Source organism: Nocardia sp. NPDC049149, from assembly GCF_043197455.1.
Classification (GTDB): Bacteria; Actinomycetota; Actinomycetes; order Mycobacteriales; family Mycobacteriaceae; genus Nocardia.
In genome coordinates this window covers 342,392-457,314 of the sequence record NZ_JBICTD010000004.1, presented here as the reverse complement: position 1 = coordinate 457,314, position 114,923 = coordinate 342,392, and the positions used below count along the sequence as shown (strand labels likewise).

Below are 114,923 nucleotides of genomic sequence, written 5' to 3'. Positions count from 1 at the left end.
CGCTGTTCATCCACGCGTCGACGACCTCGGACGCGCTGGTCTGCCCGGCGGCGATGTTCTCGGCCCAGGTCTGCGCCTTGTAGCCGGCCTCCTTGATCCGGTCGCCCGGATCACCCTTGGCCGAGTTGTGGTCCATGTTGCCGGTGGACGCCATGTCCTTGGTGTGCGCCTGCGCGGCCTCGGTGAGTCCCTTCTCGGACTTCAACGGGTCGCAGCCTGCCTTGCTGCGCGCGGCGTTGGTGAGGCTGACCACCTCGTCGGCGGGCGACTTGGATTCGGGAGCCGCCGAGGCCGAAGGAGTTCCAGCGAAAGTGATGGCAAAGGCCGCGGTGGACAACGTGAGCATTGTCGCCGGCGAGAAACGATGTACTTTGCGCGGTGCGCTGTGCTTACCCATGAGATGCCTTACTTGTTGCTGATCAACGACTGCCTCGGCGGCGGATCACATCGCGCTGCCGGTGAGCAGGCCGAGCAGCGGCGCGAGACCGCCCGCCGCCTTGCTGCCGGTGGCTGCGCTGCCTGCCGCGCCCTTGGCCAGCGGCGCTACCGCGGCACTGCCGCTGGCGAGGCCCTTGGCGAGTCCGCCGAGCGCGGAGCTGCCGCTCTCCAGGCCCTTGGTCAGGTCCGTGAGGGCAGCGCTACCGCTGGCCAGCGCGTCCGTGGGGCTACCGCCCTTGTCCTTGGACTTGGTGTCCGAGGTCGGCTTGTTCTTCGACTTCGGCTTGGCCTTCTTCACGGGCGACGCATGCAGGGCGTCCTGGCTGTGGTGGTTGGTGTGCTTGCTGCTGACCGGCTGGCCGACCGCGGCCGAGACGCGCTTGGTCGGCGCGGGCGCGGTGACCGTGTGATCGGCGTGGTTGATGCTGGTGATCGACGCGTCGGCCACGGCTTCGCCTGCTCCGCTATTGGCCGAGAATCCCAGACCGATCAGCGTCGCCGTAGACAGAACTGCCAATTGCGCCGGGACGTGGTTCTTGCGAGGTGCGCTGTGCTTGCCCATGAGATGCTTTCCTTCGAAGTGGTCGATCGCGCGTCGGATCGCCTGTCCGCCAACGGGAACAGGCTCGGTGCGGCGATCTCGAGCTCCTGGTCGGGACCCGCCGAACACCCTTGGTCGGTGGCCTGGATCGCCGGTCCAACCGGATTGCCGATCCCGAAGATGACGTTAGAACTCACCGACGCAAACGACTAATCGAAAGTCGCAATATAAACCTAGTTTAGGCCAAATTAACGGCACGACAGGCGATCACGGTCTGATCACGCCCCAATCACGGAACCGATCACAACCGAGGCGGGCCGCACTTCTGTTGCCCGACTGGGCACTACGCCGAACGCGGCTGGAACCCGCTGGGCACTCCGACAGTCAACACCCTCGCGCGCTCGTCCGCCACCGGCCCCGGCACTGGTCACGGGGATCCGCACGGCCACCGACCCGCCCGCAGGTTCGACTCGCACCGACAGCGCATGCCACGACACCGCGAGCGCGACCGATTTGTCCGCATCGCCGCGGGCGAGCCCTCGATCGTGATCTGCGTAACTGCGGCAACTACGCGCATTTACCTCCGCGTAGCGTTGATGTCGCCACACTCGCGCCTCGCGTAACCCTTCGACCGGCCCTTATGAACCACCGGCCGAAGGTTCTCGCTTGCGAATGGAAGGGCGGTAACTCGATGACAATTAGCCGCTCGTCATTTCGAACCTGGTGGCGGGACCAGGTGGATTACAGCTGGGTCGTCGGGTTTCTCGAATCCCATTCCGTGCTGGCCAGAATGAAACTGGTCATCGGCGGCGGTGGTGTGTTGATGCTCGTGAACGCGACGCTGATGATGATCTCGCCCGCGGGCGTGCGCGGCGCGGCCGGGCTGGCAACCGGCGCGCTGGCGGCGACAGCGGGCGCGGCGTGGGCGCTGCGCTGGTGGTTGCTGCCATGGCCGCGCGAGGCCGAGTCACTCGCTTGGATCGCGGTGATCGACGTCGTCGTTGCGGCGAACAGCCTGATGGTCCAGGATCGCGTGCTCGGCGCGCTGGGGATCATCATGCTTGTCGCGTCGGGGGCCTACGTCGCGGTCTTCCACGGCCCACGGGTCCTGGCCGTCAATGTCACCTGGACCATGCTGGCCATCGCCGTGCTTGCGGGCCTGATGTTCTTCGGCGACGGACGATGGCACGGCGACGTCGCGTTGGGCATCGCGGTGATCATCGCCAATCTCGCCGTCATCGGCGTGGTGTTGCCCGCGGTGCAGCTGTCGCATCTCCTCCTGCGACTCGACGCGCTGTCCGATCCACTCACCAGGCTGTTGAACCGGCGCGGCCTCGATACTCAACTACCCCAGTACTTCGGCGAGCACAGCACGGGCTATATGGCGACGCTCGACCTGGATCGCTTCAAAACCGTGAACGACACCTACGGCCACTCGTTCGGCGATGAAGTGCTCAAGCGGATCGCGGACCGCCTGCGCGCGGCGGCCGACTCCGACGCTCTCATCGCGCGTACCGGCGGCGAGGAATTCGTGGTCGTCGGTCACGTCCACGACGACTCGGCGGCCATGGTCGCCGAGCGGCTGCGCACCGCGATCGAGACCATGTCGTGTTTGCCGATCAGGATCACCGCCAGCGTCGGCGTTGCGCTCTTCGGCGAGTCCGACGCAAATGAGTTGGGGACCCAACACATGCTGCGCTGCTCGGACGCCGCCATGTATGAGGCGAAACACGTTGGTGGCAATACCGTTGTGATCGCGGACACGACGCAGCGGATCGCCACGACAAATGGGCGCTCCAGGGCCACTGGATGATTCGGAGCTGGTTGCTGAACATCAGCGGTACAGCGGACGAACTCCGACAATGTTCGCTATCCGAACAGACCGGACGCCCGTAACTTGTCGTCCCGTGTGTAATAGTTCCGGCTGGAAATTGTTGACGGGCTTGGCCCTCACGCTGGCAATGAGTTTCACCCCGAGCCCGGGGTACGCGAACGCGGATGCCGCGGTCGAGGCACGCGGCACCGTCTTCATCGACGGCAACCGCAACGGCGTGCGCGACAACGGCGAGAAGGGGCTGTCCGGCGTCTCCGTCACCGACGGCGCGGCCTGGGCAACGACCGACAAGAACGGCGACTACAGCCTGCGGATCGACCCGGGCCGCAGGGAGACCGACCTGATCCACGTCGTCTCCCCGGATGGTTACACCCCTGCGCTGCGCGAAGATTCGGTGCCGCGTTACTTCCGTGCGCTCGACGAGGGCAAGGCGAAGCAGGAAGGCATCGACTTCGCCATGGTGCCCGACGAGCACGCCAAGGATCCACGCGAGACCTGGCTCATGGTGTCCGACACCGAGACCGACAATCGCAGCGACCAGTCCGCCGCGAACACGCTGACGCAGTGGACCGGTCAGGTCGAGGCGATGGCGCGCAACCGCGAGGCCACCGTCGCCATCGCGACCGGCGACCTCACCGTCACCGATTACACCGCGCCCGAACGCCGTCAGGGCAGTTACGACATCCTGCGCACCGGGCTGACCAAGGGCCGCTTCGGCCGTCCGTTCTATCCGGTCATGGGCAACCACGACGCAGGCGGGCCGACGAACAAGCCCGGGTACGCCGCGAACATGGAGCTCTACCGGCGCAATCTGGGCCCGGAGTGGTACAGCGTGAATCGCAACGGCCGCCACATCGTGGTGCTGGAGGACAACTACGACACCTCGGGGCTGGCGCCGCAGCTGGCGTGGCTGCGCGAGGACCTGCGCAGGCACGCCGTCGGCAAGCAGGTCTTCGTCTTCGCGCACCGGTCGTTGTTCACCAAATGGGGTGCGGGCCAAGCCATTCAACCGATCGTCGACGAGCTCGCCCAGTACGACGTTCGCATGTTCGCCGCAGGCCACAACCAGCAGACCGAGTTTCGCCGCGGCGCCTTCCCGCGCTCGGTGGAGGTGAACAATATCGGCGCCACCTACGGCATCGATGGTGTGCGCCCCGGCTACAAGCTGCTCGACTTCTCCGGCATCACCGATGACCCGAAGACGCGGAAAAACGAAGACACCGGCTATGTCTCGGGCACGCACCGGCAGTTCAACGTCCGCGACAGAACCGCGCTGGTGAGCCCGGCGCCGGACAGTGTCCATCGACTCGGCAGCACGATTCCGGTGGATGTCTACGTCGAGGACGACGGCAGAACCCCGGCGAATGCCCGGGTGGTGGTGCGCAACAACGACAATCGCGAAGTGTGGCGCGCGGACCTGAAGTTCGGCGTCACGAATGTCCAGCCGGGCAAGGTCAACTGCTACGCCGCGCCCGGTGCCGGCGCCGAGGCCTGCCCGCCCATCCGGGCCAACTGGACGACCGCGCACGACACCATGCCGACACCGCGGTCCGGACAGTACCGCGTCTCCGTCGAGGTGACCGACACCGCAGGCAAGCAGTGGCCCGCGCTGCAGCACAGCTTCCGTGTCGTGCGGGACGGCCGGGCGCAGCCGGTTGCCGGAAAGGACTGGCTCAGGCAGGGCCGCGACGAATCCGGGCGCTCCGCCGCCACTTCCGATCCCGGTGCCCTGCTCGACCAGCGGTGGTCGGCGAACACCGGTGAGCACTTCGCCATCGATGGCGCGGCCGTCGTCGGCGACACCGTGATCGTGACCTCGCAGGCGTTCGCGTCCCCCTACAACCAGGTGCTGGCCTACCACCGCGAGACCGGAGAGGAACTCTGGCGCACCTATCTGGACGGCGATGCCGAATCCTTCCCGACGGTGCACGACGGCCGGGTCTACCTCACCACCAGCGTCGGCCGGGTGTACGCGCTCGACGTGCGCGACGGAACCGTGGCCTGGCAGACCATCGATGACGAGCAGCGCATCGGAAAGACCGTGCGCCGCTATGGCAGAGCGGGCGGCCCGGTGAGCGTCTTCGGCCTCGCGACTCAGAAGCGCGCGGTCGCGGTGTATCAGCAGTACGACCAAATCATCTGCCGTGATGCAGGTTCCGGCGCTCGACTGCAGGGCGGCTTCAAAGCTCCTGCCGCATGGGGTGAATTCCACAGCACCGCAGTGCGCGGGTCCGACGACACGACGGCGTACCTGCATTCGGGATCGAGCGCGTCGCTCATCGCGATGGATCTGGCCAATTGCAGCATCAAGTACTCCGTCGATACCGCGGGCGGGCTGTACAGCCACTCCTCGCCGACGATCACCGAACCAGGCGCCGGAAGCCCGCAGCTGGTCACCATGACCGCGGGCGGCCTCACCGGGCACGATCCGCGCGACGGCCGGGCACTCTGGCATGCCGACATCCCGTCGAGCACCTGCGAACCCGGCCCGCCGCCGGTGACCAGTCCCGCTGTGCGCGGCCAGTTCGTCTACGTCGCGTCGATCGACGGCAAGGTCCGCGCCTTCGACTCCACGGCGGCCAAACCCGCGGAACCCTTGTGGGAGACCGCTGTCGGCAACCTACCCGGCGCAGGCCCCCGCGACGAGACCGCGCGGGCAGTAGCGGGGTGCGCGGCGAACGCACCCGCGATGCACGCGCTGACCACCGAGACGGTGGTCTACGCGGGCACCTGGGACGGACGGTTGGTCGTGCTCGATCGCGCGACCGGAAAACTGTTGCACCAGTACGACCTCGGCGGTGGCGTCGCGTCCGCGATGTCGGTGAGCGGTGACCAGGTGTTCGTCCTCACCACCGACGGCACCATCCATGCGATGGGGGCGCGCCCTCGGGTCGACTAACTGCGCACCAGCAGTACGGCACCGGCAGCGAGCACGGCGAGCACGATTGCCGCGAGGCCGTACACCAAACGGTGCGAACGGAATACCGGGACGAACCGGTCGATCGCGTAGCGACCGGGTCCGGTGAGGGTGATGGCCGCGGCGACCGCGGTGAGGAGCAGTTCGTATTCGACGCCCTTCGGGGCGAAGAAGGCGCCTGTTCCCTTGACGGCGAGGGCGTTGAGCATGGTGCCGACCACGGCGGCGCCTGCCAGCGGCGTGAGCAGTCCGACGGCGAGCGCGAGCCCGCCGAAGGTCTCGGTCACGCCCGCGACCGCGGCCATCGCCTCACCGGCCGGATATCCCTTGGCGGTGAAGTACTTTCCGGTGCCGTCGAGGCCGCCGCCGCCGAACCAGCCGAACAGTTTCTGCGCACCGTGCGCGGCCATGGTCAGTCCGAGCGCGATGCGCAGCAGGAGCAGTCCGGCGTCGTATGCGTGCGGTGTCGCGGCGTGTGCCGCGGGATCGATCGTGGTTTCGACCGCGGGTGCGGTCCGCGCTGCGGTGGCGGTGTCGGTCATCTGGTTTCCTTTCGGTGGGGTGTGGTCGAGCGTTGTCAGCCGAATTGGACTGAGCGTTTGGCCAAGCCCTGCCAGTAGCCGTCGATCACGCTGCGCTGGGTGGCGAGGTCGGTATCGGCGGCGCCGAGTGAAACGAACAGCGGTGCAAAGTGTTCGGCGCGCGGGTGCGCCAGTTGCGCTGCGGGCGCGCGGTGTTCGAAGTCGAGCAGTGCGTCGACGTTGCCTGCGGCCAGCGCGCGCCTGCCCCAGTCGTCGAACTCGGTCATCACCGGATGCACCGAGCCGTCCTGGGTCAGTGCGCGCAGGTTGTGCGTGAAGAAGCCGCTGCCGACGATCAGCACGCCCTGGTCGCGCAGCGGCGCGAGTTTGCGGCCGAGCGCGAACAGGCCCGCCGGATCCAGCGTCGGCATCGACATCTGCAGCACCGGCACGTCGGCCGCCGGGAACATCTCCACCAGCGGCACGTACGCGCCGTGGTCGAGTCCGCGTTCCGGCACGTCGTGCACGGACATGCCGGGCCCACGCAGCAGTTTTCGCACGTCATCGGCGAGATCGGGTGCCCCAGGCGCGGGATAGGTAACGTCGTAGTAGTGCTGCGGAAAGCCCCAGAAGTCGTAGATCAACGGCACCGTGCTCGTCGCGCCGAGAGCCAGCGGCGCATCCTCCCAATGGGCCGAAATCATCAGCACGGCTTCGGGTTTCGGCAAGTCCGCAGACCAGGCCGCGAGCTGACCCGGCCAGATCGGATCGTCGGCCAGCGGCGGTGCGCCGTGCGACAGATAGAGCACCGGCATCCGCATCGGCTGCACCTTCCTCCATAGTAGTTCAAATTTGAACCTCTTCGTTCGATGGTAAATTATTGTTCGAATTTGAACAACTGTGGAAGGATGGGGTCGATGGCAGAGCCGCGCTGGCTCGACGACGAAGAGATGCGGGCCTGGCAGGCGTTTCTCGCCTCGACGGCGCTGTTGAACCGACGCATCGAGCAGCAGCTCAAAGACGACGCGCGCCTGTCGCACCCGCAATACGAGGTGCTGGTGCGACTGGAGCGGGCGCCGGGCAACGAACTGCGGATGACCGAACTCTCCGACGCCCTGTTCACCTCCAAGAGCGGCATCACCTATCAGATCGACCAGCTGGAGAAGGCCGGATTCGTCCGTCGCACCCCCGCCCCCGGCGACCCGCGCGGCATCGTCGCGAGCCTCACCCCCGCCGGACGCCGCAAGCTCGAGGCGGCCGCTCCCGGCCATGTCGCCCTGGTTCGTGATCTCCTGATCGACGTGCTGACCGTCGAGCAGCGCAAGGCCATCGCCGACGGTCTCGGCGAAGTCGCACGCAGACTCCGCTGACCGGCGCGGCCGGGTCGGACACCGATGCGGCAATATGAGCGGTCGGTGCAGGTGCAACGAGGAGGTCGTCATGCCATACGTTCCCGAACCAACCCGGTACGACGGTGCGATGCGGTATCGCCGCAGCGGCCGGTCCGGTCTCGATCTGCCGTTGCTCTCGCTCGGCTTCTGGCACAACTTCGGTGACGACCGCCCCTACCAGGTGCAGCGGGAAATCGCCTTGCGCGCCTTCGATCTCGGCATCACCCATTTCGACCTGGCCAACAACTATGGGCCGCCTTACGGGTCGGCCGAGATCAACGCCGGGCGCATCCTGCGCGAGGATCTCGCGCCGTATCGCGACGAGCTCGTCATCTCCACCAAGGCGGGCTGGGACATGTGGCCGGGGCCGTACGGGCAAGGCGGCGGGTCACGGAAATACGTGCTCGCCTCGCTCGATCAGTCGCTGAGCAGGCTCGGGCTCGACTATGTCGACATCTTCTACTCGCACCGATTCGATCCGACGACTCCGCTCGAGGAGACCGCCGCCGCATTGAACACCGCTGTGCGCCAAGGCAAAGCGCTGTATGTGGGGATCTCCTCCTACACCGCGGCGGATTCGGTGACGATGGCGCGGATGTTGCGCGAGCTCGGCACGCCGCTGCTCATCCACCAACCGTCCTACTCGATGCTCAACCGGTGGATCGAGACCGAGGGACTGCTCGACGCCGCCGCGGCGGAAGGGTTCGGCGTCATCGGCTTCACCGCGCTCGCCCAAGGCATGCTCACCACCAAATACCTCGACGGCATTCCGGCGGAATCACGTGCCACCCAAGGTAAGTCGTTCCAGACCGAACTGCTCACGCCCGAGATGATCGACCGACTGCGCAAGTTGAACGCGATCGCAGAGCGGCGCGGGCAGACGCTCGCGCAGCTGGCGCTCGCCTGGGCGCTCCGCGATGATCGAGTGACCTCGCTGGTCATCGGCGCGTCCAGCACCGACCAGCTCGAGCAGAACGTCGGGGCGCTCGGCACGCCGGACCTCACTGCCGACGAACTCGCCGAGATCGACGCATTGCTCAACGATGACGGCGAGGTCGATCTGTGGCGGTCGGCGCGCCAAGGCACCCTCTGACCGGTCGTCGCTCAGGGACCTACCGGAGGCGAAGACCACTCTTCTGGGTGACGACCCGCGCGGTCCACGCTGCCTATGGTGCGTGCATGACACCGGGAGGACAGGAAGGCAACGACGTGGACCAGCCGCCGATCCACGTGTCGGACCAGGCCGAGCGGCGCCGGTCGGCCAGGCAGGGCGTCGTCTTCTTCTTGGTCGCCTTGGTTGCGTTGTCCGCGCCTGCCACGGCGTTCGCCGTGATCTCGCGCAACGAGATCGGTGTCCTGCTGCTCATGTGGTCGCCGGGTGTCGCGGCGCTGCTCGTCAGACTGATCCGGCGCGAAGGCATCGCCGACATCTCGTTGCGCATGGGTGGTCGGCGCGGCTGGCTTGCCGCACTGTTCGCCCTCTGCTATCCGATCATCATCGGCTCGATCGCGTACGGAATCGGTTGGGCCAGCGGACTTGCCGACTACACCACCCCCGCGGACTCCGCGACCGGATGGCCTGCCTTCGCCGCAGAGTTGTTCTTCGGCACTCTCGTCGGCACCGCGATCGGGCTCGTCTTCGCGCTGGGCGAAGAACTCGGCTGGCGCGGCTACCTACTCACCCGCCTCATCGACGCCGAAGTCCCCCGCCCGATCCTGGTCGGCGGATTGATCTGGGCCGCTTGGCATCTGCCCCTCATCATCGGCGGCAGCTACCTGACCGGCAACGGCGGCTCAATGCCCCTGATCGCCCTACTCTTCACAATCCAAGTCACCGTAGTCTCCTTCCTCTTCGCCCGCCTCCGCCTCAACACCGGAAGCCTCTGGCCCGCAGTCATTTTGCACGCCTCCTGGAACCACGTAATCCAATCCTTCTTCGACCCCCACACCACCGGCCCCCGCACCTGGCTCTGGCTAGGCGAACAAGGCCTCCTCACCCTCGCCACCAACACCCTCGCCGTCTACCTCATCTGCCGCCGCCCAACCCGCCTCCTCCACCAACCCCCCACCGCCCCGTCGGATGCACAACGAAGTAGGGAGACAACGCAAACGTGAGCGATCATGGTGTCCAACTGCTCGGGCCGCCTGCTCTGCTCGCCGTGACGGCGGATCTGCGGGTCTGGCATACCGGGCTGGTGCGTAATGCGGACCATCGTCACGCGGATCAGCGCGTCTGCGGTCGCGCCAGGGACTTACCTGCTGGCGATCGGCTTCGAGCAATTCGAAGCGCGGCTGGTCATCGACTATCAGACCGAGTTCACCGTTCGTCCGTAGCTGACTCAGCGGGGTTCTCGGTCGCCGCAACGTCTTTCGGGCTTGGGGCGTAGGCCGGCTTCTCTGGCGCGGAGGATGGCGTTGGAGCGGTCGGCTACGCCGAGTTTGGTGAAGATGCGGGAGAGGTGGTTGCTGATGGTTTTGGGGGCCAGGTCGAGTTCGGCGGCGATCGAGGCGTTGGACAGGCCGCCTGCGACCAGGTTCAGCACGTCGAATTCCCGGGTGGTGAGTTCGGGGAAGGGGCGGGCGCGTTCGGTGGAATGCGACAGCATGGCGGCGAGCCTGCTGCCGATGTGCGGGGTGAGCACCACCCAACCTGCGGCGAGGGCGGACATCGCGCGGAGAATGTCGTCACGCTCGGCGGTATTGCCGAGATAGCCACGGGCGCCTGCTCGGATCGCGGTGAACACCGAGTCGTCGTCGGCTTCGCTGAACACCAGCACCGCCACCTCGGGCGCGCACCGCGCCACTTCGCCGATGACCGCGCCACTGTCGGGTTGCTGCCAGTGACCGAGGATGAGCACGTCCGGCCGGTTCAACACCGCTTCCCGCAACGCACCGCTCGAGGTGGTCTCGGCGACGACGTCGATCCAGTCGACCGAGGTGAGCAGCGACCGCAACCCGGCGCGCACCACCGCGCGGTCGTCGGCGAGCACCACAGTCAGCCCGCGTAATCCGGGCACCGCCGCGCCGCTGCCGCCGAGCATCGACAGCCCGGCCTCGAAGATCCCCTGGTCACGAACAGGCTTCGACAACACCCTCCCCAGAGTGAGCGGCCGCCTGCCGAATGAGAAGGTCACGGACCGCTGGCCGAACCCTCGAAAGTCGCTGACGCCCTGCGGCGCCCGATCGATCGGGCGGATTTCCCGAGGCACCCGGGAACGCACTCCCTGGTCGCACCCACCACCGCGGCACATGCTGACTGCTGGAAACCTCAGGAAAGGTGGCACCGATGTCGGTAGCAACAGAAATCATCGATCCGTATCTCTTCGAGCGAGTGCAGCTGGTGGAGGACGCGGGCACCACCGCGGACCGCATCATGGGCGTGCTGCCCTGCGGCCGCTGCGGCGGTAGCTGCCGCTGCTATGCGTGAGTCGGATCTCGGCAGCCTGCCGGCTCTCGGCGTAGGTCTCGGATATCGGAGGGAACTCGACGCCGCGATCATGGCGAACCGCGAGTCGATCGATTGCCTTGAAATCATCACCGAGAACTTCTTCGGGACGCCGGTGGGCGGTCCGCTCGAGCTGCTGCGCGACCGGTTTCCGTTGACGCCGCACGGCGTCGAAATGTCGATCGGCACCGAAGGACCGCTCGACCGCGCCTATGTGGCCGATCTCGCGGACTTGGTCGCGCGGGTCGGTGCGCCGTGGTGCAGCGACCATCTGTCGTTCACCAGGGCGGGCGGTGTTTCGATCGGCCAGTTGACACCGCTGGTGCGCACCCGCGAGTCGGCCGCGCAGATCGCGGGCAAGGTGCGGCAGGTGCAGCAGCAGGTCGGCACGCCGTTCCTGCTGGAGAACATCACCTATCACCTGGATTTCCCTGCGGAGCTTTCCGAAGCCGAGTTCATCACCCTGGTGATCGAATCGGCAGGCTGCGGTCTGCTTCTCGACCTCACCAACGTGTTCATCAACGCGGTGAACCATCGCTACGATCCGATCGAGTTCCTGAATTCGATTCCGCTCGAACGCGTCGTCCAACTGCATCTGGCCGGCGGGTACTGGTCGGAAGGCACACTGCTGGACTCGCATTCGGCGCCCGTGCCTGCCGAGGTGTGGGAGCTGCTCGATCATGTTTCGGGCCGGACGCCCGCGTTGCGGTGCGTCATCCTCGAACGCGACCAGGAGTTCCCTGACGATTTCACCGAGCTCACCGCGGATCTGCACCGGGCGCGCGCCTCCATCGGTTCGGCGGTGACCGCTTGAGCAACAGTGGTTTTCAGAAGGCATTGGCCGAGGTGCTCACCGCGGACAGTGCCCGCGCGCTGCTGGATGAGCGACCCGACGAGCTGGCGGCCCGGTTCGCGCTCACCGACGCCGAGCTGGCCCGGCTGATCGCTACCGACCGCACGCACCTGGACATCAACGTGCGGTCGGTGACCAACAAGCGGCTCGACATGCTGGCCAGGTGCCTGCCCGCGACCCTGTCGGCCGGTCACCAGCACGAGCTGCTCGACGATTTCATCCGTCGCTACCCGCCGACCCACGTCGACGGGCAACAGAACTACCTGCGCGTGCTGGCCGAGGGCACCCGGTTCCTGGATCATCTCGTGACGAGCGGCCGGTTCGAGCTGGCCGATCTGGCCAGGTACGAGGTGCTCCGATTGGCATTGCTCTTCGACCCGGCGGCCACCCTCGCGGCCGAGCAGGCCAGCGCGGACGGCACCGAGCTCGGCGAGCACGTCCGGCTCGCCGAGTTCGCCAGTGATGTTGTGGCACAGCATAATCAGTGGCTGAGCACCGGCGCCCTCCCGGTCGCGAAGCGCGGCGCCGCGATCCGCATCGTGCTGGCCAAGGTCGCCGGGCGCAGCGCGCTCGCCTGCTACCGACTGGGCGAGCAGGCCTATCGCGTCCTGCGTGCCGGGGCGCCGTTCCCGCCCGAGGCCGCCGAGGTGCTGCGCTTCGCCGCACACGAACGGCTGCTGACGCGAGCCGGTGCGAACTGATGCGCATCTGCGCGGTGATGAAGTACCCACCGATTCAGGGCGGGGTGAGCGCGCACTGTTATCGGATGGCGATGGCACTAGCGGCCCGTGGCCACCAGGTGGATGTCGTGACCAACGCCGACGAGGTCGCCGACGACTACCGAATCTGGTTCGACGACACCGATATCACGCGTCTCGAAGCCACGTTTCCGAACGGCGGTGCGGTGCGGGTCATCTCGACCGGGCACTGGGAGCGGGCCCGCGCGTATATCCCGGCGGCCAACCCGTTCGGCACCAAGCTTGCCGCGCTGGCCACCGAGGAGATCCGCGCGCGCGGTGCGGATCTGGTGTTCTCCGCGTATCTGGAGCCCTACGGGTTGAGCGCCCATCTTGCCGCGTCGTGGACCGGTGTTCCGCATGTCGTCCAGCACGCAGGCAGCGATCGGACCCGGTTGCTCGATCACCCCGAATTGGGTCAGGCGTATCGAGAAGTCTTGCGGCGCGCGGATCTTGTGGTCGGCGATCGAGGGCTGGTCGGGCTCGGCATCCCCTTCGACCGGATCGCGCCCATGCCGCGGGCATCGCTGCCGCCCGAGTTCACACCGGATGGTCCGGTGGCCGACCTGTCGGCTTTGGTCGCGCGGCTGAGCGAGACACCGTGGGTGCGCAACACGGCGCCGCTGGATCCGGATGTCGCCACCATCGGCGTCTACGGCAAACTCGGTGTCTTCAAGGGGTCTTTCGACCTCATCCGGGCACTGGCACGGTTGCGGGCACGGGGGCTGCGGTTCAACTTCCTCGTCATGGCGGGTGGCACCGAGCGTCAGCGGTTCCTCGCCGAGCTCGACGAGCTCGGCCTCACCGAGGTGACCTGGACCCTGCCCTTCCTGCCGCACTGGCGGGTACCCGAGGTACTGCGGGCGTGCACAGCAGTATGCGGTCTGGAACGTAACTTCCCGGTGGAGGTGCACCGGCCGGGACTGCCGATGGAGCTGCTCAGCTGCGGCACCTGCGCGGTCCTCTCGGCGGAAGTTGTGCGCACCCAGCCGCGTTGGACGGACCTACGGGACCGGGCGCGGGTGGTGACGGATCCCCGCGATATCGACGAATTGTCGACGGTGCTCACCGAGGTGATCGAGAACCCGTCGGCAGCCATCGAATTCGGACGGCTGGGCGCGAAAGACCTTCCGGTGGCTGACGACGCCGAGCTGGGTGGCGCGTACGAAGCGATGTTCGCTGCCGTCGTGCGTGGCGAGCCGGTCCAGCTGGGCGGCGACGCCGCACTGGCGTTGCTGCGCACCCACATGCCCACGACCACGGCGGTGCTCGGTGACCGAGTCGACGAGCTGTTGTGCGCCACCGGCGCCGCAGGGGTGCCGGAAGTCGCTGCCCTGCTGGCCGAATCGATCGAGGCGGAGCACGCCGACCTGCCTTACCCACTCGACACCCTCCGGGAGGTCGTCCGCTTCGAACGCCACCGCCTCTGGCTCGCAGTCGATGCCGACCACGAGGAAGTGCAGCCCGCCTTCGCGCGTCTCCCCCGCGCCCGGCGCGAGACCGACTTCGGCAGGCTGCGTCCGGTATGCAGCGCGCTGCTCCGTATCGACGAGTTCCAGCTCGACATCGCGGCATTGACCACGCGCGGCGCGATCGTGCCCGGCGGACCGTCGTTGTACGCGTTCCACAAGCGTCCGAGCCTGCATGGCCGAATCTTCCAGCTGACACCCGCGACCAGGGAGCTGCTCGAGCTGTGCGACGGCACGCGCACGGTCGACGAACTCACCGAGATCGCGCGGCTCGAGCACGGCGCCGCACCCGCCGCGGTACGAGACCGAGTGCGCCAGTTCGCCATCGATCAGGTCGTGCAGTTGCGCTAGCCCGTCACCGCGTTCCGCCGCTGCGGTTCCGGCGCGTCACCGCGAGGAACAACCGGCGCAGGCGCGCCCGCAGACCCACCTCGTCCTGCGCTGCCGCCGTGGCGGATTCGACCGCGTCCGCCGCCGAGGTCGCCTGCGCGAAGCGCACGTGTAGCTGCTCGCGAACCTGGTCCGGGGTGTACGCGCGGCGGCGACGCTCGGCGCGCACGACCACAACACCGGTGGCGACCACACCGGCCGCACCCGCCAATCCCACTGCCTTCCACCACCGCATACCGCATAGGCTACGGCCATGGCGGAGACGGGGATCAGTCTGGACCGAGCACTCGAGCTGACCAGGACGGGCGACATCTGGTTGTTCCGCGGTCATTCGGCGGCCGACCGGGCGATCCGGATGACGACGAACAGCCCGGTCAACCATGTCGGAATGTCCGTCGTGCTCGACGATATGCCCGCGTTGATCTGGCACGCGGAGCTCGGCAGGTCGCTGCCCGACATGTGGTCGGGCGCCACCCATCGCGGCGTTCAGCTGCACAACCTGCGCGACGCCGTGCTGGTGTGGGCGCACCGTTACGGCCAGCGCGCCTGGTTGCGTCAGCTGAACCAACCGGCAACCAGGGAGATGGAGGACCGCCTGCTGCGCACCATCGCCCGGCTCGACGGCACGCCGTTCCCGTCGACCGCGGGCCTCGCCGGACGCTGGCTGCGCGGCCGGGCGAGTCTGCCGCGGCGCAAGGCACGCCAGACCGCGGCCAAGGACCTGGAGAGCGCGTATTGCGCGGAGATCGTGGCTGCGACCTACCAGTCGATGGGGCTGCTCCCGCAACGGCGCAGCCCGAATTGGTATGACCCCGGCCGCTTCTGGAGCGGCGACAAGCTGCAGCTGTCCGACGGCTTCGAACTGGGTGGCGAGATCGCCGTCCAGACCCCGCCCGCGCCACTCCCCTGAGTCACCTCGGCACTACTTGAATCGCTCCGCCAGCAGGTCGAGGGTGTTCATCACCACGCGGTAGTCGGGACGCATGCTGGTAGGCGGCAGTTCGTAGACCTTGCCCGACTGGAACGACGGAAGCTTGGCCAGCAGCGGGTCTTTCGCGAGCTCGGCCAGGGCGCGGCCACCGTCGAGCTGGATGACGATCAGCGCAGGCGCATCCACGACGGTGCTCAACAGTTCCGGGCTGATGCGGACCCAGTCGGCGGCCGCGGGCCTGGCCGGGTTACCCGCCTTGGCCACCACCTGGTCGTCGATGGTGAAGCCGACCGCGGTCAGCAGCGTCGGCAGCGGGGTGCCCGGCGCGATAACGGAGGGCATCTGGTCCTTGCGCGACTGGAAGATCGACACCGCGCCCTGCGGGGCCTTGATCGATGCCTTGACCTTCGCGAGCTTGTCGTTGTACGCGCCGATCAGGCCGGGCACCTTGTCGGCCCGGTTCACCATCTCCGCAACCGCTTTCAGCTGGTCCTGCCAGTCGGTGAGGGTGGACGGCACGAGCACGGTCGGCGCGATGGCGGTGAGCTGGTCATAGGCCTCGATGGACTGCTGGCCCGGATAGCCCTGGCCGCCGCCGATGATCAGGTCCGGCTGTTGGGCAGCAATGTATTCCAGGTTGATGGTGTCGCCGGACGTCAAGGCCTGGGTGTTCTGTTTCTTGGCATCCTCGGCCCAAGCCGCAGGGAACTCACCGGGTTTCAGCGTGACGCCGAGGACGCGCGGATCCGCGGCCTGCACCTTCACCCCGAGGTCGTACAGGTAACCGGCGAGCGCACCGTTGACTACGACGACGCGCTGCGGATCGGCAGGCACCGAGACCGCGCCACGCTCGGTCTGCACCTGCCTGGTGCCTGCGGCGTTCTTCTCCACCGATGTGGTGCTGCTGCAACCGATCAGCGCGACCAGCGCGAGGATCAGTAAGGCGACGGCCCCGCGCCCGCGGGCCGTCATTCGGTTCAGGCTCATCGAATCGTCTTTCCTTCTGTCAGTGTTGCGAGGTCTGCGAGTCAGCTGATCCGGGCCGCGTCGGTCGCCAGCGGAATCACCAGCGGCGCACCGGTTTCGGGATCGTCGATGATGCGGCACCCGAGATCGAACACCTCGTGCACCAGCTCGGCGGTGACGATCTCTTTCGGCGGTCCCGCCGCGACGACCCTGCCGTCCTTCATCGCGATGAGATGGTCGGCGTACCGGAAGGCGTGGTTCAGGTCGTGCAGGACCGCGACGACGGTCCGGCCCGAGTCCCGATTCAGCGCGCGGCACAGGTCGAGCAGGTGGATCTGATGCGCGATATCGAGGTAGGTGGTCGGCTCGTCGAGCAGGACCACCGGCGTGTCCTGGGCGAGCACCATGGCGATCCACACCCGTTGCCGCTGACCGCCGGACAGCTCGTCCACCGGTCGCGCCGACAGCTCGGTCACCCCGGTCGCGGCCATGGCGGCGGCCACCGCCTCGGCGTCGGCGTCGGTCCACTGACGCAGCAGCGACTGGTGCGGGTAGCGGCCGCGGGCCACCAGATCCGCGACCCGGATGCCGTCCGGCGCGGTGGACGACTGCGGAAGCAGACCGATCCGCCGGGCCGCCTCCTTGGCCGGATACGTGCCGATCACCTTGCCGTCCAACAGGATCGCGCCCGCATCGGGTGTCAGCAGCCGCGCCATGGCCCGCAGCAGCGTGGACTTTCCGCAGGCGTTCGGACCGATGATGACGGTGAAGGCGCCGTCGGGAATGTCCACCGACAGGTCCTCGCTGATGGTCCGCCCGCGATACCCGAGGCGAACCCGATCCGCCCGCAGCCGAACCCCTTTCCCGTCCTCGGCGCCTGATGCTTCTTCGGGGCTCTGCTTTTCACGCATAGTCCTAGCTCCTCCGCGCCTCGACCACCATCAGATACGCCAGGTACAGCCCGCCGATCGACACGGTGACCACGCCGACCGGCAGCGCCGTCGGCGCGAACGCGCGCTGGGCGATCCAGTCGCATCCCACCAGCAGCAGCGCGCCCATGGCCGCGGCCGGAGCCAGTGCCGTGGACGGCGTCCGCGCCAGCCGCCTGCCCAGCTGCGGCGCGGCCAGTGCGACGAACGCGATCGGCCCGGCGACGGCGGTGGCCACCGCCGTCAGCGCGACGCTCAGCACGATCAGCAGGGTACGTACCCGGCCGACCCGGATACCGAACGACTGCGCCAGATCGTCGCCCAGTTCCAGCATCTGCAACCGGGGCGCCGCAGGCACGAGAACAACGACCAGCACCGCGAGAATCACCAGCGTCGGCGTGACCTCCGCCCACGTCACGGCATTCAGCGAACCAGCGCCCCATGCGGCGGCCGACATCGCGGCATTCAGATCGGCGCGCAGGATGAGCCAGGTGTTGACCGAGGCCAACATGGCACTCACGCCGATGCCGACAATGATCAGCCGGAACCCGGTCACGTTGTGGCGGAAGGCAAGCAATTGGATGGCCAGCGCCGACCCGAGGCCGCCGACCAGCGCACCCACCGCTGTCTGCGCGGTGCCGCCACCGAGGAGCAGCAGCACGATCAGCGCACCGGTATAGGCGCCGGTGTTGAACCCGACCATGTCCGGGCTGCCGAGCGGATTGCGGGTCACCGACTGCAGGATCGCGCCGCTCAGCCCGAGCGCGGCGCCGAGCGCCAAGCCGAGCACGACACGGGGAAATCGCCACTGCCACACCACGAGTCGATCGAAGTGCTGATCGCCGACGAAGATCGCACGCAGCACCCGATCGGGCGGGATCACGTAATCGCCGGTGCCGAGCGCTAATACGGCCACCGCGAGCGCGGCGACCACCAGCACCAGGCACACCACTCCGGTGCGTACCCCGATCCTGGTCGCGAGCACCCGCGACCGGACCAGCAGCAGCGACCGGCCGAAGTCGATACCGGTCGTCATGCCGCACCCACCTTGGCGCGTCTGGCCAACCAGATCAGCACCGGCGCGCCGAGGAAGGCGGTCACCAGTCCCGCGGGCACCTCGTCGGGACGAAGGAGGATGCGGCCCAGCACATCCGAACCGAGCACCAGAATCGGCGCGAGCAGCAACGAGTAGGCGATCATCCACCGCTGGTCCGGGCCGACGATCCAGCGCGCGATATGCGGCACCGCCAGGCCCACGAAGGTGATCGGCCCGATCGCGGCAGTCGCGGTGCCGCACAGCAGCGTCAACGCGACGGCGGTGAGCAGCCGGGTCCGGCCCACGTGCGCGCCGAGCGAATGCGCGAGATCGTCACCGAGGGCAAGCGCGTTGAGCGAGCGGGCCGCGATGATCGCCGCGAGCACCCCGGCAACGATGAACGGCGTTGCCCCGCCGATGATGTCGTAGCCTCGGCCGGTCAGCGAACCGGAGTCCCACTCCCGCATCGACTCGAAGGCCTTGGCGTTCACCAGGATCATGCCTCTGGTCAGGCCGATCAGCACGGCCGTCACCGCGATACCGGCCAGCGTCAGCCGGATCGGGTCGGCGCCCTGCCTGCCCGCGGTGCCGAGTCGGTAGACGATCAACGACACGATGGCCGCACCGGCGAAGCCGAACCACACGTACGTGGTGATGTCGCTGACTCCGAAGAACGCCACCGCGACGGTGATCGCGAAGGCCGCGCCCGCATTGATGCCGAGCAGGCCGGGATCGGCCAGCGGGTTGCGCGTGAGCCCCTGCATGAGGCAGCCTGCGACGCCGAGAGCCACCCCGGCCAGCAACCCGAGCAGGGTGCGCGGCATCCGATAGTCGGTGACGATCACGTGATCCGGGGACCCGTCGGAGCCGAGCAGCGCGGACCAGACCTCGGCGACCGGAATGGCTTTCGTGCCGACCAGGAGGCTGAGCAGACAGACCGCCACCAGCAGCGCGACCGTCGCCAACCAGCCGGACCAGTGCCGGGGCCGCGTGTGCGGGCTATCCATCGAGCAGTTCTCTCCAGAGCGTTCGAGCGGTGGAGCCTGAGCTTAGCCTTACCTAGTTTCCGGATAGAAATTCGACCGCCCGCGCTCGACTGCCGCGAAGCTCGGGCGTGCGGCTACGGCGAATTCGCTATCGCGAAGTTCACCAAGGCGGAGGCCGCCGATTCCACGGTCTCGTCTGCCGATCACGCTGTCACCCGTAGCGTGCTACTCGGTTTCCCGAAGTTCGCTACTCGCTCACGTGGTCGGCAGGCCGAGGGCGTGCGAAGCGGCGCGGGCCGCGGCGATCAGCAGCGGCGCGCAGGTCCGCACCTTCGCGCGGTCGAGGTCGAACGCCAGCGCCGACACGCTGATCCCGCCGACCGGCACCCCGTGGTGATCGAGGACCGCGGCGCCGAGGCAGCGGGTGTGCGCCTCGTTCTCCTCGTCGTCGACGGCGTAGCCGCGCGCGGCCACCGCGCTGAGATGGGCGTTCAGCAGGTCGGGATCGATGATCGTGCGTGGCGTCTGCGCGACGAGCGGTATGCGGGCGAGCACCTCGCGCAGCTCGGCAGCGGACAGCCCGGCGAGGATCGCCTTGCCGATTGCCGTGCAGTACAACGGGATCGACAGGCCGACCCGCGAACGCATCGTGTAGGCACGATCGCCTTCCAGCTTGTCGACGTAGACGGCTTCGTCGCCGGAGCGCAGCGCGAAGTGCACGGTGTGCCCGGTGTCCGCGCAGAGTCGCTGCAGGATGGGTCGCACCAGCTGGGTCACGCCCGCCGACTGCCCGGCCAGCGACAGCAGCCGCACGCCGGGCAGATAGTGGTGGTCGGAGTCGACGCGCACCCAGCCGACGGCGGCCAGCTCCCGCAGGATCCGGTGCACGGTCGAGGTGGAAAGGCCGGTGCTCCTGCTGATTTCGGTGACTCCCCGAGCATTGGGCAGCGCCTCCAGCACGAGGACCACCTTGGCCACCGCGCTCGGTGCGGAGTCGAGACTCACCGTGCCAACCATCCCCCGTCCACCACCAGCACATGTCCGTGTACATAGGCCGCGGCAGGCGCGCACAGGAACACGATCGCGTTCGCGATGTCCGCGGGGTCGGCCCAGCGGCCGACCGGAATGCGTTCGGTGATGGCGTGATTGCGCGCGGGATCGGCGCGCAGTGCCGCGGTGTTGTTGGTCGCGACATAGCCGGGGGCGACCGCGTTCACCCCGACGCCGAGCCCGGCCCATTCGGTCGCCAAGGCCTTCGTCAGGCCAGCGACTGCGTGTTTGCTCGCGGTGTAGGCGGCCACGTTCACCCCGCCCTGAAAGGACAGCAGCGAGGCGATATTGACGATCCGGCCCGCGCCGCGTTCGAGCATCGTCGCGCCGACACAGCGGGCGAGCAGGAACGCCGCGTCGAGGTTGATGTCGACCACCCGCCGCCAGTCGGCGAACGACACCGTCGCCACCGGACCACGGCCGATGACGCCCGCGTTGTTCACCAGCAGATCGATACGGTGTTCGGCCGCAACGGCAGTCGCGACGGCCGCCACCTCGGCGGCATCAGCGAGGTCAGCGGCCACGGTGTGGCAGCCGCGGCCGAGCGCCTCGATCTCGGCGACCACCGGGGCCAGGCCGTCTCGATCCCTGCCCCACAGCACCAGATCCGCGCCCGCCGCGGCCAGCGCGAGCGCGGCGGCCCTGCCGATGCCGGTACGCGCGCCGGTGACGAGCGCGCGCTGTCCGTCCAGCCGGAACGGGTCGGTCACGAAAGCGACTCCGTGGCAACCAGATCCATGTCGTTGTAGGCGAGGTTCTCCCCCGCCGTCGACCAGACGAACCGGTACGGCGCGGTGCCTGCCCCGGTGTGCACCGACCACGGCGGGCTGATCACCGCCTGCCGGTCGGCGACGATGATGCTGCGGGTGCGGGCCGGCTCGCCGCACAGGTGCACGACGCGCTCGGCCGGGTCGAGCCCGAAGTAGAGGTAGATCTCGGTGCGCCGGTCGTGGGTGTGGCACGGCATGGTGTTCCAGACACTGCCCGGTTCGAGGGTGGTGATGCCCAGCGCGAGCTCACAGGAGCGAACGCCGTCCTCGTGCACGTACTTTCGCAGCGTCCGCTCGCTTGCCTTGTGCGCATCGCCGATCCGCACGCTCTCGGCTGATTCGCGGGGGATCAAGGTGGTCGGGTGGGCGAGATGCGCTGGCGCGGAGACGATGTAGAAGACCGCGTCGCCCGCCACCGACACCGTTTCGGTGCCCTGCCCGACGTAGACGATGTCCTCCGCGGACACCGGATGCTGCTGGCCGTCCGTGGTCACCGAGCCGACACCCTCCAGGCAGACGATGCCCAGTTCGCGTCGGTCACACAGGTTTTCGGCACGCAATTCGGCCGGTGGGTCGAGAATGAGTTCGCCGCCGCCCGGCATCGCACCACCGATCAGCAGCCGATCGTGGAGGGACAGCGTGAACCGAACCTCGCCAGCGACAAACAAATCGGTGACCAGAAAGCGCTCGCGCAACTCCTCCGGCGCAAGCCTGGCCATCTCGGTAGGACTAGTCGGGTAACGGACGTCTGCCATGAAGTCACCTCATGTTTCCCGCCTGACGGAAAGTGCTTTCCCTCACAAGGGAAGCCGGAGGAGTATGCCGTATCAAGCAAGACCGCGGCAAGGGAGCCGCCCCCGCAGGCAAGGAGCAACGCGCATGCGACTCAGGGCACGATTGGTCGGATTGATCGCCGCGGGGCTGCTTGCAGCGACCGCCTGCGCACCGGGCGAGCCGGAATCCAACGCCCCGACCGGGCCGGTCTCGGTGGACTTCAAGTCTTTTCAAGGCAAGCGCCTGACCTATGTGTACTTCACCGACGGACCGGACCTGGACGCGACGAAAACGGCCATCGCAGGCTTCGAGAAGGAAACCGGCGCAACGGTAGATCTCCAGGTCGTCCCCTTCGCCCAGCTCAACACCGCGCTGCAAGCACGCATCGCCTCCGGCACCGCACCGGAGGTCGCCAGGGTGCAGGACTGGTACCTGTACCGGGGCGAAGTGATCAACTTCGCGGACTACTTCGGCAAGTCCTACGCCGACGAATTCACCGACGGCGCACTGGCGGTCACCCGTGACAAGGAAGGCCGCCTCTACGCGGTGCCGAGCGACCAGACCATCAACGGCCCCTTCGTCAATGCCGACGCCTTCGCCAAAGCCGGTGTGCCGGTGCCGAACCCGACCGACAAACGGACCTGGTCGCAGTTCATGGCCGACGCGACCAAGGTCGCGCAGGCCAACGGCATGCCGTTCGCACTGACCATGGACGTCTCGGGCAATCGGCTGAGCACGATCCTCAGCCACTACGGCACCACCCTGATCGGCGCCGACGGCCAGGTCGGCCTCGACCAGGCCAAGGCGGAGCAGGCATTGGGCATGGTCAACGACCTGCTGCAGACCAACAAGTTGTCCAAGGACTTCTGGCTCGGCGCAGGCACCAGTTACAAGGGCGGCAACGAAGCCTTCCTGGCCGGACAGGCACCGGTGTATCTGTCCGGGCCGTGGCAGGTCGGGTCGTTCGCCAAGTCGGCGCCGTTCACGTGGGCGACCGTGCCCAATCCCTGTGCCGCCGAATGCGGTGGGTTCCCCGGCATGAAGATGATGGTGGCCTTCGCCCGCAGCAAGGAGCCGACGCTCGGCGCGGCTTTCGTGCAGTGGATGAACCGCGCCGAAAACCAGCGCGAGATCGACAAGGCCGCCTTCTGGCTGCCGACCCGCAAGGATCTGGTGGCCGCAGGCGTGCAGTATCCGTCCCGCGACGCCGACATGAACACCTTCATCCGCCAGATCGAGGTCACCCCGTCGGTCGACTTCGTCGCGGCGGCCAGCCCGGCCTTCACCGGCGCGGCCAACGCGCTGATCAAGGAGTTCGCCAAGGTGGTCGCCGGGCAGGAGAGCGTCGCCACCTGCGTGACGAACCTGCGCGCGCAGATCGCCGACATCATCAAGGCGTCCAAATGAACGCAGGCAAGCGCCTGATCAATCGGCGCAAGGTCGCGCCGTATCTGTTCGTGCTGCCGAACATGGTGATCTTCGGGCTGTTCACCATCTGGCCCGCGATCAACGGTTTCAACCTCAGCTTCTACGACAGCAACAACGGCCGGACCTTCCGTCCGGTCGGCACCGGCAACTATCGGCGCATCCTCGACAGCGCCGAATTCTGGGACGTCGCACGGCAAACGGTGCTGTTCGTCGTCGCGTTCGTGGTGGTGAGCACGGTGCTGGCGACCGGCCTTGCGCTGCTGTTGAATTCGCAACGGCGCGGGCGTGGCGCGTTGAGCGCGGCGTACTTTCTGCCGATCGTGGTGTCGCCGGTGGTGGTCGGGCTGGTGTGGAACGCGGCGCTGCAACGCCAGACCGGGTTGGTGAACCAGGTGACCAGCGCGCTCGGCTTCGGCCATCCCGCGTGGCTGGTCGATCCGGCCCTCGCGCTCGTCTCGGTGATCGTCGTCGGGGTCTGGATCCATCTCGGCTTCTACACCATGATCGTGCTGGCCGGGCTGCAGTCGATCGACGGCGCGCTCTACGAGGCCGCCACCATCGACGGCGCGAGCCACTGGCAGCTGATCCGGCGCATCACCCTGCCGCTGCTGCGGCCGACCACGATGGTGGTGGTCACGCTGGCCACCATCGCGGGGTTTCAGGCCTTCGACTTCATCTACACGCTCACCGGCGGCGGTCCGGTCGGTGCGACGACGTTGATCGTGCAGTACGTCTACACCAACGGTTTTCACGCGCCCATCAGCTACGGGCTCGCCAGCGCCGCCGCGGTGATCCTGTTCCTCGTCGTCTTCGCGGTCACCTTCCTCAACTACCTGGTCGGTAGGCGTCAGGAGGCGATGTGACCGACCAGTGGGTCTCGACCACCGGGCGCGCACCATCACTCGGCACGGTCGTGCGCACGACGGTGCTCATCGTCGGCGCGATCGTTGTGATCGCGCCGCTGGTCTGGGCCGGGTTGTCCTCGCTCAAGAGCCAGGCCGAGCTGGCCGCGCAGCCGCCGACGCTGTACCCGCACGCGGCCACCTTCGACAACTACCGAACCGGGTTGGCCGCCTTCGACTTCGGGCGGTATCTGCTCAACAGCACGATCGTGACGGTGGCGGCGACGCTGCTCACCCTGCTGATCAACGCGATGGCCGCCTACGCGCTGGCCAAGTACAACTTTCGCGGTCGTGACCTGCTGTTCCTGATCACGCTGTCCACCATCATGATTCCGTTGCAGGTGATCCTGTTGCCGGTCTACCAGGTGGTTTCCGCGCTCGGCATGACCAATTCGCTGCTCGGGCTGATCATTCCGCCCGCGGCGACGCCAACGGGGGTGTTCTTGCTCCGTCAGTACATGTTGTCGCTGCCCGACGAGACGATCGAGGCGGCGCGGATCGACGGGGCAGGCGAGTTCGCCATCTTCTGGCGGATCGTGTTGCCGCTGTGCCGACCCGCGTTGGCGGTACTGGCGATCTTCTCGATCATCTGGCGGTGGAACGACTTCCTGTGGCCGTTGATCGTCGCCCAGGACGAGTCCAAGCAGACGCTGCCGGTGGCGATCGCGCGCTTCGCCGGGCAGCAGGCGATCCCGTTCCCGCACATTCTCGCGGTGTCGGTGGTTTCGATCATTCCGGTGATCGTGGTGTTCCTGATTCTGCAGCGGCAGATCATTTCCGGGTTGGTGAGTGGAGCGGTGCGATGAGTCCGATACCGAGATTTGCCGCCGAGGAGCGTTCGGTGCATGCCCTCGATCGCCGTGGGTACGTGCGCGATTGGCTGAGCACGGCGGCGCTGTCGACACCGTGTGCGGATTTGCACGAGGTGCTCAACGCGCAGGGCAGTCCGTGGGGACCGGACGGTCGCTGGGTGCTGACCAACGGGCCGGACGTGGCGCCGTTGAAGCAGATTCTCTACCGGAAGCATCCGCTGGCCACCGCGCCCCTGCTGCCCGAAGTGCTGGCGGGCGGCGGCTTTTCCTGGGACCTGGGCTGGGGCAACAGTCGGCAGGCACGGTGGGAACACTGGCGGGCCGGCGCGGACGGGCTGCTCGACTGGAGTGAGTTCTGCTACACGCCGGAGTATCGGCAGTCGATCGCCGCAACGGTATTCGAGGTCGATCAAGCCGAGTATCGGGTGTTCGAGGTCGAATGTACGGGTCCGGTGGCGCTGTTCGTCGACGGTGAGTTGGTGTTGTCGGCAACGGAGCTCGCCTACATGGAGCCGTACCGGACCCAGGCGCGGGTGCGGTTGCGGTCCGGACTCACCGCGGTGCATCTGGTCAGCTGGCAGGTGGCGTTCCGCGAATGCAGGCAGGTCGCCGGGTTGCGTGTGTCGGGATTGCCGGTGCGGGTGGTGCTACCGGCGGCCGGTGCCGACGAATACCGTGCGGCGGTGGCGGAAGCCATGCTGGACGCGGTCGGGCTGGCGCCGTGGGCAAGCACCGACGGCACGGTGACGCTCAGCGGCCCGGTCGGGGCGCGGTATCTGGTTTCCGCGAGCGGAAGCGCCGAGACGCCGGTGGTGCTGACCGATGGGACCGCGCAATTCACCCTCCCCGGTGCCACCGAGACCGCCGCGGCGTCCATGCTCGGCACCGGCGAGGTGGAACTGACCGTCCGAGTGGATGATTCGGCGGCACCGATAGTCCGCAGGTTGCGCGCGGCACGCGTGCCTGCCGTGCACCGCGCCGAGCCGGTCGGCACCGATCCAGCGGTGTGGCGCGACGAATTGCTGCGCCACGTCGCGTCCGGCACACCAGGAATCGCCCGTGCCCTCGCCCGGCATTGCCTCGATCCTGCGGAGAAGTTGTCCGACGACGACCTCGCTCCAGCACTGTGGATGATCGAATCCCGAGCCGACTGCGCCGATTTCGAAGCCGTCGGACTCGTTCACCTGTGGCGGCGGCTCGACAACTGGTCACCAGCACAGCGCGAGCGAGTCGAGCAGGCACTGCTCGGCTTCAAGTACTGGATCGACCAGCCCGGTCTCGACGCCATGTGCTACTTCACCGAAAACCACCAATTCGTCTGGCACACCGCAGAAGCCATGATCGGCGACCTGTTTCCGGCGGCGCAGTTCGGCAATACCGGCTGGACCGGGCGCGACCACGCCGAGCACGGAACACGCCTTGCCGAGGACTGGATGCGACGGAAGCTGGCCGGCGGATTCAGTGAATTCGACTCCAACGCCTACCTAGCAATCGATGCGCTCGCCCTGGTTACCTGGATCGAATTCGCACCCGACGATCGACTGCGGCAACTGGCCGAGGTCCTGCTCGACAAGGCGCTGCTCACCCTGGCGAGCAACTCGTGGCGCGGTGTCCACGGTGCCGCGCACGGGCGCTCCTATGTGCCGACGCTGCGGTCGTCCCGGTTCGAAGAGACCGCGCCGATCATGTGGATCCTGTGGGGCACAGGGTCGTTGAACGCAGCGGTGTTGCCAGCCACCGCGCTGGCGACCGCCACCCGGTACCGGCTGCCCGAGCTGATCCGGGCGGTCGCCACCGAGCTGCCCGAGGAATGGGACGGACGACAGGTCTACTCCGGCACGTATCGACGACACCACGATCTGCTGGAGCGGCCGTACCGCTCCGATCTGCGCGTGTGGCGGACACCGGAGGCGATGCTGTCCAGCGTTCAGGACTACCGCTGCGGGCTGCCCGGTCTGCAGGAACACATCTGGGGCGCGACGCTCGGCCCCGAGGTGCAGGTGTTCGCGACGCACCCCGCGACGGACAGCACATCGTCGTCGGCCAGACCCAATGCCTGGGCGGGGCAGCGGGTCTTGCCGCGCGCCCACCAGCACCGGGACACCGTCCTCGTCGTACACCGCATCCCCGAGGAGGACCGCCTCGGCACGACCCACTTATGGTTCCCGACACCGCATTTCGACGAATGGACCACACACGGGCCATGGCTGGCAGGCCGCGTCGGCAACGGGTACGTCGCCGTCGCCACCGGCGGCGGGTTCCGAGCGCGCACGACCGGCGACGAGTGCGGCCAGACCTGGCTCCCCAACGGCGATGGCCTGGCTTACGTCGCGACCGTCGGATGTGCGGCGATCGACTCTTCGTTTGCCGACTTCGTTTCCGAGCTCACCGAGCCGGTGTTCACGCCTGACGCTGTTTCGTTCCGCGCACGCGACGGCAGGACACTCGCCTTGTCGTGGCCCGGCGTTTTCACCGTGAATGGCGGCGTGACACTGGATTCCGCCGACACCACCCATCTCGACAACCCCGCCGTGCACGTCCCGTTCGGCGCCGACCAGCTGGCGGCCGACTGGCACGGCCACCGGCTCGTCCTCGACCTGGCCAACGGCCGTCGGATCGAACCGCCGAGCACCGTTGCGCTTTCCGACACCGGAGCCACCGGTGTCGGGCGATGATCTGACCTCGGCACTGCACGCCGCTCCCCCACTTCCGCCCCGCACCGACCTCTCGCCCGCCGCCTTGATCGATGTCGGTGAGCGACTGGTCGCCCGCACCTGGTCCACGGGCCTGCCCTCCTGGTTCTGGGGTGAAGGCGTCTGCCTGCTCGGCATCGTGCGCTTCGCCGAGGCCAGACACCGACCGGTGCCCGCCGCCGTCGTGGACTGGCTACGCCAGCACCACGATTCAGGCATCAGCGTCTCCCACGTCAACAATCTCGCCCCCGGCACCGCGGCCCTGATCGCCGCCACCGACCACCCGGATCTCGTCGCCGCCGTGGATCTCCTCGATCAGTGGTTCGCGCAATCTCCGTTGATCACAAGGGCTCCCAACGGCGCCCTCGAGCACTGGCCCGACGGGGTCTGGGCCGACACCACTTTCATGGCAGGCGTCTTCCTCGGTCATCTCGGCGAGCACCGGCGCGATCCACGCTTGGTGGCTGCCTTCGGCGAGCAACTGCTCGCCCACGCCGACATCCTGCAGCACCCGGACACCGGCCTTTTCGCGCACGGATCGCATCGCGGCCACACCCTCTGGAACTTCTGGGGCCGCGGAAACGCCTGGTGCGCACTGAGTGCCGTCGAATACCTCGAGTTGGCCGCACGCGGCCGAGTCCCCGTCGACGACGACCAACTCGACCGGATCACCGACCTGCTGCTCCGCCAGCTGACCACCCTGGCCGCGCTACAACCCGACCACGGCGTCTGGAGCGTCCTGGTCGACAACCAACCCGAGAACGCGGGCATCCTCGAACCCTCCGCCGCCGCGGGCATCGGCGCCGCGATGCTGCGCACCGCGATCGTGCTCCCGCACTGCCCGCCCGAGATCCCCCGAGCGGGCTGGCGCGCGGTCGCAGGCGCTCTCGCCTACGTGGACCCCGCCGGCACCCTCACCAGAGTCAGCGCGGGCACCGTCCTACAACTGATCCCCTTCGGCTACAGCGTCATTCGCAACGACCGCAGCCAGCCCTGGGGCCAGGGTCTTGCCTTGCACGCCGTTGCCGCCGCGCTCCTGGCCCACGAGTCCGGCCTCAGCGCAGCGTTGCCTCGAGGATCGCATACGGGCTCGGCGTGGGAATGACGCGGTCGAGGGTGTAGCCCGCCGAATCCAACAGGTCGCGGTATTCCTGCTCGGAGCGCTCCTTTCCGGACACCATGCCGAGCATCGTCAGGTCGATGGCCTTGGTCAGGTGCGGCTCATCGCCGTCGGGCACGATCCCCTCGACGACCAACAGCCGGGCGCCGGGCTTCGCGGCCTGTGCGATCGCGGCGAGGATGCGGCGACTCGACGCGTCGTCCCAGTCGTGCAGGATGTAGCTGAGCAGGTAGATGTCGGCGGTCGGAACGACGGTGAAGAAGTCGCCCGCAACGACGTCGACCCGGTCGGCCATGCCGACGGCCGCCAGCGTGCGTTCGGCGTTCGGGACGACATTGGGCTGATCGAAAACGATGCCACGCCTGGTGGTGTCGGCATCCCGCTTGAGCAACTCGATCAGCACGCTGCCGTCGGCGCCGCCGATGTCGGCGATCGTCCGGCCCTCGGGCAGCTGATAGTTGTTGAACATGTTGCGAAAGCTCACCGTCACCCCGGCCATCGCCCGGCTGAACTGGGCCGCACGCTCCGGCTCTGCGGCCATCCACGACATGAACGGTTCGCCGAAATACTTTTCCGCACCGGGAGTTCCGGTGCGCACGGTGTGCAGCAGTTCGCTGAACGGGAGGTAGTGGGTTTCCATCCACATGCACGCCACTTCGTGCATCGAGAACGGATGCTTCTCCGAAAGCACCGCCCCCATCTCGGTGACCGTGACCAGGTCGCCCGGTCCGGTGGTGAACAGCCCCAACGGCGCCAGTGTCCGTACCAGCCTGGACAGCGCCTCCGGCTGCGCTCCCGTACGTTCGGCGAGCTTGCCGACGGGTTGCGGCCCTTCTTGCTCCAGGATGGTCACGACCCCCAGCTTCGCTACCACATAGACGGCCTGGGAAACCTGAAATCCGCTCAGGTACAGAATCATCGACGCGGGGATCGGCTGTTCGTCGGTCGTCGTGGTGTCGGACATGTTTTCTCCTACTTCCTTCGGCGTGATAGCGACGTGGTGGAGCAGATCATCCGGGCCGCGTCGCCGGGCCGGCCTGTCGCTCACCTGATGCTGGACGCCGCGCCGAGATCCCGTCAATGTATCGGACCGCCCAGCCGACCAGCCGTACCATGACACGTCATAGGACGAGAGCCCTTGCTGTGCAAGGGCTCTCGTCCTGAACCTGGCGGGCGCTCAGCGCACTGCCTTCTGCACCAGCGCACCGATCGCCTTTTCGTCGGCGGCGGTCAGCTTGGTGAGGGCGAACGCGCTGGGCCACATGGTGCCGTCGTCGAGGGTGGCGATGTCGTTGAACCCGAGCGTCGCATAGCGGGCCTTGAACTTCTCGGCGCTCTGGAAGAACAAGACGACCTTGCCGTCCTTGGCGTAGGAGGGCATGCCGTACCAGAGTTTCGGGGTCAGTCCGGGGGCATTGGTCTTGACGATCGCGTGGATGCGTTCGGCCAGCACCCGATCCGAGTCCTGCATCTGGGCGATCTTGGCGAGCACGTCGTTCTCGCCGTCCGCCTTGGCGGCGCGGGAACCACGGCGAGCCGCCGTCTTCAGCTCCTGGGCGTGCTCTTTCATCGCGGCGCGCTCTTCCTCGGAGAAGCTCACGGCGGTCCTTGTTGCGTTCTGCTGAGTAGCCATTGTTCTGATTTCCTTCTGTGTGAATGTTTTTCGGATGATCGTTGGGCTGGTTCGGTTTCAGCGGTCTTCCAGCAGACCGAGGACGTTGCCGTCGGGGTCGGTGACGGTGGCCACCCTGCGGCCCTCGCCGACGCTGCGGATCGGCTCCCGCACGGTGGCGCCCGCGGCGGTGAGTTCGTCGAGCCGCGCCTCGATGTCGACCACCTGCCAGTAGGCGACCGGCGCGGTCATGCCCTGTGGTCCGCCGTCCGGCACCAGCCCGATGTGCAGGTGTTCGAGATCGAAGCCGACGTAGTAGGGGCTCTCGATCTGCGGCGGCACGCCGAACAGCGCCGCGTATACCGCCTTGGCCTTCGCCAGGTCGGAGACGGGGTGCAGCATGGTCTTGATGCCCCTGGCCGGTGCGGCGGACATGAGTTCTCCTGGTGTCGTAGCTGTGGTCGAAATGGTCTGGTCGACAAGCGAACGGCCGTGTGGCGATCGAGCACTCGGAGGGCGATTGCTCCGGTGAGCCGTTCCTGTTGCGTCCATGGCAATAACGGTAGGTTCGGGGCAGCGGCCCGACATCCGTGCCGACCACGGAGAGCACCACGGAATCAGCACGTAACCCCGTGCCCGCACCGGAACGTGCCCGATACGCGAAGATGGAGACGTGTCGAAGCAGAAGGTTGCCGCCGGGATCTCGGACCGGGAGGCCGAAGTCCTGACTCTGGTCGGGCAACATCGCAGCAATGCCGAGATCGCCGCGGAGCTCTATATCTCAGTGCGCACGGTCGAAACCCACGTGTCGTCGCTGTTGCGCAAGGTCGGCGTCCCCGACCGCCGAGCGCTCGCCGGCCGCGCGGCCGAACTCGCCAAGGACGAGCCGACCAGCGAAGCGATCGCCATCCTGCCCGCGCCGTTGACCTCGTTCGTCGGCCGAGCCAGCGAGCGCGCCGCCCTGCGCGCGGCGGTCGCCGCGCATCGGCACATCACCGCACTCGGCCCGGGCGGCGTCGGTAAAACCCGGCTGGCCTTGGCCGTTGCCGCCGACCTTGCCGGCGAGTTCGCCGACGGCGCCTGGTTCGTCGACCTGGTCTCGGTGACCGATCCGGCGATGACCGGCGCCGCGGTGGCGCGTTCGCTCGGCCTCGGGGAACACCAGGGCCGCAGCATCGACGACTCCGTGCTCAACGCCTTGGCCGGACGCCACACCTTGCTCGTGCTCGACAACTGCGAGCACCTGCGCGAGGGTGCTGCGCCGTTCATCGAACGCCTGCTCGCGCACTGCCCGCGGGTGACCGTCCTCGCCACCAGCCGGGCCCGGCTCTTGGTGCCCTTCGAGCAGGTCTATGTCGTTCCCCCGCTCAGCCTCGACGGCGACGACGACGCGGTCACGCTGTTTCTGGATCGGGCTGCCGCCCTTGGCTGGCCGATCGATCCGGGGCAGCTCGGCCAGGTGAGCGAGGTCTGCCAGCGGCTCGACGGGCTGGCGTTGGCGATCGAACTCGCGGCCGCGCGGCTGCCTACCCTCGGCCTCGATGGCCTCACCGCGAGCCTCGCCGATCCGCTGCGACTCCTCGTCGGCGGACGCAGGGCCGACGACCGGCATCGCTCGGTGCGCGCCATGCTCGACTGGAGTCAGGCGCTGCTCACCACCGAGGACCAGCAGGTGCTGCGGCGTATCGCGGTGTTCGTCGCGCCGTTCACCGCCGCCGATGCCGCCGAGGTGGCCGGGTATCCGCCACTGGACCCGAACGCCGTCGCGGACGGGCTCGCCCGGCTCGCCGAACAGAGCCTGCTCGCCGCCGTGCCGACCGCGCGCGGCACCCGCTACCGCGCACTGGAGACGATCCGCCAGTACGAGACCGAGCAGCTCGTCGAGACCGGCGAACTGCCCGAAGTGCTTGCCCGCCATCTGCACTGGTGTTCGGCGACCGCCGCCGCGCTCGCCGGGCCGACCACCCCCGCATGGCGCACCGGATTCGACTCGGCCGTCGACGATATGCGCGCGGCTTTGGCGTGGGCGGCGGAACAGCCCGAGCACCGTGCCGCCGCGCATGCACTGGCGTTGGCCATGGCGGAGCTGACCTTCACCCGCAATCTGGTCGGTGAATCTCAGCGACGGTACGAACAAGCGGCCGCACTCACCGACGACCTGATCGCGGCGGCCGCCGCACTGCGCCGCGCCGCCCAGGTGGCCGGGTGCCGCCGACGCGGCGAGGACATGTTCCGGCTGCACCGCGCCGCCGCCGAGACCGCCCGCGCCGCAGGCGATCCGGCCGGGGCCGCCCGCGACCTGGCCACGGCCGCGATCACCGTGTACCGCCTCGCCGAGTCGTTCTCCGAACCACCGCCGCCCGGTGCGGCGGCGGCGCTGCTTGCCGAGGCGCGCGAGCTGGCCGGCGACGACCCTGCCGCCTTGGCAGCAGTTGCCCTTGCCGAGTGCGGGGTGCACACCGAGACCGTCTACGCGGACCGTGCCGAGCTGGAAACTGGGATGTCCGAAGCGATCTCGCTCGCTGAGCGCGCGGTCGAACTGGCCTATCAGGCTGGCGATCCGGTGGCGGAGAGCGCGGCGCTGGATGCGCTCGCCGCGGCGCAGTGTTGGACCGGAGATACCTTCGCGACCGCCGAGACAACCCGTCGACGAGTCGAACTGCTTGCCACAGTATCGGTTTCACCGGCCACCGAGCTCGAACGCGGCAACGCGCTCGCCGAGGCGGCCGAAACCTGTATCGGTGTCGGCGATCTGACCGGCGCGCGCCGCTGGGGCAGGCAGCTCCGCGACCTCCCGCTGCTCGCCGAACAGGGCGATTTCGCCACCTCCCGGCTCATGGTCGCGGAGGCGTTGGCAGGGAACCTCGATGAGGTATTGACCGCCAGTAGACGTTTCCTCGACGCATGGGAACTCTCCGGGCGCTTGCCTGCGCCGCATCTCGCGATGGCGGCGGCCGCGGTAGCGCTGGCGCACGGCCTGCGCGGCGACGACGCGGCGCGCGCCGAGTGGCTGGCGATCGTCGACGAGCTCTGCGTCGCCCCTGCGCAAAAGACCGGTTACAGCGCGGTTTTCGACGCCATCGTGCTGCTGCACCTCGGCCGCGCCGACCAGGCCATGGCAGGCCTGACCGCGGAACCCGACGAGCTCGACGAGCAGGTCATCTGGGTGTGGCGGCACTGGTATGCCGCGCTCCGCGCCGAGGCCGCGGTGCTCACCAACCATCCGGACGCTCGCACCCACCTCGCCACCGCTCGAAAAGCAGTGGCGGGCAACCCGATCGCGGACGCCATCGTCGACAGGGCCACGGCGCTCCTCGACGACGACCCCGCGCGCGTGCGCGCCACCGCGGCCGCGTTCGAGGCCGCTTCCTGCCCCTACCAGCAAGCCAGAAGCCTCACCCTCGCCGACGCGACTACTCGCTGAGGGTTACGGTGCTGCCGTAACCCCGGCGCAGTGTGGCAGCGAGCACGGACTGCTGCTGCTCAGGCTCGAGCGCACGCGGCGAGCCCGCCGCGGCGGCGGTCAAGTAGATGCCGCTGGCCCACTCCACCAGGTGGACATTGGCGATCGCCGCGTCCAGCGTCGGGCCGACGGCGACCGCACCGTGATTGGCCATGATGGCAGCGCTCTTGTCGCGCAAGGCTTCTCGCACGCTGCTGGCGAGCTCGGTGGTGCCGAACGCGGCGAACGGGGCGACTCTGATCGCGCCGCCGAGCAGGAGCTGCTGATAGTGGATGCACGGCAGTTCGTCGCGCACCAGCGACAGCGCGATGGCGTTCGGGGAATGGGTGTGCACGACTGCGGCCGCGTCGGAGTCGTGGTAGACGCCGAGGTGCAGTTCCACCTCGGAGGTTGGCTGCCAGTCGCCATCGACGATCGTGCCGTTCAGGTCGATGAGCGTGACGTGCTCCGGCGCCGCGTCCGCGAGGGCGAGCCCGGTCGCGGTCACCGCGACAAGATCGCCCTGCCTGCAGCTCACGTTGCCTGCGGTGCCGATGACCAGACCGTCGGCGGCGAGTCGGCGCGCGGCGGCGGCGACTGCCGCACGTTGCATGGTGAAATCAGCGTTTCGGAGGGACACATCGCGCACGGTACCCGTATAACTGAAGCAAGTTCAGGTTCGGTTCAAAGCTGGTCAGAGCGTATACCGGCACGTCTCCCGCCTTCGGCATCGAATGACGCGTCGGACCATGTCCATCGATCCGCCAGGAGTGAGCATGAACAGCACGACAAGCAGTGCCCGTCGCCCACGGGCCGCAGCGATGGTCGCGGCCCTCGGCTGCACCATGACCGCCGTCGCGCTCGGGCCGGCAACGGCGGAAGCGAGCACCGGCGGTGTCTACGTGGCGCTGGGCGACTCGGATGCCGCCGGGTCGGTGGTCTTCCCGCAATCGGAACTGCTCACCTGCGCGCGGTCGACAGCCAACTACCCCTCGCTGGTGGCGAAAGCATTGCAGGTGCAGACCTTCCGTGATGTCACCTGTGCGAGCGCCACCACCAAACATCTCACCCAGCCGCAGCCGGGTAACGTCGTCGGCGTCGCGCCACCGCAGTTCGACGCGCTCAGCGCCGACACCACGCTGGTCACGATGTCGATGGGCGGCAATGACATCGGGATCGCCGACGACGCGTACGGCTGCGTCAACCCGTTCCCTGCGGCCGCCGGGCACTCGTGCGCCGCCGACTTCACCGCGGGCGGCCGCGACACGTTCGTCGAACGCACCGACGCGCTCGCGGCGACCTACGGCGACGTGCTCGAGCAAATCCATCAACGCGCACCGCACGCACGGGTGCTCGTCGTCGGCTACCAGTACTTCTTCCGGCCCGGCGGATGTCCTGCGGCACACCCGATTTCGTCCCGCGACAGCGACTACCTCCAGCAGTCGCTCTCCCGGCTCAATGCCATGGTTGCCGCACAAGCCGCGGCGCACAACGCCACCTACGTCGATCTCGAGCCGTCCACGATCAACCACGATGCGTGCGCCCCGGTCGGCGACCGCTGGGCCGAGGGCATCATTCCGTCGCCACCGACCGGCGGAACATCGTTGATCCCGGTACATCCAAACGCCGCCGGATACGAGAACACCGCTCGTCAGATCCTGGCCGCCCTCGGCCACTAGCCGCTCAGAGCGCTTCGATGATCGATTGACCGGACGGAGTGCGGAAGGACCGGGTGGTGACGCCTGCGTTCGGATCGAGTTTGTCCACCGAGCGGAAGTGGAACTGCACCTCGTTCGGCGCCGCTTCCAGCACGCCATAGCCGTGGTCGACCATGTTGATGTACTTCGCGTGCGGATTGCGGGCGCGCCTGGCCGCCTCCTCGTTGCGCGCGGCAACGACGGGATCGCCTGTGCCCGTTGGCAGATAGCCGCCGTCGCCCGCGTTGGTCGAAGTGACCGACGGGACAAGGTATTCCACGGCCGCGCGCTTGGTGCCTGGCGGATTGACCTGGGTGCCGGTGACAGTGCCCGGCGCAAAACCGGTGTCCCACAGCTCGCCTGCGTATCCATTGTGGTCGTCGCCGGTGACCAGGACCATGTTCTTGATCTGCGCGGCCGCGGTGGACAGGATGTGGGTCCGCTCGGCGCCGTAACCGTCCCAGCTGTCCATGAAGGCACGGCTGCCGTCGTCGCCGGTCACCATGCCCATCATCATCACCGCGTTGCCCATCACCTTCCAGGTCGCGTCCGAGCCGCTCATTCCGTCGAGCAGCCACCGAGTCTGGTTGTCGCCCAGCATGCTTCGGCCGCCTGCGTCCGCGGCCGAACACACCCCTGACGCGTCACCGCACGGTTGTGCGTCCCGATACTGCCGATCGTCCTGTACCCACAGCTCCACGGTCTTCCCCAGCCGCAGCGAGCGATGCGTACGGTTCGGTGCACCGGGAAAGCGCGGGACCGGCATGTGCTCGAACCACGCCTGCCAGGCCCACTGCTTCTTCTGCTCGAAACCGACGGCGCCCTCGACCTTGTCGGCGCCGAATCCGGTCCAGCCTTCCTTCCAGTAGTTGTTGCGGTATTCGTGGTCGTCCCACATCGGCACGAAGGCGTGGCGGCTGTGCATCAACTGAAGATCGGTGTCGGAGCGATACTTTCGGTACTTCTCCCGCATCTGCTCCAGCAGCTGCGGGTAGGCATTGACTTCGACGCCGCGGACGCCGGGCTTGGTGAACTCGTAGATGTAATCGCCGAGGCAGATCACCAGATCGAGGTCTTCGGCGGCCAAGTGGCGATGCGCGGCGTAGTAGCCTTCCTCGAACGCTTGGCAGGCGAACCAGCCGATCCTGACCGGCTCGGCGGAGTCGGCGGGCCGGAGCGTCTTGAACCGGCCGATCGCCGATTCCGTTCCCCGGCCGCGGAATTGGTAGAAGTACTGCTCCCCCGGACGCAGTCCCGCGGCCTCGAAATGGACGGTGCCGTCGGCGCCGGTGGTGACGGTCTCGGTCAGCTCCGGACTGGACAGATCGTCGCGACGGGACACGACGACCGCCAGCTTTCCCGCCGACCCCGCGCTGCCGCCGCTGACCCTGGTCCACAGCGTTGCCCCGTCGGTGCGCGGCACACCGGCCATCACCCCGGCGCCGAACAGCGGATTCCCGATCAGATCGGCGGCGCCGTCGGGCGCCTGCCGCAATATCGGCGCGGCGAACCCGGTGGCGGGCACTGCCAGCATTCCGCCAGCGACCGCCAGACCGGCGAAGAACGAACGGCGAGGCACACTGCTGGTCATAACGCTCTCCTGTGGATCATCGTCGAATCATCAGGTCACCCAGGACAAATGGTACGAGCCGGTCGGTCTTGTCTTCACCGACGCGGCAGCCGCCGCCGGGGACTGTAACGTAAGTCCGCTGCCGTAGCTACAGCTACGCAACCGCGATCCGACGGATGAGACCCACGTCACTCACCCAGGACGACCGTCACGGATCCCCGCGCACAAATGGTTCGCGACAGCAAACAAGACCCCAGAACTGCGGGCCGAGACGTCGCGAATGCCACACGGCGGCAACGGATCATATAGTCGATGGGCATCTGGTCCGCAGCCTTGGAGGAGGTGTGGCGGCGAATGACCTCCATCATTCTCGACCACAGAGCACGACCCGACCGGCCGACGAGATGGCGCAACCCGCGCCTCTTGACGCGCGAACAGGAAGTACTCGTCGCCTGGGTGCGGTCCGGCTCGAAAACCGCGGCGGGAACGCAGCTGTCCCTGTCCCTCGGGACGATCGACGCGCATCTCGCTCGCATTCGCGACAAGTACGCCGCGGTCGGCCGGTCCGCCGAGACCAAGGCGGCCCTGGTGGCGCGTGCACTGCAGGACGGCCTGATCGTGCTCGACGATCTCTAGCGGTGCCCCAGGCAACGGTGTCGGACATTTGACCTACAGACAAACGATGCGAACCCGTGACATCGTCAGAGTTCGCGGACGAAACAGGACTGGGCATCCGGCGAAGGCCGCGCCGTCGTGCAGATCAGTTGCGCCCACGATCTTCGAGCGTTCTTAACCCGGGAACGGTCGCCGGACCAGCGACCGCAGTCGGAAATGGTGGGCACCTGTCATGAACCGTCGGCACACCTACGAGGTGACTGTGTCAGCCTCGGCTCTCGGCGAGCTCATCCTCGCGGTACACGAGGCAGCAGGCCAATCGGGCGGACCGTCGGCGCGCCGGTGGCGCTACGGCAACGTCGTCGGCATCAGCACGCCGCGCGTCCGCGACCTGGCACTGGCCACCGTGCGCGTCAAACATCTCGTCGATGGGCGCCCGATCGCGGCGATCACGGTCGCCGCCCACCGCAAGGTCGCCGTCGACGTCGTCTTCGTCCTCGACGAGTTCCAGGCGGCAGCGCAATTCCATTGCGCGACAACGGGCTCCGAAGAAGTCCTGGAGCAGGAAACCCACTGGGCCGAGTACCTCGCCACCAAAACCTCCGCGGCCCTCACCGCAACAGACGTCGCCGCCAACCTATCCCGCGGCTGCCCGACCGCCACCGATTCCACCGCAGGCTGAACCGCAGCGCACTAGCTGAAACTCGGTTCGCGCCAGCACAGGAATACTGCGCCACTGGTGGTTACCAAACGTGGCACGCTCGTGATCGCCAGCGATTCGCCAGCAACTTACCGCACAGGTCGCGACGCGGGCCGGGCGTGATACTTACGATATCGGCCATCTCCGCAGGATGAATTCCCACTGTCAGGAACACCCGAATAGGACGCGCGACTCCCGGCGACGGGATGTCAGGTGAATTGCGATGTGGTGATTACGCCCTCGACCTCGGCAGGCTGGCGAGTGGGCAGCACCGGGATCGCGTTGTTGCTGTAGCGGTGTTTGACGAGCGCGGCGGCGTCTTCCGCGGTTTCCGGGCGCCACGGCCTGGTCGACAGCTTTTCCAGCACGCAGATCAGCAGCATTTGCCTGGTGCGGGTGACCGGGTGGCAGTCCACATCCGAATCCCCGCCGTCCTCTTCGTGCGGGACGGTCTCGGTGAGCAGCCAGTAGAGCTCGGGGCCGAGCAGGATCGACTCGCCGTGGTTGTCGTTGAACCACCGGACCGAGTAGTCGATCAGCAGGTCCGCGATCTGCCCGCTCTGCTTCAGCGCGTCGACCAGCCGAGGCAGTCCCCCGGTACCTTCCACATTCCGCTGGATGAGGGTCGCGATTCGGTCCGCGACCTCGCGTAGCTGGGTGATGTCATGGTCCGGCCGCTTGGGCAGGGTCATCGAATCTCCTAACAGGGGCGGGTTCCACGCGCGGGTGGCTGGTCTTGGCACGACTGATCGGGTCGAGTCGCCGACGGTGAGTCTTGTTCGGTCTCGAGTCAGCGCGTTCGGCACCAACACCGGACGCCTGTTCTCGCTCACAACAATCCCGATCTGCCGGTGCGCGCCCGGCGGTGTGCTCGGATCGGGCCGGTTCGGCCCATTCCCGTCCCCGCCACAATTCAGCATTCGTCCACTGGTTGTCAATGGCCGCGCAACAGCTGATAGATATCACATAGTCGGCCCGGTTTCGCCGTGCCGAATGACAACGAAAACGTTTGAGCAGCAACGCGTTCAGTGACTGTTCATCGGATAAGATCAACGTTCATATCGCGTGATACCAGCCGCGCCGGCAAAGTCTTCGTAAACCTGCGTTATAGCGAATGGATCTATTTGATGTACGGGCGTCGACGCACAAAGCGCCGACACAATCGCCGTTATCTTTCAATCCGCAGCTGCACTGTTGTGGCGCAATACTTTTCGGTCGATTTCCCGGTCGAGCTGCGCGGTATCTCGGCGGCGAGATAGATGTCGCGCGGTTGTTCGAAGCGCGACACCCGAGGACGAAGAAAGTCCCGCAGCTCCGCCTCCGCCGGGTCGCGACCGGCGTGCGGCAACACGAAAGCGACCAACCGCCCGTACTCGGCAAGGCGATCAACGAGATTCATACCGAACGCCCTTCGGGAAGCAGACCACGGACAAAGGTCCGCGCCGCCATGCCGACCGCCTGATCTCAGGTGTCGCCGCCGCTCAGGGGTTGTCCGCGGCGTCCGCCAAGGAGAATTCGCCGATCGACCCCGGCGTGAAGTAGGTCTGCGCAAAGGTCTGCACCAAGGCGTCGACATGGTCGACGATGTCTTTCGCGGTGCCGTCGAAGACGCCGGACTGCCAGGCGCTGACCAGCTCGACGAACCCGCCGACGCCGAAGATCGCGGCCATCCGAATCTGCTTCTGGTCCGCATCCGGTGGCAGAAACCTTTGTGCCGCAATGACTACCAGATCACTGGTCATCTGAACCGCGGTACTGCGGCAGACCTCGAGCTTGGGGCTACCGCCGTGGTGCATCAGCAGGATCCGGCCGTAAGCGGGGTCGGCCGCCAACCGGTCGACGATCTCCGCCGCGGCGCGATGCGCGATCACATCGGGCCGCTCACCCTGACTCTGCCGGTAGACCTCGGCGATCACGCTGAGCATGTCGTCGCGCACGCTCTCCCACGCCGCGACAAGCAAGCCGTCGAGGTCGGTGAACTCCTCGTAGAAGTACCGATCGTTGATACCGGTCAGTGCGCAGACCCGCCGTTTCGACACCGCCGCCCAGCCGTCTTCGCGCCAGATGCCGATGGTCGCATCGATGAAACGGCTGCGGCGTTCGGCGCGGCGTTCCGCGGCGGTCCGGCCGCCCCACGTTCCTCCTCGCACACCTACATCTTGACAACCGGGACCCGCCGAACACAAACTGATGCCATGCGGCACCAATGGTGCACATCGGCCCCACTCTCCGCGGCGAGACCGTAACTCGCCCCGACCTGGTTGGCCGAGAAAGGAATTCGGCAATGTCGACAGTCACCGAGGACCGACAGACCCGCACTCGACAGGTGCTGCTGCCGGGCCGACCCGCCAAACACGCCAACGCGCTCGTCGCGACCGTGGAAGCGCTGACCATCGGGCTAGAGGAGCAGGGCGGGCTGATCGCGCGCATGCGCGGCACCGAAATGCTCCGCTTCCGGGCAGGCACCCGCCGCTTTCTCGCACTCACCAACCCCGAGCACGTCGATCACGTCCTGCACGCCGGGCGGCTGAACTATCACAAATCGTTCGAATACGAGCTGCTCCGCGCGCTGCTCGGGGTCAGCCTGTTCACCGACGAGGACGAGTCATGGCAACGCCATCGCACGCTGCTGTCCCCGATGTTCGGCAGGCGGCATCTCAACGGGCTCGTCGACCTGATGATCGAACCGATTCAGGCGAGCCTCGACGCGCTCGACGCGCAGTCCGGCCGGGTCGAGCTCGACATGGTCGGCGAGATGGTCGAGCTGACCCTCAATGTCGTCGGAAACGCCTTGTTCGGCCAGCAATTCGGCCGCATCGCGCACAGCATGTCCGGATACGTCACGGGCGGACTGCGTTTCGCCGAACGACTGGAGCGCGTCTTCCTCGTCGCCGCACCACCGAAGCTGCTGTGGCGGGCCGCGGCACGGACCGCGTTCACTCCGGTGCCACTGCCGCCGCCGTTGCATCGCATCCAGAAGATCGTCAAGATTCTCGACGGCGCCGTCTGGGACCTCGTCAACGATCGCGTCGAGCACCCGACCGACTCCCCAGACCTCCTCAACCACTTGCTGAACGCCGCGGACGCCGACGGTCGGCTGCCGTTGAAGCGGGTGCGCGACGAGTCGTTGACCTTCATGCTTGCCGGACACGAAACCACCGCGAACGCGCTGTCCTGGATGTGGTACCTGCTCGCGCTCAACCCGAATGCCAGAGCCAGGCTGCTCGACGAGGTGGACACGGTGCTGCAAGGCAGGACGCCGACCGCCGAGGACATCACGCGATTGCCTTGGACCGCAGCGTGTTTCCTGGAGGCGATGCGCTACTACTCCCCCGCGTGGGCGATCCCCCGCGTCGCCGTCGCCGACGACGTGATCGACGGCCATCGCGTGCGCAAGGGCACCACGGTGATCATCCCGGTGCACCACATTCACCACGACAAGAAGCTGTGGCCGAACCCCGACGAATTCGATCCGTCGCGGTTCCTGCCCGGCGCGAGCAAGGGCCGCCCGCGGTCGGCCTATCTGCCCTTCGGCGGCGGCAAGCGCATCTGCATCGGATCCAGTTTCGCGACCATGGAATCCGTCCTCATCGCCGCCATGTTCAGTCAGCAGTACGTGTTCGATCTCGTACCGGGGCACCCCGTCGAGCCGGAAGCCACGCTGACCCTGCGTCCCCGCCACGGCATCCGGATGACCGCGCGGCGCCGCGAGACCGCGCGATGAGCCGCATCGACCCGCGCGGCGCGGTCGTGGTGGTGACCGGAGCGGGCAACGGCATCGGTGCCGCCACTACGAAGCGATATGCCGGGCTCGGTGCGCAGGTGTGCGTGGTCGACATCGACGAATCAGGCGCAGCCGCAACCGCGGCGGCGTGTCGCGCGGCGGGCGGCGAGGCACACGTATTCCCTTGCGACGTCGCCGATCTCGGCGCGCTGCGGGCACTCGCGGACACCATCACCACGACCGTGGGACCGGTCGACGTCCTGGTGAACAATGCGGGCGTCGGGGTCGGCGGCCCCTTCCTGGACACCTCCCTCGACGACTGGCAGTGGCTGCGTTCGATCAACCTCGACGCAGTGGTGCACGGCTGCCACCTGTTCGGCGCGGCGATGGTCGAGCGGGGCAAAGGACATATCGTCAATGTCGCCTCGGGCGCGGCGTACATCCCCAACAAACGGATGGCGACGTACTGTGCCTCGAAGGCTGCCGTCGTCATGCTGTCCCGATGCCTGCGCGCGGACTGGGCGGCCAACCACGTCGGCGTCAGCGCGGTGTGTCCCGGCGTGATCAACACCGGAATTCTCGACCGAACGCGCCTGCGCGGCAGCGCAATCGGCGAACGAGCGTGGATGGCAAAGGCATTCAGCTACAGCCATGCGCCGGACAGCGTCGCGAAGGCGATCGTCGGCGCGGTCGCCCACAATCGTGCCCAGGTCTCGGTGGGCATCGAGGCGCAACTCGCTTATCACGGCCTCCGGCTGCTGCCCGGCGCGGTACACGACGTGTTGGCTCGGGCATGAAACCCCCGTCGAATGGAAACAACGCTATGCAGATCAGTGCACCGCCCGACCATGAAATCGTCGTTATCGGTGCGGGTTTCGCCGGCATCGGGTTCGGCATCAAGCTGCTCGACGCTGGATTCGCCGACTTCGTGATCATCGATGAGGCCGACGGCGTCGGCGGCACCTGGCACTGGAATACCTACCCCGGCATCGCGGTCGACATCCCGTCGTTCAGCTACCAGTACTCCTTCGAGCCTCGACCGACGTGGACCCGCACCTACGCACCCGGGCGCGAGCTGAAACGGTATGCCGAACACTGCGTCGACAAGTACGGCTTGCGCCCCCACTTGCGGCTCGGCACTTCGATCAGCTCGGCCGAGTACGACGAGGACCGCAACCTGTGGCGGCTCTCCACCGCGGCGGGCGAGGTGTCGACCGCGCGGTTCGTGATCAACGCGGCCGGTGTGCTCACCCGGCCCAATCTGCCCGACATCGCCGGAATCGACGATTTCACCGGCGCGGTCATGCATACGTCCCGGTGGGATCACGGCCAGGAGTTGAACGGCAAGCGCATCGGCATCATCGGCACCGGCGCGTCCGCCGTCCAGGTGATCCCCGAGATCGCCTCGCGTGCTGAACATTTGACGGTGTTCCAGCGCACACCGATCTGGTGTCTGCCGAAACCCGACGTCCCCCTTGCCGGCTCGTTTCGCTGGACGCTGCGTCGCGTCCCCGGCGCCCAGCGGGTGGTCCGCGCGGCCAGCCAGGCCTTCGTCGAGGTGACCTTCCCGATCGCCGCGCACTTCCACGGCATCCTGCCAGCGGGCCCGCTCGGCGAACGTTTCGGCCGCGCCTACCTGCGCCGCCAGGTGCAGGATCCGGTCGTGCGCGACAAGCTCACGCCGCGTTACGGACTCGGCTGCAAGCGACCGAGCTTCCACAACAGCTACCTCCGGACGTTCAACCGTCCCAACGTCCACCTGGAGACCAGCCCGATCACCCGCATCGACGACGGCGCGGTGCACACCGCCGACGGCGCCCGCCACGGCATCGATGTCCTCATTCTCGCAACGGGTTTCAAGGTGATGGACCCGGGCAACATGCCGACCTACCGGCTCCGCGGCGCGGGCGGACGCGATCTCGAACGCTGGTGGCACGAACACCGCCTGCACGCCTACGAGGGCGTCAGCGTCCCCGGTTTCCCGAACCACTTCGCCATCTTCGGCCCGTACGGCTACAACGGCTCCTCATACTTCGCCCTCATCGAAGCCCAGACCGCGCATATCCTGCGCTGCCTGAAACAGGCACGCGCAGTGCGCGCCAACCACATCGAGGTCACGGCAGAGGCGAACGAACGATTCTTCGCCGAGATGCTGGCCCGCCGCAGGCACCAGATCTTCTGGCAGGACAGCTGTGCGACGGCGAACAGCTACTACTTCGATATCCACGGGGATGTGCCGCTCCGCCCGACCACGACCGTGGAATCCGCCTGGCGCAGTACCCATTTCCCGCTGGACGACTACCAGTTCCAGCGCATCGACGCGAGCTGATCAACTCATCATGCCGCTCTGATAGGCCAGCACGACCGCCTGGGTTCGATCACGGGAATCCGTCTTGGCGATCACATGCGCGACATGAGTGCGCGTGGTCGCCTCACTGATGAACAATTCGGCACTGATCTCGGCATTGGAGCGCCCGAGTGCCATGAGCACCAACACTTCTCGCTCACGCGCGGTCAACGCCGAGAGCGTGGCCGGTGCCGTGACCACACGAGGCCCAGCCCGGCGCAGCGCACCGAGGACACCGCCGACGATGGCCGGATCCAGCCAGCCCTCGCCCGCGGCGCAGCAGCGCACAGCCTGCACCAGATCGGCGGGGGCGGCATGCTTGAGCAGGAACCCGCTGGCGCCGGCGGCCAGCGCCTCCTGAACGGCGGTGTCTTCCTGGAAGGTGGTGAGCACCAGCACCGCCGGAGCGTCCGCAGTGCGAGTGATCGCTTTGGTCGCGCTGATCCCGTCCAGGATCGGCATTCTCAGATCCATCAGGACCACCTGGGGTACAAGGGTTTTCACCGCGTCGATGGCGGCGGCGCCGTCGCCGACCTCGCCGACCACCTCGATATCCGGCGCGGTGCCGAGCAACAGCACGCAGCCCGCGCGCACCAGCGCCTCGTCCTCGGCGACAAGCACAGTGATCGTCACGATACCTCTATCGACGTTTCGGTGGCGGGCACCGTGGCATGGACACACCAGCCGCCGTCGTCCGCGCCGCTGGTCAGCTCGCCCCCGAGCGCGTCGAGGCGTTCACGCAGTCCACGCAGCCCGTTGCCGGACGACAACGCCGCGGCCGCGGGCGAGGTCTGACCACCGGAACTGCGCACCGTGAGGTCGACACCGCTGTCGGTCCAGGCGATCCCGAGGGTGACGGTCGCGCCGCGGCCCGCGTGTTTGGTGACGTTGGTCAACGACTCCTGCACGGTGCGGTAGGCCGCGAGGTCGGCATCGGGGGCCAGCGGACGTGGCGTTCCGGTGACGTCGATGCGCACGTCGAGGCCTGCGCGGCGGGCGGATTCGAGTAGCCGCTCGATATCCGCGAGCCGGGCGGGCGCCGCGTCGGCGGGGTCGGCCGACCGCAGCAGTCCCAGCATGGAGTGCAACTCGATCATCGCCTCGGCGCCCGCCTGTTCGATCACTGCCAGCGCCTGGCGCACCCTGGGGTCGGCGCTGTCGGCGAGCACGCGAGCGGCGCCCGCATGCAGGATCATCCCGGCGACCGCACCGGTGACACTGTCGTGGAGTTCGTGCGCGAGCCGCAATCGCTGTGCGGCGAGCGCCTTTTCGGCCTCGGCCGCGAGTCGTTCCCGCTCGGCTTGCGCATAGCGTTCGCGCGCGTTGGCCACCCTGCCGAGACCCCAGGCCACCGACAGGATTATTGCCCACAACGCCACGAAAGCAACGAGGTCACTCACCCTGCTCTCGGCGGGGGCGTGCTGCGCGGACCGGTAGCTGAACAGGCCGAGCGGCAGCGCGGCCCCGGCGAGGACGAGACGGGCGGTCGGCGCGGGCGCCCTGCTCGCCACCGTATAGGTCGCCACGAGCAAGTAGGTGGCCGGATAGTACTCCGGCACAACCAGATTGATGCTCGTGTACAACAACACCAGCGTCCACACACCCAGCGGGAACCGGTGCCGAAGCAGTAACGCAACGCAGAGACCGGTGGTCACGATGGGCACCACCCACAGCGGCAACGTCGCGCCGCCGATCATCTCCTGTTCCCCGTGCCAGAAGGCGAGATCGATGGCGGCGGTGACCAGCACCAAGGCGCCGTCGGCTACCCGGCGACTCAGCGCAGGCGTCCGTATCGTCCGCCACGTCATGAGCAGCAGTTTCCCACGAATCGCCGCGAGGGGTCGGCTGTTCCACCGGCTCTCACCTGCCGAGACAGCCTCCCGGACTACCGAATTCGTAGGATCATCCGCCGCCGAAGAGGCGCCGGATCCATCGGATCGGATCTTCGACGGGCACACCGCCCGAACCGGGTGGCAACCCCGCCTCGGCGATCAACTCTGCGAACGGGTCATCGGGCACCGGTGGCGGCGGCGGTGCCTCGGCGAGTACCTCGCGCACGGCCGCGACTATCTCGTCGTTGGTGGGTATCCGAAACCGATCGAAGCCGAACGTGTCGTCGATAAGACTGAGCGGGACGCCGTGCTCGGGCGCTGTCGACGCGACAGCGAGTTCGAGCAGCACCAGGTCCGGCGCGTCCGGAACCACTCTGACCTGCACCACATCGATGACCTCGGTGATCGCGTGCTCCGCGTTCGAGACACCGACCCGTAGTGCCCGTGACTGGGCCGCGAGGGCCTGATTCAGCGGCGGATCGACCAGCACGAAATCCGGCTCGATCAACGTTCCCGCACCGAGGCGCTCGCCAGTGGCGCCCGCGCCCTCGACCGCGTACACGACGACCAAGGTCTGCCTCGTCATGGGCAGCAGTGTCGCACGAATCGTGCTGCTACGACGGCGCGATGAGCTTTCTCATCGCCGTGCGGTAGGCGCGGAACACCGCAGCAGGCCGATTCGCCGATGCGGGGTTCCCGGCCATTCTTGAGTCGTTCGATTCCCCGGCGACCAGGCCGAATCCAGGAAGGGCAGCACCGAAATGGCTCAGGATACGGCGTTCACGTTCGCCAACCCCGACTTCTACGAACCCTTCGACCGCACCGATCCGGGCAGGCGATACAACCCGACCCGGCCGCCCGAAGGCTGGACGCGGCACGAGTTCGAAGTGTGGACCCAGTGGACGCCGCCGAATTCCGCAGTGCCTGCCCAGGGTTGGAAGGTGCACGTGTCGAGTGCGCTCGGTTCCGCACAGCAGGTGCTCGATGTGGTGAGCGCCGCGTGCGCCGAGCTCGGCGTCTCGTTCAAGCATCTCACCGGCAGGCAGTACTTCCTGTGGCTGCACGGCAAGCACGGCAGCCGCGTGCAGAGCGGCAAGTTCTGCGCCCTCTATCCGCCGACGCCGCAGCTCGCCTACGCCCTGCTCGAGCGGCTGGAACGCGAATTGTCCGGTGTCGCTGGGCCGTACGTGCTCACCGATCGCCGGTTCGGCGCCTCGCAGTGTGTCTCCTACCGCTACGGCTCGTTCCGAGCGCGCTACCGGCTGCAACCCGACGGCACCAGGGAATCGACCATGCTCGCCTTGGACGGGACCGAGGTCCCCGACGAGCGCCGCCCCGAATTCCTGCTGCCCGCAGGCGTCGTCGACCCGTTCGGTCCGGTTGCCGAAGCCGACGGCGACGACGAGGTCAACTTCCACGGGTACACCTTTGAGACCGTGCTGCAGCCGAGCAATGCCGGCGGCGCGTACCGGGCCCGCCGCGCCGACGGCACCACCGTATTCGTGAAAGAGGCTCGGGCGCACAATGGTTACGCAGGCAACGAGGACGCACAGTGCCGCCTCCGGCGCGAGTATCTGACGCTGCGCGCCCTGCATGCCGCCGCACCCACCTTGGCTCCCGAACCGCTCGAGCTGTTCACCGAGTGGGAGCACACCTTCCTCGTCACCGAGTTCCTGCCCGGTCGCACGCTCATCAAGTGGGTGGTCGCGAACTCGCCGCTGATCCAGGCCGGGCAAGACCCCGAGGTACTCGCCGCCCATTATCGGCGCTGCACGCATATTCTCGATCAACTCGCGGCACAGCTGGCCGTCCTGCACGACCTCGGCTATGCGTTCGTCGACCTCTCCCCCGGCAACATCCTCGTCGATGACGACGATACGGTGCGGCTCATCGACTTCGAAGCCACCCAGCCCATCGATCATCCGCTCGGCATGCTCGGCACACCCGGGTACGAACCTCCCGAATCGCGCTCGCCGGGCACGCGGTCATCGGTCGATCCGCTGCGCGTGGACGAGTACGCGCTCACCGCGATCGCGCAGTTGCTGGTCTTCCCCATGCACGAGACCGTCCGGCGCAGCCCGGAAACGCTCGATCACCTGCATGCCGAGCTGGCCGAACGGTGCCCGCCGCCGCAGGAGCTCTGGACGGTCGCGCTGCGGTCCCGGCCCGCGGTCGACGAGCAGCGCATGCCCTCGCCCGCCGAAGTGCGCTCCGCACCACGGGATGCGACGCGCTGGCTGCGCGACCGCACGGCCGAAGCACTGGAACGCATGGTCGATCTCGACAATCCGCGCTGGACGTATCCGACGGCGCCTGCCGGACATCGGTCCAACACTCGGTGCGTCGCCTATGGCACCGCGGGCGTCCTGCACGCACTGCGCGCCGCAGGCCGCGAGATCGACCCTCGGGTCGTCGAACGCCTGCGCGCCCTCGCCCTGCGCGACGCGGCGACGACCGGACCGGGTCTGCTGTTCGGCAACGCCGGGATCGCCTGGGTCCTAGACGATCTCGGTGAGCGGGACGCGGCCGTGACCCTGCTGGACGAGGCCGACCGGCACCGGCTCACCACCGAGTCGGCCGGGTGGGGCGGCGGCGCCGCGGGCGTCGCGATGACCCATCTGTCCTTCTTCCACCGCACCGGCGACCAGCACCATCTCGACCAGGCCGCACGGCTGCTCGACGCACTGCCCGACGGCGATGCGCTGATCCCCGCGCTCGGCCGGGACCATCAGTCCGGGCTCGTGCACGGACGCCCCGGCATCGCACTCGCGCTGTACTACCTGTCGATGTTCACCGGCATGGAGGAGCCGTTCGAACGCGGGCTGCGGCTGCTGCGCGACGAACTCAGGCACGCCGAGCCGATGCCGGTGGCCGCCTTGGGTTTCCGAGTCTCGGACGCCGACCGGCGCAACATGCCGTACCTGGGTTGCGGGAGCGCGGGCTACGTCCACGTCCTCGCCCGCTACCTCGGCCGCAGACCCTACCCCGAACTCGCCGAGCTGCTGCGCACCTGCGTTCGCCCGGTTGGCATTCGGTTCACTGTCGGCCCCGGACTGCTGCAAGGCCAGGCCGGACTGATGCTCGTGCACGCCGACGTCGCAGCCCGCTTCCCCGACGAGAAGTTCCTTGCCGACACGGCGATGCGACCGACCGCCTTGTTCATGCATGCGATCCCGGGTGACACCGGGGTCCGCTGGCTCGGCGGCCTCGGGCAGCGCCTCAGCGCGGACCTCGCCACCGGTTCCGCGGGCATCCTGCTCGCCCTGCAGCACGCCGCCGCCGGCGTCGCCGATCCGCTCTTCACCCTGGACCACTGCCTCGAATCTGTCGCCGACCGACCGGCAGATCCATTGCCCCACAAACCATCTGACCGCCCCGACCACCACAACAACAGGAACGGAGGTGAACCCCATGACCAAGATCCTGAAACTGCAGGCCGACGCCGAGCTCGAGTACGACGCGCCGTCGAGCTCCATCAGCGACCATCACTGCGTCGCCGAGGAGGAGGTGATGTGAGCCGAGAGCACCCGGCCACGGCGAGACAGGAGCGGAGGTGAAACAGCGTGACCAAGATCCTGCAACTGCAGGCCGACGCCGAACTCGGCGACGACGCACCGATCAGCTCCATCAGCGACCATCACTGCCTCGAAGCAGAGGTGGACCTGTGATCCGACGACATCAAGACCACGAAAGGAGGTGAACCCCATGACCAAGATCCTGAAGCTCCAGCTGCAGTCCGACCCCGAACTCGGCACTGACGCGCCGGACAGCTCGATCAGCAACCACCACTGCCTCGAGGTCGAGGTGGCGGAGTAGTCCCACGAATCGCCGGGCGCAGGGTGACCCGCGCCCGGCGAAGTCCATTCATAGACAAGCACATCAGGAAACAACCATGGAAATCCAGAACCTGGTCGCGTTGGCGACCATGGATACCGACGAAGAACTCCTCGACGACGCACCGATCAGCGTGCTCTCGATCGTCCACTGCGACGACGCGTATTTCGGGTGACGTGATGAGCGCATCCGTCCCCGCCACCACCGAGGCCGATCTGCGGACCTACCGGGTCGCCCAGGCGGCCTCGACCTTCGGCAGCACCCTCACCGGCACCGCGGTCTCCGTGGTCGCGGTCGTCGGGCTCGGCGCTGGGCCGCACGAGGTTTCGCTCATCGTGACCAGCGCGATGATTCCGCCGCTGCTGCTCGGTCCCGCGGCGGGGGTGCTTCTCGACCGGGTGAGCAGGCCACGCAGAGTGTTGCGCGCGGCCGACATGATCGCCGCGGCAGCGGTGTTGTGCTGTGCGGCAGCGATGTTCACCGGCATGCTGACCGTGGCGGGGCTGGCCGCGCTGTCCTTCGTCCTCGGCCTGGCCCGAGTCGCGATCGAGGGCCTCTACTTCAGCCATCTCATGACGCTCGGCGTCACCGATCTCGGTCGGGCGCGGGCCGGGCTGCAGTCGACCACAATGGTGTCGCGCTCCGTCGCAGCGGCTGTAGCGGGACCACTCGTCGCCGCCGTCGGCGCGGCGACGATGTTCGCCGGTGACGCCCTCACCTATCTGTTCAGCGCCTACTGCCTCACCCGGCTGACGGCACCCGACCGGCGACCGACCGAGCAGCGACACGGTTTCGGGCGCGAATTCCTCGACGGCGTACGGGCATTGCGCGGTCACTCCCTGCTTGCCGCATTGGCGATGTATCTCTTGGTCGGCGGGGCGGCCTCCGGCGGTGTCACGGCGCTACGCGCGGTGTTCTTGCTCGACGAGGTGGCGTTACCTGTTGCGGTGTACGGGATTCCGGCCGTGCTCGCCACACTGTGCGCTGCCGCAGGGGCATTGGTGGCGCCGCGGGTGCACGCCAGGGCGGTGCCCGCACGGCGAGTGTTGTCGATCGCGGTGCTCGGCTGTGCCGTCGGCACCGTTGCGCTGCCGCTGGCGGCAGGATCGACGGCCACCGTGCTGCTCGCCGCCTGCCTCGGCGCGGCGGTACCGATGTTCTTCGGTGCGCTGCTGAACATCGCGCTGGTGACGGTGATGGGTGACGGCGTCGGCGACGGGTACTTCGCGCGGGTCAGTGCGCTGCTGTCCACCGGAACCACGGCGGCCAACGTGCTCGGCGCGGTACTCGGCGGCGTGCTCGGCGAACACTTCGGCGCACGCACCGGAATCTGGACGTTCGTCGCCGTCGACCTGGTCGCCGCCGTCGTCTTCCTCCTCGCCGTCGGCCGCGCCCCCGTTTCCCACAACGACAAGCCGAAAGTGCCGGTGGCGCAATGAATCCCGACTATCCCCATGCCCCAGCGTCCGACGCGTGGGATGTGCTGCACGGCATCCGGATTCCGGACCCGTTCCGGCGGCTGGAAGACCTGGACGACCCGGACAGCCGAGCCTGGGTCACCGCCCAGCGACAACTGGCCGACACCTATCTCGCCGCCCTCCCAGGCCGACAGCGGTTACAAGAGGCGCTGCGCGACACCGTTGTTCCCGGCTCTGCCGACTCCCCGGTGAAATCCGCAGGCACCCTGCGGTTCCGGGTGAGCCGCGCACATCTGGTCGGCCCGTGGCGACTTCAGGTCGCCGACGGACCGACGGCGGACTGGCGCACCCTGCTCGACGCGAAAGCCCTTGGTGCAGGAGCACTCCTGCGCCGCTGGACACCATCGCCGGACGGCCGGTTCGTGGCGGTGCAAGCAAGCGTCGGCGGCGCCGAGGACTCGACCCCGCTCTCGTTGATCGACACCGCGACCGGCGCTGTCCTGCGGACGTGCGCGCTGACCCGGTATGCACCGGTGGAGTGGCTCGCCGACAACAGCGGCTTCTTCTACGTGCGACGGCACGACAATGGTTGCGGCAGCGGAGTTTACCGATACCAGGTCGGATCAGCGACCGATGAACTGATCATCGGCGACGACAATCCGATCGGCCGATACCACCTCACCTTCTGGCACGACCGCTGGCTCGTCGTGACGGCCAGGACCGGAACCAGTCGAACGACCCGCGTCTCGATCACCGATGTCGCCCAGGGCGGTTCGCCGGTGCGGCTCGATCTCGGCGGGCTTTCGTCGGCCGGTGTCGTGGTCGACGCAGCGGGCCGGATCCTGGCGATCTCGACCGCCGCCTGCGAATTCGGGCAGGTGCTCGTCGCCGATCCGGTGCCCTCGGGCGGCTGGGGGCCGTGGCGGTTGCTCATACCGTCCGACGAACCCGCGGTGCTTGCCGCGTTCGCCCTGGCCGCCACCGATGACGAGGACCGGCTGTTGATTCTGCGCACCAGGGACGGCTGCGCGGAACTGTCGGTGCACGACGCGCAGCACGGCACCCGGCTGCGCGATGTCCAATTGCCCGGCGCGGGAACGGTAGCGGCGGTCAAATCCACCGACGAGCCGGGGGTGCTCGAGCTCAGTTACACCGACTGGATCCGGCCGATGGGTCGCTGGCGGCTCGATCTGCGCTCGGGTCAGGTCTGCGCGACCGAGCCCGCGCCGCGGGTCCTGTCCGGCATCACCGTTACCCGAACGACGTACCGTTCCGGCACTGACACCGAGGTGCCGGTCACGGTCCTGTCGCCGACCGGACCGCGGATGCCGCGGCCGACCATCCTCAGTTGCTACGGCGGCTTCGGCATCACCTTCCGTCCTAGCTACCAGCCGGACACGCTCACCTGGGTGCGGGCCGGGGGCGTCATGGTCATCGCGGGCGTGCGCGGCGGCGGCGAGCGCGGACGCCGCTGGCACCGCGACGGTGCTGGCGTGCACAAGCTCAACGCGTTCGCCGACCTGCACGCCGCCGGCGACTGGCTGGTCGAGGCGGGCTGGACCCGCCGAGACGGTCTGGCATTGCTCGGCGGCAGCAACGGCGGACTGATGGCGGTCGGTGCGATGGTGCAGCGACCAGGGGCGTACGCCGCGATCGTGAGCGCGGGCGCCCCGCTCGACATGGTGCGGTATGAACGCTGGGGCCTCGGCCGTGCCTGGCGCGAAGAGTACGGCTCCGCCCACGATCCGGCCGCGCTGTCGGTCCTGCTGCGATACTCGCCATACTACAACGTCACCGCATCGGTAGGGGAACGTCGTTGGCCCCCTGCACTGTTCACCGCCGGAGACAGCGATACCCGGGTCTCGCCGGTGCACTCCTGCAAGATGGCTGCCGCACTGCAACGCGACAGCGGCGGGCCTGTGCTGCTCGACGTCATCGTCGGCAAGGGGCATGCCGGTGGTGGCCCGGCATCGGACGACGCGCTGATCTCCTTGCTCGCCTTCGTCGCTCACCACACCGGGTTGCGGCTCGACTGATCGAGTGTTTCTACTCTTGCTCGCACCCTCGCCACGGTCGAGACTCGGGGTACGACGTCTTCACGTACCGACAAGACCCGGGGGGCAGGTGAATTCGAAACAGAGCGGAGATGCGCGGCTGTCCAGCCGCGAGGCGCCTGGTCGAGAGTCTGTGGCGGGCCGACTGCGCGGCGTGACGCCAGGTGCGGTCCTGCGTGTCGCGGTGGCACTGGCGGGGATGACCGTCGCCCTCGATGTCGTTGTGGTGGCGCTGGTGCATTTCGGCGGGTCGGCGGTGGCCTTTCCTGGTGACAAACGCTATCGCGGTGAGGTCGAATTTTTCTGGGCTACAACGGTGCTGGCGCTGGTGATGCTGTTGGTCTACGCGGCGGTGATCGCCGCGTTGGTGCCGTGGCTTGCGCGGACTCGCGGCCCTGCGCTCGTTGCGCTCGGGGCGGCCACCGTTCCCCTCGTCGGAATGCTGGTTCTGCTCCAAACGGGGCTGTATCCGCTGATGCTCGACACCACCTGTTCGATCTGCGACGCGATTACCTATGACGCCGCGCCTGGGCCGCCGGGGTATCGGGTAGTACGGTCAATTCTGTTGGCGCTCATGGCCGTGTGCCTGGTGGGTGCGGTTGTTGCCGCATCGTCGTCGGCGACCACCCGTCGCATTCGTACGGTGGCAACGTCGACGGACCGACCCCCGTCCACCGTCCGTGTTGCGGGCATGGCCATGACAGTGCTCGGCGTCTGCGCAGCGGCGCTATCGGTGACCCTCATAGTGATCGCGACAACCGCTCGGAAGCACACCTACAGAAGTGGATTCGTGCCGTTGCCTTCCGACGAGCGGGCTGGCGTCTTCGTGGTGGCGGGTCTCGCGGCCGTGTTCGCGGCGGGCACGCTGTGGCAGGCGTGGCTGTGGCGGCATGGTCGTGGTGCGGCCGCGGCGATGCTCACGTTGTCTGGGCTCGGTCTGGTCGCGGGGTCCGTGCTGGTGACGATGTTCCTGCTGATGACGCCAAAAGGCGGTGTGGTGCCGAGTGGTTGGTGGGTCGAGGTCGATCCACCATGGCTGCGGGAAGTGCACGGCGCGGTGGCGTGGGTAGCGTTGGCGGCGCTGCTCGTTGCGGTGAGCACCGTGCTATGGCCCGCCACGCTGCGCTGGGTTGCGCGGCCGAACCACTAGCGAACGCCGCTGCGGGACTTCACGAATCTTTGGTTTCGAGCACGGTCAGCCGATGCCGAGGGTGGCCGCGATCAAGCGCCAGAGCCGTTCGGTGGCCTCGTCCGGGGTCGGGGTCGGGGTGGCGCGGAGTTGCTGGGCGATCCCGTGGCGCAGGCCGCCGATGAGGTAGGCGCCCGCACTGTCGGGATCGACATGGCCGGGGAGTTGACCGCTGTGCTGGCCGCCGCGGATGTTCTCGGCGGCGTTGTCGCTCATGGTGTGGATGTAGGCGGCCTCGAGCTCGGTCAGTTGGGAGTCCGGGGCGGTGCGGTTGAGCAGGATCGGGGCCAGCGGGTCGGCGAAGTGGTAGGCGACGAAGCGGCGGGTGCGTTCCCGTTCCCTGGTCGGCCAGTCGGCGTCGACGGGTAGGTGGGCGTCGCCGACGGCGTGCGCGAGCCCGTCGTAGAAGGCGTCGTAGATCGCAACCAGCAGACCGCTTTTCGAGCCGAAGTGGTGGTAGAGCGCGCCGGTGCTCAATCCGGCGCTGCGCGTGAGCGCGCCGAGTTCGATCACGCCGTTGCCGCGGACGAGTTCCGCGCGGGCGGCGTCGAGAAGTTGTTGACGACCAATCGGAGCCCGTGCCATAGTCGAACCATAACAGAATTCAGTTATGTTATGAAACGCGAGGTGATCCCTATGCAGGCAGAAGTGTCCTCACTGGTCGATTTGGGCGGCGATCTGGCCGGAAAGTATCGAAGGACCGCGAGCAGCGGCGCGACCATCGATCCAGTGATCGTCGAAGCGGATCTCGCGGCGGTGCGACGGGACGGCTACGTGATCCTGCCCGATCTGCTCTCCCCCGCCGAGCTCGCCGACATCCGGACAGCGGTCGCACCGCTGCTGGATCGGCACGGGCGCAACCTCTTCGAAGGACACACCACTCAGCGGGTGTACAGCGTGCTGAACAAGACCCGCAGCTGCGACCGAATCGCGGACCACCCACGGATATTGGCGTTGCTGGATCGGTTGTTTCTGCCGAACTATCTGCTGTCGATGTTGCAGGCGATCAACATCCTGCCCGGCGAGCAGGCCCAGATGCTGCACACCGACGACGGCTTCTACCCCATCCCGCGACCGCGGGAAGCTCTTGGCGCAGCGACCATCTGGGCGATCGACGACTTCACCGCCGACAACGGCGCCACCGACATCATTCCGGGAAGTCACCGGTGGGCGCACCGGATGCCCGAGGACGACGAACGCGAACCGGTGGTGATGCAGGCCGGCTCCTGCGTGTTCTTCCTCGGCACTCTCTGGCACGGCGGCGGCGCCAACCGCTCGACCCAGCAACGGCTGGCCCTCACCGCCCAATACTGCGAACCGTGGCTGCGCCCGCAAGAAGCGTTCACGCTGTCGATGACCCGCGACACCGTGCGCGCGGTGTCCGAAGACATCCGGCGGATGCTCGGCTACAGCATCCATCCGCCGTTCATCGGCCAGGTCGACGGCATGCATCCGAAGCGACTGCTCGAGCCTGACGCACCGCTCTGAACACGTCGAAATCCACTCGGCACCACCAGCTTCGACGACGCTAGAGCGACTCGGCACGCTCGACCGTGTAGAGGTGGTGGGTGCCGTGCAGACCCTTCAATTCGACTTCACGGTCGCCGGTGAGGGTGAATTCCGGCTCGTCGACGATCGAGTCACGCACCGCTTCGCTGATCAGGATCTCGCCACCGTTCGCCTGCCCCGCGACCCGGGCGGCCATGGCCACGTTCCGGCCGAACAGGTCGTCACCACGCCGCACAGACCGGCCCATATGGATGCCGATCCGCACGCGGACGCTCTCGCGGCCAACGGATTTGGCACCGTTGCTCAGCGCGCCCTGCACATCGAGGCCGCAGCGCACCGCCTGCTCAGGCTCCGCGAATGCGATCATGAATCCGTCGCCCTGACTCTTCACGATATGCCCGCCGTGCTTGGTCACCCGCGCACGAACCAGCCGATCATGACGGCCGAGCAGCTTCACCCACGCCTGGTCGCCGAGCCGCTCATTGAGCGCGGTCGATCCTTCGATATCCGAGAACATGATCACGACATGACCGTCCGGCGTCAGCCCCGCCAGATCCGGTCGCTCGACCTGAGCCCAACCAGCCAAATTCTCGATCGAGGTGAGCACCGCCCCACGAAACCCCTTCTTCCGCAAGAGGTTAGCGGTATCCCATACCGTCTTCACCGCCTCACGGCCACCGTTCACAAGCAGCTGGCGGGTGTCGAACCTGCGCTGCAACTCATCGAACGCACGGCGGAGTTCGTCCAACGCCCGTCGCCTTCGCGCGAGCAGCACAACCAAAACGACCACACCAACGGCCTCCAACACGGCAACCGCCGCAAGGACGAGCTCGATCATCATGGAATCCGTCGCGAGTAGTGGTCGGCGCGTGCGAGTCCGACCATACCTGCCCAACGAGCCACAGCGCCGACTCAATCGCCCGCGGCTTCGTCGCTGGCGACTCCCTGACCGATTCGCCGATCCAGTTCGGGGTGTTCATCATGGCGGCCTGGTTCACCAGCAACGGCCCGGCCGCCTATCTGACCTGCACATCCATGATGTTCGATCCGGTCCAACCATGTACCACCCAGGTTCTGGGCTTCATTCCTGTCACGGTCAACCTGCTCCATACCCTGTGTCACCTCAACACCGGCATCATCGGCTTGGTAGCGGTACTGCGCCGGTCCTCGGCGCTCACCTACGCACTGATCGGTGCGGCCTACTACGTCGCGTGGGGAATTCTCGGGTTGGCCAGCGACGCAGATGTCCGCTACTACATGGGCGTCGATGTATTCGGAAGCTGGGTCCACATCGCCGAGGGCACAATCCTGGTACTCCTGTGGGCCGGTGACCGCTTTTCGCGCAGGCACGCCACCCACCCGAACGCTCAGGGCGACCCGAGTCCGGTCGTCACGCTCCTCCAAGACCGGCGCCCCGCCGCCGAGGATGACGCCACACGGATCTCGAGTTAGACCGTCGACTCCGCAACATGTTTCGACGCACCGTATCCTGCGGCACGACAGCGCATTCGACGGACATCACGCGAAATGCACTGCTGGACAAACGCTCAGGAGGCAATGGTGGCGGCCCGTTCTCGACCGATGCCGCCACCATTGCCTCCTGATCACGTGACCCAGTCGCGAGCGGGCGCGCGCATCGGGTAGAGGTGGGCAGATGTCGTCGCTCGGACCGATGATTTCCGGCCGTGGCGGTAGTCCGAACTTTCGTGACTACGAACAGGAGGGGTTGGCGTGGACTTGTATAGCGTCATGTGCGTGCGTGACCGGGCCCGGGCGTTGCCCTGGTACACGGCCTTCTTCGGGCGACCGGCGGATTACATCATCGGCGAGGAATTCCTGTGGCAGACCGGTGAGAACGCGTGGATTGTCGTCGATGATCGCGAGGTTCGGGCCGAACGGGTAGGCGGGGCGATGGTCACACTGGGCATCACCGACCTCGATGCCTTCCTGGCCCGATTTGCTGAGCACGACATCGCCTATGGATCGGTGGAGACCTACCGCAACGGCGTACGGCACGTCGAAGTGCTCGATCCAGACGGGAACAGCCTGTCGCTAGCCGAAGCACCGTCGTCCCGGCAATAGGCATCAGCGGGCGTTCCATGCGGACACCATCGGACCGAGATAGGCTCGGGGCCTCGATCTTCGGGATGTCGCGCTCGTGCAGCAAGTCTGGGCGGTCGCCAGTCGTCCTGTCAGGCCGTTGATCGGTGGGGGAAATCTTTGAGTTGGCGGAGTTCGGCGTCCAGGGACTGGCGGGCTTCGGCGGTGAAATTGCGCATTCCCATGCCGAAGACGGCTCGGGACTGGGGTTCGGTGAAGCCGAATTGGGTGGTCAGGCTGGCGATGGCGTCGTGGCTGGAGGCTGCGGCGGCGACGAGCTCGACCAGTTCGCGGCGGCGGCCGATGGCGTTGATCATGGCCGTCAGCACCGAGATTCGTTCCTCGATGCGCTCCCGTAGTTGCTGTTCTTCGCGGTGCAGCTCTTTGCGGGCGTCGACGGTGAGTCGACCTATTCCCATGCCGAGCACCGCGCGCGCCTGCCCGTCGGTGAAGCCGAACTGGGTGATCAGGCTCGCGACGACCTCGTCGTCGGAGGATGCGGCAGCGACGAGCTCAACCAGGGCGCCGCGGCGATCGATGGCGTTGATCATGGCGGTCAATGTCGAAATCCGTTCCGCCGCTTGCACACTCCCCGAGGGCCCCTCGTCCGCGACGCCGGACAACTGCCGCACCACCTCCTGACGAACCCGCTCCAGGCCGGCGCCGAGCTTCACCAGCACCTGCGCCGCGACACCCTCTCCCTCACGGAGGAGACCCAGCAGAACATGCTCGGTGCCGATGTAGTTGTGGCCCAAATGTAATGCCTCGCGCAGGCTCAACTCCAGCACCTTCTTGGCGCGTGGCGTGAACGGAATGTGGCCGGACGGCAGCTCCACACCCTTGCCGATGATCGTCTCGATCTGGTTGCGCACCTGATCGAGACGCATCCCCAACGCCGCCAACGTCAGCGCCGCGACGCCCTCGCCCTCATGGATCAGACCGAGCAGGATGTGCTCGGTGCCGATGTAGTCGTGGTTGAGCGACCTGGCCTCTTCTTGGGCCAGAACCACGACTCTGCGGGCACGGTCGGTGAACCTCTCGAACATTGCTCTCCCCTCCGATGTGCAAAGGCCTCCCACCTCGCGGCCGAAGCCTTACTCAACGATCCCATACCCGGCGGACAGCTTCGACGAAATGCGATCGGCGATCCCACTGGGAGGCAACACTCGACCCCGAGGCAGCTCCACGCAGCCCAGGTCGTTGCGTCCATGGGCCGCCAGGATTTTGGCGCGCTTACGGGGCTGGATGTTGGCCTTGGTGATGTCGCCGCCGTAGTGCGCGAGCACCCGCGGATCCATCACGTGCCGCCACAGCGGCGGAATCATCGCGCACATGACCATCGCGATGTATCCGGCAGGCAGCCGTGGCGCCTCTGCGGAGTAGCGCAGAGTCTGGTAGCGGCGCCCGGTGTTGATGTGGTGATCGCTGTGCCGCTGCACATTGAAGATGAAGACGTTGGTGACCAGCCAGTCGCAGTCCCAGCTGTCCTGGGGCGAGAAGCGCGCCCATTTGCCGTTGGGCTTGCGCTCACGGAGCAGTCCGTAGTGCTCGATGTAACCGATCGTCTTGAGCAGCGCCATGCCGAGCACCGCCTGCAGCAGCAGATACGGCAAGATGCCCCAACCGAATACGGCGATCAGTCCACCGAACAGCAGCACGGTGATCGACCACGACTGCACGATCTGGTTGTGAATACTCCACCAGCCCAGGCCTTTTCGGCGCAGCCGCTCACCTTCCAGCTTGATCGCGGAGCGGAAGCCGGTGACCAGGTAGCGCGGCAGGAACTCCCAGAGCGATTCTCCGTACCGCGCGCTGGAATGATCGCGGGGCGTGGCAACCCATACGTGATGTCCGCGATTGTGCTCGACGGTGAAATGGCCGTAACCCGACTGTGCCAGCGCGATTTTCGACAACCACCGCTCCAGGTTCTCGACCCGATGCCCCAGCTCGTGGGCGGCGTTGATGCCGATGAAGCTCACAAAGCCCACCGTCACCGCCAGACCCAGTTTGTCGACCACGGTCAACTCGTGACCGGACCACATAGCGCAGGCAATCAGCAGGCCGATCAGTTGGACCGGCAGGAACAGGAACGTGCACCACCGGTAGTACCGGTCGTTCGACAGCTGCTCGTACTCCTCGTCCCGCAGGTTGTTGCCGTCCTCCCCCACCACCCAATCCAGTACCGGGATAACGATGAACACGATGATCGGTCCGCTCCACCAGAACACCGGAGAGCCCGTTCGCAGCACCAGCTGGGAGGGGAGCAGCGCGGTCCCAGGCGCGACGAAACCTAAAAGCCACAGGTGACGCTTGAGATCAGGTGATCCCACGCGTTTGCCCAGCATGCGCATGTTTGCCCTCGGATGCCTCTCGAAACTTCGATTTGAATGCGCGAAGCATAGGGTGAGACCGTCCGTAATGCTCGCCAACGCGGTTTAGTCAGCCTTAATTACTGGTAAATTAACTTGCACTGGCGGCATTTCATGAACCCGAGCTTAACTCGAAATAAGCGCTGCTACTCAGACGCCCGAAAAATTGGAACTCTGCACTGCGCAACCCTTTCCGACCTGGTACGGTCCGTTCGCCAAGGAAAGGAGATTCGGTGTTCGGTTACCGGCCAGTGAATGCGTGGGGTCGTCGGCGTCTATCGTGGCGTAATCGTGGAATCGGAAATATTCTGGCGGCAGTGGCGCTTGCCGGAGTAACCATGACCACAGCTGTTCCGGCTGCGGTCGCCGGACCGAATCAGTGCGACACCAATGCCTGGGAGTCGATCAGCTCGACCATCCCCGAAGCCAGGCTGACCGATTCGATGCGGCAGCAGATTCGCCGCGGCCCCGATGTGCCCTCACCGTGGGATCTGACCTCGGCTGACGGATTTCTCCTCTGGGTGATGCCACCGAGGCTGGGCGGTCCTTCGCTGCTTCCGAAGGAGCTCTCGGGAAGCGTGCTGCCTTTCGCGAATTACGGCTTCGCAACCCGGTATACCAACACTCCGGTCGGTGCGTACAACGAGATCACCGGCATGCTCACGTACGCAAGGGCACAGAACCCGGGGATGTACGCGCACTCACCATTCATGGTGGTGGACAGCCCGGAGACCGCCAAAAACGGACGGAACAACTGGGGATACCCGAAGTCGCTGGCCGACTTCACCGGAACGCCCCGCATCGGCGAAACGCTCACCGCGAGCGGCCCCGGCTGGAAGGTGTCGGTGTCGTCCCAGCCGCTGCTCTTCGACGTGCCGATCACCCTGCCGAACTTCCTCGGCTACATTCAAACGCCGGACCAGCTGTCGTTCGAACAGCCCTCGCCCGCCTGCGGCACGAAGAAGATGCACAGCCTCCGTCTCGGCGGCCTGTCGGCCAAGATGAAGCCCGCGCTGGTCACGGTGAAATCCGAAGGCAGCGAAGAACTTCGCGCAATGATGCCGAACGGCATCTACCCCGGACAGTATGCCACCTTCGACAATCTCGGCTTCGACATGCCGGGTATGAACTAGTTCGTCCGATGCGGCAATCGTCATTGAACCGGCGCGCCCTGTTGGCGCGTGGCGCGGCGATTGCCGCGGGCGCGGTCAGCGCACCACTGCTGCTCCCGGCGCGAGCGCGGGCGGAGACGCGCACACATCGCCAGGCGATCGTCATCGGTAGCGGCTTCGGGGGCGCGATCGCGTCGTATCGACTGGCGGCGGCGGGCGTCGACGTCCTCACCCTCGAACGTGGCCGCGCATGGACCCAGAGCGACGAAGCGATCGTCTTCGACTCTGCCCTGGACTACCGTGACCCGCAATGGGTTTGGGAGCCAACGGTGTCCCACACGGCCGGGCTGGTTCAGCCCTACGTCGCCGGCTCGGTCAACATCGCCACCGCGGCGTGTATCGGCGGCGGGTCCATCGTCTATGCGGGCGCGACGGTGCCGCCGGTGCGACGGTACTTCGAGAAGATCTTTCCCGATGATCTGAGCTACGACGAGCTGGAATCCGTGTATTGGCCACGCGTCATCGCACGGCTGGCCGCCACACCGGTCCCCGAAGACCTCTTCGGCAGTGCACCTTTCGCGCACGTACGGTCGTCCGACGCCCAAATGGCCCATGCGGGAATGGCAACCACCCCGGTGCTGTCCACGTTCGACTGGGACATCGTGCGAAGGGTTTTCGACCACTCCGGCGGGACGCGGGCTGCCGTCAGCACTGCGTTGCCGTGGAACCGGAACTCCGCCAAGAAGTCCGTGACCCGAAGCTATCTCCGCTGGGCCACCGAATTCCCCAACTGGGACCTGCAGCCGCTGCGGGACGTGCGGAACATCGCCCACGAAAACGGTAGGTACGTCATCGATGTCGCGGTGCACACCGAGGCAGGCGGCACCGAAACCTACACCTGCGACCATCTGTTTCTCGCGGCCGGATCCGTCGGCACCACCCGTCTGCTCCTGCAGTCGAGGGCACGGCACGGTCTCCCCGATCTCAACGAGCATGTCGGCACCATGGTCGGCGACAACGGCGATCAAATGACCTGGCGCGTCGCCGATTCGCTGGAATTCTCCGGACCGCAGGCCAGCGCGATCGTCTCCTCGGCCCTCGTCGACGACGAATCCGACGTTCCCCCGGTCCGGGTCGAATCGGTGAGCCTGCCCGGCCCACCGGGCGAGCCACCCATTCTCGCGAATTTGACCACCACTGCGGACTGGGAGAACCGGACTTCCTGGACAGTCAACGGCGCAGAACCGGTGCTCGACTTCAACCCGGCAACTTGGCAGGACTCGCTGAAGGCCGCGCTCCGAATTCACGACCGTGTCGGTGGATTGGCGAACGGGCCCTCGCAGGCAGGCGGATTCCCTTTCGCGCCAGGCGTCTCGTTCACTGCGCATCCGCTGGGCGGCGTGCCGATCGGCCGCGCGACCGACATCGACGGACGCGTGATCGGCTACCCGAATCTGTACGTCGTCGACGGTGCACTGGTCCCGGGAAATTGCGCGGGCGCAAATCCCTCGCTCACCATCGCCGGGATCGCGGAACGCGTGCTGGATCGCGTGCTCGGCGACATCGTTCGTTAGTCGTCCCCTCCCAGGAACTCTTGCGCCTGTCCCGTACGCTGGCACCGAGTTTCGACCGTCGGCACCGAGGAGGGAAGTTCGATGAATGTCCGCTTTGTGGCGGCCCTGTGTTCCGCAGTGACAGCAGGCCTGCTCGCAGGGTGTTCGACCACCGAAAGCCCGACCGCGACACCGGCAGGCACGGCCGCAGTGCCGACGTCGGACAGCGCGCAGGCGGCTCCCCAAAGCGCGGCTGGACGTTGCCATACCGCGGATTTGCGAATCGCCGTAGACACCACCGGGCAAACGCCGAAACCCGGTCAGCAGGCAACGGTTTTCCTCACCATGGAGAACACGTCGAAGCAGGCATGCACGCTCTATGGATATCCGGGCGTGCATTTGACGAACACCAACAAACAGCTCGACGTCGCCGACTGGGATCTGCCGCGCGCGACCTACAAGGACCCGGTCGAGAAGAAAATCGCACCGGGCGAATCCGCGTCCACGGCGATCAACTGCATTCTGGCAGACGAAAAGTCCAACCAGAGCACACTGTTCGTCCCACGCGACATTCAGATCACCCCGCCCGACGAAACAACATCGGCGACCGTCCGCTGGCCGTACGCCGGTCTCAGCTACGACGGCGGCGCCACCCACCCCGGCACCTACGTCTTCCCAGTCGGCGTCACCCCTTAAGCGAAGCGGCACTAACCAACGACCAGCCGCACCCTTTCTGCGCATCCACAGTCGCTCTAGCAGGCTAGAACGAGTGCGAATTCACGGAAGAGGTGCGGATCTTGAAGCCCGGTGCGGGGTGCCTCGGCGTGTTAGCTTGGCCCGGGGGCGGCGAGGGTCTTGCCAACCGTGTTCAGGTGGCGGAGCGCCTGGGCGTAGGACTCGAAAAGGCCTGTCTCGCAATACGGGACGCCGATTTTGGCGCAGTAGGCGATGACGATCGGGCGGGCGTGGCGCAGGTTCGGGCGCGGCATGGAGGGGAAGAGGTGGTGTTCGATCTGGTAGTTCAAGCCACCCAGGGCAACGTCGACGAACCAGCTGCCGCGGACATTGCGCGAGGTGAGTACTTGCCTGCGCAGGAAGTCGAGAGCCCCTGGGGTGTGCAGGACTTCCATGCCCTTGTGGTTGGGCGCGAACGTGCAGCCCATGTAGAACCCGAACAGACCCTGCTGAATCGCGATGAACGCCAAGGCTTTACCCGGCGAGAGGACCAGGAAGACCAGCGCCAGATACCCGACGACGTGCACGGCAAGCAGCACTGCCTCCCGACGCCAGTGCGGCGTCGCCCGCTGCCCGACCGCCCGCACGCTCTTGTTGTGCAGGCTGCCGCCTTCCAGCAACAGCAGCGGGAAGAACAACCACGCTTGGTAGCGGAAGATGAACCGCCGGAAACCTCGTCCGGTCGTGGCCCGTTCGCCGGAAAACGCGAGCACGCCCATGGCATCGGGGTCCGCGCCTTCGGTGTTGGGGTTGGCGTGATGGCGGTTGTGGTTACCGGTCCACCAGCCGATGCTCACCCCGATCCCGAGGTTCCCGCAGATCATGCCGAGCAGGTGATTGGCCTGCTTGGTGCGGAACACCTGCTGATGCCCGGCATCGTGTCCGAGGAAGGCGAGTTGCGCGAAGACCGCCGCGAGGAACACCGCGGTGCCCAGTTGCCACCACGAGTCGCCGATCAGCAGGAACGCCGCCCAGCCACCCACGAGTGCGCCCAAGGTGACCACGATGCGGACCGCGTAATACCGCAGCCCCCGGTCCAGCAGGCCCGCCTGCCGCACCTGGCGAACCAGCTCCGAGTATTCGCTGCCACGCGGTGATCGCTTGGCTGTGTCGCCGCTTGCGACGTTGTCTAGATCGAGGTAGGTCACCCGTTCCACCGCACGCGAACTGGCAAACCGGCGAGGCGGCGCAGCGCCATACTTGGATTGACCTCCACCTCGCAAGCTTGGCAGTTTTCAACGAGATTCGCGAACCAGGCCGCCAGCGCGCCGCACATTGTTCATCCGCCATTTCGTCAGCCAGGCGGTAAGCGATCGATGAACTCGTCGAAATGCCGGATCACTCCGGCCGGATCCTCGAGCTGCGGCCAGTGGCCGATGGTGTCGCCGAGGCTGACGACGTCGGGATTCGGGATGATCTCGCGATAGCGGGCAGCCATGTGCGCGCCCGAGTTCGGGTCGCAGGGTCCGTCGATGAACCGCAGCGGCACGGACGTGCGCTGCATCGCCGTCACCCACCGATCGCGTTCCTGCTTGCGATCGTGGATGAACCTGCCGACGAGGTGGCTCACTCGTTTGCCGTGGTGGTACGCCAGGATTTCGTGCCATTGGCGCAGCAGTTCTTTCGACGGCTTGGTCTCGGGGCCGAACATCTCGTCGAGGGCGAGGTCGGTGAGCCGGTCGGTCATGAGGAACGGGAACCGGCCGACGATCGAGCCAACGATGGTGTCCGAGAGCAGTGTTTGCACGAGCCGGGGCCGATAGACCTCGTGGAAGAGGCCGCCGTTGAGGAAGGCGATCGAGGCGATTTCGGTCCTCGTCGTGCCTTCGAATTGTCGCGTGAGCAATTCCTGCGCGACGCTCACCCCGATGTCGTGCGCGATCACGTGGCAACGGCCGACGCCGAGTTCGGCAAGCAGCGCGGTGTGCATATCGGCGTGTGCGGCAACGCGATACGCATAGTCGACCGGCTTTGCCGAGAAACCCATGCCGAGCATGTCCGGCGCGATGACACGGAAGCGCGCGGTGAGGTGGCCCCAGATCTGTATCCAGTCCCAGGAGCTGAACGGGTATCCGTGGATCAGCAACAACGCGGGGCCGCTGCCCTCGTCGACGTAGAACACTTCGTGTCCGTCGAACGTCAAGAAACGTCCTCGCGAGTACCAGTCCCGCAGGCCCGGATCCACGAGCGAGTTCGAGCCCGAATCACGCACTATGTTGTTCCCCATAGTCGACATCATTCCTCGAGTTCCGCCATCTGTCGCTAACGCCGGGGTAGTCGGAACCGCCGCCTGCGCCGACATGCGGCGCAGGCGGCGATCACTCAGAGCAAGCCCAGATGCTCCAGGTTGGTGAGGTATTTCCGGATTGTCGGTTCAGTGATGTGCGGGATGTCCTTATCGGGGCCGATGTTCGCCTCTTGGACGGCGGCACGGAACACATCGGCCGGGGCAATACTGCCGGCGGTCGGGGGTTGCGGTTTGCCGTAGTTGTGCAGGAGGGGAAGGAGGGAGTGTTTGCGTTGCCGTTCGGGCAGCGCGCGAAGTTTGGTGCCGAACTGCTCCAGCCACAGGTCGTACTCGGCAATACGGGTGATCGGGCTGCCCGCCTCGATCAGCCAGTCGACGAACACGTCGAGACCGATGTCGTCGTGGTGCGGATTCATGACGTGGTACGTGGAGAACCCGTCGCGCAGACCCAGTTCCGCGACCGCTTCGGCAATGAAGTCGACGGGCAGTCCGTCGAAGTGCGCGGGTTGGCGTCGGCCTGCCTCGTCGGTTTGATAGAAGGAGAAGGGCGCGATGCCGGTGGCGGCCAGGCTGAGCAGCAACCTGGTGAACATGTCGGGGACGTTGAGCTGGCCGACATAGGCGCCGTCGACGAGGATCATGTCGCACCGGAAGACGCTGACCGGCAGGTCGTACCGCTCGTTCGCCTCCCGCAGGAGCACCTCCCCCGCCCACTTGCTGTTGCCGTAGCCGTTCGCGTAACTGTCGTTGATCGAACGGGTCGCGCTGATCGTTCGGATGTCGGCATCCTCGACGAACCGGCCCTGCGCGATCTGGTCGCCGACACCGACGGTCGAGATGTAGTCGAAGATCTTGCGCCGTCCGGTCAGTGCCAGCCGGATCAGCTCGGCCGTGCCGACCACGTTGGGCCCGAACAGCTGGCTGTACGGCAGCACATGGTTGACCAGCGCGGCACAGTCGACAATGAGGTCGACGCTGTCGGCCAGTCGCTGCCAAGTGGCCTCGTCGAGACCGAGGTCGGCCTCGCCTTTGTCGCCGGCCACCACCTGCAGGTGCCGGTCGGCCAATCGCCGGTAATGCTCGAGCAGCCGTGGGTCCCCGCTGTCGAACACCTCGTCGAGCCTGGCGCGGGCCGTGGCATCGTCGGTCGCGCGGACCAGGCAGATCAGCGTGCCGTCGACCGTCTCGAGCCGTTCGAGCAAGGACAACGCGAGGAAGCGTCCGAGGAATCCGGTGGCGCCGGTGAGCAGCACGGTGCGCACCGAAAAGTTCGGCGCGGGAAGCGCTGTCGCGGCGTCGAGGGTCGCGCGATCGAGGAATTTCGCCAGTGTCAGGTCCTCGGCGCGGATCTCCGTCGCACCGGCACCGTGCACACTGGCGAACGTCGGCCGCTCGCCGGATTCCCGCGCCAGGTAGGCGGCGAGGGCGCGCAGATCCGTTGCCGGACTGACGATCACGCCGACCGGCACCTCGACGCCGAGGATCTCCTGCAACGTGGTGCCGAAGGTCAACGCGGACAGCGAATCACCGCCGAGGTCGGTGAACCGCGCGTCCGGGCGCACCTCGTCGACGCCAATGTCGAGCAGCGCGGCCGCCGCCCTGCGCACGGTTTCCAGCACGGGCCGGTCGGCGGCCCCGGCACGCAGCGCGCGCAGCTCCGCCGCCTGTCCGGCCGCCAGCCGCTGGTAAAGGTCCTCTAACTGGCCGCTGTAGCGCTGCCGCAGCGCCGGCCGTGCCAGTTTGCGGATGCCGGTGAGCAGACCGTTCTCGACGGTGAACGGCGTTGTCTCGATGAGGAAGTCGCGCGGAATCTCGTAGGACTGCAAACCGGCGTCCGCCGCGACCGCGCGCAGCGACTCGCTGATCAGCGGACCGATGTCACCGGAATCCCGTTCCAGCACATCCGCTTCGGGCACGACCACCGCCAACAGATAGGAGCGGGAACTGTTTCCGTAAACATAGATCTGGTGAATGACCGGACTCGCCGAGTAGGCGGCTTCCAGCTTCGACACCGCCACGAACTCACCCTGCGACAGCTTGAGCACATTGTTGCGGCGATCCACGTAGCGGAGTTCGTCGGGCCCGAGTTCGGCGACGACGTCACCGGTCCGGTAGTAACCGTCCGCGTCGAACACCGCCGCGGTCACTTCGGGTCGCCGATAGTAACCGGGAAAGATGTTCTGCGTCTTCACCAATAGCTCGCCACGCGGGTGCGGCCGGTCGGTGCGGAAGTAGCCCAATTCGGGCACATCGACGAGCTTGTAGTCCAGCACCGGCGGGCGCATCACCCGGCCGTCGACGAAGACGCCGCCCGCCTCGGTGGAGCCGTAACCATCCGGCAGGTGGAAGCCGAGCAGTGCGTCGGTGAACTCGCGCACCTCGCCGGAGATCGGCGCGGAGCCGCTCACCGCGCCGAGTACGCGGCCGCCGAGCAGATCCCGGCGCAGCTCGGCCAGCAGGCCAGGGGCGCGCGCGGTCCGCTCGGCTGGGTCGATGCCGTCTAGTGCTCGCTGATACTCCTGGTAGAGCAGATCCCACACGCGCGGCACCAACTGCAGCTGGGTCGGCCGGGCCAGCGTCAGATCCTCCAGGAAGGTCGAAAGATCGCTGCTGGCAGTGAAATAGGCAACGCCGCCGCGGGACAGGGTGCCGTACAGGGTGACCCGGCCCATCAGATGGCTCATCGGCATGAAATTCAGCGTGATCCAGGGGCCGGGTGCGTGTTCGGTCTCGCCGAAGCCGAATCCGGAGCGCCAGAGATTCCCGACCAGGCGCTCCGAGTACATCGCGCCCTTGGGCGTTCCCGTGCTTCCCGAGGTGTAGATCAAGAGCGCGATCCGCTCGTCGTCCTGCGCATCGTCGGCGGGAACCGAGCCTGTGGCGCCTTGTTCGGCCAGTCCCGCAAGGCTTTCCAGTGCGATACCGGAGGCGGCGAGCCGCTCGGCCGCGGCCTCGTAGGCCTCGCGCTGTGCGTCGATGTCCGCTCGATAGTCGAAGACCACGATCAGCTCGGGCCGATGCTCAGCTTCCGCGAGTTCCACCGCCGCCGCGAGGTGATCGACGCTCGCGGCGAGTACCCGTGGCCGCGACTCGGCAACGATCGGCCGCAACCGGTCTGCGGGCGAACTGGACTGCAGCGGGACGGCGATCCCACCGAGCAATGTGATCGCCAGGTCGAGCACGGTGTACTCGATGCTGGTGAAGCCGAGCGTCGCGACCGGATCGCCAGGTCGTACCCAGCGGTGCTCTGATCCCGACAGTCCGGCTGCTACGGCCGCGACTCGCTTGCCGAGTTCGGCATAGGTGGTTTTCTCGTATTCCGGCAGCGTATGCAGCGATGTCCGGCCGGAGACCGGATCGGTGAACGCGTGGGTGGCCCGCGCGGCGACGGCCGGGCGGTCCCCGTACTCGGCGAAAACGATCCGGAGCAGATCCGCCAGGCTTCCGGCGGGATCCTGGATCCGGGCGGTGATCGCGGGGTCGGGTTGCGCCCCCGCGAACTCCTCGTCCGAGACGGACAGGTCATTGATTCGTCGAGCTACCTCTACATCTGTCATCACGTGTCTCTTCCTGACCAGCGGGTTGGAACAGCCATGCTCTTAGTTCTGCTAACTATCTAAGAGCGGAGCCTACTCCACACCCGATGGCCTCGAAAGACCTTGCCACCCAAAGGGCAGCGGAAAATCGCCGCCAGTTCGCTTCATGGCGTTGCTTCTTCAGGCACCCCGCTACCGGGCCTGCGTCGCACTATCGCCTGTTGGCTACCACTCAGCGAACGAACCGTCTTTGCGCTGCCAGATCGGGTTGCGCCACCGGTGCCCCTGTTCGGCAGCACGGGCGACCGCCTTCTCGTCGATGTCGATGCCGAGCCCCGGCCTGCGGAGCAGGTCGACATAACCGTCGCGGTACGCGAACACAGTGCGATCGACCAGATAATCGAGCAGATCCGATCCGGTGTTGTAGTGGATGCCGAGGCTCTGCTCCTGGATCAGCAGATTGGGCGTGGCGAAGCCGACCTGCAGGCTGGCCGCCAGCGCGATCGGGCCGAGCGGGCAATGCGGCGCGAGCGCAACGTCGCGGCTCTCGGCGAGCGCGGCGATGCGGCGGACCTCGGAAATGCCGCCCGCATGCGACAGATCCGGTTGCACAACGGCCACGCCTCGATCCAGCACGGTGCGGAAGTCCCAGCGGGAGAACAACCTCTCCCCGGTTGCGATGGGAATGCTTGTCGCGCTGGTGATTTCGCCGATCCGATCGCTGACCTCCGGCACCAGCGGCTCTTCGACGAAGAACGGCAGATACGGCTCGAGCAGCGGCAGCACCCGCCGCGCCATCGCGACGGACAGCCTGCCGTGGAAGTCGACCGCGATATCGAAGTCGTCGCCGGTCGCCGCCCGGACGGCGGCAACCCGGTCGACGATGCCGGTGGTCGCGCGTGGGGTGTCGATCGATTCCAGTTCGGCGGAGGCGTTCATCTTGATCGCGGTGAAGCCCTGCTCTTGTCGCTCTAGCGCGGCCTGCGCGACGTCGTCGGGCCGATCGCCGCCGATCCAGCTGTACACCCGGATCCGATCGCGGACCGCGCCGCCGAGCAGCTGCCAGACCGGGACACCGAGCGCCTTGCCGGTGATGTCCCACAGGGCCTGGTCGATGCCCGCCACCGCGCTCGACAGGATCGGACCACCCCGATAGAAGCCACCTTTGGTGAGCACCTGCCAGTGTGCTTCGATGCTCATCGGATCCTTGCCGACGAGGTAATCGGCGAGCTCGTCGACGGCGGCGGCGACGGTGTGCGCGCGGCCCTCGATCACCGGTTCGCCCCAGCCGGTGATGCCCTCGTCGGTGTCGATGCGCAGGAAGCACCAGCGCGGCGCGACCAGATACGTGGTCAGTGCGGTGATCTTCACCGAGACTCCTTTCGTACGCTCCAGCCGCCGTCGACGACCAGATTGGCTCCGGTGATGAAGGACGCGTCGTCGGAGGCGAGGAAGGCCACCGCGGCGGCGACCTCCTCCGGCGCCCCGAGCCGGTCGAGCACGGTGGCGCGCGCGGACAGCCTCCGCCCTTCTTCGTCGACGTCGTCCCACACCGGCGTGAGCACCGGGCCGGGCAGGATGGCGTTGAATCGCACTCGGGCGGAGCCATATTCGACGGCGAGCTGCCGAACCAGCGCGGTCAGGCCGCCTTTCGCCGCGGCATACACCGGATAGCCTGGCAGCCCGAACTGCGCGTGCACGCTCGAGATGGCGACGACGTTGCCTGCCCGCGTGCGCAGGTCGTCGATGAAGGCGCGCACGCCGAGGAACAGCGGCGTCAGATTGATCGCCAATCCTTCGTCCCATTGGCGCTTCGTCAGCTCGTGCGCGGGGATGGTCTGCTGCATGGATGCGTTGCTGCACAACGCATCCAGCGGGCCGAACAGCTCGTTGACCCGGTCACGCAGCCGCGCCCACGATTCTTCGTCCGACACATCGCACCAGACGAACTCGGCACGCTGGCCTGCCGCGCGAATCTTCGCGGCGACCTCCTCGCCCGCGGGCTCGGCGATATCGGCGAGGACGACCGAGGCCCCTTCGGCGGCGAGGCGCTGTGCCGTAGCCGCACCGATCCCCGATGCCGCGCCGGTAACAACCGCGACCCGATCTGCCAGACGACTCAATGGTTTTCCCTTCGTGGTCATCGTTGAATGTCGGTACCGGCGAGCAGGTCGAGCTCGCGGCGCAGCGGCAGGCCCGCCCAGTCGCCCTGCACGGAGACCGCGAACGCGCCGCAGGTGGCGGCCAACCGCAGGCGCTGCCGGACCGAGACGTCGTCGAGGAAACCCGCGAGATATCCGGCGACGAACGCGTCGCCGGCTCCGACCGGGTCCACCATCGTCACCGGGACCGCAGGCTGCCGGAACTGCCTGCCGCCCTGCAGCGCGAGCGCACCCTCGGCGCCGAGCTTGAGCACGACCTCCGACGGGCCAAGTGCAGCAAGAGATTCCGCCATCGCAGCCGGACTCGCGGTGGGCACCAGAAGCGCGGCCTCGTCGAGCCCGGCGAAGACGATGTCGGCGCGCGACACCAGCACCGAAAGCTCGGCGGCCGCCGCCGATCTGGACCACAGCGCACTGCGGTAGTTGACGTCCAGCGACACCGGAACGCCGGCGCCGAGCGCCGCATCGAGCGCGGCGTGCACCGCGTCGCGGGCAGACGAACTCAACGCCGGGGTGATGCCGGTCAGGTGCAAGATGCCCGCCGCGGCAATCTGTTCCGGATCGATCTCGGCCGCCGACAGCCGGGAGCCTGCCAGGCCACGCCGATAGTAGGTGACCCGGATCCGGTCGGCGGTGCGGCGTTCCCGCAGCATCAAGCCACTCGGCAGCTCCGGGTCGATCCGGCAGCGGGACACGTCGACACGTTCGGCCCGCAGCCGGTCCAGCACCATGGTGCCGACCGCGTCGTCGCCGACGCTGCCGATCCACGCGCTCTCGTGTCCCAACCGCCGGACACCGATGGCGACGGTCGCCTCGGCGCCCGCGAAATCCATCCGCATCGCGGCGCCGGGCGCCAGCGGTCCCGGCGCGGTGGCCGCGACTACGCCGACGGCCTCGCCGAGCGTGATCAGACTGCCCCTCATGACAATCCGCTCCGATCGCTCAGCACAACTGCTCGCACAGGCCGGACGCACGGTCGCGGAGTGCGTCGAGATCGCCACCGGTGCAGGCGTCGCCGAGCAGCGGCGAGCCGATGCCGAGTGCCGTCGCGCCCGCATCGAGGTAGGCCCTGGCCTCGTCCAGTGCCACTCCGCCGGTGGGCACCAAGGGAATATCCGGCAGCGGGGCACGGATGGCTTTGAGGTATTCGGGTCCGCCTACCGAGGCAGGAAAGACCTTTACCATGGCGCTGCCTGCGGTCCAGGCTCGATGAATCTCGGTGGGGGTCAACGCACCTGAGATCACCGGAACACCCAGTCGCCTGCCCTCCGTGATCACTTCTTCGCTGACGATCGGCGTGATCAAATACGCGGCACCGGCAGCGACCGCGCGGCCCGCGTCGGCGGCGGTCAGTACCGTGCCGACACCGATCGAATGCCCCGGGTAGTCCCGGAGCGCATCCAACGCACCGGCACTGGTGAGCGTGAATTCCACTGCGGTGATGCCACATTCGTGCAGCACCGCGGTAACCTCCACGAACCGGTGCGCCGTCGGCGCTCGCAAGATCGCGATGACCGGCGTCTTCAGCTGCAGCAGATCATCGGCCATCGCTACCCACCAATCCCGCGTCGGCGTAACGCATGCCGGGCACGCCGACGACACCGGGGACGCACATGAACAACCGCCCGGCATCCGGCTCGTCGGCCGCCATGCCCTCCTTGGCGGTGGTGATCACCAAGACGTCCAAGTCCGGCCCGGCGAACACGCAACTGGAAACCTGGGACGGGCCGACGTCGATCACCGCGCGGCGCTGGCCCGCCGGGTCGAAGGCGTGCACCTGTCCCGCACCCCAGATCGCCACCCACACCCAGCCCTCGGCGTCCACGGTCAAGCCGTCCGGCTCACCCGTTTCGAACTGCACGAACGGCCGCCCCGCACCCACAGTGCCAGTGGTGAGGTCGTATTCGAAGGCGTCGACCCGTTTCGTCGGGCTGTCCGCGTAGTAGAGGGTGGCGCCGTCCGGGCTCCAGCCGAGACCGTTGGAGATGGTGACTCCGGCCCGCACCGTGGCCAGTGCGCCGTCACCATCGATCCGATAGAGGGCAGCACTGCCCTCGACCCCGTCCTCGGACATCGTGCCCGCGAGTAGACGGCCGAGGGGATCGACCTTCGCGTCGTTCATCCGACGCCGAATCCCGTCGTCCGGCAACGGTATTGCCGTGATCGTGGTGACCTCGCCGTCCTCGTCGAGCCGGACGACCTCGTCGCCCAACGTCGCCACCAGCGCGCCGGACTCGCACGGCACCACCGCACTGACCGGCGGCGCCAGGCTGATCGTCGCGCGATGAACGAGGTCGAGGCGTGCCCGATCGAGCGCAGCGCGATGAATGTGCCCGCGCCGAATATCCACCCACCGCAGTTCATTGCCGTCCCACACCGGGCTCTCGCACAGTTGCCCCGGCGGCGGCGCACACGGCCGCGCCCGCAATGTGATCATTTGTTCCTCCTGAGATCTCGGTCAGACAGCGCTAGGTCGGCAACCCGACCGCTCGCTCACCACTGCGCCGCTGCTGTATCACCACCGCGGCCACCAGCAACGCTCCTTGCGCGACGTTCTGCCAGAACGTATTGACACCGACCACATTCAGCCCGTTGTCCAGCGCACCGAGCAGCACGACGGCAAGCAACGTGCCACCGACCGTCCCCTTGCCGCCCTTGAGCGCGCATCCGCCGAGCGCCGCCGCGGTGATCGCCTTCAACTCCAGGCCCTCACTGCCCGACACCGGCTGTCCCGATCCGGTCCGCGCGGTCAGGATGATCCCCGCGATCGCCGCAACCACGCCGGCCAGCACGAACACCGCGATCAGGTACTTGTTGATGTTGATGCCGGAAAGCCTTGCGGCGGTGTCGTTCCCGCCGATGGCGTAGATGTTGCGCCCGATATCGGTGTACTTCAGCAGCACGTGCACGCTCAACGCGACGATCGCGAGGATCAGCACCGGCACCGGTAGTCCGGCGATCTTGCCGCGCGCCAGGAAGATGAACACATCGTTGTCCAGCACGAACCCCTGCGCCTTGCCGCCCGAGATCAGTTGGGCCAGGCCCTTGTACGCGGCCAGCGTGGCCAACGTCGCGATCACCGGATTCACCCGGCCGTACACGATGATCAGCCCGTTCACCGCGCCGAGCAGCACGCCGACGCCGACCGCGGCGAGGACGCCGAGCACCGCGTTGCTGGAGGTCGCGGTGAACGCCATCGCGCTGATCACCGAGGCCACCCCGGCCTGCGAACCGACCGAGATATCGAGCGCCCCGCAGATGATCACCACCGTCTGCACCACGGCGAGCAGGCCGAATACCGTGACCGCGTCGCCGATTCCGGCCAGGTTCTTGGGATCGAGATAGCCGTCGTTGAGCGAGCCGAAGATCGCGACGATGACCGCGAGCGCGCCGATCAGGCTGAGATTTCCGGGGCCGATGGCGTGCAACACCCGGCGCGGTGTGAGCGCGGCGAAGCGGTTCGGCGGCGGCGATGGTGCGACAACTGCTGCCGCAGGCTGTATTTCGAGTTGCTGCTCGGTCATTGGTTTCCTAGAGATGTGAGAGATCCGCGGCCATGGCCAACGCGAGAATGGACTCCTCGTCGGCGGCGCTGCGGTCGAGTTCGCCGGTGACCCGGCCCTGCTGCATGACGACGATCCGATCGGCGAGGCCGAGCACTTCGGGCAATTCCGAGGAGATCACCAGCACCGCAACCCCGGCCTCGGCCAATTCCTCGATGATGCGGTAGATCTCGACCTTCGCCCCGACGTCGACACCACGGGTCGGCTCGTCCAGAATCAGCACCTTGGGCTTGCGGGCCAGCCAGCGGGCCAGCACCACCTTCTGCTGGTTGCCGCCGGAGAGCTTGCGCACCTCCTGCTCGATCGATGGGGTACGCACCCGCAAGGATTCGACATAGCGCTCGGCCAGCCGACGCTCCTCCCCCGCCCGGATGAACCGCAGCCGCCGCAACCGGTCCAGCACGGCGAGCGAAATGTTGTCGCGCACACCACGATGCAGGAGCAAGGCCTGCGCCTTGCGCTCCTCCGGTGCGTACCCGACGCCGGCCCGCACCGCGTCCCTGGGCTGCCGCAGCCGCAGCTGCTTGCCGTCGATCCGCACGGCGCCGGAGCGAATCGGCAGATCACCGGCCAGCGCGCCCGCCAGTTCGGAGCGACCGGCGCCGACCAACCCGGCCAGCGCGACCACCTCACCCGCGCGCACCTGCATGCTCACGTCGTGCACGTCGTCGGTGGTCACCGCGTCCACCTCGAGCACAACCCGGCCCGGCGCGCTCGGCCTGCGGGTGAACAAGGTGGACAGGTCGCGGCCGACCATCATCCGGACGATCTCCTGGTCGTCGGTCTCCGCGATCGCCCTGACACCGACCAGCGCGCCGTCCCGCAGCACCGCGACCCGATCGGCGAGCCGGAAGATCTCCCGCATCCGATGCGACACATAGATCACCGCGAGCCCGCGCTCGCGCAACCGCCCGATCAACGCGAACAGCGATTCGGTCTCGTGATCCGACAGCGACGAGGTCGGCTCGTCGAAGGCGATCACCTTCGCGTCGGTGGTCAACGCCCGCATGATCTCGACCAACTGCCGTTGTGCCGCAGTGAGTTTGGATCCCAATGTGGTCGGATCGAGATCCCGGTCGAAGCCGAGCCTGGCCAGGTCCGTACGCATCCGCTCGTGCAGTGCCGCGCGGTCGAGCATTCGTCCCGCCCGCCGCGGCAGCGCGCCGAGATAGACGTTCTCGGCGACCGACACGTGCGGCACGATCTCCGGCTCCTGGCCGATCACCCGGATCCCGGCTGCCCGCGCGGCGGCCGGGGTGGCCTGGTCGAGCAGCACACCGTCGAGTTCGAGGCTGCCGCCGTCCGGCCGGTGATCGCCGCCGAGGATCCGGATCAGCGTCGACTTCCCCGCGCCGTTCTCGCCCATCAGCGCGGTCACCGCGCCCGCGGGAAAGTCCAGACTCACCTCGCGCAGCGCAGGCACTCCCGCGAAGTTCTTGCTGAGGCCGGTGGCGCGCAGGCCGGTCAGCTGCATGGGACGCCGACCTGCTGCCAGGTGCTCGAGTCGACCATCGTCGTCGGCGCGAAAGCCTCTGCGGGCATGGCCTTCCCGTTCTTCAGGTAGTCGTAGATCGTCTGCACCGCGAGCGCGCCGACATCCTTGCCGTTGATGAACAGTGCCGCTTTGAATCCGGTCGGCTTGCCGCCGCGCCATTCCTTGCAGGCCAGGTAGGCGCCGAGGCCGACGCCGAGCACGTTCTCCGCGGCGTATCCGGAGTTCTGGATGGCTGCGACGCCGCCGCTGACGTTCTCGTCGTTGCAGCCCATGACGATCCAGTTCTTCACCGAGCGATTGCCTGCGACGGTCGCGGAGATCTTGTTCTGCGCGTCCGACGGCGTGTTGTCGGTGCCGACGTCGATCACCCGCACGTCGACGCCCGCGGCCGCGCGGAAGGCCTTCTTGTTCGCCTCGACGCGGTCGGTGCAGACCGTCACGTCCTGCTTCCACGCGTCGACGATCGCGGTCTCCTCCGGCTTCCAGCCCGCCTTCTTGAAGTCCTCGCCCGCGCGGCGGCCGACCTCGGTACCCATCTGCGTTCCGCTGAACCCGACGCGCGGAACCAGTTGGTCCTTAGCGCATTTGGCCGGATCGGGACCGGTCGTGCAGACCTGGTCGTCGGAGGTGAGCAGGGCAACGCCGCCGGTCTTGGTGAGCTGCGCGACCTGCGGGCCGACCGACGGATCCGGCACCACCACGATGACACCGCTGGCCTTCTGGTTGATCGCGTTGTTGACCTCGGTGACCGCCTTGTTCGCGTCGTTGCCGAGGTTGACGACCTTCAGATCGACCCCGAGTTCCTTGGCCTTGGCCTTGGCGCCGTCGGCCTCGCCGATGAAGTACTCCTGGTCACCCTGTTTCTGGGCGTAGACCAGGCTGATCGGGCCCGTCTGGTGCTGCGGGCCGGTGGCCGCCGAGTCGCTTTCCTTTCCCGACGAGCAGGCGGTCGCGACGAGCGCGAGCGACACTCCGCACAGAACGGCACTGGTCCAACGTCGTCGATGGGTCCAGGACATGGGGCACTCCTAGGTGATCTGACGCATACTCGCGTCGCAAAGTGATGTGGGTTACAGTAAGACTTCCGCTAACTGTTGTAAATACTGTTGGCCGAAATCGTTCGGTATGTTGGCGACCACTCAGGGAGGAGCCCGACCGTGTACCAGCTGACCGCGCGCGACATCCGACGGCGCAACAGGTTCGGCGTACTGCAGGCGGTGTACGCCGCCGACGGGCACACCAGCAGGCAAGAGATCGCGCGGGCGACCGGGCTGTCGTTCGCCACGGTCGGCAACATGATCTCCGAGCTGCTCGACGTCGGCGTGCTCGCCGAACTCGGATACGACGCGCCGGGCATCGGCAGGCCGCGCGCCCAGCTCGCCATCAACCCCGAACGCGGCATGCTGGTCGGCGTCGACATCGCCGAAACCGCCATCCATTTCGACCTTTTCGACCTGGCGATGACGGTGCTGCGTTCGGTCGAGATCCCCGTCGATGCGGCGGCCACCGAGCCGGACGATGTCGCGGCGCTGATCATCCGCGGGATCCGCGAGGTCACCGCGGGTGATGCCGACAAGGTGCTCGGCGTCGGCTTGAGCGTGCCCGGTCTCGTCGAACCCGAGGGCGGCGTTTCGGTGTTCTCGCCGTATTGGCACTGGCACGACGTGCCGTTGCGGGAGTTGCTCGAACAGCACCTCCCCCACCCGCTCTATCTCGACAATCCGCTGAAAGCCAGCACCGCGGCGCATCTGTGGTTCGGCGCGGGGCGGGACGTGGACGACCTGATCGTCGTCACGCTCCGAGCCGGTGTCGGCATCGGCGTGGTGGTCGAGGGGGCGCTCTATCGCGGTGTCACCAACAGCGCAGGCGAGTGGGGGCACACCAACCTGGTCCTCGATGGTCGCGAATGCCGTTGCGGGCGTGCGGGTTGCGTCGAGGCGTATGTCGGCGCGCCCGGCATCGTGCGCACGTTGCGCGAGCTCGCGCCGTCCAGTCCGTTGCTCGGCGCCGACGACGCGGCCACCATCGTGGCGATCGCCGAGGCCGCCGCGCAGGGTGACAGCACCGCGCTGCAGGTGATCGACAAGACCGGGCACTATCTCGGCGTCGCCGTCGCCAACCTGGTCAACCTGTTCAACCCGAGGACCATGGTGTTCGGCGATCTGATCGCGGACCAGCTCGGTGAGCCGCTGCTGGCGGTGACCCGCCGGGTCGCGGCCCGCCACGCCATGACCGACCCGTTCGACGCGGTGGCACTGCAGCTTTCGACGTTGCCGCACAACCCGGCCAGCCTCGGGGCCGCGACCTTCGCGCTGGAAGGCTTTCTGGCCGACCGGGAAACGTTCGGTTCGGTCGCCGCCCGCCGCGCGTTGCGGACCTCCGCCCCCTGATCAATCCGGGCAAAAACTTGCTACGTACAGCACTTCGGGCGCCAACTACCGTCCGAGGAATGACGATAGAAGTCGATATCGGCGAGGTCCAGAAACTCCAGACCGAGGTGTACCGTGCGCAGACCGCACTCGATCACGGGCTGAAACTCGTCGGCGAAGCATCCTCGACCGTGGGGAAACTCGGTGCGCCCCAATCACAATGGACGGGCCACAATTTCACGATCGGCTTCGCTCCGACCACACCCTTCGGGAACACGTTCGAAGGCGGCTCGTGCAACAGCGCCCATTCCGGCGCGTTCACCGCGGCCACCGCCACCTTGAAGGCGTTCGCCGCCACGGTCGATTCGGACGCCGAGCGATTGAAACTGGCGCTGGCGCTGTACAAGTCGATGGATGCGAAGAGTGCCGAGCAACTGCTGCGCCTCAACCGCAACGCGCTCGACGTCTACAGCGCGCACATGAGCACGGGCGGCGAATGGGCTGGGCTGCAAGCCGGTCAGATCGATAGGCTGCGCGCGCTGATCGGCGGGCCCAACCAGGGGAACACCGTGATCGGCGGCGACTTCAATGCCGCGTCGGGCGGCAATGACCCCTCGGCACAGGCGATCAGGCGATTCGCCGATCAGGGCGTGGATCCCTATGCGGGCGTCATCCACGACGGGCCCAACGGAGCGCCGGTGGGCACCTCGGCCAACCACTACCCGATCGACCATGTGCTCCCGCGCGGCATCGGCGCCTCCGAGGCGCAACGCTGGGCGCGTGACGAATCCGACCATGACGGGCAGCGCGTCGATGTGACACTGCCCGCCTGGTGAGGCCGCTCAGCGGTCGAGGTTGACCCGGACCTTCGTGGTCGAGCGGCCCTCGTCGCCGGGACCCAAGTCGGTCACCGAGGTGCCGTCGGTCGTCACACCGTTGCCGGTCCGCACGGCAACCACGTTGCCGAAGTCGTTCTCGAGCCCGAACTGTTCCATCTGGCCCTTCTCGGACCCCGGCCCGAAATGCACCTGCCACTGCCCGGGCTCCAGCTTGTCGAGCTCCTGCTGCAGTTTGTCCGCGCCGTTCTTGAAGACTTCCTGCAATGTCGCGATGTCGACCTTGCCGTCGATGAGGCGTTTCGCCAGTGTGGCGAAATCCTCTTGCTGGGTGCCTTGTTCGTCCCAGAATCGGTTGCCGTCGCCGCCCTGCTGAATGTTCCAATTGAGCATGCGCAGGGTCCGCGCGCCCCACGTACGCTCCCACGCCTGCAATCGGCTTGTCGCCGCGGTGAAGACCGCGATATGCGGGTTCAGCTTTTCATCGACCCGGCCGCGGATCTCCTCGTAGGTCTGCACCAGTTCGTTGACCAGCTTGGTTTGTGCATCGTCCTCGGGATAGAAGTCGACCCGTCCGCTCAGCCCCGCTTGACTCGGCACTTTCGCGGTTACCTTGGCCTTCTCGTTGTTCAGCAGACCCTGATTGAATTCGAGTACCTGGATGCACTCGCCCACGGCGCGGGCGGCCTTACCCGCCAATTCGGCGCACTCGTCGAGATCACCGACGAGTTTGCGTCTATGCCCGTTGTAGCGTTCGGCCGCCGGGCCTTGCCATCGCCTGCCGACGACCCGGTTGGCGGCGCCATTGATGGTGTCCGCCGCCCAGGACAGCTTCTCCGCCTGCGCCTTCCAGCCGTCCTCGAAAGCCGTGAGCTTCTTCGGGTCCGCATCGAGATCCCATACCGTGGCCGTGTTTCCCATGAAAAAACCATAGGGCTTGTCCCCCAACACAAATCAATGACAAGCGTTTGCCGACTAGCATCCGTACGCTGCGATCAGCGACCCATCAGAGCCATTCCGAAATCTGCACGACGAGGCCGTTCGGGTCCCGCACCTGAAACAGTCGCTCGATCACGTCCGCCCAATAGATCGTTTGAATCAGCGTCAGGGAACAACGATTCACGCGTGCCTGTCCGGCGGCAGTTCGACCAGAATGCGTACCCATGGGCGCAGCGTCGCAAGCAGGTCGCGTAACCATTGCGTCGGCTGGTCCGGTTCGATAATCCCTTCGATCGCAATGCCTTTGCCGAGGGCGAGGACGAGCCTGGCCAGCGTGTGCGGCTCGATCGGAACGGCGAGGCCGATATCGTCGATCAGCTGGGTGATCAGGCCGCTGACTGTCTCGCGGGCCGCGGCATCGTGCGCGGCCAGCTGCGCCCGCAGTGTCGGGCTGGTGCGGGCGGCGAGCGCCATCTCCGATTTGAGCAGGGCCCAGCGCGGATCACCGGCGGCGGTGACCAGCCAGCTCTCGAACGCGTCGAATCGATCCTCGATCGATCCCCGGCCGAGCGCCGCCCGGACCACGTCGAACTCCTCAGCCGTGTGCCGGTCCAGCACGGCCAATGCCAGCTCTTCCTTGCTGGCGAAGTTCGAGTACACCGCCCCTCGGCTGTACCCGGCGGCCTCGGCCACCTGGTTGTTCGAGGTCGCGACGTATCCGTTCGCCAAGAACAGCCCGGTGGCGGACGCGATCAGGTCGGCCCGCGTCCGAGCTTGAGATTCGGCACGGCTCAACCGCTTCCGCATCGCTCGACCATAGCGGGACACGCCGGGCGGCGCGCCAGCGGCATCCAGATGCCATTGACATTTGGATGTCACTGACATTTGATCGATGCGAACGAGACGGAGCCCAGACCGGTATTCGCCTGGGGACCTTCGTCTTTCGTCGCGAGGAGGGCACATGTCCAGCTATCCGGAACGCTCGATCGCAGGCAAGCAGATCGTGATCACCGGCGCCACCAACGGCATCGGCAAGGAGATCGCCCGAGCACTGGCCCGCCGCGGCGCGGATATCACCCTGCTGGCCCGCAACGAAACCAAAGCAGCGCAGGTGATTCGAGAGCTGTCCGACCAGGACGGCGCCACCGGCACGCTGGCCTACGTCCGCGGCGACCTGGCCGACCTCACCTCGGTGCGCGCGGCCGCCGCCGAGCTCTCCGCGTGCCATCCGAAGATCGACACCCTGATCAACAACGCGGGCATTCACGCCTTCGCCGCCGACCGCACCGCCGACGGCCACGAGCTGATGATGGGCACCAATCACCTCGGCCCGTTTCTGCTCACCAATCTGCTGCTCGCCCAGGTGCAATCGGCCGCGCCGTCCCGCATCGTCGTCACCGCCTCTGAGGCGCACCGCGGCGCGCTCGGCGTCGATGTCGACCACCTGTCCGACCCGCTGACGCACGGCACCGTCGGCTCCGTTCCGGTCTACGCACGGTCGAAACTGATGAACATCCTGTTCACCCAGGAATTGGCGAAACGTCTTGCCGGAACACAGGTCACGGTGAACGCCTTCTGTCCGGGCGCGGTATCCAGCGGCCTGGTGCGCGACAGTCGCCTGCTCACCGCCGCCGCGCGCACGGCATCCGCCAGCCCGCTGATCCGGCGACCCGACCAAGGCGCCAGGATGGGCATTCGCTTGGTCCTCGATGCCGATCTGGCTGACATCACCGGCCGCTTCTTCACCTCCACCCCGGGCCTGCGCTTCCTCCCCGCAGTCCGCGCCCGATCGAACACCGCGCTGCAACAACAGGTCTGGGACCGCACAGCTCAGTTAGTCGGGCTCTGATCCGCATTTCGGCGAGCGTGCCGATCAGAATGCAGAGCCCGACCATGGGGTTGGTCTCGGAGGTTCCGGGACCCGGAAGCCGCGTTCGGCGGTCTCGGCGCGCACGAGCGGGAGGTCGTCGGTTTTCGTCCAGATCTCGTCGACGTCGAGCGCGAGGATCTCGCGAATCCGGGCCGAACCGGATGCGCCCCACACCGCAAGACGCAGATCGGCTTCGGCGGTTTGCCGGACGAATTCCTCGGACAGCAGTTCATGCGGGACGGCGAGACCGGTCGCGCCCACGAGGTGTGCGTCGTCGATGACGGCGCGGGTCGAGGCGGCGCCTGGCAGCAGCACGCGAGCCATCCAGCCGGTGGCGCCGCGGATGCCCCTGGTGGCAATCGTCAACGTGTTGACCATGACCGCCCGGTGCCAGTCCGGTGCCAGTTCGGCTGCCGCCTTCAGTACGCGGCCATCGAAAGCGTGGAGGTTTCCGCGGACGCCGTGGCGGCGCAGAGTGGCGGCGATCTCGGCCACCTGTGCCCGAATTGCCGACCGTGACCAGGCCGGACCCGCGGGCACCGTCACCGACAGCGTCACATCCTGGCGGGCTACCGATCGGCACAGCCGGTCGAGCGCGGCCAGATCGAGGGCGCTCCGTCCGACCTCGACGGTGATCGCGTTCATCCCGAGCTTCAACACGTCGGCATACACCCGACCACCCTCCGTGAGGTCGAGTTGCACTGCGATCTGCGGGCCTGTCCGGGTGCCGCCGACCGGAGCTGCCGCGGCGCCCGCCTCGGCCGGTCCGTCACTCGTGGCCGGTCCGGGCAAGTCGCGGTGAGGATGCTGGTCAATCGGTGCGGCAAGTGCCGAATCCAGTTGCGGCGCACGGCGATCAATGGCCGAATCGACCACTCGAGTGCGGATCCGTTGCATCGCAGTGGGATTGATAACGGTAGGCCGGTGCGGTTCGGTAGGTACCTCGGCACCGCGTCCGGACAGACACCATGCCGCGTGCCGCAACGATTCCGTGGGCTGCGCGGCACTGACGAGCGAATATTCGAGATACTCACCGTGACCGTCGTAGGGCGCCAGCGTGTAGGGAAACCCGCGTTCGGCGCGCACGCGTATCGTGTTGACATCGGTGGCCGGATCGGGGCCGAGCCCGAACGGCCCGGCACCGAGCACCCGTCCACGTGCTTCGGGTGTATCGCCGCCGAAACCGGTGACCGGGTCATCGGACTGGGCGAGTACCCATCGATGGCGGGAACTGGCATCGGTGGCGCTGTCGAACCGGTGCCCGCGGCCGGGCGAACCCATCACCACGCTGTGCACGAAGACGCCGTCCAACCGGCCACCGACGGCTCCTTCGCTGATGGTCGGTGATCCGTAGCTGTATCCGAGCATCGACATGGTCGTGTCGAGCACCGCACGCAGCGCCAGCACGTCGCGGGCGAACAACCTGCCGCCCGCCTCGGCCAGTCCGGGCAAGGACGCCCACACCTCCTTGTTGTTGGCGGGCGCCTCGTAGCCGAGCCAACACACCACGACCACCTTGGCGTTGCGATCGGCGCGCACCAATTCCTCGTACAGGTTCCGTGCGCTCGACAGGCGGGCAGGCGCCGACTGCAGCCTCGTGTTGACACCGTCCACGTACCAGACCACATGGTCGGCGTCCTCCACTCGGCAGTTGCCGATAGCGAACGTGCCGGATCCGTTGCCGCCGAACGCTTCCGGTTCCAACGCCAAAGTGCTGACGATCGGCGTTGGGATGTCGCGGTGCACGGTGGTCGAGCGGGTGAGCGCCTCGCCGACCGCGTACAGATTTCGGAAGACGTGCCGTTCGGTCCGGGTCACGAACCTGCTGCCTTTCGCGTGCAGCACCGTGATGTTGGCATGTCGTGCAAGGTCGTTCGCGTAGTTCAGCACGTCGGACGGCAGCCCCGCAGTTTTGCCGATGACGGCGGGGTGCAACGCGACGACCGCGCGTTGCTCGTCGCCGGACAGCGCATCCCACCACCGCCTGTTGTCGGCCGATAGTTGTGCGGCCCTGGTGAAGTCGTCCGGCAGCCCTTGATGCAGCAGGACCTCGGGACTCGATGCGCCGCGCTTCTCGAACGCGGCGCGCGCGAGCGCGGTGTCATCGGCGGTCGCGCGCAATGTGGGGACGCCGCGGGAGTTACGCGGCAGCAGCACGGTATCGGCGGACTCGGGCGGTGCGGCCGCGGCCCGTTCGATACTCTGTGCGAAGCGGAGCGGGCCACCCCGCCGGAGATCATGGCGGACAACAAGATCAGGGCGGCCGGCCAGGATGCGACCCATATTCCGAAGCGACTCGGTCGCCGATTTCGTGCGATCGTCGACGTACAGCAGGAACTCGGCATCGATCGGTTTGCCTGCCTCGAACGACTCCCTCTCGTACCGCTGCGCCTTGTAACGAATGTCCTGCAGCGCCGCGACCAACCGTCCCGCATCGCCGATGGGAAAACGAGCGGAGAATTGCACGCCCGGCGCGTACCTCGTTTTCGGAGCGCTTGTCCGGGAGGCGATTCCGTAATACACCCCGACGGACGACACCAGGCCTGCCAGGACATCACTCATCGTCTTCACATTCGATTCGCCACAGACCACCACGGTGTCGATCGAACGGGCCGACTGCGCGTGTGCCAGTGCCTTTTTCGCAGGTCGGCCACCCGTACCGTGCACCACCAGCTGCCGTTGCGGCTGCGCCGCCGAACCGGCGGCGAGCGCGGCCAGCTCACCGGCCAGGCGGTGGCCATCGGTGCCGGACCACACCACGACGCGGACCGGCCGATCCGGGTTCTCCCGCATCGCGGTCTCGTAGTGGTTGCACGCCAACTGCATTCGGAGATCGAGGCGGCGCAGGTTGCTATCGGAACCGTCGACGTGCCATGCCTCCGCGTCCGGATCCGCGCTGCCGAGCGAGATGATGACCGAGCGTGCGCTCGGGTCGTCGCTGTCGAACTGTTCGAGCAGCACACGGGGTGCGGGCACCCCCGGTGTTTCGACTGTCGCGGCGCGCTGATTCGCCCGAATCAACAGGTCCTCGACGTTCAGCAGACACTCGCGTAGTGCCCGCTCCCTGCGGCTCAGCCGACCACGTGCCGACGCACGCTCGAGCTCGGCGCGCGCCTTCGCGATGGCCAAGCGATTGGCCTGATCACGGACCTCGCGGGGGAATCCTCCTGCGTTGCCGACGAATTCGGGCCAGACCCGGACCAGATCGCGCAGCTCGGCAACGCTCAAGGCTTGCACCCGGCGCGCATTCTCGGCCGCGTGCTCGGCGCACTCTTGTGCGGCGGCCACCGCTCGTTGCACGGTGGATCGTTGCCATCCATACACCAGTCGATCCGTACGCGCGCCTTGCCCCCAGTGCTCGCGCAGCACTCGCTCGGCCTGCTGGTACGTCGTGGTGCTGGGCGGGACGTAGGTCGGCAACCCGGCGCGCGCGTCCACTGGGCCGATCAAATCCTGGTGCGCACCACCATGTTCCGGCTCCGCAGCGGGCACGGGAGCTACCGAGTCGTCGGGCCTGCTTCCGATGAATCCGTCCCACCCCGTGGGTGGGCGCTCCACAGTGTGCGCTTCGGCGGAACCGGCCACCTGCTGCCGAACGAGTTTCAGCAGACCGCGGCGGGGCGCAGCCGATTCGACTTCGCCAGATCCGACCGTGTCCGGTGTTCGGGCCGCGCCGGCGTCGGATGCGCTGCCGTCGGAGTGGCGTGACCACGGCGTCGCCGCCGAATTCCCTTCGGGCTCGGAGTCGCCGGGCTCGTGCGGTCTGCTCCCGATGAAATCGTCCGATCCTGGTGTCCGGGGCGGTTTCCTCGTCCCGCTCCACGGCGAGCGCTTTCGCCGCTTGGCCGCGCTGCCACCAGCTGTGGGGTTTCGCACGTCGAAGGTATCGCGCAACCGCGCCATCGCTTCGTCGTACATCTTCTTCGCGACATCGGGTGCCAGCCCGAGCTGCGCGGCGCTGCGCGACAACGACTTACCTTCGTCATGGCGAAGCGCAACCAGCTGCTCCGCCTTGACAGGGTCCGACATGTCGGCCAAGGCGCTACGGAACGTCATCGCGAAATCGACTCTGGCGGAGCCTGCGGCAGCGCGGTCGGCGAGGTTCGGCGGTAGCGTGGCATGGCCCCTTGGCGTGTGCAACAGTCCCCGCGCGAACGCAACATCCTCCTCGGTAATGCCCGTGGCCCGTGCGACAGCATCGTCGAGTTTCGCGTCCGCGGGGGACATTCTGTCCAGCTGGGCCTCGACGACACTCACCATCTTCAGCGTGCGTTGATCGAGCTCGGGAAAGCGCAGCGCGAGGCGGTATCGGAACGCGGCCCTGCGGCAACTCGCCCACGCGTGGTCGGTGAACGGCGCGGACGGAACGTGGTTGAGGATCGCGGTGAACATCGCGATCGTGGCAACCTGTTCCACATCATCGCGAATGTCGGCACTTTCTCGACCCGCAATCGCCTTGGGAATCCATGCGAATCGCTCGATGATCTCTCGCCGTATCCGTCGCTGTTCGGGCGAACGCATTCGGGTTCCGAGATGTCGTTTGAATAGTTCTTCCTCTGCGCGATCGCCGGATCGCGCATAGTGCTCGGCATAGAACCGCTCAACGACCTCCACCAGCAGGTCGCCACCGACGCCCAACGCCTCACACAGCCGTCGCAGTGTGCTCAGCCTGGGGAGATAGTCATCGTTTTCGATACTCGACACGCTGCGGCGGGCCATCCGGGCCGACCGCGCCAGCTCCCTCGCGAGCGCGCCCTGGTCGTGGCGTAGCGCCGCAAGCCAAGAACCGAGGGTGCGGTGCGCAGCGGGATCGATATCGGCGGTGAGTTCCGGATAGAACTCTCGGGCCGCTCGAATCATCACCCCACGCGAGACACCGAGCGCTCGGCATATGGTCCGGAACGCCTCGAAGGTGGGGTGCTGGTTCTCGTTTTCTATCTGCGCCAAGTAGCGCGTGGACAGGCCGCTCAGCCGGGACAGCTCGGCCCGGCTCACGTCCCGTTCGTGGCGTAGCGCGGTGACCCAGGCACCGATCTCGTGTGGAGCCAGCACCAAGTCGACATTGATGTGCGGATAGAAATGCCGGGTTGCCGCGCGCAGCAACTCGCCGTCCACCGCCAGCACTTGGCAGATGCGCCGGAATGCCGCGAATCGCGGTACGTAGGTTTGTGTCTCGATGTGGTCGAGACGTCCCCAGTCCGGCCCGATCACTGTCGCCAGCTCGGGTCTGGTCAGGTCGCGGTCGTGGCGCACGGCGACGATCCAGCTGCCAGGTGCTGCCGGATCGTGCGCGGTCAGTCGCAGATCCAGGATCAGATCGGGATAGAAATGGTGGGTGGCCGCGGCGAGGTCGGTCGGCGCGACATCCAATGCCCGGCAGATCCGGCGGAAGATGACCGAGGTCGGAGCGTGATCGCCGCCCTCGATGCCGGCAAGATAGCCGGGCGAGATGCCTGCGGCCGCGGCTATCGCGGCTTGACTGGTACCAAGGCGGATGCGCCGCGCGGCAAGCCAACCGCCCGGTGCCGCCCGATCGTGTGCCGTCGGATCGGAATCGAGTTCGAGACCCGGATAGCGCCGTCGTGCTTCCTCCGTCGCCGCGTGGTCGTCCACCGCCAATTCGCGGGCAATCCGAAAGAAGAGTTTCGGTGTCGGGGTCTCCCCTGCCTCGATCCGCTCGATCCGCTGCGGCGTCACTCCGACCGCCTCGGCGAGCTCCGCTGCCGACAGACCTCGAGCGGTGCGTTGTTCGGCGAGCCAGCCGACCGGCGGGACGGCGGCATCGACACCGACCTCCGGATAGAACCACTGGATTGCCGCGGTCAGTGCCTCATCGTCGACTGCCAGTGCGTGACAGATCTGCTCGAAAGTGGCCAGCGCAGGCCGCCGCCCCTTCTCGATATTCGACAGGGCGGCGTTGGTCAGGTCGGCCGCGCTCGCCACATCCTTCTGCGTCCGCCGCTGTTCGAGCCGCAAGTCCTTGAGCCACTTACCCCGCGCGATGTCCAAGGGGTGCGTCGGCAGATCGACCTCGAGGTCCGGAGTGATCTCTGGTAGGCGGCCGGTGGTGGCGTAATGGTGAAGTGCCCACTGCGGGGTGCCAACTCCCGCATCGACATCCGCGTCGGCGACACCGACGGCAAGGGCCGCGTGTGGATCTCTTGTCGCAGTCGATTCGACTTCGAACGCGTACGGGGCCAGCCGCGCCAGCCAGGATTGCTCGGGTTCCCGGATCAGGCGCAATCCGTGCAGCCTGGACCAGGTGTCGTGCAACAGTTGCGGCAGGTCGTCCGCTCCGCGGTCCGGCGTCGATTGTTCTGGGCGACTACCGATACGGTCATCGACGTCCGGTTGTCCTGGCGTCGCGCTGTCCGTGGTTGTTGTCGCGCCGAAGCCGGGAACCAGGGATTGGACCGCGGCCGTCACCGCAGGGGCGAGGGCTGGCAAGGCCACGGCGCGCGCGATCTCATCGTCAGCGGCCGTAGGGTCGTCGGGCTCGACGGACCGGCCACCGAGGATGCGGTCGGTGACGACTCCCGTGACGGCCGAGGCAAGTAGGCGGGCGGTGCGGGGATTGATCCCCTCGGCGGCGTTCGCCTCGGACCCGTCGCTGGGCGGGCGATGGCCGGCCAGGTCGTAGTCGGCCTGGGTGCGGATCGGCGTCGCTGCGGTGACGGGTATCCGTTGTGCCGGGGACAGCGGATCGAGTTGTCCGCCCTCGCTGTCGAATTCGATGGCCGAGACGCGACGCTTGCCCTCGTCGAGCGCGTCGATGAACCGCTGTTGTGCCAGCCGCCACTGCTCGAACGGGACGGCTTTGCGCAGCAGCGCTGCGGGGGTGGCCAGATCCGCCGGGCTGATCGGGGTAGCGCCGGGGACGGCCGCGATATCGAGGACGACCACATTGGGGGCGTCGGCCCGGTCGCTGTCGTTGTGCAACAGCACCAGGTGGCTCTCGACGCGCCCGTTGTTCAGCCACCTGTAGACCAGCGCCGCGCTGCCCCGTGGCCGGCCCTCGACCGATTCCGCGGCTTTGCCCAGTGATTCGAATTCTCGTAACGAACCGCCGAAGGCCCGCTGCGTGTCCGCGCGATCGTGGCCGCGCAGTGGCTCGTCCGCCGGCATCCGATATGCGGACTCGTTGTCCGGGTGCAACACCCGCATCATCGCTACGCCGTTGTTGACGCAGCTCTTCGGGCTGCGCTGGTGAATGGCGACGGTGAGGTCGAGCAAGGCGGCCGAAGCCAGGTACGTGGAGGCGGCGGCCACGACGTTGCCGGCATCGAGGCCGTCGGCGGTTTCGGTGGGGGTGAGCGCGCGCGTGAGCGCGGCGGCGAGTTCGCCGCGGGCGGCGGCAGCATGCACGTCGTCCTGCGGCACGCCAAGCAGATCCGCCAGCTCGGCGCGGGCCGCCTCGACGAGGGCGCCAGCCGTGCGCACCCCCTCCGCACCAGCGAAGCGGGTTGGCTCGACACCGAGTTCGCTGACCAATCGATCACGCTGTGGTGCAAGAAATTCCAGTGCTTGCCGGTCGGTCAGGTCAGCCATCCGCATGATCGATGCGGGCGGTACGTGGTCGAGATGCTGGTTCATCGCGGCCACGGCGGCGGTGGAGACGCCCGCGCGCGCCAGCAGTCGGCTCAGCGGGTCGTCGTCATCGTCGGTATCGAATAATGCGGCGGCCGCCTGGGCTGCCGCTGGCACCCCCAGCCAGCCGGCCAGCCGGGCGAACCGGTCGCCTTGCAGGTGTGGCTGAACACTCTCTGGTTCAGCGCGCACCGAGTCCGGTGCCGCCTCGGGATGACCGGTATCCGGTGTGTGCTGGCCAGTATTCGAGGTGTCCTCGCCGGTGTCTGCTGAAGGCGCGGCAGGGGCACGCTGGTCCGAATCCGCGACAAGGGCACCGGCGAGCGGGTGAGCGTGCGCCTGCTCAGCGCGGCGCATCGTGCGCTGCAGATAGGCGTGGTCCGCCCCCTCATTCTGCAAAGTGGTTGTCAGGCTGCGCATTTCGCGCGTGGCCGCGGCAACATCCGCGTCTGCGGCCGCGAGCTTCGCCCGCGCCGCGTGCACCGCCTCGGCCTGCTGGTGCGTCGCGCCGAATTTCGCGGCGGCACGGACGGTTTCGGTGTGCTCGACCGTGGCCGCGCTGCGCTCGGCCACGGCGACCCGATAGTGCGTGACGGCAATCTTCGCGCCGTGCAGCGGTGTCTGACGGTAGAGAGCATCCGAGGCGGCGACGTTGAAACAATAGCTTCCGTTTCGGCCGTTGCGGCCGGCCCGCGAGGCTCGCTGGTGATCTTCGTCCGGAATACCCGCGGAACGGCCGAGCATATGCGCGTGCACGCCGCCAAGCTGGTCGACCTCGTCGGTGATCGACACGTCGAAACCGCGGCCGAGCATGCCGGTGCCGACAGTCACCGCAGCCTTGTCGCCTGCCGTGTCCTTGACCGTGAGCAGATCTTCTTCGGCCGCGTTGTTGTCACGATGCTCAGCGAACCAGCGCCCGTCGATCGCAGTGTGTGCTATCCCGGACTTGCCCAGCATCAGCGAGAACTTCATCGCAATATCGTTGTGCGGACAGATCACCAGGACCGGGCGCCCCTCGGCCTGCAACTGCTGGACGCGAGCGACCGCGTCCTTGAGCTTGTCTGCTTCGGTGACAAAGATGCGGTCCGGTTCCCCAACAAGTTTCGATCGGCCGAAATCCTCCACCTTCGCCAGGCCGCCCTGGACCGGGAAGTTTTCCTTGATCTCGGCGGCCGTCCGTTCCAGCGTGCCCGACATCAGCAACAGCCGGTCGTAGGTGTTCGCCACATCCTCGACGGTGACGACCTTCGACCCGGTCCCGTCGGAGTACACCTCGAGCCGGAACATCGCCTCCAGCATCTGATGGCCGCCGCCGAGCAGGCGACTGTCGGTGCCGACCTTCGGATCGCTGCGCGGCTTCCCGTACTCGTCGAGCAGCTGGACCTTCCCGTCGAAGATCTGAAAATCCCGATTCAGCTTGAACCGGCCCGCCTTGACCTCCAAGAATATTCGCGCGCCCGCAGCCTCCTGCTCGGTGAACGGACGACCGGTGCGCTCCTCCCACCTGCGGCTTGCCGTCGCGAAGCTCGATTCCCGATCAGCGCGCAGATCCGCCGACGTCAATACCCGATCGCGCAGCAGGTCCCGGAGGAAATCCCGCACCCGATGCACCGCAGCACTTTCCACGTCCGACGCGGGCTCGCGCTGCCCGTCGGACTGGTAGTGCACCGTTTGATCGTGGATGAGAAGCGCGTCCGCCTCGTCCATCGTCGCGGTGGTCCCCGGTGGCGGATGATCGAACTCGGCCGTCGCCCGCTCGTTGTAGGTCATGTAGTAGACCGTGGGTCGGTCCGGGTCCGCCGGTGGATGCTGCGGATCCCACCGCGCGCAGTCGTAGCCGAGACTGTGAAACATCGCCGCCCCCTGGCGGACACCGTCATTGGCCAGTGTTTCCGTCGTGGTGATCACGTGATGGACGCGAACCGAACGGCCACTCGGCAATTCAGTGGCCTGCCCCCTGGACAACTGCCCCAGCGCATCCAGGACACCGACCAGCGATTTGCCCTGCCCGGTACCCATTTGACGCATGAACCCGTGCTCGCCGAGCAGCAACGCCTTGACCTGATTCCACCGTGGCGTCAAACCCGTGCCTTCGCGGACCGCGGCCAGATAGCGCAGCAGCGCCTCGGCCCGGTCGCCCTGCTCCATCGCCGCCCGGCGTTGCTCCCACGACTCGGCCGCCAACTCGTCCCTCCGCAGGTGGTAGACCTCCAGCGTCTTGTGCGCCGCCGCCGTGAACTGCGCTGACTGCTCAGCGGTGAGATCGGCCTTGACCGTGGGATCCGCCGTAAACAGCTGGGCGAGTTCCGCGTTCAGCTCACGAACGAAGGGGGCGGACGGGTGCCCTGCTTCGACCGGGTGGTTCGCAGTTTCGGCAACGGAGTCTGCGGCGTGCGGACGGTCGGACGGATCCGATTCCTGTGTCGACCCAGCGAGTCCTCGATGGGTAGCAGGGTGCGGCGGCGGTGTGTCGGTGACTTCCGGCGCGGACACCCGAGCTGGACCCGCGGCGCCCGAACCGGAATGACCGGATGTACCACGCACGCCGAGGGATTCGACCTTCGCCGACTGCGGCGTGGCACGCGTGCTGTCGCCGGCAAGTGCCACCGGCCTGCTGTCGACACCTCGGGAGCCACCGGCCGGGTTGGCCTCGGCCTCGCTGCGATGCGCCGGATGCGGTGGCTGTGCACTGGAATGTTCGCCGCCTACGCGCGCTTCGACCGCACCGGGAGCCTGGACTCCGGCCTGCGGGGCGTCGTCGACACGAGGCAGGTCGAGGTCGGCGGGTGCCGGGTCGGGGTCGACGTGTGCAGTGCCTGCGGCACGGTCGCTGTCGGCGTGCGCGGCTCTATCGTCAGAGTCCCCGACCTGAGCGAACTGTGCGGCGTTCTTTTCGTCGTGCGCCGAGCCGTACACCTGCGCGCCGCTGGTGTCGGATCGGTCGCCTGCGGCTGGATCATTGTGCGGCACAGGCACAGTGGGCGCGTTTTCCTGTTTGCTTGCCGGAGCCCGATCCTCTGCATGAACGTCGCGTGCTGGAGTTTGCGTACCCGCTCCGTGCTCGGCCAGGCGTTGTGCCGGGTCGGCGGATCGAGCTGGAATGTGCGCACTCGTACCGGGATCTACGAGAGGTCGCGCTGGGTCGGCAGTCTGAACCGAAACTTGCGTACCTGCTCGGGAATCGGCGAAAAGGCGTGCCGTATCGGCCGTCTTCGCGGTGGTGACCATTCCCGTGAGCGGAGTCACCGCCTTGATCCCCCGCGGCGCCCCCGTCGGCCCCAGCACGGCCGCTTCGCTCGAACTCGCCGTCGCGGAATCAGGTCGAACGTATTCCCCGCCACCGTCGATCACGGTGCCGGTGTGGGAGGCGGGCTCCGGGTGGGCGCCGCCGCGGACCTCCGTCATTCCACCGAGTCCGCCGCTGAGTAACGCCGCCAGCACGTCTTTGGCATGTTCTGGCCAGCCCGTCACGAGTGCCGCCGCACCGAGACCGGACGCCGCACCGCCGAAACCCTGCAGCAGCCCGAGCACCACGCGGCTCGACTCCAGCCGCGGAAAGACCTTGGGCGCGACCACAGCAACGGTGATGCCGCCCAGCGCGCCGCCGGCACCGGAGACCGCGGCAGCCGCGACCGACGTCAGATCCAGTCCCCGAGGATTCGCGCCGTTCGAGCCCTTGGCACTCATGGTGCGGTCGCCCGACGCGACCTGTGCCAGCTGCGTCCCGAAATCCACCCCGGCAGGCAGCGCCGCGGCCCTGGCGACCGCGAAGGCAACCCGCAGCGGTCCCAGCGCCGATACCCGTGCCGCCGTCTTCGCCGCACCCGTCCGGTAGGCCTGCTCCAGACCCGCGCGCATCAGCGCGACCCTCGCCCGCCCCTCGACCAGCATGGCGTCCACCGCGGGAGCCGCCGCGACCTGAGCCGCCGGACCTGCCGCGGCTGCGGCCGACACGGTCCGGATCACCCGCCAGGCCAACTCGATGCCGAACACGAACATCACGACCAGCGTCTTCTCCGCGTCGTTGGCGGCTCCGTCGGCCTGATCGGCCAAGAGCCGCGCTTCCTCACGTAATCTGGCCGCGCCCTCGTGCTGCAGCTGCAATACCTCACGCGTCCGGTCGCCCCATACCCCGAGCGAATCCTCCTGCGCCAGGAGCATTTCCAGATCCTGCGCCTGAGTACCCAAGACGCCGGCCTTGGCGCGCAGTTCCGCGGCCATCCACCGCATGCGGGACACGTCGGCGCGCGGCAGGTCGCCACCGAAAACCACGAATTCGATCGGGCGCCGAATCGAGGCAGGCAGGCTCTCGAACGCGGTGCGCAGCTCGACAACTGGGTTCGGCGACCACGAATCGTCCACCGGCACCGCCTATCCCGACGTTGCGTCGATCAGCACGGTATGCAGGACGCGCGCCTGGCGGCTTGCCTCGGCACCGTGCTGCACGACAGCGGCGAAGGCGGCGCCGAGGGCGCTGTCCACATCGAATTCGTCCGCATCCCCGGACAACTCGGCACGCCAGGCACGGAAGCCGCGCAGTTCCTCGGCGAGCGTGCGGTGCCTCGGCGTCAGCCGCAGATACTCGGCGATCAGCACGCGGTGTGCCTGTTTGCGCGCGCGACCGCCGCCGACGTGGTCGAGTGCCCTACCGAATTGGCGCAGCGTCGCGCAGTAGATTTCCCGCTCCGCCGTTTCGGTCTCTGCCGCCGCCGTTTCGGTCCCTGCCACCGCTGTTTCGGTCTCTGCCACCGCTGTTCGGCTAGATCGCGTCGGTCCCTGCGCGGACCGCTGGTCGAGCGTGATCGAGAGACCGCCGCCTGCCGCGCGGGTCCCCGGGCTCCACCACACCGGCCCCGATCCGGTATCGAGGTCGGCTACCGCGACAACATCGAGCTCGATCGCCGGATAATCGCTGAGCACCCGGTCCACGGCGGCCACGAACTCGCGCACAGCAGGCACCTGCAGTCCTGGCATATCGAATCCGGTGACCTGTACGCCGTGGCGGTCGGCCAGCATGCGCGCCAGCCAGCCGATGACCGGGTCTTTGCCCTGGGCCGGGCCGGGGCGTGGCCGATCGCGCGCCGGTTCGTTGCGAGGTGTCGCGGGCCGCGCGGGAGCCGACCGTGGGTGCTGCGGACTGGACTCGGTAGCGGCAGGCGGGCCGGACGGTGTCGTCGGCAGGCCGGACCATGGCACACCTCGCCGTCCCACCTCACCAGAGCCGCCGACCTGGCGTGCGGCGGTGGTGCGGGGTGCCTCCTCGGTGCCTGCCGGGGGGAACACGGTGGCGGGCCGGGCGTGCTCGGCGAATCGGCCGGGGGGCGCGCGGAACGGTCCAGCCGCTCTCGGCTCTGCTTCCGGACCTGCCGCGCGGCCCGGCGCATCAGGCGACGGATTGCGCTGCGGCGTGGACGGTTTCGAGGACGTTTCCGGGCTTCGGGAGGCGGCTGGGCCGGGTTCTCCGCGCTGTTCGGGTCGATCGGTGGCAGGCGGCCCTTGCGCGGGCCACCCGGTCGGCGGGAAGCCTGCGGTGTCGGTCCCGGCCGACTGGATGCCCATGGGCGTTGGCGTACCCGCGTTGTCACCGGGCCACGCCGGTACCGGCCCGGCGATCGGGTTCGAGCGGGAAAGATAGTGGGCCCGGTCCGCGCCGAGCTGGTCCTGGGTCTCGAATTGTCCCGCAGCGTCGACTATTCCGGCCGTCGTGCTGCGCAGGCTTGCCGCCATCTCGTCCAGATTGGCGAGCAACTGATCGGCATGCGGCTTGAATTCCTTGGCGAACGCGAGCCCCATATCGTCGTCGCCCCAGCTGCCTTCGGCGTATGCCAACGCGTCGCGCAGTTGCGTATAGGTTTGCCCCACCTGGTCACCGATGTCGGCCAACCGCGCTCCTCGTTCGCGCAGCTGGTCCGGATCCACCTGTACGGCATCGCTCATGACTGCGCCTCGCTCGCGCTCGGCTCCGTCACCAGCGAGTGCTCGGCGGTGTCTATTGTTCGCTCGCTCATGTCAGGCTCGGCGGGTGTCACGTAGCCGGAATCGTCGCTCGAACCCGGTGGCGAACACCGACAACGGCACCGATGTGGTCGAGCGCTCCACCACACCGTCGTCCGCGACATAGAAGACTGCCCGATCCAAAGCGATCTCGCCCTTCGGCACCGGCGAACGGATCATCCAGCCCACGCTGACACGATCGGCCCGCAAGGTCGACAGGGGATATCCGGTCGTGTCGTACCCCTGCTGCCGGATGTGCTCGCGAACTCGGTCCAGCGCCGCCGCTTCGCCGAGCCCCTGGTCATGATTCGCTTCGAGGTCCGCGAGCACGAACTGGAACATCGCCGCATCGAAGTCGATGCCGTCCTCGGCACCGAACACCTGCACCAGCGCTTGACGAGTCACCGCGCCGGCCTGCGCTGCCGCGACCAGCAATTCGGCCGCGCTGCGCACGCCGCCCGACCGGTCGTCGAGCAAACTGCCGACGACACCCGCTACGGTGCCCACCGTCCACACCGCGGGCAGCGCCGGCGCACACTCTGCTATCGACGCGGATTCCCCCCGATACCACCGGCCTGCGTGCCACCAGTAACAGAACGACAGCAAACCGGTGGCCGCGCGCGGATTGAGCACCGGCTCGGTCACCCACTCCGGCGCTCCCGCAAACAGATTCGGCATCGCCGCGCCGGTGTTGTAAGCCGCGTCCAACGTCGGCGCTTCCCACACGCCACCCGACAGCACGGCGCGATCACCGGGCAGCAGCGTCAACGTCGACCCGCTGCGTCCCGCGCCCTCGAAGATGCCCACCGCCGGGCCGATCCGGGGGCCATGCCCCGACCCAACCGCCACGAAGGCCGCCGCCAGTACCGCCCATCGAGCCCACAGCGCCGCCAGTTCCGGCAACTCGTCAGCCACGGCCACCGGCTGCACACCCGCCAACCGGTCCGCCCGTGCCGCGTCGGCCGCCGCCCGCGGCGACCGTGCCTGCCTTTCCCCTTGGGCGAGATAGGCAGCCAGCCACACCGGCAACCGACGCCGCGGATAGTGTTCCAGGTCAACACGATACGCATCGGGCGCGAACAACTGCTCGCCGGGAAACGGTGTCGCCCCGTCGTCAGCGACCACCTCGGCGCCGTCCGCATCTCCCCGCACCAGCAACCGCCACCACGGGCCCGCCTCGCCCGCCGCCGAGAGCTGCCGGTGCCGACGTACCCTGTCCCACAGCGATTCCGGCACCCGGCACCGGATCGATCGAACACCGTCCCCGGCCAGCAGGACCGCCGATTCCGCGACTACCGTCATCGCGAACCACGCCTCCACCCGCTGCCAGCCGCGCGGCACGGCCAGCCGCACCTCCGCCACGATCTGTTCGGCCACACCGCCGAGGTCGTCATCCTCGCCAGACATCACGGCACTCCCCGGACGCAGTACAGCCCGAAGTCAGCGGGAGCAACGTCGACCGCCCAAGTCGCACACCCGATCTCCCCATCACCCGACACGCTCATCGTCCTCGTCTGGAATGTCTTAGCCTGAAGATTTCGCACTTTCCGTCCCAGCGCAATCCGAGCAATCACCACCCCTGGTAATACCGCCGCCCGAACTCCTGGTTGCCACCACGTCTATCGGGTAAAGCGTGAGTGCGGCTGTTCGGCACCTCCGACCGCCCGCATCGTTCCGTGCCGCGCAATGCACCCGTGTAGTGCAGCGACCATCGAGGAGGACCATGGTTTCCCAGGACGTCATCGCACAGCTTCGCCAGGACATCACGACCGCCCAGGACGCCGGAGACGACGCGACTTCGCAGCGTTTGCGCGCGGAGTTGGCCGCGGCGACCGAGGCCGCAGGCCACTCCGACAGTCCAGAGGGCAAAGAACTGCCGGACCGCACCGGTTCCAGCACCACCCAGCAACCGCCGGGCGCCACCCAACGCGCGGCAGAGGATCTCGGCCCAGGCAGTTACGAGCAGAGCCTCGCCTCGGCCGCGGACGTCGCCGACGACGGAGACGTCCAGGAACCTCCCGACTGAGTTCGATCAGGCGAACTGCGGGTACAGACAACGCTTTTCGACGTAAAGATGCCGGGCGACCGTCGATAGCGACCCTGCGTATTATCGTCGGCGAATGGACGAGATCACCCAGCTGGCCGCCGAACTCGGTGCTCGACTGCGGACATTACGCGCCCAGGTCGCGACCGCCGAGTCATGCACCGGCGGCGGCATCGCCGAGGCGATAACCAGGATCCCCGGCAGCTCGCGGTGGTTCGAAGCAGGCTTCGTCACCTACTCCAATCGACAGAAGACCCGGCAGCTCGGCGTGCCCGCCGCAGTGTTCGACCAGGTCGGCGCGGTCAGCCGCGAGGTCGTCGAGGCGATGGCGCGCGGCGCCAAGGCCGCGGCGGACGCACAGTTCACCGTTGCGGTCAGCGGCATCGCCGGTCCGGACGGCGGGTCCCCGGAGAAGCCGGTGGGCACGGTGTGGTTTGCCTGGTGCGCCGGCGACGACGTGCTGACCGAGCGGCGACAGTTCCCCGGCGACCGCGACGAGGTCCGTCGGCAGACCGTGCGCGTCGCCCTCGAAGGCCTGTTGCGGCTGACCGGGCCGTAGCTGCTGTTGGACACTTGTAAAGTTTCCAGGTGGAAATAGTACAAACTTAGTTACTCATTAGCTACTCTCAGGGGTGGCTGGACCACGGTGCAGGCCCGCGCCGACCGGCCGGTGCTTTCATTGCCGAAACGAGGCGGTGGTTCGAGTGACCGACGGTCGATCGCTGATCCGAAGCTGGTGGCGCGACGAGGCAGGATACGACTGGCTCGTCGAGGTGCTCGAATCCCACGCTGCGCTCGGCTGGGTCAAGGCGATGATCGGCACCGGCGGTGCGGTGATGTGCGCAGTCACCGCACTGTCGCTGGTCTCGAGCATCGGACCGCGCAACACCGTCTTCGCAGTCGGCTGCTGGATGGTCGTCGGACTCACCGCGGTATGGGCACTGCGTTGGTGGTTCTTGCCGTGGCCGAGCCGGTTCCGTGCGGTCCTCTGGTGCGCGGCCGGGGATGTCGCCATCACCTTCGGGGCGTTGGCTGCCCAGCACCGCGTCTACGGTGCGCTCGTGACGACGCTGCTGACCGTCATCGGCATGTGCCTGATCTTTCATGGACCGCCGGTGCTCGCATTGCACGTCGGCTGGTCGCTCGGTTCGATCAGCACGCTCGCCGTGCTGCTCGTGGCCGACGACCCGAGCCACTCCGGTGCCGCCGCCGGTGACACTCGCATCGCGATCGCCATCACCTTGATCGTCGTGGCACTCAGCGTCATCGGCTTGCCGACAGTGCAGTTCTGTCACTGGGTTTGGCGCCTGCACGCGCTCCTCGACCCGCTGACCTCCTTGCTGAACCGGCGCGGTCTCGACTACCAACTGTCCCAAACCTTCCGCGGCCGAACCGGATCGGCTTATGCGGCCACCGTGGACATCGACCGGTTCAAGGTCGTCAACGATACGTTCGGCCACCAATTCGGCGACGAGGTCCTGCAGCTGACGGCCGAGTGCCTCCGGTCGGCCGCGGGCAAGGACGCCGTCGTCGCGCGCACCGGCGGCGAAGAGTTCGTGGTCGTCGGCTGGCTGCACGACGAGTCGGTCGAGGCGATCGCAGAGCGACTGCGCGGCGCCGTCGAAACGATGCCGCGCCTACCGCTGGTGGTGACCGCCAGCGTCGGCGCGACGGCCTTCCCGGTCTGCAATCTCCTCAACCCCGTTCTCCTGCGCCAGATCCTGCGCCGGTCCGACACCGCGATGTACGAGGCGAAGAGCGCGGGTGGCAACATCGCGGTGATCGAACCGCTCTACGACGCGGCTGTCTGCATCACGGAAATTTTCAGCACTCCTCGCCGCACGACAACGTCACGGTAAGACGACCTGCGCAACGATGACTGTTCACACGCCGCATTTCTGGCACAGACTGCACAGCCGCGCCGTATGCAGACCGACGCTTACTGCACCGCCGCATCGGCTGCGGCCTGAAAGTCCTTGTGCACCTGAGGTGTTCCCGGACCATCGAAGACTCGTTGGGTGAGGACGAGGACGGTGAGATCGTGGCGGGGGTCGGCGAGCCAGGAGGTGCCGAAGCCGCCCAACCAGCCGTAGGCGCCGTCTCGAGTGACCGAAACGCCGTAGCCCCAGGAGTTCTCGGTGAAGAAGTCCGGCTCGAGGCCGCCCGCGGCGCGTTGCTCGGGCGTGAGCTGACCGGTTGTCATGGCGCGCACCGATGCGGCAGACAAGAGGGGGGCGCCGCCGCGTAAGAGCATGCGGGAGAACGCGAACATGTCGTCGATCGTCGAAACCAGTCCGGCCGCACCGTCGCCGAAGGCTGGTGGTTTCGACCAGGCACCGTCCGGGGCGTCCATGACCACCAGTCCGTTCGGTGTCGGCTGATACGCGGTGGCGAGGCGGCCGGTGTCGGATGCCCAGAAGGCGGTGTCGCGCATGCCGAGTGGTTCGAAGACCCGGTGGCGCAGCACGTCGGCGAAGGGTTCGCCGTGTGCGCGAGACAACAGCACGCCGAGGATCGAAGAGCCGGTGTTGTAGAGCCAGCGGGCGCCGGGCTGGGCAAGCAGCGGGAGGCGGCCGAGCGCGGCGATCCAGGCGTCGGGATCGGGCTGTTCCTGCGGAGCAGGCGGACCGAATGTGCCGAGATGCGCGGCATCTGCTGCCGCGGTCACCGGCCATGGCGTTGTGGCCGTGAGCAATTCACCGGACATCCCGTATCCGCAGGTGAAGGCCAGCAGGTCGCGGATGGTCGGCTGCCGGTCGGCGGGCACCGTGTCGTCGAGTGGCCCGTCGGGCCTGCGGAGCACCCGGCGGTCGGCCAGTTCCGGCAACAATCGATCGACGGGATCTTCGAGCCGGAAGAGCCCGGCTTCGGCGGCGGCAAGGGTCGCCACCGCAGTGATCGGCTTGGTCATCGACGCGATCCGGAATATCGAGTCGCGTTGCACCGCCTGACCATCGATGGCCAGCGTGCCCGCGACCTCGACGTGGGCCTCGTCGCCGCGGCCGACCAACGCGACGAGCCCTGGCACCTTGGTCGGCCCGACGCTGCGTGCCGCCACGTCGCGGAATTCCCGCAGCCCTCGCTCCGCCAGTCCCGGTGCGGGCGAGCCCCGGTCGCTACACCCCGCCGCGGCGGCGAGCGCGGCGGCGCCAAGGATCCGGAACGCATCGCGGCGGTCGAACGGCCTCGACAACACAGTCACCAGAAATCTCCTTCGATCGACTACTTCCTCTGACGGGGCAGCGACCGCGAAGTCATCGGTGTCGTTCGGATCAGCGTGACCGAAATGGCGATCGCGCCTGGTAGCGGGCAAATCCGACGATTCGCCCGCCGCGTGCCCTCCCCGATCGACGGTGCCGTGTCGATTACCCTTTGACGGCTCACGCCCGGCACAAACCGACTGGTCGTCGCCTGACGAGAGGAATCGCGTGAATTTGTGGAGCTATCTCCGAGGCCGGGGAGATTTTCTGGCGTTCCTGACGTACCAGCATGCCTCCCTGGCGTTTCAGACGGTCCTGGTCGGCACGGTGGTCGCGGTCCTGATCGCCGTCGCGGTGTACCGCCTCCCGTTGCTGGCCGCGCTGTCGCTGACCTCCAGCCGAGTCGCGCTGACCATCCCTTCGCTGGCACTGCTCGCGCTCCTGCTGGTGCCGTTCGGCCTCGGTGTCGTGCCGTCCTTCGTCATGCTCGCGTTCTTCGCCGCGCTCCCGGTGATCGGCAATGCGATCGTCGGCCTGCGCGCGGTGCCCGCCTCGGTCATCGAATCCGCCCGCGGCATCGGCTTTTCGCGCTGGCGCATCCTGCTGACCGTCGAACTGCCGATCGCCTGGCCGGTGATCCTCACCGGTATCAGGGTGTCCACTCAGATGATCGTCGGCGTCGCCGCGATCGTCGCCTACGTCCTCGGCCCCGGGCTCGGCTCGCTGATCTTCAACGGCCTGTCCAGGCTCGGCGGCGCGAACGCGCTCGAAATGGCGCTGACCGGCACCGTTCTCATCGTCCTCATCGCGTTGACGTTCGACGCGCTGCTCGTCCTGCTCGGACGCCTCACGATCGCGAAAGGACTCGAATGACCGATACGGCACTGCGCAAGGTGACCGGCGCGTCCATCAACCTGGACTCGGTCGTCAAACACTATCGGGGCCAAGACAAGCCTGCGGTCGAGCGCCTCGATCTCGAGATCGAGGCGGGCACGATCGTCGCGTTCGTCGGCCCGTCCGGGTGCGGGAAGACCACGACGCTGAAGATGATAAACCGGCTGATCGAGCCGACCGAGGGCCGTATTTTCATCGACGGCCGTGACGTCACCCGGGAAGACCCGGACAAGCTTCGTCAGTCGATCGGCTATGTCATCCAATCCGGCGGCCTGTTCCCGCACTGGTCGGTCGCCAAGAATGTCGGCGCCATCCCCCGCGTGCTCGGCTGGGACAAGAAGCGGATCGCCGAACGCACCGCGTACCTGCTCGATCTGGTCGGCCTCGACCCTGGCACGTTCGCCGACCGGCTGCCCAAGGACATGTCCGGTGGTCAGCAGCAGCGGGTCGGCGTCGCCCGCGCGCTCGCCGCCGACCCGCCGGTGCTGCTGATGGACGAGCCGTTCGGCGCGGTCGATCCGATCACCCGGGTTCGCTTGCAGGACAGTCTGATCGCGATCCAGCACGAGCTCGGCAAGACCATCGTGATCGTCACCCACGACTTCGAGGAGGCCACCAAGCTCGGCGACAAGGTGCTCATCCTGTCCGAAGGCGGGCACGTCGAGCAGTATGCGCGGCCGGAGGAAATCCTCACCGACCCGGCGACGCCGTTCGTGGAGGAGTTCGTCGGGTCCGGCGCGAAGCTCGCCTATCTGACCGTGTCCCGGGTGCGCGACGTCGACTACGACACGGTGATCACCGCTCGGGTCGGCGAGCCCGCACAGCCCGTCATGGACCGCGCGATGGCCGCCGGGCACACCTGGGTCGTTGTCGTCGACGAACACGGACGCCCGCGCTCGTGGCCGTCGCTCGCGGAACTGGCGACCAAACCGGAGGTCTCCGACTTCCTCGATCGGCGGCTGCCCGTCGTCGCGCGCTCCTCGACCCTCAACGACGCGCTCGACGCCATGCTCGCGGCCAGTCAGGGCGCCGCGCTGGTCACCGACAGTCGCGGTGCGGTGGTCGGCTCGCTCAGCATCGGCACGGTGACCGAAACGATCCAGACCAAGCTCGCCGACGTGCGCTCCGAGCAGGAAGACCTGTCCTACGAGACGTACGTCGACGGCACCGATCCGGCGCCGACGCCGGTGGTGGCCGCCGAGGGGGAACCCGGATCGGACGAGCAATCATGAACCGGTTCCGTCGCGTTCCGCTCGACGTCTGGTTCGAGCCGATCATCATCGGCATCCTCGGGATCGGCTACGCCCTCTGGTATCGATCGACGACCTTCACCCCGACCGAGAAGGCGGCGCTGGGCTGGGACAACCTGCAGTCCACGATCCTCGCGCACATCAAATTGACGGTGGTGGCCACACTCATCGTCGTCGTCCTCGCGATACCACTCGGCATCGCGCTGACCCGCCCCGCGCTGCGGCGGCTGGAACCGTTCGCGGTGAACATCGCCAACATCGGCCAGGCCGCGCCCGCCGTCGGCCTGCTTGTCCTGTTCACCTTCTGGCTCGGCACCGGATTCCGCACGGCGATCGTCGGTCTCGTGGTGTACGCGATCCTGCCGATCCTGCAGAACACGATCGTCGGGCTGCGGCAGGTGGATCAACGCACCATCGAGGCGTCGCGCGGCATCGGTTTCTCCGGCGCCCGCACGCTGTTCCAGGTCGAACTGCCGCTCGCGGTGCCGGTGATCCTGAACGGGGTACGCACCGCGCTCGTCATTCTGGTCGGCACCGCGACGCTGAGCACGTTCATCGGCGCGACCAGTCTCGGCACGTTGATCACCACCGGTGTCACGCTCTTCCTGCCCAAGCTGCTCATCTCCGGCGCGATCCTGGTCGGGCTGCTCGCGCTGATCATCGACTGGCTCGGCAGGCTCGTCGAGCTGGCCGCGACCCCGCGAGGTGTCGCATGAAACGCGCCGTTGCCGCGCTCCTGGTGGCGGCGTCGATGCTCACCGGCTGCGGCCTGGTGAGCTCGTCCGGAACATTCCACGACGCGCGGCTGCCGGGTGGCGAACAGCCGTTGGCAGGCGCGAAGCTGGTCGTCACCTCGAAGAGCTTCACCGAGGGTGTGCTGCTCGGCAAGATCACCGCGACCTACCTCGCCGCGGCGGGCGCCGACGTCAAAGACCTGACCGGAGCGCCTGGTTCGGCCTCATCGCGCCAGGCCCAGCTCAACGGCGACGCCGACATCCTCTGGGAGTACACCGGCACCGGGTGGGTCAACTATCACAACCAGACCGAGATCATCGCCGACCCGACGCAGCTCTGGCAGCGCGTCCACGACGTCGAGCTGCGCGATCACCACCTCGAATGGCTGCCGCCCGCGAACTTCAACGACACCTACGCATTCGGCACCTCGACGCCGAATGCGCAACGGCTGCAAGTGAAGTCGCTGTCCGACGTGGCCGCACTCCCGGTGCCGGACCGGACCTTCTGTGTCGACGACGAATTCTTCAGCCGCTCAGACGGTTTCATTCCGATGCTGCAGCAGTACGGGATCCCCTACAACGATCCCAACGGCGTGCCGTCCGGCAACGTCACCCGGATGGACGCCGGCGTCGTCTACACCGCGACAGCCAAGGGTGCACCCTGTCACTTCGGTATGGTCTACACCACAGATGGCCGGGTCAAGAACCTCGATCTGGTCGTCCTCGATGACGACAAGAAGTTCTTCCTGCCCTACAGCGGCACCGCGGTGGTGCGCGGCGCCGTCATCGATCGATACCCGGCGCTGCGGCCACTGCTCGGGACCATATCCGAGCACCTCAGCGACGAATTGATGCAAGAACTCAACGGTCGCGTCGACATTGACGGCGAGGACCCGGCCGACGTCGCCTACGACTGGTTGAAGAGCGCGAAGCTGGTCGAGTAGGCCATGTTCAGCGCAACTTAATCCCACGCTCGCGGCCGCTGAAGGATACCCGTCGGTTTCGCGGAGTGGCCGAAATTCGCTGTACCGTCGGGCATGACCTCCGAAGTGATCGCCAAGGCGACCTACCCCGGCGGAACTGCCGTTACCCGACGGTCGGGCACCGACCGGGTGCGGGCGTGGATCGTGCTGCTGCTGTGTGCGCTACCGTCCGCGGGCTTGATCACGGTGCTGCTCTACGGACTCGGGCGCACCATCGGCGTCGGCGTTCCCGGCATGCTGCCGGTCGCCTGGTTTCTGGTGTCGGCGGTGTGGAGCGTGGTGTGTTTCCGGGGCGCGCAGCGCCTGCCGCGCGTGTTTCGGCTGCGGCAGCCGACGGCCGAGGAAGCAGGCGTGCTGCAGGTGGCGTGGCAGAACGTCGCGCGCAAGGCGGACGTGCCCGCCGCAGATTACACGCTGTGGATGCAGGAGGCGGATCGGCGATTCGTGGTGCCGGACCGGATGATTACCGTCTTTCCCGAATCACTGCGGCTCAGCCCTCGGGAGTTGGAAGCTGTGCTGGTCCATCAGCTCGCGCAACGGGTACAGGGCCGAGCGGTGTTCTGGCAGTTGTTTTTCCGCCAATACAACCTGCCCGTGGTCTGGATCGAGCATGCGTTGATGTCGGGCCTGGGACTGGTCGCCGTCGGCGAGGCGATCGCACGCAGGTTGCCCGAGCGGAGCTCTCGCGTCTTCTCCCTCGGCTGGACCGTGTTCAGCCGGATCCTCGTCGCGTTCCCTGCGGTCGCGACGGCCACCGTGACCATCGGGTTGGCGCCTGCGGTCCTGCTCCGGCTGGTACCCGAGGCCGGGGCGCTGGCCCTGCGCCCGATCGCCGACCGCTTCGAATACCGATCCGACCGAATAGCAGTCGATTTGGGCTATGGCGCGGAGCTCGGCGGCGTCCTGCAGCACGCCCCGGTTCCGCCGACCCAAACACCGCTGACTCTGCTCTCGGTCTCGCTGTTCTCCTCGAAAGCCACACCAGACAACCGGATTCGACGAATCCGTGACCGGCTCGACGAGCTGGCGCGGCGCTGGAACTCGCCGATGCGGTAACGCTCAGGTGGTGCCGGGAACCACGATCCCGGTCTCGTAGGCGAGGACGACGAGCTGGGCACGGTCGCGGACCGCGAGCTTGGTGAGCAGCCGTCCGACGTGGGTCTTGACCGTGGCGATGCTGAGGTGGAGCGTGTCCGCGATCTCCGCGTTGGATCGGCCTGCCGCAACATGTTCCAGGACTTCACGCTCGCGGTCGGTGAGCGCGGCAAGCAGGTCCGGCGGCGTGGCAGGCGCCGTCGGTTGGCGGGCGAACGCGCTGATCATGCGACGGGTGATGCTCGGCGTGAGCAGGGCGTCACCCTTGGCGACGACCCGGATCGCATGCAGAAGTTCTTCCGGCGGTGAGTCTTTGAGGATGAAGCCGCTCGCACCGCTGCGCAGCGCCTGGAAGACGTGCTCGTCCTGGTCGAAGGTCGTGACTATCAACACGTTCGGGCCGTCCGCTCCCCCGGCCGCGATGTGCCGCATCGCCTCGAGGCCGTCCATGATCGGCATCCTGATGTCCATCAGGACGACATCGGGTCGCAGTTGGCGGGTGAGCCGGACCGCTTCGCCGCCGTTGCCCGCCTCCCCGAGCACGGTGAGATCCGCCGCGGAATCGACGAGCACGCGGAACCCGGCGCGCACGAGGGCTTCGTCGTCGGCGATCAGGACCCGGATCCGGTCCTCGACGGGACTGTCAGTCGTCATGGTGCTCCTCATCGAGCGGAAAGTGCGCGGTGACGGCGAAGCCGCCCTCGGGTCGCGGTCCGGCATCGAGCCGCCCGCCGAACAGCGACGCGCGTTCCCGCATGCCGACAAGCCCGAGGCCGGAACCGCTGCTCTCGGGTCCGTCGTGGTGCCGCACCGGTCCATCATCGACGACGGACACCGTCAGCTCGTGCGCGGCATGCCGGATCTCGACCTGCGCCCGATCGGTGTTCGCATGCTTGACGACGTTGGTCAGCGCCTCCTGCACGATGCGATAGGCCGTGGTCTGCAACAGCGCCGGGTAGGCGGCGGGCGCGCCGACGACGCGATACTCCACGGCCAGTCCGTCGTGGTGCAGGCCTGCGACGAGGGCGTCGATCTCGGCGAGACCCGGTTCGTCCGATTCATCCGGCTGCCCGGGCTCGCGCATCTGGGCAAGGACCTGCCGCAGTTCCCGCAGCGCCGAGCGGCTGGCCGTTTCGATCGTGCTCAGCGCTTCCCGCGCCTCGCCCGGTTGCTCGTCGATCAGCAGGCGTGCCACCCCGGAACGGACGGCGACCATGCTCAGCGTGTGCGAGATCAGGTCGTGCACGTCTCGTGAGACACGTAACCGCTCTTCGGCCCTGATCCGCTGCTCTTCCGCCGCGGCCCGGCGAAGCTGTTGTGCGGCAAGGTTTTCCCGGTAGTTGCGGCGGGTTCGGAGCATGTCGCCCGCGAGCCAGCCCGCGGCGGCGATCGGCAGTTGCACGAAGTCCTGTTCCTGATTCGGGTACAGGGGTACGCCGACCAGACCGCAGACGTAGAGGGCGATGAGCGCCGCACCGGTGATCAGCAAGGAATCCCGCCGCGATCGCTGGTTGGCCAGCGTGAGGACCGCGATACCCAGTGCCGGACCGGTGTTGCTCACCCACGGGGTGAAGCGGACGCCGGCGATCATCGCCAGGCCCAATACGACCGTCACCGCGACCACGACCACGACCGGCCAGCGGCGCCGGACCAGCAGCGGCAGGACCGCGGCGGCGCCGAACAACGCCATGGCGGGCACCGCGCCGTGCCCGGTCGTCCCGCTGAACAACTCGGGCACCGTGAACGCCGCGAAGCAGGCGGCCGCGATGCCGATATCGACGCCGTCCGGCCCGAGACCTGCCCCGTGCAGGCGCGCGATGCGCTGATACCACGGTGTCGTTCGGGTGGTCTCCGGCTTGGAGGTGATCGCCATGACGCCGACGGTAACCAACCGGGCCTGCGGAAACATCGCGCTGAGGTCGCTGGGTCGCGTCATCCGCAGGTCTGACGACCCCGGCCGCATCCGTCCGCGGCGGTCGATGATCTCGCGGCCTCCGGATGACGACAGCGCCCCGGTCGGCGGACAACAGTGGTGGACATGAACGCAGACGCGCGCACCAAGCCGAGATCGCTTGGCGCACAATCCGACTCCCTCTTCTCCCGACCGCTGGTCAGCATTGCCGCGATATCGCTCACCGCGGGGATCGTGGTCGGCGGGCTGGCCTACCTCGACCGGTCCCCGCAGCGTGCGCCGTATGTCGACGGAACCGCTGCGTGGGCCCCGCATATCGTGTTGCTCCTGCTCACCGCCGTCGGCGTCACCGTTCTGGTGCGTCGGCGCGGCGCGGACGCCGTGCTGTTCATGCTGCTCGCTCCCCTCGGCCCCACCGCGGCGCGGCGACTGACCACCACCGTCGCGTCAATCCTGCGGCATCCGACCGCCTTGCTGCGCCTGCTGCTCGGCGTCCTCCCCCTGGCCATGCTGGTCTTCGGACCATTCAGGATCGGCGTGCAGATGCTCGGCGGCCTCGACCCGAACTTCACTGTCAACGCATGGGGTGGGCCGACATACCTGGGCGCGATGGCCTGTCACTACCTGGATGCCGCACTACTGATGGCCGCGGCGGCCGCACTCCTGAACAAACTGTTGCTGCCCGCTGCGCGTCGATAGCGTTGGTGCACTGCACCTTTCGGTGATCAGCGGCCCTGCAATGCCTTGACGTTATTGCCGAAGGTCCAGTTCTTCGAACCGTCCCAGTTGATCGACCAGGTCATCAGACCCTTCAATGCGCCGCCGAAGGCGTTCCACGACTGCGCGACCAACCCCGGCGCCATATAGCCGCCGCCCGCACCGGGTTGGGCAGGCAGGCCAGGAACCTGTTTGGCGAAGGGGACTTTGATCGTCGTGCCCTGGATGACCAAACCCTTGTCGAGGCAGGTCGTTTGCGCCTTGAAGCCTTCGACCGTGCCCGCAGAATAGGAATCGCCGGCGCAGCCGTACATGCTGCCGTTGTAGTACTGCATGTTCAGCCACCAGAGGCGGCCGTTGTCGGCATATTTCTTGATGATCGGCAGATAGGCGCCCCAGATCGAACCGTATGCCACGCTGCCACCGGTGACATAGGCGGTTTCGGGCGCCATCGTCAGGCCGAAATTCGCGGGCATTCGCGCCAGGATCCCGTCGATGATGTGAATGAGGTTGGCCTGCGAGGTAGACAATTTGTTGATGTTTCCGTCGCTGGTGAGCCCGGTTTCCAGATCGATATCGATGCCGTCGAAATTGTAGGTCTGCAGAATCGGCACGATGGTCGCGATGAACCGGTCGGCGACCGCACGCGAGCTGAGATCGATGCCCGCCGTCGCGCCGCCGATCGACATCAGGATGGTCGCGCCGGCCGCCTTGGCCTGGCACATCTCGGCCGGGGTCGCGACCTTCACAGTCCGATCCATCCCGTCCTCCCACAGGGCGGTGCCGTCGGAGCGAATGACCGGGAACGCCGCGTTGATCACGTTGTAGCCGTGCTGGGCCAGGCGTGGGTCGGTGATCGGCGTCCAGCCGAACGGCGGATGGACGCCGTTCGACGCGCCGTCCCAGTTCTCCCAATATCCTTGCAGCACTTTGCCGGACGGCTTCGATTGCACCGCACAGGTTTCGGCGGGCGCCTGCGCCGATGCGACCGGCGCCGGACCGATCAGCCCGAGGAGCGCGATGGCTATTGCTGTTCCGAGCAGACGCGACATATCAGGATTGAAGCAACGGTGAAGATCGAAGTCTATTTTCCCACTTGAACATTCGACGTGGATCGCCATTTCGGCATTTGCCGACCCCTGCTGCCGGGCGGCTCGCCCGGCATTTCACGACACCCAATGTTCGTGCAGGGATCAATATTTCAGAAACTCAGGAAACCGCGCCGAGGCGTGCCCGCAGTCCGACGGCGAACGCGCGCGCCGCGGCGAGATCGGCGACGTCGGGATGCCCCTTGCTGACCCCGCCGACGATCTTCAACGGCAGCCAGGTGTCGAGCCCGCGGCACGAGAACGTGTCGACCACCTCGAAGCCCTTCCGCTCGAGCAACCCGGCCATTTGGCGCAGATACGGCTTGAACGGCGGCTGCGGAAAGCCACTGGTGGCGTACACGAACGCCTTGCCGCGCGTGCTGGTCGGCAAGGATTGAACGAACTGGCGCAGCCGCGGATGGAAGGACATGTTGAAGATCCCCGAGCCGAATCCCACCAGGTCGTAGCCGGCCAGCTCGGCGGGGTCCACATGCTCCGGCTCGACGACGCGGGCGTGCAGAATCTCGCCCATGACGTCGGCGACTCGCTTCGTGTTGCCATGCGACACAGAGGTGCACACGATTAAGGCGTTCATGATGATGCTCCTTCGGGTGTTGATGCGGACGTCCTCTGAGACACCGCTCCCGCCGAGACCGTGACATCCCGGCGTGTGGCCTCCGTCACGCCACGCCTGTAAGGCGTTGTGTTCCCTCAGGTATCGCTTCGATCGAGAGTGCGCAGCACCTCTGCGCCGCGCAGCTTGTCGGGATTGCGTACCGCATACAGCCGGGTGATCCGGTCTCCCGACAGCTCGATCAGCAGGACAGAATCCAGCTCTCCGCCGGAGCGGACCAGCAGGGCAGGCAGCGCGTTGAAGCTGCCGAACTCGACATCCATGCCCGCCATGCCGTTCTGGGCGAGCGCGACGAGGTACTTGGCGACCCGCTCGGCACCGACAACCGGACGGCCTGCCACGGTGACCTTGCCGCCGCCGTCGGCGAGCTGCACCACGTCGGGCGCGAGCACATCCATGAGGGTTTGCACATCACCGTTGCGGGCGGCCCGCAGGAACTGATCGATCACCGCCCGGCTGGTTTCCGCGTCTGGCTCGTAGCGCTTGCGCCTGGCCTGCACGTGTTGTCTGGCACGGTGCGCAATCTGGCGCACCGTGCTGTCGGTCTTACCGATCATGTCGGCGATCTCGACAAGGCTGTGGCCGAACACCTCCGACAGCACGAACACGGCTCGCTCAGTAGGGCCGAGCGTTTCCAGCACGAGCAGCATCGCCATCGACACCGATTCGGCAAGCACCACATCATGACTGGCGTCGTGTTGGGTCCGAATCGGTTCCGGCAACCAGGTGCCGACATACTCTTCGCGACGCCGACGCACCGTCCGCAACTGATTCAATGCCTGCCGCGTAACAACCCGCACCAGATACGCCCGCGGGTGCACTACTTCGCCCGGCGGCACATCCCGCCACCGAAGATAACTGTCCTGCAACACATCCTCAGCATCAGCCGCACTCCCGAGGATCTCGTACGCAATCGTGAACAGCAGCGGCCGCAGCCGATCGAACGCCGCCGACTCATTCATCGCCCTCCCCCGCCCCGGCCAGCACCGATCAAACGGCACACCACCCGTTCTCTGACCACGCCCACCAACGTAAGGCTGCCACCCCGCGCCCGCCAAAGTCCGCACCTCTTCCGCAGGTCCGCACCCCTTCTGTGGATCCGCACCCGCTCCGGGCTGCTAGAACCAGTGCGGATCCACAGAAGGGGTGCGGATTTGAGAGTGAGAACGTCGACTGCCACTGACCAAAGTCTGGCTGAATCAGTTCACCGACCACTCAACTGCGCGGCTCCACCGCTAGACGGTGGTGAAAGTGGTTTGGAGGTAGGGGGTTACGTTGTTCATCGCTCGGGCGACGTAGTCCTCTTTTTCGCCTACCGGTGCGACGTAGCGGATCGCGTCTTCGGCGGCGTCGCGGCCGACCAGGCGGGCGATGATCCAGGCGGCGAGGTAGTGCGAGGCGAGGCAGCCGCCTGCGGTGGCGATGGTGTTCTCTGCGTAGAAGGGCTGGTTGAGAACGTCGACTCCGGCTGCGATCACCCATGGTTTGGTGGTGAGGTCGGTGCAGGCCGGGATGCCGTCGAGCAGACCGAGTTTGGCCAGGACGAGCGCGCCGGAGCATTGCGCGGCGATCAACTGGCGGGCAGGATCCAGGTTTCCCAGCACGTCCATGATGGCGGGTGTCTCGACGACCTCGCGGGTCTTGGCGCCACTGCCGACGATGACAGCATCTGCGGCACAGGCTGTTTCGAGATCGACCATGGACTCGATCACCACACCGTTCATGGACCGAACCGTGTGGGTCGGGCTGGCGATCGATACCTGCCAGTCGGGCAACCGAACTCGGTTGAGGACGCCGAGGGCAATCAGCGAATCGAGCTCGTTGTATCCCTCGAAGGTCAGGATCGCAATGTGCATGGCGGGGTCCTTTCTGCCTGGTAGACGCAGCCTAAGACGCTTACCCATGACAGTCGAATAATTGTCATGGATACAATCGGCGGCATGCGGATCCCTCGATACAAGCGGGTCGTCGACCGGCTCGCGTCGGAGATCCGTTCTGGGCGTTGGCCTTCGGGGACCCGCCTGCCCACGCACCGCGAACTGGCCGCCCGCGAGGGCATCGCGCTGGTGACCGCGTCCCGCGTATATGCCGAACTGGCCGCCATGGGCCTGGTCAGCGGCGAACAGGGTCGCGGCACGTTCGTCCGCGACCTGGCACTTCCGTCCGGCGCGGGGATCGACCAGCAGGCACTGGCCGCCGATGCCGTCGACCTCAGCTTCAACTACCCCGCCACGCCCGGTCAGGCGGACTTGCTGCGCAGCGCCCTGCGTGAACTGGCCACCACGGGCGACCTCGATGCGTTGCTGCACTACCAGCCGCACCGCGGACGCGCCGCCGACCGAGCTGCGGTCGCTCGTCACCTGCGCCGTCGCGGGTTGACCGTGGACGCAGCGCAAGTCCTCATCGTCAGCGGCGCTCAGCACGGACTCGCCGCGACCGCGATGGCCACGCTGCAGCATGGCGACGTCGTCGCAGTGGATGCACTCACCTACCCGGGATTCAAGGTGCTCGCGCAGACTGTCGGGCTGGAGACCGCCCCGATACCTGTCACCGCATCCGGCCCCGATCTCGTTGCGCTCGAACACCTTTGCACGCAACGCCGGGTCCGCGCGATCTACACCATACCGACGTTGCACAACCCACTCGGCTGGGTGATGACCGCCGCCGCGCGCGGTGATCTGGTGACCATTGCCCGCAAACACCAGCTGCTCATCATCGAAGACGCCTCCTACGCCTACCTGGCTGAGGACCCGCCGCCACCACTTGCCGCGCTCGCACCGGAGACCACGATCTACGTCTCCAGCCTCTCCAAGAGCGTTGCCACCGGTTTGCGATTCGGCTTCGTCGCCGCACCCGATGACCGTGTCGCGGCGGTCGAACGCGCTATCCGTGCGACGACGTGGAACACTCCGGCCCTCACTACGGCGATCGCCTGCCGCTGGCTCGAGGACGGCACCGTCGAGCAGCTGGAATCCAGGAAGCGCGACGACGCCCGCGCGCGCCAAACCATCGCCCGTACCGTTTTCGGGGGACTCCCCTACGCGAGCCACCCCTCGTCCTATTTCCTGTGGTTGCCGCTGGCCGAGAGCGCACGCGCGGACCGAATCGCCGGCACGCTGGCCCGCGAGCGCGTCTTCGTCTCCACCGCCGAGCCCTACGCCACGTCCGCCCATGTACCGCAGGCACTTCGATTGGCCCTCGGTTCGATCGGCCTCCCCGACCTCCACCAGGCACTCGAGCGGGTCAGGCACGTAGTCGACGACGATGCGTTCCAATGACCGCGGGGAACCGCTCGCAGCGACCGCGTGACGCACACCACAAACGCGGCGCCGAATCCGCATACACCGCTTCCGACCTGCAGATCTTCGGTGTCGTAACGATGAATGAACGGCCGTGACGAGCCCGCGCCGCCACTTATCGTTTGCCAA

96 protein-coding genes and 1 pseudogene (1 of these 97 cut by a window edge) are annotated in these 114,923 nt (G+C 67.2%); 46 read left to right on the top strand and 51 right to left on the bottom strand.

Features of this window, described 5'->3' with window-relative positions; genetic code table 11:
* Together ACGFNJ_RS17735 and ACGFNJ_RS17730 are read right to left on the bottom strand one after the other, a co-directional pair.
* Positions 1-397, bottom strand: the 5' end (the start) of a protein-coding gene (locus ACGFNJ_RS17735; protein ID WP_393448612.1) for a CAP domain-containing protein. The gene continues 1,028 nt to the left of window position 1, outside the view; the window shows 397 of its 1,425 coding nt (coding positions 1-397); the start codon lies at positions 395-397; the stop codon falls past the left edge of the window.
* Positions 398-442: 45 nt separating this feature from the next.
* Positions 443-1,000, bottom strand: a complete 558-nt coding sequence (locus ACGFNJ_RS17730) for a hypothetical protein (RefSeq protein ID WP_393448609.1) — start codon at positions 998-1,000, stop codon at positions 443-445.
* A 619-nt stretch (positions 1,001-1,619) separates the two neighbouring features.
* On the opposite strand from ACGFNJ_RS17730, the gene ACGFNJ_RS17725 reads away from it, so the two are divergent.
* Both ACGFNJ_RS17725 and ACGFNJ_RS17720 read left to right on the top strand, forming a co-directional pair.
* A complete protein-coding gene (locus tag ACGFNJ_RS17725) occupies positions 1,620-2,792 on the top strand; it encodes a diguanylate cyclase (RefSeq protein WP_393448606.1) in 1,173 nt (390 codons plus the stop codon).
* A gap of 148 nt (positions 2,793-2,940) precedes the next feature.
* Entirely contained in the window at positions 2,941-5,712 is a 2,772-nt protein-coding gene (locus ACGFNJ_RS17720) for a PQQ-binding-like beta-propeller repeat protein (RefSeq protein WP_393448603.1), read from the top strand.
* Here ACGFNJ_RS17720 and ACGFNJ_RS17715 read toward each other — a convergent pair.
* On the bottom strand, positions 5,709-6,272 hold the full coding sequence (locus tag ACGFNJ_RS17715) for a DoxX family protein (RefSeq protein ID WP_393448600.1): 564 nt from the start codon (positions 6,270-6,272) through the stop codon (positions 5,709-5,711). The genes ACGFNJ_RS17720 and ACGFNJ_RS17715 overlap by 4 nt on opposite strands.
* A 35-nt stretch (positions 6,273-6,307) precedes the next feature.
* Positions 6,308-7,066 (bottom strand): dioxygenase, encoded by a 759-nt coding sequence (locus ACGFNJ_RS17710; RefSeq protein WP_393450021.1) that lies wholly within the window; start codon positions 7,064-7,066, stop codon positions 6,308-6,310.
* Positions 7,067-7,168: 102 nt separating this feature from the next.
* Between ACGFNJ_RS17710 and ACGFNJ_RS17705 the strand changes: the two genes are divergently transcribed.
* The 4 genes from ACGFNJ_RS17705 to ACGFNJ_RS17690 all read left to right on the top strand — a co-directional run bounded on the left by ACGFNJ_RS17705 (position 7,169) and on the right by ACGFNJ_RS17690 (position 9,976).
* On the top strand, positions 7,169-7,621 hold the full coding sequence (locus ACGFNJ_RS17705; protein ID WP_393448597.1) for a MarR family winged helix-turn-helix transcriptional regulator: 453 nt from the start codon (positions 7,169-7,171) through the stop codon (positions 7,619-7,621).
* Between the two features lie 70 nt (positions 7,622-7,691).
* Positions 7,692-8,735 (top strand): L-glyceraldehyde 3-phosphate reductase, encoded by a 1,044-nt coding sequence (mgrA, locus tag ACGFNJ_RS17700; RefSeq protein ID WP_393448594.1) that lies wholly within the window; start codon positions 7,692-7,694, stop codon positions 8,733-8,735.
* Positions 8,736-8,821: 86 nt separating this feature from the next.
* A complete protein-coding gene (locus tag ACGFNJ_RS17695) occupies positions 8,822-9,757 on the top strand; it encodes a type II CAAX prenyl endopeptidase Rce1 family protein (protein ID WP_393448591.1) in 936 nt (311 codons plus the stop codon).
* Positions 9,758-9,844: 87 nt separating this feature from the next.
* Positions 9,845-9,976, top strand: coding sequence for a hypothetical protein (locus ACGFNJ_RS17690; RefSeq protein WP_393448588.1), 132 nt, complete (start codon positions 9,845-9,847; stop codon positions 9,974-9,976).
* Between the two features lie 5 nt (positions 9,977-9,981).
* Here ACGFNJ_RS17690 and ACGFNJ_RS17685 read toward each other — a convergent pair whose 3' ends face one another.
* Positions 9,982-10,731 carry a LuxR C-terminal-related transcriptional regulator gene (locus ACGFNJ_RS17685; protein ID WP_393448585.1) on the bottom strand — a complete coding sequence of 250 codons (750 nt, stop codon included), beginning with the start codon at positions 10,729-10,731 and terminating at the stop codon, positions 9,982-9,984.
* 197 nt (positions 10,732-10,928) lie between these two features.
* Between ACGFNJ_RS17685 and ACGFNJ_RS17680 the strand changes: the two genes are divergently transcribed.
* From ACGFNJ_RS17680 to ACGFNJ_RS17665, 4 genes are read left to right on the top strand one after another with little or no spacing between them, the layout of a single operon-like run.
* The gene (locus ACGFNJ_RS17680; RefSeq protein WP_393448582.1) at positions 10,929-11,069 is read left to right on the top strand and encodes a hypothetical protein; all 141 of its coding nucleotides are present in this window, start codon (positions 10,929-10,931) and stop codon (positions 11,067-11,069) included.
* Positions 11,062-11,901, top strand: a complete 840-nt coding sequence (locus ACGFNJ_RS17675; RefSeq protein WP_393448579.1) for a DUF692 family multinuclear iron-containing protein — start codon at positions 11,062-11,064, stop codon at positions 11,899-11,901. The genes ACGFNJ_RS17680 and ACGFNJ_RS17675 overlap by 8 nt, the downstream gene beginning before the upstream one ends.
* Positions 11,898-12,641 carry a hypothetical protein gene (locus ACGFNJ_RS17670; protein WP_393448576.1) on the top strand — a complete coding sequence of 248 codons (744 nt, stop codon included), beginning with the start codon at positions 11,898-11,900 and terminating at the stop codon, positions 12,639-12,641. The genes ACGFNJ_RS17675 and ACGFNJ_RS17670 overlap by 4 nt, the downstream gene beginning before the upstream one ends.
* Positions 12,641-14,497 carry a glycosyltransferase gene (locus tag ACGFNJ_RS17665; protein ID WP_393448573.1) on the top strand — a complete coding sequence of 619 codons (1,857 nt, stop codon included), beginning with the start codon at positions 12,641-12,643 and terminating at the stop codon, positions 14,495-14,497. The genes ACGFNJ_RS17670 and ACGFNJ_RS17665 overlap by 1 nt, the downstream gene beginning before the upstream one ends.
* 4 nt (positions 14,498-14,501) lie before the next feature.
* Here the strand turns inward: ACGFNJ_RS17665 and ACGFNJ_RS17660 are convergent, their stop codons facing one another.
* Entirely contained in the window at positions 14,502-14,771 is a 270-nt protein-coding gene (locus ACGFNJ_RS17660; protein ID WP_393448570.1) for a hypothetical protein, read from the bottom strand.
* 18 nt (positions 14,772-14,789) lie between these two features.
* On the opposite strand from ACGFNJ_RS17660, the gene ACGFNJ_RS17655 reads away from it, so the two are divergent.
* On the top strand, positions 14,790-15,446 hold the full coding sequence (locus tag ACGFNJ_RS17655; RefSeq protein ID WP_393448567.1) for a hypothetical protein: 657 nt from the start codon (positions 14,790-14,792) through the stop codon (positions 15,444-15,446).
* 12 nt (positions 15,447-15,458) lie between these two features.
* Here ACGFNJ_RS17655 and ACGFNJ_RS17650 read toward each other — a convergent pair whose 3' ends face one another.
* From ACGFNJ_RS17650 to kduI, 7 genes are all read right to left on the bottom strand, one after another.
* Entirely contained in the window at positions 15,459-16,454 is a 996-nt protein-coding gene (locus ACGFNJ_RS17650; RefSeq protein ID WP_393448562.1) for an ABC transporter substrate-binding protein, read from the bottom strand.
* 41 nt (positions 16,455-16,495) lie between these two features.
* The gene (locus ACGFNJ_RS17645; RefSeq protein ID WP_393448559.1) at positions 16,496-17,344 is read right to left on the bottom strand and encodes an ABC transporter ATP-binding protein; all 849 of its coding nucleotides are present in this window, start codon (positions 17,342-17,344) and stop codon (positions 16,496-16,498) included.
* 4 nt (positions 17,345-17,348) lie between these two features.
* Complete coding sequence (locus ACGFNJ_RS17640) at positions 17,349-18,398, bottom strand: FecCD family ABC transporter permease (RefSeq protein WP_393448556.1); 1,050 nt, start codon at positions 18,396-18,398, stop codon at positions 17,349-17,351.
* A complete protein-coding gene (locus ACGFNJ_RS17635) occupies positions 18,395-19,405 on the bottom strand; it encodes an iron chelate uptake ABC transporter family permease subunit (protein ID WP_393448553.1) in 1,011 nt (336 codons plus the stop codon). The genes ACGFNJ_RS17640 and ACGFNJ_RS17635 overlap by 4 nt, the downstream gene beginning before the upstream one ends.
* Positions 19,406-19,639: 234 nt before the next feature.
* On the bottom strand, positions 19,640-20,389 hold the full coding sequence (locus ACGFNJ_RS17630; protein WP_393448550.1) for an IclR family transcriptional regulator: 750 nt from the start codon (positions 20,387-20,389) through the stop codon (positions 19,640-19,642).
* Entirely contained in the window at positions 20,386-21,144 is a 759-nt protein-coding gene (locus ACGFNJ_RS17625; RefSeq protein ID WP_393448547.1) for an SDR family oxidoreductase, read from the bottom strand. Before ACGFNJ_RS17625 ends, ACGFNJ_RS17630 begins: the two co-directional genes overlap by 4 nt.
* Positions 21,141-21,959: a 5-dehydro-4-deoxy-D-glucuronate isomerase gene (kduI, locus tag ACGFNJ_RS17620; protein ID WP_393448544.1), complete on the bottom strand. Its 819-nt coding sequence runs from the start codon at positions 21,957-21,959 to the stop codon at positions 21,141-21,143. The genes ACGFNJ_RS17625 and kduI overlap by 4 nt, the downstream gene beginning before the upstream one ends.
* Before the next feature lie 124 nt (positions 21,960-22,083).
* Between kduI and ACGFNJ_RS17615 the strand changes: the two genes are divergently transcribed.
* The 5 genes from ACGFNJ_RS17615 to ACGFNJ_RS17595 are packed head-to-tail and all read left to right on the top strand — an operon-like array spanning position 22,084 to position 28,918.
* Positions 22,084-23,385, top strand: coding sequence for an ABC transporter substrate-binding protein (locus ACGFNJ_RS17615; protein ID WP_393448541.1), 1,302 nt, complete (start codon positions 22,084-22,086; stop codon positions 23,383-23,385).
* Positions 23,382-24,269: a carbohydrate ABC transporter permease gene (locus ACGFNJ_RS17610; RefSeq protein WP_393448538.1), complete on the top strand. Its 888-nt coding sequence runs from the start codon at positions 23,382-23,384 to the stop codon at positions 24,267-24,269. Before ACGFNJ_RS17615 ends, ACGFNJ_RS17610 begins: the two co-directional genes overlap by 4 nt.
* Positions 24,266-25,114, top strand: coding sequence for a carbohydrate ABC transporter permease (locus tag ACGFNJ_RS17605; protein ID WP_393448535.1), 849 nt, complete (start codon positions 24,266-24,268; stop codon positions 25,112-25,114). The genes ACGFNJ_RS17610 and ACGFNJ_RS17605 overlap by 4 nt, the downstream gene beginning before the upstream one ends.
* Positions 25,111-27,795, top strand: a complete 2,685-nt coding sequence (locus ACGFNJ_RS17600) for a hypothetical protein (RefSeq protein ID WP_393448532.1) — start codon at positions 25,111-25,113, stop codon at positions 27,793-27,795. The genes ACGFNJ_RS17605 and ACGFNJ_RS17600 overlap by 4 nt, the downstream gene beginning before the upstream one ends.
* The gene (locus tag ACGFNJ_RS17595) at positions 27,782-28,918 is read left to right on the top strand and encodes a glycoside hydrolase family 88 protein (RefSeq protein ID WP_393448529.1); all 1,137 of its coding nucleotides are present in this window, start codon (positions 27,782-27,784) and stop codon (positions 28,916-28,918) included. Before ACGFNJ_RS17600 ends, ACGFNJ_RS17595 begins: the two co-directional genes overlap by 14 nt.
* Here ACGFNJ_RS17595 and ACGFNJ_RS17590 read toward each other — a convergent pair.
* The 3 genes from ACGFNJ_RS17590 to ACGFNJ_RS17580 form a co-directional block, all read right to left on the bottom strand.
* Complete coding sequence (locus ACGFNJ_RS17590) at positions 28,869-29,897, bottom strand: methyltransferase (RefSeq protein WP_393448526.1); 1,029 nt, start codon at positions 29,895-29,897, stop codon at positions 28,869-28,871. The two genes, ACGFNJ_RS17595 and ACGFNJ_RS17590, sit on opposite strands and share 50 nt — an antisense overlap.
* A gap of 213 nt (positions 29,898-30,110) precedes the next feature.
* Complete coding sequence (locus tag ACGFNJ_RS17585; protein ID WP_393448523.1) at positions 30,111-30,566, bottom strand: iron chaperone; 456 nt, start codon at positions 30,564-30,566, stop codon at positions 30,111-30,113.
* A gap of 57 nt (positions 30,567-30,623) precedes the next feature.
* Positions 30,624-30,980, bottom strand: coding sequence for a VOC family protein (locus ACGFNJ_RS17580; RefSeq protein ID WP_393448520.1), 357 nt, complete (start codon positions 30,978-30,980; stop codon positions 30,624-30,626).
* A 238-nt stretch (positions 30,981-31,218) separates the two neighbouring features.
* Between ACGFNJ_RS17580 and ACGFNJ_RS17575 the strand changes: the two genes are divergently transcribed.
* The gene (locus tag ACGFNJ_RS17575) at positions 31,219-33,969 is read left to right on the top strand and encodes an ATP-binding protein (protein ID WP_393448517.1); all 2,751 of its coding nucleotides are present in this window, start codon (positions 31,219-31,221) and stop codon (positions 33,967-33,969) included.
* On the opposite strand, the gene ACGFNJ_RS17570 is transcribed toward ACGFNJ_RS17575, so the two are convergent.
* Positions 33,959-34,627 (bottom strand): class II aldolase/adducin family protein, encoded by a 669-nt coding sequence (locus tag ACGFNJ_RS17570; RefSeq protein ID WP_393448514.1) that lies wholly within the window; start codon positions 34,625-34,627, stop codon positions 33,959-33,961. The genes ACGFNJ_RS17575 and ACGFNJ_RS17570 overlap by 11 nt on opposite strands.
* Positions 34,628-34,763: 136 nt before the next feature.
* On the opposite strand from ACGFNJ_RS17570, the gene ACGFNJ_RS17565 reads away from it, so the two are divergent.
* The gene (locus ACGFNJ_RS17565; protein WP_393448511.1) at positions 34,764-35,666 is read left to right on the top strand and encodes an SGNH/GDSL hydrolase family protein; all 903 of its coding nucleotides are present in this window, start codon (positions 34,764-34,766) and stop codon (positions 35,664-35,666) included.
* A 4-nt stretch (positions 35,667-35,670) separates the two neighbouring features.
* On the opposite strand, the gene ACGFNJ_RS17560 is transcribed toward ACGFNJ_RS17565, so the two are convergent.
* Positions 35,671-37,275 carry an alkaline phosphatase D family protein gene (locus tag ACGFNJ_RS17560; protein WP_393448508.1) on the bottom strand — a complete coding sequence of 535 codons (1,605 nt, stop codon included), beginning with the start codon at positions 37,273-37,275 and terminating at the stop codon, positions 35,671-35,673.
* Positions 37,276-37,608: 333 nt separating this feature from the next.
* Here ACGFNJ_RS17560 and ACGFNJ_RS17555 point away from each other — a divergent pair, with 333 nt between their 5' ends.
* Together ACGFNJ_RS17555 and ACGFNJ_RS17550 are read left to right on the top strand one after the other, a co-directional pair.
* Positions 37,609-37,890: a LuxR family transcriptional regulator gene (locus ACGFNJ_RS17555; protein WP_393448505.1), complete on the top strand. Its 282-nt coding sequence runs from the start codon at positions 37,609-37,611 to the stop codon at positions 37,888-37,890.
* Between the two features lie 241 nt (positions 37,891-38,131).
* Positions 38,132-38,551 (top strand): hypothetical protein, encoded by a 420-nt coding sequence (locus tag ACGFNJ_RS17550; protein WP_393448502.1) that lies wholly within the window; start codon positions 38,132-38,134, stop codon positions 38,549-38,551.
* A 227-nt stretch (positions 38,552-38,778) separates the two neighbouring features.
* Here ACGFNJ_RS17550 and ACGFNJ_RS17545 read toward each other — a convergent pair whose 3' ends face one another.
* From ACGFNJ_RS17545 to ACGFNJ_RS17535, 3 genes are all read right to left on the bottom strand, one after another.
* Positions 38,779-39,261, bottom strand: a complete 483-nt coding sequence (locus ACGFNJ_RS17545) for a hypothetical protein (protein WP_393448499.1) — start codon at positions 39,259-39,261, stop codon at positions 38,779-38,781.
* Positions 39,262-39,737: 476 nt separating this feature from the next.
* Positions 39,738-39,968: a hypothetical protein gene (locus ACGFNJ_RS17540; protein ID WP_393448496.1), complete on the bottom strand. Its 231-nt coding sequence runs from the start codon at positions 39,966-39,968 to the stop codon at positions 39,738-39,740.
* 82 nt (positions 39,969-40,050) lie between these two features.
* Positions 40,051-40,719: a TetR/AcrR family transcriptional regulator gene (locus ACGFNJ_RS17535; RefSeq protein WP_393448493.1), complete on the bottom strand. Its 669-nt coding sequence runs from the start codon at positions 40,717-40,719 to the stop codon at positions 40,051-40,053.
* A 134-nt stretch (positions 40,720-40,853) separates the two neighbouring features.
* Here ACGFNJ_RS17535 and ACGFNJ_RS17530 point away from each other — a divergent pair, with 134 nt between their 5' ends.
* Genes ACGFNJ_RS17530 through ACGFNJ_RS17520 form a run of 3 tightly spaced genes read left to right on the top strand, consistent with a single transcriptional unit; the run spans position 40,854 to position 44,622 of the window.
* Positions 40,854-42,293 carry a cytochrome P450 gene (locus ACGFNJ_RS17530; RefSeq protein WP_393448490.1) on the top strand — a complete coding sequence of 480 codons (1,440 nt, stop codon included), beginning with the start codon at positions 40,854-40,856 and terminating at the stop codon, positions 42,291-42,293.
* Positions 42,290-43,090, top strand: coding sequence for an SDR family NAD(P)-dependent oxidoreductase (locus tag ACGFNJ_RS17525; protein ID WP_393448487.1), 801 nt, complete (start codon positions 42,290-42,292; stop codon positions 43,088-43,090). The genes ACGFNJ_RS17530 and ACGFNJ_RS17525 overlap by 4 nt, the downstream gene beginning before the upstream one ends.
* 26 nt (positions 43,091-43,116) lie before the next feature.
* Positions 43,117-44,622: a flavin-containing monooxygenase gene (locus ACGFNJ_RS17520; RefSeq protein ID WP_393448484.1), complete on the top strand. Its 1,506-nt coding sequence runs from the start codon at positions 43,117-43,119 to the stop codon at positions 44,620-44,622.
* Here ACGFNJ_RS17520 and ACGFNJ_RS17515 read toward each other — a convergent pair whose 3' ends face one another.
* From ACGFNJ_RS17515 to ACGFNJ_RS17505, 3 genes are all read right to left on the bottom strand, one after another.
* Complete coding sequence (locus tag ACGFNJ_RS17515) at positions 44,623-45,273, bottom strand: response regulator (RefSeq protein WP_393448481.1); 651 nt, start codon at positions 45,271-45,273, stop codon at positions 44,623-44,625. It abuts the gene before it with no gap.
* The gene (locus tag ACGFNJ_RS17510) at positions 45,270-46,448 is read right to left on the bottom strand and encodes a sensor histidine kinase (protein WP_393448478.1); all 1,179 of its coding nucleotides are present in this window, start codon (positions 46,446-46,448) and stop codon (positions 45,270-45,272) included. Before ACGFNJ_RS17510 ends, ACGFNJ_RS17515 begins: the two co-directional genes overlap by 4 nt.
* Before the next feature lie 94 nt (positions 46,449-46,542).
* Positions 46,543-47,058 (bottom strand): hypothetical protein, encoded by a 516-nt coding sequence (locus ACGFNJ_RS17505; RefSeq protein WP_393448475.1) that lies wholly within the window; start codon positions 47,056-47,058, stop codon positions 46,543-46,545.
* A 175-nt stretch (positions 47,059-47,233) separates the two neighbouring features.
* Between ACGFNJ_RS17505 and lanKC the strand changes: the two genes are divergently transcribed.
* The 4 genes from lanKC to ACGFNJ_RS17485 all read left to right on the top strand — a co-directional run bounded on the left by lanKC (position 47,234) and on the right by ACGFNJ_RS17485 (position 54,928).
* Positions 47,234-50,029, top strand: a complete 2,796-nt coding sequence (gene lanKC / locus ACGFNJ_RS17500; RefSeq protein WP_393448472.1) for a class III lanthionine synthetase LanKC — start codon at positions 47,234-47,236, stop codon at positions 50,027-50,029.
* A 456-nt stretch (positions 50,030-50,485) separates the two neighbouring features.
* Positions 50,486-51,745, top strand: a complete 1,260-nt coding sequence (locus ACGFNJ_RS17495; RefSeq protein ID WP_393448467.1) for an MFS transporter — start codon at positions 50,486-50,488, stop codon at positions 51,743-51,745.
* Complete coding sequence (locus ACGFNJ_RS17490; protein WP_393448464.1) at positions 51,742-53,760, top strand: prolyl oligopeptidase family serine peptidase; 2,019 nt, start codon at positions 51,742-51,744, stop codon at positions 53,758-53,760. Before ACGFNJ_RS17495 ends, ACGFNJ_RS17490 begins: the two co-directional genes overlap by 4 nt.
* Positions 53,761-53,848: 88 nt before the next feature.
* Entirely contained in the window at positions 53,849-54,928 is a 1,080-nt protein-coding gene (locus ACGFNJ_RS17485) for a hypothetical protein (protein WP_393448461.1), read from the top strand.
* A 45-nt stretch (positions 54,929-54,973) separates the two neighbouring features.
* On the opposite strand, the gene ACGFNJ_RS17480 is transcribed toward ACGFNJ_RS17485, so the two are convergent.
* Complete coding sequence (locus ACGFNJ_RS17480; RefSeq protein WP_393448459.1) at positions 54,974-55,552, bottom strand: TetR/AcrR family transcriptional regulator; 579 nt, start codon at positions 55,550-55,552, stop codon at positions 54,974-54,976.
* 51 nt (positions 55,553-55,603) lie between these two features.
* Between ACGFNJ_RS17480 and ACGFNJ_RS17475 the strand changes: the two genes are divergently transcribed.
* Positions 55,604-56,455: a phytanoyl-CoA dioxygenase family protein gene (locus ACGFNJ_RS17475; protein WP_393448457.1), complete on the top strand. Its 852-nt coding sequence runs from the start codon at positions 55,604-55,606 to the stop codon at positions 56,453-56,455.
* Between the two features lie 40 nt (positions 56,456-56,495).
* On the opposite strand, the gene ACGFNJ_RS17470 is transcribed toward ACGFNJ_RS17475, so the two are convergent.
* Entirely contained in the window at positions 56,496-57,317 is an 822-nt protein-coding gene (locus ACGFNJ_RS17470; protein ID WP_393448455.1) for an adenylate/guanylate cyclase domain-containing protein, read from the bottom strand.
* Between the two features lie 140 nt (positions 57,318-57,457).
* On the opposite strand from ACGFNJ_RS17470, the gene ACGFNJ_RS17465 reads away from it, so the two are divergent.
* Together ACGFNJ_RS17465 and ACGFNJ_RS17460 are read left to right on the top strand one after the other, a co-directional pair.
* Positions 57,458-57,928: a DUF4383 domain-containing protein gene (locus ACGFNJ_RS17465; protein ID WP_393448453.1), complete on the top strand. Its 471-nt coding sequence runs from the start codon at positions 57,458-57,460 to the stop codon at positions 57,926-57,928.
* A 297-nt stretch (positions 57,929-58,225) separates the two neighbouring features.
* A complete protein-coding gene (locus ACGFNJ_RS17460) occupies positions 58,226-58,558 on the top strand; it encodes a VOC family protein (protein WP_393450018.1) in 333 nt (110 codons plus the stop codon).
* A 632-nt stretch (positions 58,559-59,190) separates the two neighbouring features.
* Here ACGFNJ_RS17460 and ACGFNJ_RS17455 read toward each other — a convergent pair.
* Positions 59,191-59,622, bottom strand: a pseudogene (locus tag ACGFNJ_RS17455) (Clp protease N-terminal domain-containing protein); the annotation flags it as partial.
* Positions 59,623-59,670: 48 nt separating this feature from the next.
* Positions 59,671-60,927, bottom strand: a complete 1,257-nt coding sequence (locus ACGFNJ_RS17450) for an alkane 1-monooxygenase (RefSeq protein ID WP_393448451.1) — start codon at positions 60,925-60,927, stop codon at positions 59,671-59,673.
* Positions 60,928-61,283: 356 nt separating this feature from the next.
* On the opposite strand from ACGFNJ_RS17450, the gene ACGFNJ_RS17445 reads away from it, so the two are divergent.
* The 3 genes from ACGFNJ_RS17445 to ACGFNJ_RS17435 all read left to right on the top strand — a co-directional run bounded on the left by ACGFNJ_RS17445 (position 61,284) and on the right by ACGFNJ_RS17435 (position 64,306).
* Positions 61,284-62,078, top strand: a complete 795-nt coding sequence (locus tag ACGFNJ_RS17445) for an acetoacetate decarboxylase family protein (RefSeq protein WP_393448449.1) — start codon at positions 61,284-61,286, stop codon at positions 62,076-62,078.
* An 8-nt stretch (positions 62,079-62,086) separates the two neighbouring features.
* Positions 62,087-63,631: a GMC oxidoreductase gene (locus tag ACGFNJ_RS17440; protein ID WP_393448447.1), complete on the top strand. Its 1,545-nt coding sequence runs from the start codon at positions 62,087-62,089 to the stop codon at positions 63,629-63,631.
* Between the two features lie 81 nt (positions 63,632-63,712).
* Positions 63,713-64,306, top strand: coding sequence for a DUF4232 domain-containing protein (locus ACGFNJ_RS17435; RefSeq protein ID WP_393448445.1), 594 nt, complete (start codon positions 63,713-63,715; stop codon positions 64,304-64,306).
* A gap of 131 nt (positions 64,307-64,437) precedes the next feature.
* Here ACGFNJ_RS17435 and ACGFNJ_RS17430 read toward each other — a convergent pair whose 3' ends face one another.
* From ACGFNJ_RS17430 to ACGFNJ_RS17380, 11 genes are all read right to left on the bottom strand, one after another.
* The gene (locus ACGFNJ_RS17430) at positions 64,438-65,493 is read right to left on the bottom strand and encodes a fatty acid desaturase family protein (protein ID WP_393448443.1); all 1,056 of its coding nucleotides are present in this window, start codon (positions 65,491-65,493) and stop codon (positions 64,438-64,440) included.
* Between the two features lie 146 nt (positions 65,494-65,639).
* Positions 65,640-66,530: an alpha/beta fold hydrolase gene (locus ACGFNJ_RS17425; RefSeq protein ID WP_393450015.1), complete on the bottom strand. Its 891-nt coding sequence runs from the start codon at positions 66,528-66,530 to the stop codon at positions 65,640-65,642.
* A gap of 137 nt (positions 66,531-66,667) precedes the next feature.
* Positions 66,668-70,150 carry a carboxylic acid reductase gene (car, locus tag ACGFNJ_RS17420; RefSeq protein WP_393450012.1) on the bottom strand — a complete coding sequence of 1,161 codons (3,483 nt, stop codon included), beginning with the start codon at positions 70,148-70,150 and terminating at the stop codon, positions 66,668-66,670.
* Positions 70,151-70,354: 204 nt separating this feature from the next.
* Complete coding sequence (gene dgoD / locus ACGFNJ_RS17415) at positions 70,355-71,500, bottom strand: galactonate dehydratase (RefSeq protein WP_393448441.1); 1,146 nt, start codon at positions 71,498-71,500, stop codon at positions 70,355-70,357.
* Entirely contained in the window at positions 71,497-72,252 is a 756-nt protein-coding gene (locus ACGFNJ_RS17410; protein WP_393448439.1) for an SDR family NAD(P)-dependent oxidoreductase, read from the bottom strand. The genes dgoD and ACGFNJ_RS17410 overlap by 4 nt, the downstream gene beginning before the upstream one ends.
* Before the next feature lie 17 nt (positions 72,253-72,269).
* A complete protein-coding gene (locus tag ACGFNJ_RS17405; protein WP_393448437.1) occupies positions 72,270-73,214 on the bottom strand; it encodes a sugar kinase in 945 nt (314 codons plus the stop codon).
* Positions 73,215-73,233: 19 nt separating this feature from the next.
* Positions 73,234-73,839, bottom strand: coding sequence for a bifunctional 4-hydroxy-2-oxoglutarate aldolase/2-dehydro-3-deoxy-phosphogluconate aldolase (locus ACGFNJ_RS17400; RefSeq protein WP_393448435.1), 606 nt, complete (start codon positions 73,837-73,839; stop codon positions 73,234-73,236).
* On the bottom strand, positions 73,829-74,728 hold the full coding sequence (locus ACGFNJ_RS17395; RefSeq protein ID WP_393448433.1) for an SMP-30/gluconolactonase/LRE family protein: 900 nt from the start codon (positions 74,726-74,728) through the stop codon (positions 73,829-73,831). The genes ACGFNJ_RS17400 and ACGFNJ_RS17395 overlap by 11 nt, the downstream gene beginning before the upstream one ends.
* A gap of 31 nt (positions 74,729-74,759) precedes the next feature.
* Positions 74,760-75,815 carry an ABC transporter permease gene (locus tag ACGFNJ_RS17390; protein ID WP_393448431.1) on the bottom strand — a complete coding sequence of 352 codons (1,056 nt, stop codon included), beginning with the start codon at positions 75,813-75,815 and terminating at the stop codon, positions 74,760-74,762.
* Positions 75,816-75,822: 7 nt separating this feature from the next.
* Positions 75,823-77,328 carry a sugar ABC transporter ATP-binding protein gene (locus ACGFNJ_RS17385; RefSeq protein WP_393448429.1) on the bottom strand — a complete coding sequence of 502 codons (1,506 nt, stop codon included), beginning with the start codon at positions 77,326-77,328 and terminating at the stop codon, positions 75,823-75,825.
* Positions 77,319-78,368 (bottom strand): substrate-binding domain-containing protein, encoded by a 1,050-nt coding sequence (locus tag ACGFNJ_RS17380; RefSeq protein WP_393448427.1) that lies wholly within the window; start codon positions 78,366-78,368, stop codon positions 77,319-77,321. Before ACGFNJ_RS17380 ends, ACGFNJ_RS17385 begins: the two co-directional genes overlap by 10 nt.
* A gap of 138 nt (positions 78,369-78,506) precedes the next feature.
* Here ACGFNJ_RS17380 and ACGFNJ_RS17375 point away from each other — a divergent pair, with 138 nt between their 5' ends.
* Both ACGFNJ_RS17375 and ACGFNJ_RS17370 read left to right on the top strand, forming a co-directional pair.
* Positions 78,507-79,739: an ROK family protein gene (locus tag ACGFNJ_RS17375; RefSeq protein WP_393448425.1), complete on the top strand. Its 1,233-nt coding sequence runs from the start codon at positions 78,507-78,509 to the stop codon at positions 79,737-79,739.
* A 59-nt stretch (positions 79,740-79,798) separates the two neighbouring features.
* Positions 79,799-80,554 carry an endonuclease/exonuclease/phosphatase family protein gene (locus ACGFNJ_RS17370; protein ID WP_393448423.1) on the top strand — a complete coding sequence of 252 codons (756 nt, stop codon included), beginning with the start codon at positions 79,799-79,801 and terminating at the stop codon, positions 80,552-80,554.
* Between the two features lie 6 nt (positions 80,555-80,560).
* On the opposite strand, the gene ACGFNJ_RS17365 is transcribed toward ACGFNJ_RS17370, so the two are convergent.
* Both ACGFNJ_RS17365 and ACGFNJ_RS17360 read right to left on the bottom strand, forming a co-directional pair.
* Entirely contained in the window at positions 80,561-81,475 is a 915-nt protein-coding gene (locus ACGFNJ_RS17365) for a hypothetical protein (protein ID WP_393448421.1), read from the bottom strand.
* A 198-nt stretch (positions 81,476-81,673) separates the two neighbouring features.
* The gene (locus ACGFNJ_RS17360; RefSeq protein ID WP_393448419.1) at positions 81,674-82,300 is read right to left on the bottom strand and encodes a TetR/AcrR family transcriptional regulator; all 627 of its coding nucleotides are present in this window, start codon (positions 82,298-82,300) and stop codon (positions 81,674-81,676) included.
* Positions 82,301-82,454: 154 nt separating this feature from the next.
* Here ACGFNJ_RS17360 and ACGFNJ_RS17355 point away from each other — a divergent pair, with 154 nt between their 5' ends.
* Complete coding sequence (locus ACGFNJ_RS17355; RefSeq protein WP_393448417.1) at positions 82,455-83,342, top strand: SDR family NAD(P)-dependent oxidoreductase; 888 nt, start codon at positions 82,455-82,457, stop codon at positions 83,340-83,342.
* 24 nt (positions 83,343-83,366) lie between these two features.
* On the opposite strand, the gene ACGFNJ_RS17350 is transcribed toward ACGFNJ_RS17355, so the two are convergent.
* The 3 genes from ACGFNJ_RS17350 to ACGFNJ_RS17340 form a co-directional block, all read right to left on the bottom strand.
* On the bottom strand, positions 83,367-95,312 hold the full coding sequence (locus ACGFNJ_RS17350) for a helix-turn-helix domain-containing protein (RefSeq protein WP_393448415.1): 11,946 nt from the start codon (positions 95,310-95,312) through the stop codon (positions 83,367-83,369).
* Positions 95,313-95,321: 9 nt separating this feature from the next.
* Positions 95,322-96,887: a hypothetical protein gene (locus tag ACGFNJ_RS17345; protein ID WP_393448413.1), complete on the bottom strand. Its 1,566-nt coding sequence runs from the start codon at positions 96,885-96,887 to the stop codon at positions 95,322-95,324.
* Between the two features lie 72 nt (positions 96,888-96,959).
* On the bottom strand, positions 96,960-98,351 hold the full coding sequence (locus ACGFNJ_RS17340) for a hypothetical protein (RefSeq protein ID WP_393448411.1): 1,392 nt from the start codon (positions 98,349-98,351) through the stop codon (positions 96,960-96,962).
* Between the two features lie 316 nt (positions 98,352-98,667).
* Here ACGFNJ_RS17340 and ACGFNJ_RS17335 point away from each other — a divergent pair, with 316 nt between their 5' ends.
* The 3 genes from ACGFNJ_RS17335 (at position 98,668) to ACGFNJ_RS17325 (ending at position 100,847) form a co-directional block, all read left to right on the top strand.
* Positions 98,668-98,970: a hypothetical protein gene (locus tag ACGFNJ_RS17335; protein ID WP_393448409.1), complete on the top strand. Its 303-nt coding sequence runs from the start codon at positions 98,668-98,670 to the stop codon at positions 98,968-98,970.
* 94 nt (positions 98,971-99,064) lie between these two features.
* Positions 99,065-99,547 carry a CinA family protein gene (locus ACGFNJ_RS17330; protein WP_393448407.1) on the top strand — a complete coding sequence of 161 codons (483 nt, stop codon included), beginning with the start codon at positions 99,065-99,067 and terminating at the stop codon, positions 99,545-99,547.
* Positions 99,548-99,692: 145 nt separating this feature from the next.
* The gene (locus tag ACGFNJ_RS17325; protein ID WP_393448405.1) at positions 99,693-100,847 is read left to right on the top strand and encodes a GGDEF domain-containing protein; all 1,155 of its coding nucleotides are present in this window, start codon (positions 99,693-99,695) and stop codon (positions 100,845-100,847) included.
* 80 nt (positions 100,848-100,927) lie between these two features.
* Here the strand turns inward: ACGFNJ_RS17325 and ACGFNJ_RS17320 are convergent, their stop codons facing one another.
* The gene (locus ACGFNJ_RS17320) at positions 100,928-102,190 is read right to left on the bottom strand and encodes a serine hydrolase domain-containing protein (RefSeq protein WP_393448403.1); all 1,263 of its coding nucleotides are present in this window, start codon (positions 102,188-102,190) and stop codon (positions 100,928-100,930) included.
* Between the two features lie 226 nt (positions 102,191-102,416).
* On the opposite strand from ACGFNJ_RS17320, the gene ACGFNJ_RS17315 reads away from it, so the two are divergent.
* The 5 genes from ACGFNJ_RS17315 (at position 102,417) to ACGFNJ_RS17295 (ending at position 107,105) form a co-directional block, all read left to right on the top strand.
* Positions 102,417-103,061 carry an ABC transporter permease gene (locus ACGFNJ_RS17315; RefSeq protein ID WP_069162685.1) on the top strand — a complete coding sequence of 215 codons (645 nt, stop codon included), beginning with the start codon at positions 102,417-102,419 and terminating at the stop codon, positions 103,059-103,061.
* A complete protein-coding gene (locus tag ACGFNJ_RS17310; RefSeq protein ID WP_393448400.1) occupies positions 103,058-104,314 on the top strand; it encodes an ATP-binding cassette domain-containing protein in 1,257 nt (418 codons plus the stop codon). The genes ACGFNJ_RS17315 and ACGFNJ_RS17310 overlap by 4 nt, the downstream gene beginning before the upstream one ends.
* Positions 104,311-105,048 (top strand): ABC transporter permease, encoded by a 738-nt coding sequence (locus ACGFNJ_RS17305; RefSeq protein ID WP_393448398.1) that lies wholly within the window; start codon positions 104,311-104,313, stop codon positions 105,046-105,048. The genes ACGFNJ_RS17310 and ACGFNJ_RS17305 overlap by 4 nt, the downstream gene beginning before the upstream one ends.
* Positions 105,045-106,010 (top strand): glycine betaine ABC transporter substrate-binding protein, encoded by a 966-nt coding sequence (locus tag ACGFNJ_RS17300; protein WP_393448396.1) that lies wholly within the window; start codon positions 105,045-105,047, stop codon positions 106,008-106,010. The genes ACGFNJ_RS17305 and ACGFNJ_RS17300 overlap by 4 nt, the downstream gene beginning before the upstream one ends.
* Positions 106,011-106,103: 93 nt before the next feature.
* Positions 106,104-107,105, top strand: a complete 1,002-nt coding sequence (locus tag ACGFNJ_RS17295; protein ID WP_393448394.1) for a hypothetical protein — start codon at positions 106,104-106,106, stop codon at positions 107,103-107,105.
* 3 nt (positions 107,106-107,108) lie between these two features.
* On the opposite strand, the gene ACGFNJ_RS17290 is transcribed toward ACGFNJ_RS17295, so the two are convergent.
* The gene (locus ACGFNJ_RS17290; protein WP_393448392.1) at positions 107,109-107,798 is read right to left on the bottom strand and encodes a response regulator; all 690 of its coding nucleotides are present in this window, start codon (positions 107,796-107,798) and stop codon (positions 107,109-107,111) included.
* On the bottom strand, positions 107,788-109,017 hold the full coding sequence (locus ACGFNJ_RS17285) for a sensor histidine kinase (RefSeq protein ID WP_393448390.1): 1,230 nt from the start codon (positions 109,015-109,017) through the stop codon (positions 107,788-107,790). Before ACGFNJ_RS17285 ends, ACGFNJ_RS17290 begins: the two co-directional genes overlap by 11 nt.
* Positions 109,018-109,182: 165 nt before the next feature.
* On the opposite strand from ACGFNJ_RS17285, the gene ACGFNJ_RS17280 reads away from it, so the two are divergent.
* On the top strand, positions 109,183-109,755 hold the full coding sequence (locus ACGFNJ_RS17280) for a hypothetical protein (protein WP_393448388.1): 573 nt from the start codon (positions 109,183-109,185) through the stop codon (positions 109,753-109,755).
* A 26-nt stretch (positions 109,756-109,781) separates the two neighbouring features.
* On the opposite strand, the gene ACGFNJ_RS17275 is transcribed toward ACGFNJ_RS17280, so the two are convergent.
* From ACGFNJ_RS17275 to ACGFNJ_RS17260, 4 genes are all read right to left on the bottom strand, one after another.
* Entirely contained in the window at positions 109,782-110,894 is a 1,113-nt protein-coding gene (locus ACGFNJ_RS17275) for a chitinase (RefSeq protein WP_393448386.1), read from the bottom strand.
* A gap of 88 nt (positions 110,895-110,982) precedes the next feature.
* Positions 110,983-111,456 carry a flavodoxin family protein gene (locus ACGFNJ_RS17270; RefSeq protein WP_393448384.1) on the bottom strand — a complete coding sequence of 158 codons (474 nt, stop codon included), beginning with the start codon at positions 111,454-111,456 and terminating at the stop codon, positions 110,983-110,985.
* Positions 111,457-111,572: 116 nt separating this feature from the next.
* Complete coding sequence (locus ACGFNJ_RS17265) at positions 111,573-112,457, bottom strand: RNA polymerase sigma-70 factor (protein WP_393448382.1); 885 nt, start codon at positions 112,455-112,457, stop codon at positions 111,573-111,575.
* A 273-nt stretch (positions 112,458-112,730) separates the two neighbouring features.
* Positions 112,731-113,351, bottom strand: coding sequence for a DJ-1/PfpI family protein (locus tag ACGFNJ_RS17260; protein WP_393448380.1), 621 nt, complete (start codon positions 113,349-113,351; stop codon positions 112,731-112,733).
* Between the two features lie 84 nt (positions 113,352-113,435).
* Here ACGFNJ_RS17260 and ACGFNJ_RS17255 point away from each other — a divergent pair, with 84 nt between their 5' ends.
* Positions 113,436-114,773, top strand: coding sequence for a PLP-dependent aminotransferase family protein (locus ACGFNJ_RS17255; RefSeq protein WP_393448379.1), 1,338 nt, complete (start codon positions 113,436-113,438; stop codon positions 114,771-114,773).
* Positions 114,774-114,923 lie beyond the last annotated feature (150 nt).

Excerpts from the sequence above, each read along its gene's own strand:
- ACGFNJ_RS17730 (WP_393448609.1), bottom strand. The coding sequence starts at position 1,000 with ATGGGCAAGCACAGCGCACCTCGCAAGAACCACGTCCCGGCGCAATTG.
- ACGFNJ_RS17725 (WP_393448606.1), top strand. The coding sequence starts at position 1,620 with ATGAACCACCGGCCGAAGGTTCTCGCTTGCGAATGGAAGGGCGGTAAC.
- ACGFNJ_RS17720 (WP_393448603.1), top strand. The coding sequence starts at position 2,941 with ATGAGTTTCACCCCGAGCCCGGGGTACGCGAACGCGGATGCCGCGGTC.
- ACGFNJ_RS17715 (WP_393448600.1), bottom strand. The coding sequence starts at position 6,272 with ATGACCGACACCGCCACCGCAGCGCGGACCGCACCCGCGGTCGAAACC.
- ACGFNJ_RS17710 (WP_393450021.1), bottom strand. The coding sequence starts at position 7,066 with ATGCCGGTGCTCTATCTGTCGCACGGCGCACCGCCGCTGGCCGACGAT.
- ACGFNJ_RS17705 (WP_393448597.1), top strand. The coding sequence starts at position 7,169 with ATGGCAGAGCCGCGCTGGCTCGACGACGAAGAGATGCGGGCCTGGCAG.
- mgrA (WP_393448594.1), top strand. The coding sequence starts at position 7,692 with ATGCCATACGTTCCCGAACCAACCCGGTACGACGGTGCGATGCGGTAT.
- ACGFNJ_RS17695 (WP_393448591.1), top strand. The coding sequence starts at position 8,822 with ATGACACCGGGAGGACAGGAAGGCAACGACGTGGACCAGCCGCCGATC.
- ACGFNJ_RS17690 (WP_393448588.1), top strand. The coding sequence starts at position 9,845 with ATGCGGACCATCGTCACGCGGATCAGCGCGTCTGCGGTCGCGCCAGGG.
- ACGFNJ_RS17680 (WP_393448582.1), top strand. The coding sequence starts at position 10,929 with ATGTCGGTAGCAACAGAAATCATCGATCCGTATCTCTTCGAGCGAGTG.
- ACGFNJ_RS17675 (WP_393448579.1), top strand. The coding sequence starts at position 11,062 with ATGCGTGAGTCGGATCTCGGCAGCCTGCCGGCTCTCGGCGTAGGTCTC.
- ACGFNJ_RS17665 (WP_393448573.1), top strand. The coding sequence starts at position 12,641 with ATGCGCATCTGCGCGGTGATGAAGTACCCACCGATTCAGGGCGGGGTG.
- ACGFNJ_RS17660 (WP_393448570.1), bottom strand. The coding sequence starts at position 14,771 with ATGCGGTGGTGGAAGGCAGTGGGATTGGCGGGTGCGGCCGGTGTGGTC.
- ACGFNJ_RS17655 (WP_393448567.1), top strand. The coding sequence starts at position 14,790 with ATGGCGGAGACGGGGATCAGTCTGGACCGAGCACTCGAGCTGACCAGG.
- ACGFNJ_RS17650 (WP_393448562.1), bottom strand. The coding sequence starts at position 16,454 with ATGAGCCTGAACCGAATGACGGCCCGCGGGCGCGGGGCCGTCGCCTTA.
- ACGFNJ_RS17645 (WP_393448559.1), bottom strand. The coding sequence starts at position 17,344 with ATGCGTGAAAAGCAGAGCCCCGAAGAAGCATCAGGCGCCGAGGACGGG.
- ACGFNJ_RS17640 (WP_393448556.1), bottom strand. The coding sequence starts at position 18,398 with ATGACGACCGGTATCGACTTCGGCCGGTCGCTGCTGCTGGTCCGGTCG.
- ACGFNJ_RS17635 (WP_393448553.1), bottom strand. The coding sequence starts at position 19,405 with ATGGATAGCCCGCACACGCGGCCCCGGCACTGGTCCGGCTGGTTGGCG.
- kduI (WP_393448544.1), bottom strand. The coding sequence starts at position 21,959 with ATGGCAGACGTCCGTTACCCGACTAGTCCTACCGAGATGGCCAGGCTT.
- ACGFNJ_RS17615 (WP_393448541.1), top strand. The coding sequence starts at position 22,084 with ATGCGACTCAGGGCACGATTGGTCGGATTGATCGCCGCGGGGCTGCTT.
- ACGFNJ_RS17610 (WP_393448538.1), top strand. The coding sequence starts at position 23,382 with ATGAACGCAGGCAAGCGCCTGATCAATCGGCGCAAGGTCGCGCCGTAT.
- ACGFNJ_RS17600 (WP_393448532.1), top strand. The coding sequence starts at position 25,111 with ATGAGTCCGATACCGAGATTTGCCGCCGAGGAGCGTTCGGTGCATGCC.
- ACGFNJ_RS17590 (WP_393448526.1), bottom strand. The coding sequence starts at position 29,897 with ATGTCCGACACCACGACGACCGACGAACAGCCGATCCCCGCGTCGATG.
- ACGFNJ_RS17585 (WP_393448523.1), bottom strand. The coding sequence starts at position 30,566 with ATGGCTACTCAGCAGAACGCAACAAGGACCGCCGTGAGCTTCTCCGAG.
- ACGFNJ_RS17580 (WP_393448520.1), bottom strand. The coding sequence starts at position 30,980 with ATGTCCGCCGCACCGGCCAGGGGCATCAAGACCATGCTGCACCCCGTC.
- ACGFNJ_RS17565 (WP_393448511.1), top strand. The coding sequence starts at position 34,764 with ATGAACAGCACGACAAGCAGTGCCCGTCGCCCACGGGCCGCAGCGATG.
- ACGFNJ_RS17560 (WP_393448508.1), bottom strand. The coding sequence starts at position 37,275 with ATGACCAGCAGTGTGCCTCGCCGTTCGTTCTTCGCCGGTCTGGCGGTC.
- ACGFNJ_RS17555 (WP_393448505.1), top strand. The coding sequence starts at position 37,609 with ATGACCTCCATCATTCTCGACCACAGAGCACGACCCGACCGGCCGACG.
- ACGFNJ_RS17545 (WP_393448499.1), bottom strand. The coding sequence starts at position 39,261 with ATGACCCTGCCCAAGCGGCCGGACCATGACATCACCCAGCTACGCGAG.
- ACGFNJ_RS17540 (WP_393448496.1), bottom strand. The coding sequence starts at position 39,968 with ATGAATCTCGTTGATCGCCTTGCCGAGTACGGGCGGTTGGTCGCTTTC.
- ACGFNJ_RS17530 (WP_393448490.1), top strand. The coding sequence starts at position 40,854 with ATGTCGACAGTCACCGAGGACCGACAGACCCGCACTCGACAGGTGCTG.
- ACGFNJ_RS17525 (WP_393448487.1), top strand. The coding sequence starts at position 42,290 with ATGAGCCGCATCGACCCGCGCGGCGCGGTCGTGGTGGTGACCGGAGCG.
- ACGFNJ_RS17520 (WP_393448484.1), top strand. The coding sequence starts at position 43,117 with ATGCAGATCAGTGCACCGCCCGACCATGAAATCGTCGTTATCGGTGCG.
- ACGFNJ_RS17510 (WP_393448478.1), bottom strand. The coding sequence starts at position 46,448 with ATGACGTGGCGGACGATACGGACGCCTGCGCTGAGTCGCCGGGTAGCC.
- ACGFNJ_RS17505 (WP_393448475.1), bottom strand. The coding sequence starts at position 47,058 with ATGACGAGGCAGACCTTGGTCGTCGTGTACGCGGTCGAGGGCGCGGGC.
- lanKC (WP_393448472.1), top strand. The coding sequence starts at position 47,234 with ATGGCTCAGGATACGGCGTTCACGTTCGCCAACCCCGACTTCTACGAA.
- ACGFNJ_RS17495 (WP_393448467.1), top strand. The coding sequence starts at position 50,486 with ATGAGCGCATCCGTCCCCGCCACCACCGAGGCCGATCTGCGGACCTAC.
- ACGFNJ_RS17490 (WP_393448464.1), top strand. The coding sequence starts at position 51,742 with ATGAATCCCGACTATCCCCATGCCCCAGCGTCCGACGCGTGGGATGTG.
- ACGFNJ_RS17480 (WP_393448459.1), bottom strand. The coding sequence starts at position 55,552 with ATGGCACGGGCTCCGATTGGTCGTCAACAACTTCTCGACGCCGCCCGC.
- ACGFNJ_RS17475 (WP_393448457.1), top strand. The coding sequence starts at position 55,604 with ATGCAGGCAGAAGTGTCCTCACTGGTCGATTTGGGCGGCGATCTGGCC.
- ACGFNJ_RS17470 (WP_393448455.1), bottom strand. The coding sequence starts at position 57,317 with ATGATGATCGAGCTCGTCCTTGCGGCGGTTGCCGTGTTGGAGGCCGTT.
- ACGFNJ_RS17465 (WP_393448453.1), top strand. The coding sequence starts at position 57,458 with ATGGCGGCCTGGTTCACCAGCAACGGCCCGGCCGCCTATCTGACCTGC.
- ACGFNJ_RS17460 (WP_393450018.1), top strand. The coding sequence starts at position 58,226 with ATGTGCGTGCGTGACCGGGCCCGGGCGTTGCCCTGGTACACGGCCTTC.
- ACGFNJ_RS17450 (WP_393448451.1), bottom strand. The coding sequence starts at position 60,927 with ATGCGCATGCTGGGCAAACGCGTGGGATCACCTGATCTCAAGCGTCAC.
- ACGFNJ_RS17445 (WP_393448449.1), top strand. The coding sequence starts at position 61,284 with ATGACCACAGCTGTTCCGGCTGCGGTCGCCGGACCGAATCAGTGCGAC.
- ACGFNJ_RS17440 (WP_393448447.1), top strand. The coding sequence starts at position 62,087 with ATGCGGCAATCGTCATTGAACCGGCGCGCCCTGTTGGCGCGTGGCGCG.
- ACGFNJ_RS17435 (WP_393448445.1), top strand. The coding sequence starts at position 63,713 with ATGAATGTCCGCTTTGTGGCGGCCCTGTGTTCCGCAGTGACAGCAGGC.
- car (WP_393450012.1), bottom strand. The coding sequence starts at position 70,150 with ATGACAGATGTAGAGGTAGCTCGACGAATCAATGACCTGTCCGTCTCG.
- ACGFNJ_RS17405 (WP_393448437.1), bottom strand. The coding sequence starts at position 73,214 with ATGAGGGGCAGTCTGATCACGCTCGGCGAGGCCGTCGGCGTAGTCGCG.
- ACGFNJ_RS17400 (WP_393448435.1), bottom strand. The coding sequence starts at position 73,839 with ATGGCCGATGATCTGCTGCAGCTGAAGACGCCGGTCATCGCGATCTTG.
- ACGFNJ_RS17395 (WP_393448433.1), bottom strand. The coding sequence starts at position 74,728 with ATGATCACATTGCGGGCGCGGCCGTGTGCGCCGCCGCCGGGGCAACTG.
- ACGFNJ_RS17390 (WP_393448431.1), bottom strand. The coding sequence starts at position 75,815 with ATGACCGAGCAGCAACTCGAAATACAGCCTGCGGCAGCAGTTGTCGCA.
- ACGFNJ_RS17385 (WP_393448429.1), bottom strand. The coding sequence starts at position 77,328 with ATGCAGCTGACCGGCCTGCGCGCCACCGGCCTCAGCAAGAACTTCGCG.
- ACGFNJ_RS17380 (WP_393448427.1), bottom strand. The coding sequence starts at position 78,368 with ATGTCCTGGACCCATCGACGACGTTGGACCAGTGCCGTTCTGTGCGGA.
- ACGFNJ_RS17370 (WP_393448423.1), top strand. The coding sequence starts at position 79,799 with ATGACGATAGAAGTCGATATCGGCGAGGTCCAGAAACTCCAGACCGAG.
- ACGFNJ_RS17365 (WP_393448421.1), bottom strand. The coding sequence starts at position 81,475 with ATGGGAAACACGGCCACGGTATGGGATCTCGATGCGGACCCGAAGAAG.
- ACGFNJ_RS17360 (WP_393448419.1), bottom strand. The coding sequence starts at position 82,300 with ATGCGGAAGCGGTTGAGCCGTGCCGAATCTCAAGCTCGGACGCGGGCC.
- ACGFNJ_RS17355 (WP_393448417.1), top strand. The coding sequence starts at position 82,455 with ATGTCCAGCTATCCGGAACGCTCGATCGCAGGCAAGCAGATCGTGATC.
- ACGFNJ_RS17345 (WP_393448413.1), bottom strand. The coding sequence starts at position 96,887 with ATGAGCGATGCCGTACAGGTGGATCCGGACCAGCTGCGCGAACGAGGA.
- ACGFNJ_RS17340 (WP_393448411.1), bottom strand. The coding sequence starts at position 98,351 with ATGTCTGGCGAGGATGACGACCTCGGCGGTGTGGCCGAACAGATCGTG.
- ACGFNJ_RS17335 (WP_393448409.1), top strand. The coding sequence starts at position 98,668 with ATGGTTTCCCAGGACGTCATCGCACAGCTTCGCCAGGACATCACGACC.
- ACGFNJ_RS17330 (WP_393448407.1), top strand. The coding sequence starts at position 99,065 with ATGGACGAGATCACCCAGCTGGCCGCCGAACTCGGTGCTCGACTGCGG.
- ACGFNJ_RS17310 (WP_393448400.1), top strand. The coding sequence starts at position 103,058 with ATGACCGATACGGCACTGCGCAAGGTGACCGGCGCGTCCATCAACCTG.
- ACGFNJ_RS17305 (WP_393448398.1), top strand. The coding sequence starts at position 104,311 with ATGAACCGGTTCCGTCGCGTTCCGCTCGACGTCTGGTTCGAGCCGATC.
- ACGFNJ_RS17300 (WP_393448396.1), top strand. The coding sequence starts at position 105,045 with ATGAAACGCGCCGTTGCCGCGCTCCTGGTGGCGGCGTCGATGCTCACC.
- ACGFNJ_RS17295 (WP_393448394.1), top strand. The coding sequence starts at position 106,104 with ATGACCTCCGAAGTGATCGCCAAGGCGACCTACCCCGGCGGAACTGCC.
- ACGFNJ_RS17290 (WP_393448392.1), bottom strand. The coding sequence starts at position 107,798 with ATGACGACTGACAGTCCCGTCGAGGACCGGATCCGGGTCCTGATCGCC.
- ACGFNJ_RS17285 (WP_393448390.1), bottom strand. The coding sequence starts at position 109,017 with ATGGCGATCACCTCCAAGCCGGAGACCACCCGAACGACACCGTGGTAT.
- ACGFNJ_RS17280 (WP_393448388.1), top strand. The coding sequence starts at position 109,183 with ATGAACGCAGACGCGCGCACCAAGCCGAGATCGCTTGGCGCACAATCC.
- ACGFNJ_RS17275 (WP_393448386.1), bottom strand. The coding sequence starts at position 110,894 with ATGGCGATCCACGTCGAATGTTCAAGTGGGAAAATAGACTTCGATCTT.
- ACGFNJ_RS17270 (WP_393448384.1), bottom strand. The coding sequence starts at position 111,456 with ATGAACGCCTTAATCGTGTGCACCTCTGTGTCGCATGGCAACACGAAG.
- ACGFNJ_RS17265 (WP_393448382.1), bottom strand. The coding sequence starts at position 112,457 with ATGAATGAGTCGGCGGCGTTCGATCGGCTGCGGCCGCTGCTGTTCACG.
- ACGFNJ_RS17260 (WP_393448380.1), bottom strand. The coding sequence starts at position 113,351 with ATGCACATTGCGATCCTGACCTTCGAGGGATACAACGAGCTCGATTCG.
- ACGFNJ_RS17255 (WP_393448379.1), top strand. The coding sequence starts at position 113,436 with ATGCGGATCCCTCGATACAAGCGGGTCGTCGACCGGCTCGCGTCGGAG.